Source organism: Haloferax gibbonsii, assembly GCF_001190965.1.
Lineage (GTDB): Archaea > Halobacteriota > Halobacteria > Halobacteriales > Haloferacaceae > Haloferax > Haloferax gibbonsii.
In genome coordinates, this window is the sequence record NZ_CP011947.1 from 545,665 (window position 1) to 653,567 (window position 107,903).

The window sequence follows — 107,903 nt, forward strand, 5'->3', positions numbered from 1 at the left end:
TGTCGGTGGGACAGACACCCGAACAGCCACAACGACCGCGAGCATTTCCACCCGCCGCCGGACGCGGCGACGCCTGGTGAGGACACGGCGTTTGCGAGAGACTGGCGCGATGTCATTTCACGTGTGCTGTCGGAGCTGAGCGAGCGGATTCAGTCCTTCTGGGAGTAGCGTGTACGGCCTATACGACCTGTGTTGCGCAGCGCTGGGTGGTTGCTCACGCGGTTTCTGGCAGCCCTTCGGTCTCGCGGAGTGGGAACAACAGGTGGGCGTTCGTGACCGCTGGCTCGCCCTTCACGGCGTACGCCGCTCCGACGCCGGCGCTGAGGTCCGACGCGAAGTACGCGTCGCGGGACTCCTCCGAATCGAAGATGAAACACGCGCCGTACCGGTCGCGCTCTCGGTCGTGAACGAAGTACTTCTGTACGAGTCCGTCCACCGCTCGGAACTGCTTCGCCCGCTGGCGCATGGTCTCTTCGATGGCATCGTGCTCTAGCTCGGATTCGAACGTGGCGAAGACGATTTCCATAGTTCTTCATCCGAACGTTCGGTGCGAAGTGTTGTCATGATTCTTGCTGCGTAGTGCTCACTAGGTGAAATCCTCGCTGAGGCTCGCGTTTCTCCGCAGGACAGTCGAGACTGCTGTTCGAAGCGTTCGTTCGCGTCTCTCAGCCACAGACCTCGGCGAGCACGTCTTCGAGCGGTGCCGCGAGGTCTTCAGCGGTCAACAGGGTCGCATCGGCCCGATAGGTCTCGAACACGTCCGTCACCCACTCGAGGAATACGTCGTCGTCCGTCTCGATCATGCCGATCGAGACGTCTACGTCGTTCCGCACGACGAGACAGCCGACCCCGTCGTGGACCATCACGGGGTGCGAAATCTCGCCATCGTACACGTAAATGTCAGTACGGTCCGAGGCGACGATGGCTTCGAACTCGTCGAGAAACGCCGAGTCCATGGCGGACTCGAAGACGACCGGGGCGAACACCGCTTCGAACGTCTGTGTGCCGTGGACGATCGACCTGTATCGACCCTCGATGCACGGGTCGGGGAAGAAGTCGGTGAGGCTACGCGCAGTCTCGGAGATTCGTTCGAGCTCCCGCACGCGAGAGACCACGGCGAACGGATTGTACTGCGTTGCGTGCGTGACGGTCGCGTCGGTCAGCTGCTCGACGCTGACGCCAATCTCCTCGAGCGGTACGTACGGGAGGAGTTCGTTCAACTCGCGTGCGACCGCCATGTCACCGTGAAATCGCGCGAACGACGCTGCGACGAACCTGCCGAGCGGCGTCAACGAGTAGTGAGAGCCGTCGCGGACGAGCCAGCCACGCTCTTCGAACGCCTGTACGATGCGGCCGATGGTGGCCGACGAGGCACCGGTCGCCTCCCGAAGCGCCGCCCTGGAGCACCGGCCCTCGGCGAGCATCCGAATCACCACCGGACGGTGCTGCGAGTCCGCGAGGTACCTGATATCGTCGAGCGCCTCGTCCATGGTATAGTATAGCACGCCGTGCGCATAGCTGTTCGCGTCACTCGTGAGACACGGCGCGCATCGCCGGATTTCGTGACGTTTGGCTCGACCGGCGTTGCAGATATGACGTGCTCACCTGGTGAAACTCTCACACCCCCTGTGGTTTCGGCAGGAAGCATCATGACATGGTCCGAGCGCCTCTGTGAGGGTGCATATGGGAGACAGAAACCACCTGCACGTGTGCCAGCACTGCGGCGTCGTCCACGCGACCGCGTCGCCGACGGCCCCCGAGGCGTGTGTCGTCTGCGAGGCGCTCACGTTCAGCCCGTCCGAACTGAACGCACTCCTCCGGACGAGAGGACGCATCGACCCCGAATCGACCGAGACTGACGGCGAGCGGGCGAGGTGGACCTCGCCACTCGTCAGTACGTCTTGAACTACTTCCTGTTTCGCTGAGGAATGCCTATTCCGACGGACAACGTCTGAAGATACGTTATGGACCGGTCTTACCCAGCGGTGGACGACGCCACTATCCGCGACCTCGACGCTCGTCTCCGCGGCGATGCACTCGGTCCGGAAGCGGACGGCTACGAGGAGGCCCGCACGGTATGGAACGCGATGATCGACCGGTATCCCGCCGTCGTCGTCCGGCCAGCGGACACGAACGACGTCGTCGCTGCCGTCACATTCGCTCGCCAGTACGGGCTGGCAGTCGCGGTCCAAGGCGGGGGCCACAACATCGCCGGACACGGCGTCTGTGACGGTGGGCTGCTGATCGACTGCTCGTCGATGACGGAGATTCAGGTCGATGTCGAGACCAACACCGCCCGCGTCGAACCGGGTGTCACCGTCGGGGAGTTCGACCGGGCGACGCAGGTCCACGGCCTCGCCGCGCCGGCCGGAATTATCTCGGAGACGGGCCTCGCCGGGTTGACTCTCGGCGGCGGGTGGGGATGGCTCAGTCGTTCCTATGGGCTCACTATCGACTCCCTCCGGTCGGTCGAGGTCGTTACGGCCGATGGCGAGGTACGCCACGCGAGCGAAGACGAACACGAGGACCTCTTTTGGGGAATCCGCGGCGGCGGCGGCAACTTCGGCGTCGTGACCGACTTCGAGTTTCGCCTTCACGAGGTCGGGCCGATGGTCCTCGCGGGGGTGCTCGTCTACCCGTTCGAGGTCGCCGGCGACCTCCTGCGGTTCCACCGGGAGTTCACGGCATCGGCCCCCGACGAACTCTGCTGTTACGCCTCGGTTAGGACCGCGCCGTCCGCGTCGTTCGTCCCGGCGGACGTCCGTGGGGAACGAGTCGTCACCGCCTACCTGTGCTACGCAGGCGCTCTCGAAGACGGGGAGCGTGCGATTCGGCCACTACGAGAGTTCCAAGAGCCGACGGTCGACCTCGTTCGACCGCGCCAGTACACGGAGTTCCAGGGACTCTTTGACGACGTGTACCCGCCGGGGTACCGGAACTACTGGAAATCACAGTTCGTTAGCGAGGCCGGGCTGTCCGACGGGGCCATCGAGACGCTCGTCGACTACGCGAACTCGGTGACGTCGCCGTACACGTCGATCGTCATCGAGCATCTGGGTGGCGCGATTTCGCGTCTCGATTCGGACGCGTCCGCGTATGCCCACCGCGACGCTGGCTACTCGTTCAACATCTTCACCCGATGGACCGACGCCTCCGAGGACGACGAACACGTCGCGTGGACGCGGGAGTTCTTCGCGGCGATGGCTCCGCACCTCTCCGACGGCGTCTCCGTGAACTTCCTCAGCCGCGAGGGGAACGAACGAGTTCGAGCCGCCTTCGGGGACAACTACGACCGGTTGGTCGAACTGAAACGCCAGTACGACCCGGAGAACCTGTTCCGGGTGAATCAGAATATCGCGCCGCGGGCCTGACGGAGAACAAGTTCCACAGCGGAAAAAAAGCGTCTTCGACGGTCGGCGACGCGACGACTAGGCGAACTCGTCCGACAAATCGGCGTCCCAGTCCGGCGGGAGGAGCGGGTCGGGGTCCTCGTGGACGAACTCGACGCCCTTGTCGGGGTCCAGCGGGTGGACCTTCGTCCGCATCGTCTCGCCGGCGTCGAGGAGCGAGAACATGCGTTCGGACTCCGCGAGGCGGTAGTACAAGGGGAGGCAGACGGCGACTTCGTCGTCGGTGGCGCGGACGACGAGCGCGAGGTAGACGAGGCCGCCGGTGACCGCGCGGAACGCCTCGTACTCGTCGAACGTCGCGCCCGTGACGGCGGCTTCGAGGTCGGGATAGACGTCGTCGCCGACGACCACGTCGAGGCCGACGTGGTCGACGACTTCGTCGCCCGCTCCGGGGACCGGGACCACGTCCCCCGGCAGGGCGACGACGACCGTCCAGTCTCGCTCCCGATAGTCGTCGGCGAGCGCCTCGCACTCTTCGACCACCGTCTCCCACGTGCCCGACTCGTCCGAGAGCGGATGTTCTTCCATGCGGCATGGTGTCGGAGTCCGCTACCTAAACTTTGGCTTCTCCCGCCGCCGTCGCGCGCTTTCGCGCGTCACGCGGGCGACCGCAGGCGATTCAGCATTATGTTTCCCACGTATCAATTGGCAAAAATTGAAAAGGTATTTCACGCCATGCAGGTCATTCCCAGTCAATGAGGAATCTACTCTCTCTTTCGGACCTTCGAACCCAGTTCTCGACCGGCCGGGGTCGGGTCAAGGCCGTCGACGGCCTCGACCTCACGGTCGGCGAGGGCGAGACGGTCGGACTGGTCGGCGAATCCGGGTCCGGAAAGAGTGTGACGGCGTTGTCGGCGATGGGACTCGTCGACGACCCCGGCGAAATCGTCTCCGGGTCGGTCGAACTCGAGAGCGCCCGACTCGCCGAGGAGTTCCGCGAGGAGTACACCAACCCCGCCTTCGTCGACGGCGACGTCGTCAACCTCGTCGACGCCCCCGAGGAGGCGCTGCGGGCCGTCCGCGGGCGCGAACTCGGGATGATCTTCCAGGACCCGATGACCTCGCTGAACCCCTCGCTGACGGTCGGCGAGCAGGTCGCAGAGAGCCTCCGACTCCACCAGTACGGCGGTCGCCGCAAGGACTCGTGGTTCAACGCGGTCCGCGAACTGCTCCCCCGCATCAGCCGCGACATCGACGACGAAGTCGTCGAGCGGACTATCGACGTGCTCGAATCGGTCGGCATCCCCGAACCCGGCGCGCGGGTCGACGAGTACCCCCACGAGTTCTCCGGCGGGATGCGCCAGCGCGTTCTCATCGCCATCGCGCTCGCCTGTCAGCCGCGCGTGCTCGTCGCCGACGAGCCGACGACCGCGCTCGACGTGACCATTCAAGCGCAGATTCTCGACCTCATCGACGACCTGCAGGAGGACCTCGGCATGTCGGTGCTCATGATCACCCACGACCTCGGCGTCGTCGCCGAGACGTGCGACCGGGTCGCGGTCATGTACGCCGGTGAAATCGTCGAGGAGGGGCCGGTCGAGGAAATCTTCCACAACCCCTCGCACCCCTACACGTACACGCTCCTCGAATCGCTCCCGAGCGAGGAAAAAGAGCGCCTGACGCCCATCGAGGGCAACGTGCCGGACCTCATCGACATGCCCGAAGGGTGCCACTTCGCGCCCCGGTGTCCGTGGGCCCAGCCGGAGTGTACCTCGGGCGAGATTCCGTACAAGCAACACGGCGACGACGCCGTGGACCACCGCTCGAAGTGCATCCTCGACGACTTCGACACCGACGAGTACGGCGGGGACGCCATCGAATCGTCGACGGGCACCGAGCCCTCCGACACGCCGCTGCTCGAAGTCGACGGCATGCAGAAGTACTACGAGCAGGCCGACGGCATCCTCGACCGCTTCCTCGGGGCCGACGACCGGAGCGTGAAGGCGGTCGACGGCATCGACTTCACGGTCTACGAGGGCGAGACGCTCGGCTTGGTCGGCGAGTCCGGCTGCGGGAAGTCCACCGCCGGGCGGAGCCTCCTGCACCTGACGCCGCCGACCGGCGGGCGCGTCGTCTTCTCGGGGACGGACCTCTCCGGGCTCGACAGCGACGAACTCCGCGCGATGCGCCGCGACATGCAGATGATCTTCCAGGACCCGCTGTCGTCGCTGGACCCGCGGATGACCGTCGGCCAGACCATCCGCGAGCCGCTCGACGTCCACGACCTCCCCGTGTCCGACCCGGACGTGCGCGGCGAGGCCGACGTCACCGTGACCGGCATCGACGCCGAGCGCGTCTCGGTCACCGCGAGCGACGAGATCGACGCCATCGTCGGCTCCTCGAACGGCGTCGCAACGGCCACCGTGACCGTCACGGTCGCCGACGGCGAGGTCGACGTGGCCGTCGAAGAGCGGCTCCGCGCCGAGGTCGAAGTCGAGCGCGAGGGTGACGTCGTCTCGGGCGTCACCGTCCGCGTCACGCCGGGCGACTCGACCAGCGAGCGCCGCCGTCGCCGGGTCCACCAACTGCTCGACGCGGTCGGCCTCGAAGTCGGCCAGTACGACCGCTACCCGCACGAACTCTCGGGCGGCCAGCGCCAGCGCGTCGGCATCGCCCGCGCGCTCGCGGTCGACCCCGACTTCATCGTCGCCGACGAGCCGGTGTCGGCGCTCGACGTGTCCGTGCAGGCGCAGATTCTCAACCTGCTCGAAGACCTCCAGGAGCGCTTCGGGCTGACGTACCTCTTTATCGCCCACGACCTCTCTGTGGTTCGCCACATCTCCGACCGCGTCGCCGTGATGTACCTCGGCGAAATCGTGGAGGTCGCGGCGACCGACGAGCTGTTCGACGACCCGCGACACCCCTACACGCAGGCGTTGCTGTCGGCGATTCCGGAGCCCGACCCGGCCGCCGAGACCGACGACCGCATCATCCTCGAAGGCGACGTGCCGAGCCCCATCAACCCGCCGTCGGGCTGCCACTTCCGGACGCGGTGTCCGCAGGTCATCCCGCCGGCGGACCTCGACATCGAGCAGGCGGCCTACCGCGAGGTGATGGACCTCCGCCAGCGCGTCGAGCGCGAGTCGCTGGACGTCGAGACCGCCCGCGACGCGGCGCTGGACGCGGGCGACCCGAGCGCCGAAGCGACGGTGAGCGCCGACGGCGGCACCGCCGACGCGGACGCCGTCGTGGACGAACTCCGCGAGTCGCATCTGTCGCACACGCTGTCGCCCGAACTCCGGGGCGTCGTCGACCGCGCGCTCGAACGCGTCGTCGCCGACGACTGGGACGAGGCGAGCGAGATTCTCCGCGAGCGATTCGAGAGCGTCTGCGAGCGCGACGCGCCCGAACTGGGCGAGCAAGCGCACCCCGCGGCGTGTCACCTCGTAGACGAATAGGCGGCGCGTCGGGGCCTATACGGCCTCTCGTCACCTATTCGACGTTTTTTGATTGTCTCGTATTTTTACCGGAACAGGTCGACGGTGTCTCTCGTTCCTCGCTTCAGCGCTTCGTTATTTTTATAGGTAGCCATTGATAGATACACGTATGTCACAAGATGGCAATGATGTTTCGCGGCGTCGGTTCCTGACGGCCGCAGGAGCTGCTGCAGCGACGGCCGGACTCGCGGGCTGTTCCGGCGGCGGCGGTGAGGACACCACCACCGAATCCGGTGAGACGACCGGTGAGGGCGAGACGGACCAGACCGAGACGGAGACCGAAGACGGCGGGTCGACGTCGGTCCTCCGCTACGGTCGCGGCAGCCACTCGCCGACGCTCGACTTCCAGAACAGCACGAGCGGCGAGGTCGCGAAGGTGACCGAACAGCTCTACGACACGCTCATCAACTTCGAGCCGGGCCAGTCCACGCTGACGCAGGGACTCGCCACCGAGTACTCCCTTGAGGGCCAGTCGGCCTCCATCACGCTCCGCGAGGGCGTGATGTTCCACAACGGCGAGGAGTTCACGGCGGAGGACTTCGTGGCGACGTATCGCCGCTTCGTCGACAGCGACTACGAGTACTACGCCGGCGACGACTACGTCTCGGCGTACGGGCCGTTCACCCTCGGCTCGTGGATCGACGAGATTCAGGTCGACGGCGACTACTCGATGACGATTCAGCTGACCCAGTCGTACGCGCCGTTCCTGCGTAACCTGGCGATGTTCGCGGCGGCGGTGCACTCCCTCGCCGCGATCGAGGAGTACGGCACGGACCTCAGTTCGAACCCCGTCGGCACGGGCCCGTTCCAGCTGAGCAACCTCGACGACGCGAACGAGCGCATCCGCCTCGAAGCCAACGCCGAGTACTGGGGCGAGGGGCCGAACGTGGACGAGGTCGTCTTCGTCACCATCGGACAGAACTCGACGCGCGCTCAGTCGCTCGCGTCGGGCGAACTCGACATCATCGACGGACTCGGCGCGCAGTCGTCCGTCCAGGTCGAAAACGCCAGCAACGCGAACCTCGTCCGCACCGAGGGTATCAACATCGGCTACATGGCGTTCAACATGGCGAGCCGCGAGGAGTTCCGCGACCGCCGTGTCCGGCAGGCCGTCAGCCACGCCATCAACACCGAAGCCATCGTCAACGAGATTTACTCGGGCTTCGCGACGCAGGCGAGCCAGCCGCTCCCGCCGAACGTCCTCGGTCACAACGACGACATCGACCCGTACCCGTACGACCCCGAGGAGGCCCAGCGCCTCCTCGAAGAGGCCGGCTACGGTGACGGCTTCTCGTTCGAACTGGCGACGTTCCAGAACCCCCGCGGCTACAACCCGTCGCCGATTCAGACCGCAGAGACCGTCGCGTCCAACCTCGGCGAAATCGGCATCGAGGTCGATATCAACCAGCAGTCGTTCGGGCCGTTCCTCGAATACACCGCCCAGGGCCGCCACGACGCGTGTTTCCTCGGCTGGTACACCGACAACGCCGACCCGGACAACTTCATGTACGTCCTCCTGCACCCGCAGGTAGAGGAAGGCGAACTCACGGAGGGACAGGACTGGGTCAGCTTCGACGCCGAAGGCTACAACACCAGTAACCGCTCGGCGTGGGCGAACCGCGACTACATGGACCTCGTCGAACAGGGCCAGAGCACCTACGACGAGGCCGAGCGCGAGTCGCTGTACAACGAGGCGAACCAGATCGCACACGACGAAGCCCCGTGGGTCTACCTCGACTACGCGGACGAGCTTCGCGGCGTCTCCAACCGCGTCAGCGGGTTCCAGATCGCCGCCATCAGCGGTCCGTACCTCAACCTGGTCAGCCTGAACTGAGGCACTGACCGCGCCCTCGACTTTCATGATTTCCACACGATTCGTACTCAAGCGGCTGCTGTTGCTCGTCCCCGTGCTGGTGGGAGTGGCGTCGCTCGTCTTTTCCATCCTGCATCTCTCGCCGGGTGACCCGGCGCTCACCATCGCGGGCGAGCGCGCCAGCGAGGAGTTCGTCCGGCAGATCGAAGAGAGCCTCGGCCTGAACGACCCCATCTGGGTGCAGTACGGGCGGTTCCTCGTCGATGCCGCGCAGTTCCAGTTCGGCGAGTCGTTCATCATCCAGCGGAACACCGCGGTCCGCGAGGTGCTCGCCAACAAGCTGCCGGTCACGCTCGAACTCGCCATCTACGGCCAGCTCATCGGTATCTCGCTGGGCATCCCGCTGGGCATCCTGAGCGCCGTCAAGCAGGACAGCATCACGGACCACCTGACCCGTATCGGCGCGCTCGCCGGCATCAGCGTGCCCATCTTCTGGAGCGGCCCGCTTCTCATCTTGCTGTTCGCGCAGGTGCTCGGGTGGCTCCCGACGAGCGGCCGCATCTCGGTCCTCTACAACGTCGAGGCCATCCGGGTGACGGGGCTCGTCACGGTCGACACGCTCCTCGCGGGCAACTGGGAGATGTTCGTCTCCGCGGTCCGCCACATGATTCTCCCGGCGTCGGTCATCGGCGTCTACTCGATGGCGCTCATCTCCCGGATGATGCGCTCGTCGATGCTGGAGGTCATCCGGCAGGACTACATGCGGACCGCCCGCGCGAAGGGCCAAGGCGCGAAGATAACGGTCCTGAAACACGGCTTCCGCAACGCGATGATTCCCGTCATCACGGTCATCGGTATCCAGTTCGGTGGCCTGCTCGGCGGCGCAGTACTCACGGAGACGGTGTTCGCCATCGGCGGCATCGGGACGCTCCTGGTCGAGGCCATCAAGGTCGGCGACTACCCCATCGTCCAGGGGACGGTCCTGACCTTCGCGTTCCTGTTCACGCTGGTCAACCTCGGCGTCGACATCACCTACTCCATCCTTGACCCGAGGATCGAACAATGAGCACGGAAACCACGACCACGACCACGAACGAGACGGCGGCGGACGTCGACCAGCGCGGGCTCATCGACCGCCTGACCGCGTCGCCGTTCGTCTCCCGACTGCTGTCGAACCGCCTCGCGCTCGCCGGCATCGCCATCATCGTCGCGATGGTGGTCATCGCGCTGTACGCGCGGCTGTTCTTGGACCTCGAGGTCATCACGCAGTCGCAACTCGGGACGAACCCGAACCGCGCCCCGCCGAGCCTCGACTACCCCTTCGGAACTGACGGGCAGGCCCGCAGCCTCCTGCCGCGGGTGGCCTACGGCGCGTGGTACGCGATGCTGTTCGGCACCGTCACGGTCGCCGCCTCGACCGTCCTCGGCGTCGGTCTCGGCATCGTCGCGGCCTACTACAGCGACGTGACCGACAACGTCATCATGCGGACGATGGACGTGCTGCTCGCGTTCCCGTCGCTCCTCTTGGCGCTGGCGCTCGTCGCCATCTTCCCCGACGAACTCGGGCTGTGGCGGGCGGTCGCCGCCCTGACGCTCGTCTACACGCCGCGGTTCGCCCGCGTCGTCCGCGGGGCCGCGCTGACCGTGCTCGAAAACGAGTACATCGACGCGACGGTCGCGCTCGGCGCGGCCGACCCGCGGGTGCTGATTCGGCACGTCCTGCCGAACTGTCTCGCGCCCATCACGGTCCAGAGCACGCTCAACTTCGGGCTGGCAATCATCGACCTCGCGGCGCTGTCGTTCCTCGGCTTCGGTGCCGAGGCCGGGACGCCCTCGTGGGGGCTCATGCTCTCGAACGGCGTGAGTCAGGGCCTCCTCACGGGCGTCTGGTGGTGGTCGTTCTTCCCCGGGTTCTTCCTCGCGCTCACCGTGCTGGGGTTCAACCTCCTCGGCGACGGCATGCGCGACGCGCTCGACCCGCGGATGCGCGAAGCGGTCGACTGACCGACCGTGTCAGCGCCACCGGAGCCGGCGGACGCGGACGCGCCCCCCGCGCTTGAACGGGCGGCCGTTCGCCTTCGCCTCGTCGGCACCGCGGCCCTCGCGGGCGCGCTCGTCGCCGCCGTCTGGCTGGTCGCCACGCTGGTCGTCGGTGATTTCGCGGGGAGCGTCGAGACGACGTTCGCGCTCGGCTCGCTCGCGTTCGGATTCGGCCTCCTCGGCTGGTCCGGGGCGGTCGCGCTCGGCCGCGGTATCGAGTCGATGCAGACGCACCTCGACACCGGAACGGGGTGGACGGAAGCGGACGCTCGGCGGGCGATGGCCCGGATTCTCGGGTTCGGACTCGGCGTGATGCTCGGGGCGACGACGGTCGGTACGGCCGTCTCCGCCGTCGCCTGAGTCCGCCGAGCGAAGCCTCGGCGTTAGGCTCTCGGCAGTCGAAGCTCGATGACCGTCCCGTTCGGTTGGTTGTCCATGATTTCCATCGAGCCGTTGCTGTTCGTCACCGCCCAGCGGACGAACCAGAGACCGAGCCCGTTCGTGTGCTGGAGCGGTGATTCCCGTCCGGAGTTGAGCGATTCGCGTTCGAGTGGTGGGATTCCCGGTCCGTTGTCGGCGACGCGGATGACCACCTGCTCCGGGCCGTCGTCGTCGGTGACCGAGAGATGGATTTCGACCTCGTCACCGCCGTAAACGACGGCGTTATCGACGAGTTCGTTCACCGCGAGTTCGAACGTCGTGTGGGCTCGCGCGTTCGCGACGTCCGGCGCGTCGACGGTGATGGTCGCTGCGGGGTAGCTGAGCCGCGCGCCCTCGACCACGTTGCGAACGCAGTCGGCGACGTTCTGGGATTGCACTCGTTCGGCCACGCCGGGGTCGAGTGCGGAGCTGAACTTCCGCGCTGTCTCGGCGAGCGAGAGGAGTTCGCTCGTCGCCCGCTCGATGGCCGCCGCCGACTCCCGAACGCGGTCGTCATCGGTGCCTTCGAGTAGCATCGTCGCATGCGCCTGCGCGATGTTCATCTTGTTTCGGAGGTTGTGTCTGATGACGCGGTCGAGGACGGACAGTCGGCGTTCGTGCTCATGGAGGTCGGTCACGTCGCGACCGACACAGACGATACCATCGAATCCGTCTTCGGAGGACTTCGCCGTGATAGTCGTCTGGAACTGTCGCTCGGAACCGTCTCGGTCGACGACGACTGTCTCCATGGTCTCTTTGTCGCTGTCGCCCGCAAGAAGCGACGCGATGGATTCTAACAGCGCTTGCGAGTGCCGCTCGCCGAACACCGTCGAGACGTGTTCGCCGACGAGGTCGACAGGGTCGCGGCCCAGCAGATCAGCGGTCGCACTGTTCGCGAGGACGAACCGGAGGTTGTCGTCCAGCGTGTAAATCGGGTCCGTGGCCGTCTCGACGATGCGCTCGTAGCGTTCGAGCTCTCTCGACCGGGCCTTTCGCTCGGTGATGTCTTGGACGGTTCCCCGGAAGACGGTCGCGTCGGTCTCCTGCGTCGCGACGCCGCGGACGTTCACCCAGCGCATCTCGCCGCTCGCCGTTTCGAGGCGACATTCGAGTGACTGTTCTTCGCCGGTTTCGACGAGCCGTTCGAACCCCGCTCGGACCTTGGGTTCGTCTTCTGGGTGGTAGAACGAAAACGCCTCCGAGAGGTCGAACACCGTCCCCGGCTCGACGCCGAGGAGCTCCGCGAGCCCGTTCGTGAACAGCACCGCTCCGCTCTCCACGTCGACCTCCCACGCGCCGACCGAGGCGATCTTCTGGCTCTGGTCGAACAGGTCGAGCAATCGCTCGCGTTCGCGCTCCTGTCGCTTCTGTGCTGTCACGTCCTCGATGACGGTGATCGCACCGATACGTTCCCCGTCGTTCCCAGTCAAGGGGGCGGCGTTGACGACGACCCACCGCCGCTCGTCGCCGAGTTCGATACCGTGTTCGAAGTTCGTGACCGTCTCGCCGGTCTCTCTCACCCGGTCAAAGGGGAGTTCCTCGTCGTCGAGCGGCTCTCCGCGTGTGTCGATGAGGTGCCACTCAGGCGCATCGTAGGGCTGTCCGAGTACGACCGACCGCCGCATGCCGAGAATCTTCTGGGCCGCCTCGTTGGCGCGCACGATAATCCCGTCGTCGTTGAGGACCGCGATGCCGACCGGACTCGTCTCGAAGAGCTGTTTGAGCGTCTGGGTCTCGTGGATGAGCTGGTTCTTGAGCGCGTGGCGGACGGTCGCGTCGGTCTGGAACCCGACGAAGTGGGTGAGCTCGCCGTCCTCGTACACCGGCGATATCTTCAGTTCGTTCCAGAAGGGCGTCCCGTCCTTTCGGTAGTTCGTGAGACTGACGGCGACGCTCTCGCCGGCTTCGATCGCCTCGTGGAGTAGCTCGACCGGCTCGGTGTCGGTCTCTTCGCCCTGTAGAAACCGACAGTTCCGACCGAGCACCTCCGAGCGGTCGTAGCCGGTCATCTCCTCGAAGGCGTCGTTGATGTACGTGAGCGGCTGGTCGTCGTCGGCCTCGGTGATGGTGATGCCGACGGTCGCGCTGTCCATCGCGCGGCGGTACAACGCGAGTTGGAGCGACTGCCGCCGGGTCTGGAGGAGCGATTCGACCCGCGACCGGATGACCGCCTTCGGCGCGGGCACCGCGAGCACGTCGTCCGGAACGTCGTCGAGCCGTCGCGCGGCGACGGCCTGTTCGTCTTGGGCGACCGTCAACAACACCGGTACGAACCGGTCGTCGGCGTCGGCTTTGCGCTCGGCGAGCGCGTCGGCGACGGCCGAGTACGTCGCCATGTCGACGATACAGAGGTCGAACTCCGGGAGCGGGTCTTCGCCTGCACCTTCGTCTCCGTCTTCGCCTTCGCCTCCGCCTCCGCTTTCGCGGCCGCGTTCCCAGACGATGACCTCGTACGCGTCGAGGAGTTCAGCCAGTAGCTCGCGGTCGCGAGCGCCGCGGACCGCGAGGAGTATCCGTTCGTCCCCGGACGCGTCTCCGGCGGAACGTGTGTCGTTCCGCGACGCGTCTTCGCTCACGGTCACTCATCCTCGTTCCACGTCGGCGTCCCCGTGAGGATGCCTCGGAGTTCGTCCAGCGGTTCGCCGACGACGATGCCGTCGCTCCCGATTTTGAACGACCGGAGCGTCGGCTCGAAGGAGCCGAACCGCTTTTTCAGGACGCCGATGGCCTTGCGAATCTCGCCGCGCACCTCGATGTACCGGATGAACAGGATGTTGTCCGCGAGGTAGCTCACGTGGTTGTCGGAGGCGTGGAACGCGCCGGTGACCTGCTGTACCTCCTCGGTCAGCACGACGGTGACGCCCATGTTCTTGAGGTACCGCGCCAGCGCGTGGAGTTCGCGGCGGATGTCGCTTCGCTCGTCGGTGAGGCTGAGTTGGTAGCCGGCCGTGCCGTCTATCATCACGAACTCCGTGCCGTTCGCCTCGACCTCGGCGCGGACTCGGTGGGCGAACTCGTCGGTCGAAATCGAGAGCGGTTCGACGGCGTCGACCCGGAGGTTCCCCGACTCGACGAGGTCGTCTATCGGGATGCCGATGGACTTGGAGCGGTGCCGGAAGCTCGATTTGCTCTCTTCGAAGAGGTAGACCGCGGCGCGCTCGCCGCGGTCGGCGGTCGCCCGCGCGAACGCGGCTCCGGTGGTCGATTTCCCGACGCCGCTCGGGCCGCTGATGAGCGTGATGCTCCCGCGCTCGATGCCGCCGCCGAGCAGAGTGTCGAGGTCGTCGATGCCGGACGAGAGCGGTTCGATGGCGAACTCGCGGTGGTGCGACCCGGGAACGAGGCGCGGGAAGACGCGTATGCCGTGGTCGCCGTCGATTCGCATGGCGTGCGGCCCCGTCTGGGAGTCCGACCCGCGGAACTTCTCGACGCGAACCGACCGTCCCTCCTCGGACCGCAGGAGCGACAGCGACCCGTCACAGAGGTACGCGAGCGTCTCGTCGGTGTCGTCGCTCGACGGCTGGCTCGTGAACATCGTCGTCGTCCCCGACTGCTTGAGGTAGCTCAGGAGCGACGAGACGAGTCGACGGAACTGGTGCTTGTCCGACGAGAGCCGGCCGAGTTGGCTCAGCGGGTCGATGACCACCCTGTCGGGTTCGCGTTCCTCGATTGCCGCTTTCAGTTCGGCCGTCGTCGATTTCCCTTCGACCTCGCTCGGCGACAGCATCGTGTACGCCTCGTCGTCGAGGAACGCCTCGGGCGACGGACTCAGGTCGAGAATCGGCACCGCGGCGAGGTCGAACCCGAGCGTCTCGGCGTTCGCTCGGAGGTCGGCCGCGGACTCCTCGAAGGAGATGAAAAGCACGTCTTCGCCGCGTTCGACCCCGGCGGACAGGAAGTGGTAGCCGACGATGGTCTTTCCCGCCCCGGACGCTCCACGGACCATGTACGTCCGGTTCGGCAGTAGCCCACCGTCCAGCACTGTATCGAGTCCGGAGATACCCGTAGAGAGTCGTGGCGAGAGATTCGTCATGCTACTCACGTCTCACTGGCACACTAAGAAACTACCACCGTCTGAGAATGGCGTGTCGCGTCTCAGAACAGCACGCCTCAGAAAAAGGTCTCGGGAGGCCGCGGCGTCCGGTGGGGTTCAGACTGCCTCGGCCTGTTTCGCAGTCTTCCGAATCTCGTCGAGGACGGAGTCGAGAGCGAGCACGTCCGAGAGCGCTTCCATCGCGCTGGCGAAGGGGACGTCGAGCGCGTAGCTGTAGTAGTTCCCGCGCGAGCCGGTGCGGTTCTCCTCGGCCGAGAGGATGCCGAGCATCCGGAGGTCAGAGAGGTGGTTGTGGACCGACCGCTGGGCGAGCGGGTCGATGCCGGCGGAGTTGCACAGCCGGAGGTACTCCTGATAGAGGTCGCGCATCCGACACGGCGTCTCGTCGTGGGCGGCCTTCGAGACGACCGCGAGGAGCGCGAAGTGACCGTTTTCGGTGAGTTCGCGCATCCCCTCGACGACGCGTTCCTGTTCGAGTTTCTGCCGGGCGATGTCGACGTGGTCGAGCGTGATTCGCTCGTCGTCTTTGTTCTCGGCGTGTTCGCCGGCCAGTCGGAGGAGGTCGAGCGCCTGTCTCGCGCTCCCGCTGTCGCGGGCGGCGAGCGCCGCACAGAGGTTGAGCACGCCCTCCTCGCAGGCGTCCTCGGCGATGGCGACCTCAGCCCGCGATTCGAGGATGTTCTGGAGTTCGGGCGCTTGGTACGGCGGGAAGTGCAGTTCGCGCTCGCAGAGGGTGTCCTGCACGCGCGGGTCGAGCTGGTCGTGGAACTTGAAGTCGTTCGAGATGCCGATGAGGCCGACCTTGGCGTCTTCGAGCTTGCCGTTCGAGCGCGCCCGCGGGAGTTCGTAGAGGAGTTCGTCGCGGTCGCCGATGGAGTCCACCTCGTCGAGGACGATGAGAACCGTTCCGCCCACGTCGTCCAACTCCTGAAACAGCTTCTTGAAGACGGTCTGTTGGGGGTAGCCGGTCGAGCTAATCTCCGCGCCCGGTGGCCGAAGCTCGTTGACGAGTTCGACCGCCACCTGGTACGAGGAGTTGAGCGTCTTGCAGTTGATGGAGATGACGCTGAGGTCCACGTCGTCGTACTGCGAGACGTCTTCGAGGAGCATCTCGAGGAGGAACTCGGTGACCGCGGTCTTCCCCACGCCGGTGTTTCCGTACAGGAAGACGTTGTTCGGCTCCCAGCCGTCGACGACCGGTTGGAGCGCGTCCATGTACTCCGAAATCTCGTCGTCGCGCTCCTCGATGCGCTCGGGCTTGTAGGACTCCCCGAGGGCGTCCTTGTTGGTGAAGACGTTTTGTTTTCGCTCGAACCGGCGCATTAGCGTCGGTCCGTTGTGGCGTCCCCTTATTTAAAACCCCGATTTCATCTGATTCATGTGAATTGCGGCGCCGGGTGTCGTCGGGTGATGGGCGGCGTGTTCGGGTCGGAATCGTCGCCTTCTAACTGACCCTCGGTACCGCATACCGTGGTTCGTGTGAACTCGTTTGAACAGACACACACCACTTTTGCAAGTGAATAGGAGGATACGAGAGTAGCTAGTAGAACAACAGAGCGCGAGTTCAACTAAAGCGTTGACATGTTTCGGTGCTCACGGGGCAGTTTGCAGTCAAACGTTTCTGTCGTGAACGGCCCGTAAACGGTCCAGTTCGGGAGAAATCACCTGCAACGGTGGTGGGTGACGACGTTCGAGTCGCGACTGAGGTTCACTTGCACCCGTGCTCTCTCCGAGTGCCCGCCGATGGCACCCCCTCTCGGCGTTACCACGCTTCACGTGCAACGGTGGTGTCTGTGTGTCTCCCCAGCCCCTCCTTCCCACCGCCAATTCACTTGCAAACGTGGTGTGTGGGTGTCGAGCCGCGACTCTCGTCCGCCGTACCCGCGGCTGGTTCACTTGCACGGGTGGTCTGTCTCGTCTCTTTCGAATGGTTACTATCCCACAATCTGAGTAATCTCAAGAACCTGAAGTGAGAGAAGTGCCACAACACCCAAAACGACAGCCCAGAACCCTATGTCGCCAATCTCGAAGTCGGATGGAGAGCCAGTAGTCATCTCGTATACGGATGCACTCGCCAGTCCTATTCCAGCGATGCTACCCAAAATGATTGGTAGGCTTGTGCTCCCGTCGGCGAGAGCGGAGATTGATTCGATTGCGAAGGCTGCACCATATATCGCCAGGAGTGCGTTAAATACGTAAAATCGTTCCATGCCGTAGTAGTGCTAAAGTATTAACATAAATCACGAGGCCGAGTGTGTGACCGACTCGCGCGATGTATTCAGCACGGCCTCGACAAGCTAGCAGCGGTTGAGGAGTTTAGCAGCAACATCCGGTCCGGTCGGGTACCGAGGTGACGTCGCTCACGTCCCGACGACCGCTTCGTCCCTCGAAATGTCTTTACCCCGCATACTGTTACCTACCATCGTGGACCGTTCCGCCCTCCGCGCACTCGCGCTCGCCCTCCTCGCGGTCGTCGCCCTCTCGGTCGTCGCCGCCACCATCGATTCGACCGTCGTCAGCGACGGCGGTCCAGTCGGCTTCGGTGGCGGTGAGACCGGGGGCGCAGTCGCTGGTGACACGAACGGAACCGGCGTGCAACCCTCGGGGTCGTTCGACGGCCTCAGCATTCCGACGCCGTGTCTCCCGTGGCTGCTCTCGCCCGGAATCCTCGCCGGGGTCGCCCTCGTCTTCGTCCTCCTCGGCGCGTACGCCTACCGAGAGACCGGCTCGTTGCTCCCGCCGCTCGCCATCTTCGTGGCGCTCGGCCCGCCGGTCGTTCTCCTGTTCGCCCTCCTCACGGCGTGTCGCCGCGAGTTCTCGTTTTCGTCTCGCGCCGCGGCCGCCGCGCGCAACGTGTCGTTTCTCCCCGCCGGCGGCGGTGGCAGTCTCGGCGACGGCGGCGCGGCACAGGCCGTCTCGCCGCCGACACTCCTGTTCGGCCTCCTGTTGGGGGTCGCGCTCGTCGTCGCGGTCTTCCTGCTCGTCACCGGGACCGGCGACTCGCCCGCGGCCGACGACGAAATCGACCCGGCTGCCGAGGAGGAGGGACCGAACGTCGCCGCCGTCGGGCGGGCCGCCGGGGCCGCGGCCCAGCGCATCGAAGACGGTGACGCCGACGTGGAAAACGAAGTGTTCCGCGCGTGGGGAGAGATGACGGCGCTCCTCGACGTACCGAACCGCCGCGCCGCGACGCCGGCCGAGTTCGCGGATTCCGCCGTCGACGCGGGCATGGACCGCGACGACGTGGGCGACCTGACGACGCTGTTCGAGGAAGTCCGCTACGGCGGCTTCGAGGCGACGCCGGAGCGCGAGCGCCGCGCGGTCGACGCGCTCAGGAACATCGAAGACACCTACGCCGACGCGACGGGGGACGACCGATGACGCTCGCGCGTCGGCTGTTCTTGCTCGTCGGCGTCGTCGCCACGGCCGCGGGCTTCGCGGTCGTCGCCGGCGTCTCGCTCGGCCTCGAACTGACGGACATCTTCCTCGGTCTCGTCGCGGCGCTCGCGGCGCTCCAGGGGCTTCGGTACGTCCAGCGCCGCCGCGAAACCCCGATGAACACCACGGTCACCGGCGACCCGGAGGCGAGAGTCGCGGTCCCGATACCCGGCTCCGACTTCGACGACGACCTCGTGTCGGCGATGGGTCGACACACCCACTGGGCCGCCCGCAAGCGAGTCGTCGACCGACTCGAAGCGCGGGCGAAACAGGCGCTCGTCGCCCGCGACGGCCGCGCCCCCGAGGAAGCGGCCGCGCTCCTCGACACCGGCGGCTGGACCGACGACCCGGTCGCCGCGCGCTTTCTCGGCGCGTCCGTCTCGATTCCGCTCCGACAGCGCGTCCGGCTCTTCCTGTCTGGACAGTCGTCGCTCACCGACCGCGCCGAGCGAACCGTCGCCGCGATAGAGCGAATCGGCACTGACGACGGTCCCGCGGGTGAGCGCCGATGAGCCGCGGGTTCGACACCGAACGCTGGACCGGTCTCGACGGCCTCGTTCTCGTCGCGGCCGGCGCGGGCGTGTTCACCCGCGAGGCGTCGCTGCTCCTCGCGGCCGGCCTCGGCGTCGTCGTGCTCGGCTACGTCCGGGTCGCGGCGATTCCCGAGGTGTCGCTTCGCGTCGAGCGCGACCTCTCGGACGCGACGCCCGACCCCGACGACGAGGTCGAGGTCACGCTCCGGGTCACCAACGAGGGGTCGCGGACGCTGTTCGACCTCCGGGTCGTCGACGGCGTCCCGCCGGCGCTCGGCGTCGCCGACGGCCCCGCCCGACTGGGGACGGCGCTCAGGCCGGGGGCGACCGCGACGGCGACCTATACGGTCACGGCCGTCCGCGGCGAGCACGCGTGGGAGGAGACGGTCGTCGTCGTCCGCGACCCGAGCGGGGCCGTCGAGTCCCGCGAGACGGTCAGCGCCGAGACGACGCTCCGGTGTGAACCCGAACTCGCCGCGACCGCCGACCTGCCGCTTCGCGGCCTCACCTCGAAGTACGCCGGCCGCGTCGAGACCGACGTGCCGGGGTCGGGACTGGAGTTCGCCTCCATCCGCGAGTACCGCCACGGCGACCCGATTCGGCGCATCGACTGGAACCGCCGCGCCCGCACGGGCGAACTCGCCACGGTGGAGTTCAGAGAAGAGCGCGCCGCGGCCGTCGTCCTCGTCGTCGACACCCGCCCGGAGGCGCACGTCGCCCCCGACGACGAGGCGGAGACCGCGGTCGAGCGCTCCGTCGACGCCGCGAGCGTCGCCTTCTCGGCGCTCCTCGACAGCGGCGACAGCGTCGGCGTCGCGGCGTTCGGGCCCGACGAGTGCTGGCTCGCCCCCTCGTCGGGCGCCGACCACCGCGCCCGCGCCCGTCGGCTGTTCGCGACCCACCCGGCGTTCGCGCCGACGCCACCGGACGGGGCCTTTTTCCCCTCCGTCGCCGTCCGCCGGCTCCGGCGTCGGCTCGCCAGCGACGCGCAGGTCATCTTCTGCTCGCCGCTCGTAGACGACTACGGCGTGTCGGTCGCCCGCCGCTTGGAGGCCTACGGCCACGCCGTGACGGTCGTCTCGCCCGACCCGACGACGACCGCGACCATCGGCGCGCGACTCGCGCGCATCGAGCGCGACCTGCGGCTCCGCGAACTCCGGCGGAGCGGCGTCCGCGTCCTCGACTGGGGTGACGAACCGCTCGGCGTCGCGCTCGCGCGGGCCGAAGCGGGGTGGTCGCGGTGAGCGAAATCACCCGCAAGCCGACCCGGACGGGGACCGCGATGGCGCTGTCAGTCGCCGGGCTCACGACGTTCACGCTCGGCTTCACCACGTCGACCGCGGCGGTCGGCGGCCTCGTCGCGACGGTCGCGCTCGCCGCCGGGCTGTTCCGGGGCTCGCGGCGCATCGTCGACGCCGCGGGCGGGCTGTTCTTCCTCTCGCTTCTCTTCGCGGGCGCGAGCGGGGCCGGAACGGAGGCGCTCCTCCTCGCCGCGCTCGGCTCGATACTCGCCTGGGACATCGCGGAGAACGCGCGGTCCGTCGGCGAACACCTCGGCCGCGAGACCGACACGCTCCGGCTCGAACTCGTCCACGCGGCGGCGACGCTCGTCGTGCTCGCGGTCGGGGCAGCGGTCGTCTACGGCGCGGACCGGGCGGCCGCCGGGGGCCAGCCCATCACGGCCGTCGTCTTACTGCTGGTCGGGGTGGTCGCGCTCGTGACGGTCGTCACGCGCTGAGCGGCGTGTCCGCCGCACGGCTCCCACTCACTCCAGCGTCGGCACGGTCACCCGGCCGAGCACGTCGTCGACGACGTCCGATTTCCGCACGTCTTCGACCCGCGCGTCCGGGGTCAAAACGAGCCGGTGGGCGAGCACGGACTGCGAGACGCGTTTCACGTCGTCGGGCGTGACGAACTCGCGGCCCTCGATGACGGCGCGGGCGCGGGTCGCCTCGAACAGCCGTTGGGTCCCGCGGGGCGAGACGCCGATGCGGACTCGGCGGTCGGTGCGCGTCTCCCGCGCGAGTCTCGCCATGTATTCGAGCAGGTCGTCCTCGACGCGGACCGACTCGGGCGCGCGGCGGATGGCGGCGACGGTGTCGCGGTCGAGGACGCGTTCGACGCTCGGGCTCTGTTCGCTCCGGCCGGCGCGCCGATGGAGGAGTTCGACCTCGCCGTCGAGGTCGGGGTAGCCGATGGCCGACTTCACGACGAACCGGTCGACCTGCGCTTCGGGGAGAGTGAACGTCCCCTCCTGTTCGACGGGGTTCTGCGTGGCGATGACGAAGAAGGGCCTCGGGAGCTGGTGGGTCTCGCCGTCGACGGTCACCTGTCCCTCTTCCATCGCTTCGAGGAGCGCGGCCTGCGTCTTCGGCGGCGCGCGGTTTATCTCGTCGGCGAGGACGACGTTCGCGAAGATGGGACCCGGCGAGAACTCGAAGGTCCGCTCGCGTTCGTCGTAGATGTTCGTCCCGGTCACGTCGGCGGGAAGCAGGTCCGGGGTGAACTGCACGCGGGAAAACGACAGTCCGAGCGCGGTGGCGACGCTCCGCGCGGTGAGTGTCTTTCCGGTTCCCGGGACGTCTTCGAGGAGGACGTGGCCGCGGGCGAGGACGCCCGTCAGGACGGTTTCGAGGAAGGCTCGGTCGGCGATGACGGCCTCCGAGATGGCGTCGAGCACCTCGGTGCACGTCTCGCTGGCCGTGTCGATGTCCATACACCTCCCGGGTCTGCGTGCGACTTATTCCCATTGGTCGGCGGCGCTCTGGTCGGTCGCTCGCCGGTCGTCGGTCCTGCCCGCCCCGCCCCGCCCGGACGCAGTTGGGCCACAGACTCGCCGACTGCGTCCGTGTGAGTCCTCGCCGCGGCCCTCGGAAATCGAAACGGATTAAACTATCCGCGAGAGAGACAACGATGGAAGCCGAGGTAGCCTAGCCCGGCCAAGGCGGTAGATTCGAAATCTACTGTCCATTCGGACACGTGAGTTCAAATCTCACCCTCGGCGCTTCTTCCGAACGTCACCTCGCGAGAGACGTTCGTGTCTCTCGCCCCGCGTGACGAGGATGTGCGACGGCCCGAGATTTGAACCAGCGAGCGAACGTAGTGAGCGACTGCGGTTCAAATCTCACCCTCGGCGCTTCTCCGCGGTCACAACACTCTGAGCGGTGCTTCTGGTCGCGCCGCCGTCTCACTCGTCGATGTCCTCCGCCGACCCGGACTCCCACCGTTCTCGATGGACGAGTTCGCTCGTGTCGAGACGCTCGCGCCACCCCTCTCGCTGAAGCACCGGCTCCTCCGGGAAGCCGTCTTCGGGATAGCCGACGCAGAGATACGCAATCGGCTCGACGTGGTGCGGAATCCCGAGCACTTCACGGACCTCGTGCGGGTAGAGAAACGACACCCAGCCGACGCCGACGCCTTCGGCCCGCGCGGCCAGCCAGAGGTTCTGCACCGCGAGACACGTCGAGTAGGCGTCCATCGCCTGCATCGTGTTGCGCCCGAGGACGTGCGGCGCGTCCCGCGTCGGGTCGCAGGTGACGCAGATGTTCACCGGGGCGTCGGTGATGCCCTCCAACTTCAGCCGGCCAAACTCCGATTTCCGGGGCTCTCGATAGCCCTCGCGGGCCGCCGCAATCGCCCGCTCCGCGATGGACGCGACGGCCGCCTTCGTCTCGGCGTCCTCGACGACGATGAAGTCCCACGGTTGCGAGAAGCCGACGCTCGGGGCGTGATGCGCGGCGTCGAGCAGTCGCGCCAGCGTCTCCTCCGGAACCGGATCGTCGCCGAACCGCCGGATGTCCCGCCGCGCGTATATCGACTTGTACACTCCCGACCGCTCGCGCTCCGTGAACCCAACCATCGTTTCGGTAGTCCAGACTGGATTGCAAATCGGTTCTGATACGCCAGACGGCTCACGCTTCGCCTGCCGAAATAGTTACTAATCAGACACGAATGGTGGGCCGTATGGACGCCACACTCGAACACAGACTCGAAGTCATCATCGCCCTCCTGTTCCTGTTGCTCACCATCGAGGTCTACCGACTTGCCGGCTACTTCGGCGTCGCGTTCGTCATCGTGGCCACTCTCATCACCTTCGGACTGGGCTCGAAGCCGAGTTCGACCTGAGTCACGCTCTCCCCCGCGTGAGCGCCTCCCCCGCGCAGTCCTTCGATTTCACTTTCACTCTACTAGGATGCGATACATATCCCCTGCCCGCGTCGGCCAACGTATGAGTGCGAACGTAGCAAGCGCGGACACGAGCGAACGGGACGGGACGCGACGCATCGACGTGACGACGGTCCGGACCGGCCGCGTCGCCGACTTCGCGGAGACGGAACTCGGCGACGCCGCTATCGGGTTCGAGCGCCGGGGCGGCTGGACCTACCTCGTCGCCAAAGACACGCAGTAAGTCGGTGTAGACTGCGGTCTCAGAGCGAACTCGGTCACCCGCGAGCAGGGCCCGGAGAGCGGGAGCGGGCGCGAAGAAGCGGGGTCGTTTTCTCAGTCGTCGGCCGACGCGGGCGTCGGCGACGTGTGATTCGGCGCGAGCAGTCGGTCCAGCGCGTTCACCATCGCCTGGACGCTCGCCCGCGTGATGTCGGCGTGCGACGCCGCGACGGTGACGCTTCGGTCGCCGAGCGACATCGTCACCTCGACGGTCACGACGGCGTCGGTGCCGCCGGTGATGGCGTCGACGTGGTACTCGTCGAGTTGGGCGTCGGCGTTGGGGCCGAGCGCCTCGCGGACCGCCTTCACCGCGGCGTCGACCGGGCCGGACCCGGTGCCGGAGGCGACGCGTTCTTCGCCCTCGACGCGGAGGCGGACGCTCGCGGTCGGCGTGCCGCCGCCGGAGGCGGCCGTGAGGTCGAGCAGTTCGACCTGTCGGGCGCGCTCGCGGCCCTGGACGTCTTCTGCGAACGCGAGGAGGTCGGCGTCGGTGACGCGCTTGCCGCGGTCGCCGAGTTCCTTCACGCGCTCGACGACGGCCGCGACTTCCTCGTCGGTGGCGTCGACGCCGTGTTCGTCGAGGGCGGCCTTGACGCCGGCGCGGCCGGCGTGCTTCCCGAGGACGAGGCGGCGCTCGCGGCCGACCGTCTCCGGCGGGTACGGCTCGTACATCGCGTCGTCCTTGAGCGTCCCGTCGGTGTGGATGCCGCTCTCGTGGGTGAAGGCGTTCTGGCCGACGACCGCCTTGTTCGGCGGGAGCGCGACGCCCGTGGCCTGTGCGACCTTCTGGGCGAGAGCGTAGAGTTCGTCGAGCTTCACCGACTCCACGTCGTAGCAGTGGTCGAGCGCGATGGCGACCTCTTCGAGCGCCACGTTGCCGGCGCGCTCGCCGATGCCGTTGACCGTGGTGTGGACGAGGTCGGCCCCCGCGGCGAGGCTGGCGTGGACGTTCGCCATCGCGAGGCCGAGGTCGTCGTGGGTGTGCGTCGAGGTCGGCCCCAGTTCGGCGAGCCGGGAGACGACCTCGTAGGTGTGTTCGGGGCTCGTGTGGCCGACCGTGTCGGCGAAACAGAAGCGGTCGGCACCGGCGTCGTGGCTGGCGCGCGCGAGCGATTCGAGGAACTCCGGGGCGGCCCGCGAGCCGTCTTCACCGATGACCTCGACCCAGAGGCCGTGGTCCTTGGCGTAGGCGACGAGCTCGTCGGTCGTCTCGACGACGTCCTCGCGGGTCGTCCCGACTTTCGACTCGACGTGTCGGTCGCTCGCCGGCACGACGAGCGTGACGCCGTCCACGTCGCAGTCGAGCGCGAGGTCCACGTCGTTCTGGACGCCGCGGGCGAAACTCGTCACGGTCGCGTCGAGGCCGAGCGACGTGACGCGCTTTATCGTCTCGCGCTCGCCGGGGCCGGTGCAGGCGCTGCCGGCCTCGATGTAATCGACCTCCGCACGGTCGAGCGCGCGGGCGATATCGGCCTTCTCGGCCGGCGTCAGTGAGACGCCGGGGGCCTGCTCGCCGTCGCGGAGCGTGGTGTCTAGAAGCTGTACTGAATCAGAAGTGCGTAGCTCGGGGGTCTTCCCGAATCGTTCGTTCACGGTAGAATCGTGTCCTTGTAGGTTAGAACCGTCGAATTTCACAGCCAGCCGTCTCGCGACGACTTACTCTATCCTCCGTCGGTGTGGTAGGTCCCGACATAGTAGTTGAACACATATGTCGTCGAGTGTATAAAAGAGATGGTTCCGACAGAAATTGGTGTCTCGACGGGGGCGTCGTTGGAAGCGCGTTCAGTCGGTGGCTCCCGCGGCTGTCGGTTCGAACGCCTACTCGGAGAGTTCGACCAAATCGCCGGGTTCCACGCCGTCGGCCGCGCCCGCGGGGAGTTCGATGATGGTGTCGGCCATGCCGAAGCCGATACCCGTCCACGCCGACAGTCGTTTTTTCTTCGTCACCTCGTCGCCGACGAGCCAGAGCGCGTCGATGTCGAACGGGACGAACACCATGTGGAGGCTGTGGCGGTCGGCGTCGTCGAACCGGAACACGAGGGCGTAGTCGTCCGGCACGGAGCCGCGGAACATCAGCCCGCGCGCCTGCGAGAGAAACGAGTCGGCCGTCTCGACGTCCGACGCGAGTGTCGATTGTGTTCCGTTCTGTCGGTGGACGAGTCTCACGACGCCGGCTTCGACGGCGCGCGTGATGAATCCACCGCCGAGACGGCGGGTCGTCCGCCGTCGAGAGCAACGTTTAGGCCCGCCCCGCCCCGAACGCGCCCCATGGAGCGGACGCCGACAGGGACGCCCGTGGGAGTCGACGACCCCTACGACCACGCCGGTCGCTGCGACCACCTCACGAGCGACGGCGCGTGTCGCCTCGCCCGCGAGTACGCCGACCGCGACCCGGCGTTCGCCCGCGAGCGCGCCCGAGCGGACTACGAGTGCGTCGCGGCCGCGGAGGGCTGTGACTTCCGCGACTGCCCGCACTACGCGTCGACGACGAACGGCCGCGAGTGCGTCCGCTGCGGCCTCGAAGAGGTTCGCATGGCCCACGACTCGGCCGCCCGCCCGTTACTCGAAGAACACCACCTGTCGTACGGCGGCCGCGACGGCGACGAACCCTCCCACGAGATTACGGTCGCGCTGTGTCGGTGGTGCCACACGAAGGTCCACAAGTCGTTCGCCCGCATCGACGACGACGCCTCGCCCGACGTCGAGGCACTCGCCGAGCGGGAGGGCCGCCGGACGAAGGAACTCGACGAACTCGGATTTCAGACGGCCCGGGACCGCGCCGGCGACGAGTGAGTCGCCGTGGCGGCTCTCGTCCCCCAACCACCCCCGACGTGCCAATCTGATGCACGGATACGCGTATCTCGACCACTCTTCGATTGACTTTTAGGCACGGTGGTCCAATCCGGGACATGACCCGCATCGTCGTCATCGACAACCACGGGCAGTTCACCCACCTCGAACGGCGCGCGCTCCGCGACCTCGGCGTCGACACCGAACTCGTCGACAACGACACCGACCCCGCGGACATCGACGCGGACGGCATCGTCCTCTCCGGCGGCCCCGACATGGACCGCATCGGCCGCAGTCCCGACTACCTCGACCTCGACGTGCCCGTCCTCGGTATCTGTCTCGGCATGCAGATTCTCGCCGAAGAACTCGACGGCCGCGTCGGCTCCGGCGACTACGGCGGCTACGCCGACGTGGACGTGGAAATCCTCGACGAGGACGACCCGCTCATCGGCTCGCTCGCCCCCGAGACCCGCGTCTGGGCCAGCCACGCCGACGAGGTCAAGGAGGTCCCCGAGGGCTTCACCCACACCGCCACGAGCGACGTGTGTACCATCGAGGCCATGAGCGACGCCGACCGCGACCTCTACGGCGTCCAGTGGCACCCCGAGGTCGCCCACACCGACGAGGGCGAGGAAGTCTTCGAGAACTTCATCGACATCTGCGAGCAGTAGGCCGTCTCGCGGTCCGCGGCGACTCGCGTTGGTCTGTCGCCGCGACCAGACTCTCCCCGCCGCCGCGGGAGAAAATCGCATCCCGGCGACACGACGCGGTCTCCCACGGTCGTTCCTCGGAAGCAAGCCGAGACATTTACCGGCCTCCGTTCTGTCTGTTCGGGAAATGACCTCCACCCAGAGCGACCTCGCTGGGCTCTCGCGGTTCATCTTCCGCGCGCCCAGCTGGTACACGAGTCTCGGGTTCGCCCTGCTCGTCGCCGCGATGGCGGGCATCGGGGCGTTCGACTCCGGGGACCTCGCCAGCTCGTGGCGGGGTATCTTCTTCCTCGGCAGAGACGCTTGGGAAGGCATCTTCTTCATCGGGATTCCGACCGTCGTCGCGGCGTTCGGGACCACCGGCGTCGACCGGTTCGTCGGCGGGAAACTGACACACAACCGCTCGTCGCTCCTCGCGCTCGCCGGCGAGGTAATCATCGTCACGTTCCTCACCGGGGCCGCCATCGTCTCCGTCTTCACGGGCCTCGGCCAGACGTTCATCTTCGACGCGCTCGTGGTCGCCCTCGCGTCGGTGTTCGCCTTCCGCCTGCTCATCGTGATGGCCGTCTCGCGGTCGTCGCTGCTCATCGCGGCGGTCCCGGCGAGCATCCAGACCCTCACGTCCGCCGCGCTCCTGTTCGTCTACAGCGGGACGCTCCGCTTCTTCGAGGTCGGCGGTCCCATCCTCGACGCCTATCTGATGCCGTATCTCGCCCGTCCCGACCGGGCACCGCCGGAGCTGTCGGCTATCGCACTGAGCCACTTCCAACTCCTCGCTATCACCTGCGTGGTGTACGCTCTCGGCGTCTACGTCTTCCTCCGCATCGTCGACCGCCCGTGGCGTCGGAGCCTCGGGGTGTCCGTCCTCGACTTCATCCGCGGCTTCATCGGCCACATCGCCGAGGGCACCCGCGAGCTTGAGGACTTCTTCGAACAGCTCGGCCAGGAGGCAATCGTCCCCGTCACCGTGCTCTCGTTCGAGCGCGAGGACGGCACCGAGAAGGCCCGCTTCGTCCTGCCGATGATTCACCCCGGGCCGATGGGCGAAATCGGCGGCGGCAACTTCCCCGAACGCGTCGCCCGACGCGCCGAGGGCCTCGCGTTCCCGCCGCACGCGACCGCCGGCCACGACTTCAACCTCGTGACCGAGCGCGAGGTCGACGTGGTCCTCGACGCGGCCGACGACGCCTACGAGAACATCGAGTACAGCTCCGACGTGACAGAAAGCGTCCGCGTGCAGTCCGGCGACGCGAAGATGCTCGGCCAGCGCTTCGGCGACGACGCGCTCCTCGTGTCGACGTACGCCCCGCAGTTCGCCGACGACGTCGAGTACGCGGTCGGCCTCTCGGCGTCCGCCGAGGCCCGCACGAGCGGCCTCCGGGACGTGCTCCTCGTCGACGCCCACAACTGCAACAACGGGCTCCAAGGGGCCGACCTCGGCCACGTCACCCCGGGGAGCAAGCGGTCGTTCGACATGATTACCGCCGCCGGACTCGCGGGCGAGGAACTCTCGGCGTCGTCGCACGACTCGCTCTCGCTGGGGACGGCGTTCGACCCGACCGACTGGACGCCCCGGGAGGGCATCGGGCCGCTGGGCATCCGCGTGGCCGCGACGAGCGTCGGCGACCAGACGACCGCGTACGTCCTCATCGACGGGAACAACATGGAACCGGGGCTGCGCGACCGCATCGTCGAGGGACTCACGACCGGGCCGAACGCGAAAGCCGACATCGCCGAGGTGATGACGACCGACACGCACATCGTCAACACCGTCGAGGCGGAAAATCAGGTCGGCGCGGCCATCGACCCCGACGAACTCCGCGAGACCATCGAGCGCCTCGTCGACGAGGCGCTCGCGGACGCCGAACCCGTCGTCGCCGGCATGGCGACCGAGCGCGTCGAGGTGACGATCTTCGGCAACGACCGCACCGAGACGCTCGCCAGCCACGCCAACGTCGTCGTCTCGATGGGCGGGGCGCTCGCGCTCGCGCTCATCCTCGCGGCGATGGCCGTCAGCCTGCTCGTGTTCTTCCTCGCGTAGGCGACTCGCCGCCGCTCGTCGCCCTCGCCTTCGCTCTCAGTTCCGCTCTCGCCGCCGGCCGCGTCGCCACTCGCGGTTCGATTCCAGCGACGAGCGAACCCCCCGTCGCACTACTTCAGCGAGAGCGTCCGCGTCTCGATAGCGCCGCAACTCGGACAGACCCGCCGGTAGAACACGCTCGACCCGGTCGTCTTGGCGGACCACTCACCGTCGCTGTCGGTGAAGCCACACTTCGAACAGGTGAGGTCGTCCTCGCTGTATCGCTCTCGCAACCGGTCCAGTGCGGTCGTCCCTCTCGGCGTCCTTCTGATTGACATGAGGTAACATACACCACTATTATGTATAACTGTGTCGCGTGGTACCACACCTGAATGGTGTAATACTTGCGGAATCCAAAACCAACCCTGCAAATCGACGACGCTCGCTCCGCGTGAGGGTCGAGTCGGCGGCGCCGCTCACCGGGAGAAACCGAGTGCGGGGGGTGCCCGCGAGAACGTCCCTTACTCTTCGTCGGCGGCCGCGAACAGTTCGTCCACGGCCTCCTGCGCCGTCAGCGCCGCCTCCTCGGCGACGGCTTCCGCGTCGTCGGCGTCGTCGGGCGCGTTGACGTACACGTCCACGTCGAGGACGCCGTCTTCGAACGTCACGGTGACGTCGAAGTCCTTGACGCGAGACTGCTTGAAGCGGGCGAAGATGAGGCCCTCAGCCGCCTCCGCGGCGGTCTGGACCACTTCTTCGTCCGTCGGCTGTGGCATTTACGCGCCGCCGGGGCCCATCGGACCCGCGCCGCCCGCGCCGCCCTGGAGCATCTGCTGGAGCTCTTCCTGCAGGCTCTCGAACTTCTCCTGCACGCGCGTCTCCTGCTTCGTGAGCTGTTCGACGCGCACTTCGAGGCTCTCGACCTTCTCTTCGAGGTCGTCCTTGGCCGCTTCGTAGTCGGTCTCGATGAGGAGTTCGCCGACCTCGCGGTACATCTTGGAGTCAGCGTCGATTTCCTCGAGCGTGGTGAGCGCCGTCTGTGCTTCGTTGAGCGCGGTCTCGGAGGACTGCTTCTGCTCGGAGACGTTCTGGGCGGTCTCCTGAAGGTTCTGCAGTTCTTCGAGCTTCTCTTGGGCTTCCGGCGGCAGACTTCCCTGCATACCCGAACCGACGGGACGCCGGCCCTAAAACACCCGCGGTCTCCTACGCGGACCCGGACAGTGGCTCGCCGACGTCCGCGACGCGCTCTGCGGTCTCGACGAGGCGTATCCACGAGTTCACGCCCGCGCGGAGCGCGACGAGGTCGTCGGCCTCGACGGTGACGACGACGGTCCGTCCCTCGCGGTCGACGCGGGCACCCGACCGGGCGTCGTCTATCTCGCCTTCCTCGACGGCGACGCTCCGCTCGACGACGCGTGCGCGCCGCTCCTCAGAATAGTCGAATTCGAGCGAAGCGCTGTGCGCTGGACGCACGCTACTCGACGGCGACTTCTTTGACGTTGGGGGACCGCTCCTTCAGGAGGACGCGGTGCCCGCAGTACGGACAGCGGACGCCACCGAACTCGTCCAGTTCGACATCGCGCTTGCACCGGGAACACTTGTAGCTCATTGTGAGATGTGAAGAGTCGAGGCTACTTGGGAGTTATTCGTCCTCGCCGGTGAGCGCGGCGCGGATGGAACGGCGGACCTGCTTGCCTGCGGGGGTCTGCGGGCGGTAGGTACCGCCGGTGAAGACCTCGCCGGTCTCTTCGTTCTTCCAGATGCCGGTTCCGACGCGGGTGACGTCGTCGCCGTCGACTTTGGAGTTGCGCATCTCTGCTTCGATTTCCTTGACGCGGCGTCGAGCGACGCGGCCGTACCGCGCGCCGAAGCGCCCGGAACTACCGACGGATCGAGCCTTCTTGTCGGCCATAGTACCGCGAACTACCTCGCCGGTATGGATAAACCCTACGAGTCGTCTCGGCATGTGACGGGCCTAGACACCGCTTTGTCGCCGGCGCGCGTACGGGAGACCATGACACAACACGTGGTGGTCGGTGCCGGCCCGGTCGGACTCGCGGTGATGGAACAGCTCAGGGAGCGCGGGGCGGACGTGGCCGCGGTGACGCGTCACGAACCCGACTACCTCCCCGAGGGCGTCGAGAGCCGCCTCGCGGACGTGCTCTACCCCGACCGCGCCGTCGCCGCGTTCGCGGACGCGGCTGTCGTCTACCACTGCGCCCAACCGCCGTACGACGAGTGGCCCGAACTGTTCCCCGACCTCACCCGCGGCATCGTCGCGGGAGCCGAAGCCGCCGGCGCGCGCCTCGTCGTCGCCGAGAACCTCTACATGTACGGCCCGGTGCAGGTCCGTCTCACCGAGGACCTCCCGTACGCCGCCACCGGCCCGAAGGGACAGGCCAGAGCCGAGTGCGCCGACATCGTCCTCGACGCCCACGAGGCGGGCCGCATCGAGGCCACCATCGGCCGCGCCAGCGACTTCTTCGGCCCGCGCGTCCGCGAGTCGGCCGTCGGCGAGCAGGTGTTCGGCGCGGCCGTCGCGGGCAAGCGCGCGAAGGTGTTCGGCGACCCGCGACTCGCCCACACCTACACCTACGTCCCCGACTTCGCGCGGGCGCTCGTCCTCCTCGGCGAGCGCGACGAGGCCCTCGGCGAGGTCTGGCACGTCCCGAACCCCGAGACGGTCTCGACGCGCCGCTTCGTCGACCTCGTCTACGAGGCCGCCGACGTCGACCCCGGCTTCCCGCGCATCATCGCCGCTCCGGGGCTCGCGCTGACCCTCGGCGGCTACCTGAGCGCGCCGTTGAAGGAACTCTCCGAGATGCGCTACGCCTTCGAGGAGCCGTACGTCGTCCGCGACGCGAAGTTCCGCGAGACGTTCGGCGACGCCGTCGAACCGACGCCGCTGCGAGACGCCATCGCCGAGACGGTCGCGTGGTACGAAACGCAGCGCGACGAAGCCGAGACGGAGCCGATTCACATCGAGACGGTCGCCGAGGGGGCCGCCGAGTCGGCCTGAGTCGGCCACTCGATTCCGGCCCGGCGTGTTTTCCTCCGCTACGTGTCTTGTAACTCGTCTTCTCGCAGCGCCTCGTTCAGGTCGTCGCGGACGCGCTCGCCCGTCTCGCGGTTCATCGCCGTCGTGACGATGCGGTTCTCCTGGACGCTCGACCCGTCTCGCAGGAGGAGTCTGACGTTGCCGTTGTCGTCGGCGCGGGTGACCTTCGCCCGGAGCCCCGTCCGCGACCCGGTGCCCCCGGCGTCGATGGGACCGGGAATGACCTTCTTGACGTGCGGGTGGCCGGCGACGACGCCGATCGCCCGGCGGCCCCGTCGCCCGCCGATGAGCGTGCTGTGGCTTCCGCCCAACTTCTCTGCGGGCGGGATATCGACGACCTCCAGCGTCCGCTCGCCGCGGGTGTCGAGGACGCGCTGGACCGGGTTGTCGTCGGAGACGCGGTAGAACTCGTGGTGGAGTTGGGCGCGCGTCTCTCGGAGCGGGTCGCGCTCGCCCGCGGCGTACACGGTCTCGGGGCGCTTGCGCCGAATCTCGTCGGCGACGAGACCGGCGAAGTTGCGGAGCTGGACGACCTTCGTCTCGTCGTCCGACTCGGGAATCGTCGTGACGGTCGTCTCGCCGAGCACGTCCTCCTCGTCGAGAAACGTCAGCGTCGCGCGGTCGGCCTCGAAGACGGCCACGACGGCGTCGCAGTTGGCGGTGTTGCAGGTGAGACAGTAGTCTCCCGGCTTCTCTAACGGGTTTCCACACCGCCGACAGTGCATATCGACGTGTCGGGCGTGCGCGTACAAAAGGCCGTTTATGCGGGTCGGTCCGGACGCGACGCGGTCCCCGACGCGCGGTTCGCCCGGCGAAACATATTCGTCCCCGTGTCCGAGAGTCCACTTCGTATGCGCCGCCGCGCCCTTCTCGCATCGCTGTCGCCGCTCGCGCTCGCCGGTTTCGTCGGACTGGTCGCGCTCGCACTCGACCCCGAGACGACCGTCCGCCTCGCCACGCAACTGGGCCAGTCGGCGCTCGATACGGGGCTCGCTGTCGCCTCGTACCTCCGCCGGGCCGCGCCCCTCTCGACGGCGCTCTTCGCCGTTCTCGCGTGGGTCGCCGCCGGGAGCTTCCGCGCGTTCGTCGCCCACCGCGACCCCTCGGACACGCGGACGACCGCCGAACTCGCGTTCGCGCTCGTCGCCTCCGCGGCCGTCCCGCTCGTCGTCGTCTTCGCCCGCGACAGACCCGTCGTCGTCGCCGGCGCGGGCGTCGCGCTCCTCGCCGCCGGCGGTGCCGTCTTCGCCGGCCGCTCGAACGCCGAGGGCGTCGTCACCGGGTCGCTGTACGCGATGGCCCCCGTCGCGCTCGGCGGTGTCGCCGCGTCGCTCGTCGCCGGTCCCTCGGTCGCCCGAACCGCGACGCTGGCGCTCCCGCTGGCGGTCGGCTACGCGCTCGGCGTCGCCAGCGCCCGCGGCCGGTTCCGCCTCGGCGCGACGGTCTCGGCGCTCGCGTTCGCAATCCCCGCGTGGTCGTACTTCCCGCCGGCCGCGGAGGCCGCCGGCTTCCGGTTGGAGACCGTCGGTCTCGCGGTCGGGTTCGCGGTCGCCGCGGCGCTGTTTTCGCTTCCCTTCGCGGCCATCGGCTACGCGACCACGCGCACCGCGGACGCCGAGCGACGGGCGGGAGCCAGCCCCGCGGCAAGCGCCGCAAAACAGTAAGTTCGCGTCTCGATTCCCGTTTCAGAGGTCGAGCGGGCCGGCCTTCAGGTACTCGCGCATCACGGCCGTCGCGTACGAGCCGTGGGGGAGCGCGAAGTCGAAGACGAGGTCGTCGCCAGCGTCGTCAGCGTCGCCATCGCCGTCGGTGCCGCCCTCGCGGTCAACGTCGAGGTCGGTGCGGACGAGAATCGCCCGGCGCGTCCCGGTCGACCGGAAGTTGCCGGGGAGGTCGAAGTCGCCCGGTTCGAGGTCGAGGTCGTCGAGGACGGCCCGCTCGATGTCGCCCTGCTCGCCCTCGGCGAGTTCGGTGTCGGTGCCGACGAGCGGGGCCGTGACGAACGCGCGACCGCGTTCGATGTGTCGGCCCATGACCTCGACGCGGCGGCCCGTCGCGGTCTGGAGTCGGCTCACGTCGGGGAGCTCCAGTCCCTCGGGCGCGTCGCGGTCGGCGAAGCAAACCACGTCGCCCTCGATGGGTTCGTCGAACGGGAGGCCGCGGTCGAGGCGCTCCGAGAGCATCCGGTTGAACGCGTAGGACTGCGCGGCGTTGACGAACAGTCGCTGGAGGTTCGACGGGACCGATTCGAGCGCGTTGCGCCAGTCCTCGTCGGTCTCCGCGCCGTCCTCGGCGAGTCGGTGGAGCATGCCGCGCTCGTAGCCGAGGTAGCCCGGAATCCGGTCGAGCGCGCGGTGCCAGTCGGGGTCGGCCGACGCGGCTTCCTCGTCGACGACGGCGCGGCCTTCCTGCGTCTCCTCGGGTTCGTCCTCGGTCGGTCCGCCGCAGTACGCCAACACGGCCTCGCGCCACTCGCCGCGGACGACGTGCAGGCCGACTGTGTGGGTGATGGGGCGGATGCTGCCGAACCGCTGGTGGCCGAAGAAGTTCGGGACGCCGACGCGCTCGTCGCGGCCGCCGAACTCGGCGAGGGCGTCGGTGACGGCCGCGGCGTTTTCGGGGTTCTCGGGGTCGCGGACGCGGATGCGGAACCCGTTGCCCGCGAGGTCGCCGAAGTTCAGCGTGCGGCCGAGGCGGCCGACGACCTCGATGTCGGCGTTCGGAATCTCGGGCACGTCGTCGGCGTCGCCGCCGTTGACCGTGAACAGCTGGGTCGTCACGGCGTGTTTGTCCTTCGTGCCGGCCCACGAGACGCGCTCTCTGCTCGCGTCGAGTTCGTCCGAGAGCCGCCCCGCGAAGTCGTTGGTGTCCCAGCCGCGGAGGGTGACGCGGAGCACGAGGTTCGGGAAGTCGCCGGTCGGCGCGTCCGGCGGGCGGACGTTCAGCGAGTCGAGTTCGAGTTCGCGCACGCGGAAGTCCTCGGGGGCGACGCGAAGGCGGCCGCCGACGCCGTCGGCGTCGCTCACGTAGCTGTCGATGCCGACCGCGCGCTCCAGGGGGTGTGCCTCGCGCATCAGTACAGCGAGAGGTCGCCGGTCACGCGGTCGACCGATTCGTCGTCGGCGGGGCCGACCGCCAGCGCCGTCACCGTGCCGGGGTCGAGTTGCGTGTGCCCCGCGTCGCGGATGATGGCGTGGGGGATGCCCGCCCGCTCGGCCTTGTCGGCGAGTTTGAACAGTTCGGACTCGCCGTTGGCCTTGAGGACGACTTTCTTCTGTCCCTCGCCCTTCCAGCGCTTCCGGGTCTGCGAGTCGGTGTCCTCGTAGGCGGACAGCGAGGCGTGGGCGACCTGCGCGGCGAGCTTCCCCCGGCCCATGCCGAGGTCGGCGCGTGCGACGATAGCCTGTTTCATGCCCGCTACTCCCCGCCGACGCGGTAAATGTCCTCCCATCGCGGGCGTCGCGTGCGGGGCAGAAGACATTTCACCGACATCTCCGTGATTCGACTGATGGCAGGTCCCCGAACGCCCCTCCTCAAGCCGCGCGAGTACTTCGCGTCGCGGCCGCGACCGCTCGACGCCGGGCGGGCGCTCGCCGTCGTCGCGCTCGTGACGCTCGTCGTCGCGGCCGCCACCGGCGGCATCCTCGTCACGTTCACCCAACAGCTCGACCAGCAGGTCAGCGTCGACAACCCCGCGCACGCGCCGGAATGGATGTGCGAAAACTACGAAGAGGGCGGCCCGTTCGCCGACATGGACGCGCCGGCGGGCTGCGACCCCTCGGTCCCCGAACAGCTCGACGAGCGCCTCGGCGACCTCGTCTGGGACGAAATCTCGTGGGTCCCGTGGGCGATGCTCGTCGGCGTGCCGCTGTTCTGGCTCTTCGAGGGGGCGATGCTCCACCTCGGCACCTCGCTCGTCGGCGGCGAGGGCGGCTTCGCCGAGTCCCTGACGGTCGCCGCGTGGGGGATGGTCCCGAGCGCGGCCCGCGCCCTCGCGCTCGCCGGCTACCTCGCCTACGTCCTCCCGCGAATCGACCTCCCGTCGACCCCCGAGGCCGCGGTCACCGCGATGCAGTCCGCGCTGTCCGGGTTCGGCCTCGTCAGCGGGGTCGTCGTGGTCGTCACGGTCGCGTGGGCGACGTACGTCCGAACGTACGGGATGGCCCGCGCCCGCGACCTCGACGTCGAGTCGGCCGCGGTCGTCACCGTCGGCCTGAGTCTCGTCGGCCTCCTGTTCGAACTCATCTGAGCCGCGCCGAACGGGGTGTCGTCTCCGAACCGAGACGGGGCGGTGTCGCCCCGCCGAGACTAGGTGGCACCTCCCGCCGAGAAGGTGGATTTACTTGTCCGCGTCGCGCTCCCTTCGAGTATGATACTCTCCGACTCGGACATCCTCGCACGCCTCGCCGAGGGTGACCTCGTGGTCGACCCGATAGACGACGTGGACATGCAGGTCCAGCCAGCGAGCGTCGACCTCCGCCTCGGCACCGAATTCCTGGAGTTCCAGCGCACGAACATCTCCTGTATCCACCCGAACCGAGAGCACGAAGTCTCCGAGTACGTCCGCGAGACGCACGTCCCGGAGGGCGACGACTTCATCCTCCACCCCGGCGACTTCGTCCTCGGCACGACCAAAGAGCGCGTGGCGATTCCGGACGACCTGCTGGCGACCGTCGAGGGGCGCTCTTCCCTCGGTCGCCTCGCGGTCGTCATCCACGCGACCGCCGGCATCGTCGACCCCGGCTACGAGGGCCAAATCACGCTCGAACTGTCGAACCTCGGCACCGCGCCGGTCGCGCTCACCCCCGGCATGCGCATCTCTCAGCTCGTGTTCACGGAGATGAAGTCGCCCGCCGACCGCCCCTACGGGGTCGAACGCGGCTCGAAGTATCAGGGCCAGCGCGGGCCGCAGGCGTCGCGGCTCAGCTCGGACCCCGAGTTCGGTGGCGACGAATGAAGTTCATCGAAGAAATCGTCGTGGACGCGTTCCTCCCGACGTTCCGCGCGCTCCTCGCGGAGGACCTCCGCGACCGCGGGTTCACCCAGTCGGAGGTCGCCGAGGCGCTCGGCATCAGCCAGAGCGCCGTCTCGAAGTACGCTCACGGCGAGGTCGCCACGAACGAGCGGGTCGCCACCGACCCCCGCGTCGTCGACCTCGTCTCCCGCGTCGGCGACGGCCTCGCCACCGGCGACATGACGCCCGTGCAGGCGCTCGTCGAGGCCGAGGTCCTCATCCGCCAACTCGAAGAGGGTGACCTGCTGTCGGACCTCCACGAAGAGGAGATGCCCGAACTCGCCTCCCACGACGGCTTCCGGAGCATCCACGACCCCGAGGGTCGCCTCCGAACCGTCGAGCAGGTCCGCTCGTCGGTCCGCCGCGGCCTCCGCATGCTCACGAACACCTCCGGCTTCGCGGGGCTCATCCCGAACGTCGGCTCTAACCTCGTGGAGTCGCTCCCGGACGCCGACAGCGTCGACGACGTGGCCGCCATCCCCGGCCGCATCTTCGACGTGAAGGGGCAGGCGACCGTCCCCGGCGAACCCGAGTTCGGCGTCAGCGGCCACGTCGCGGGCGTCCTGCTTTCGGCCCGCGCCGCCGGTGCCGACGTGAACGCCGCGCTCAACATCGTCTACGACGCGGGCGTCATCGAGGACCTCGAAGCCGCGGGCTACGAGTGCATCGAGTTCGACCCGGACGCGCCGACCGACCCGGTCCGCGAACTCCTCACCGCCCGCGACCTGCCGGAGACGTTCGTCGTCTACCAGAGCGGCGGCTACGGCATCGAGCCCATCACGTACATCCTCGGTCCCGACGCGCCCGCCGTCGCCGACGTGGTCCGCGTCCTGCTCTGAGGCCCGTCCCATGACAGCCGAACAGCCCAACTCCCGTTCCCGTTCTCGCTCCCCGTCGTCGGTCGCCCAGTCGTTCTACACCCGCTGGGCGACGCTGTACGACGCGCTCGCCCGCCGCGCGCCCGGCGTCGGGAGCGTCAGAACCGAAGCCGCCGACGCGCTCGCGCTCGCCCCGGGCGAGACGGTCGTCGAGATGGGCTGCGGGACGGGCGCGAACCTCCCGTACCTCGCCGAGCGCGTCGGTCCCGAGGGGACCGTCGTCGGCGTCGATTTCTCCCCCGGCGTCCTCGACGTGGCCCGCGAGCGGACCCGCGACTCCCCGAACGTCCACCTCGTCCGCGCCGACGCGACTCGGCCGCCGGTCGCACGCGGACTCGCCGAGTCCCCGGACGCCGTCCTCGCCACCTTCGTCTCGGGGATGTTCGACGACCCCGCGGCCGTGGTCTCGTCGTGGGCGGACCTCGTCGGCTCCGGCGGGCGACTCTGTCTCGTCGACCTCGCGGAGACGACCGACCCGCGCTGGCGGCCGCTCAATCCGGCGTTTCGGGCGCTCGTCCGCGTTACCGCGCCGCCGGGGTCGCGCACGATGCGCGCGTCGCCGACGAAGATGCTGAACCGGCGGCTCGTCGCGGCCCACCGGGCGCTCGAATCGCGGTGTCGGGTGGCCCACGAGACGACCCACGCGCTCGGCTTCGCGCGGGTCCGGGCGGGCGTCGTGAAGTAGCAATCGCCGGCGTGTGGTCCGACCGGCCGACAGAAGCGATATGTCGCCCCGGTGTCAACCGGTGGCATGGCCTCGTTCCTCGCGGAACTTCTCGGCGCGCCCTTCAACGCGTTTCACCTCTTGTTCTTGGGGCTCGTCGGCTACTGGGTGTCTCTCGACGCCGCCGAGCGGGGGAGTAACGCGAGTCTCCCGTGGGCGCTCGGCTGTGTCGTCTTCCAACCGCTCGTCGTCGGGTATCTGCTCTACCGGAGTCGAATCGGCGGGCGGCCCGAACCGGCGGGCGTTCAGGAGCGACTGGTCGGAACCTTCGTCATCAGTCACTTCGTCGCGGCACAGCTCTGGTTCGCGCTGCGACTCGTTGACGTAGTCGCGTCGGTGGCGTACCCGCCGGTCGTCGAGTTACAGTACTATCTCGCGTTGTTCGCTGTCGGTGCCGTCCCCGGCTTCCTGCTCGTGTGGAACCGTGGGTGGGCGCGAATCCGGCGAACGCTCGGCTGGGTTCACGAACAGGAACGCGAGGGAGTCCAGCAGTAACGGAAAACGGGTCGGGAGCGACCCGAAACAAGTGTCAGAGGCGTCGGGGGAACCGACAATCGGACCGTCGGGAGACGGTCAGTCGTCGGCCGGAGCGGGCCCGGAGATGCTCACTTCGGGCGCGTCGCGGCCGAGTTCGTCGAGACAGGACTGCGCCGCCTGTCGGCCGGACAGCAGCATGGCACCGAACGTCGGGCCCATGCGCGGCAGGTGGTGGGCGGTGGCGACGGCCATGCCGGAGGCGACGACGCCGGGGTGGACGACGCCCGTCGCGTCGACGATGCTGTCTTCGCTCTCGGAGACCCACATCGAGTCGTGGCCGGGCGAGTCGTGGCCGGGCGCGCCGTACTCGCCGTCGGCGGTCTTGTCCATGCCCGTGTTGTGTTCCTTGGCGTGTTCGATGCCGTTCACGTCGAGGACGCCGCGCTCGGAGAGCTTCGAGAGGACGACCGCGTCGTGGCCCGTCGCGTCGAGGACGAGGTCGGACTCGACCGCGATGGGGTCGACGCAAGTGAGTTCGCGCGGGAGCGCGTGGACCGGCGTCCAGTTCATGACGATGCCGCCGACGCGGTCGTCCTCGCGGAGGACGACGTCGGTGAACTCGGTCATGTTCTGGATTTTCGCGCCGGCGTCGCAGGCGGCCTTGATGAGCGCGGAACAGGCGTGCGGGCCGTCGGCGACGTACAGCCCCTCGGCCTCGTCGCTCTCCTCGTAGGGGACGCCGAGCTCGTCGAGGACGCGCTGGGCCGGGTCGCGGACGGTCACCTTGTTCATGAGGAAGCCGCCCAGCCAGAAGCCGCCGCCGAGGTAGTTGTTCTTCTCCACGATGGTCACGTCGACGCCGCGCTCGGCGAGTTCCTTGGCCGCGACGAGGCCGGAGGGACCGCCGCCGACGACGATGACTTCGGTGTCGGTGCGCTCGCGGAACTCCTCCATCCACGAGTCCGAAATCGCGCGTGTGACCTGTGCTTCTGTCGCGTCGGTGAATCCGTCGAACGACATATCACTTAGTGATATCACCTAGTAGTAAAACCTGTTGGTCGGCGGACTCGCCGACCTAGGTATATCACGTTCTATTGTGTATGTTACTGCCATGGCGTACGTAGTCAAGATGCCCAAACTGGGACTGGAGATGAAGTCGGGCGAGCTCTCGGCGTGGCTCGTCTCGGAGGGCGACGAGGTCACCGAGGGCGAGCCAATCGCCGAAATCGAGTCGGAGAAGACGACGGCGGAAATCGACGCCAAGGAAGACGGCGTCCTGCGGCGCGTCGTCCTCGCCGAGGGCGAGTCGACAGCGCCCGGCGGCGCGCTGGCAATCGTCGCCGGTGCGGACGAGGACATCACCCAGTTGGAGGCGGACGCGGGCGTCGGCGAGGGTGGCGAGGAATCCGCCGCGACTGACGACGCGGCGGCGGACGCTGGCACGGCCGAGACGACCGAGACGGCGGCGACTGGCGACGCCTCGTCGGTGGCGAAACGACGGTCGAGCGGGTCGAGCGGGGCGTCAGGGAACGGCGAGGTCCGCGCGTCGCCGCGCGCGAAGCGACTCGCGGACGACCTCGGGCTCGACCTCACGGCCGTCGAGGGAACCGGGCCGCAGGGGGCAATCACCGAGAGCGACGTGGAAGCCGCGGCGGAGTCCGCGACGCCCGCCGAGACCGACGACTCCGGAGCGACCGCCGACACGGCGGACAAGCGCGTGTTTGCCCCGCCGAGCGCCCGCCGCCTCGCCCGCGAACTCGGCGTCGACATCGCGGCGGTCGAGGGCACGGGACAGAACGGCCGCATCACCGAGTCCGACGTGCGGGCGGCGGGCGGCGCGAGCGCGGCGGCAACCGACTCGCCGGCGACCGCCGGGGCCGATGCGACCGCCGCGAGCGAACCGGTCGAGACGGAGCGGCCGCTGTCGGGGATGCGCCGCACCATCGCCGACCGCCTCGGCGAGAGCTACCGTGAGGCGGTCCACGTCACAATCGACCGCCGCGCCGACGCGGAGGAACTGCTCGCCGCGGCGAACGCCGCCGACGACGCCCTCGGCGTGGACGTGTCGATAACGGACGTACTGCTCCTCGCGCTCTCGGCGTCCCTCGACGAACACCCCGAGTTCAACGCGACCTTCGAGGACGGCGTCCACAGGCTCCACGGGGAGCACAACGTCTGCATCGCGGTCGATATCGACGAGGGACTCATCGCGCCGGTCGTCCGCGACGTGGCCTCGCTGTCGCTCGCCGAACTCGCCGAGACCCGCGCCGAGGTCACCCAGCGGGCGCTGTCGGGTGACTTCACGATGGACGACCTCTCGGGGGGCACGTTCACCGTCTCGAACCTCGGCGTCCTCGGCGTCGAGTCGTTCGACCCGGTCATCAACCCGCCGCAGGTCGCCATCCTCGGCGTCAACACGATTCGCCGGGAGGCCGTGCCGACCGACGACGGCGACGTGGCCGTCCGGCGAGTTATCTCCTTTTCGCTGTCGTTCGACCACCGCATCGTCGACGGGGCGGACGCGGCCCGCATGCTCGGCACGCTCGTCGAACACGTCGAGAACCCGTGGTCGCTCGTCATCGCCGCCGGCGGGCGGTGAAAAAATCGGCGGCCGAACTGGTCGGTCAGGCCGGGCCGGGTCGGGGCCGCCGGCTCACCCGAGCCTGAAGCGCCCGTCGCTGGCCGCTCGTTCGAGGACCGACTCGACGTCGACCAGTCGCGGGCCGTCGCTCACCGGGCGGAGGCGGACGGTCCCGTTTCGCACCTCGTGTTCCCGCTCGCCGTCGACGCTGACGACCCCGCGGTCGACCTCGAACGCGTAGTCCTCGCCGTCGTCGAGGACGCGGTGTTCAGCCACGTCGACCGTCGAGAGTCGTCCGGGGACGGTAATCGCCCTGACCGTCGTTGGGGCGGTCGCTCCGCTCTCGCCGTCGAGAGCCAGTCGGAAGCCGACGCCGCCGGGGTCGTCCGGCCGGTGCGTGACGAGACCGCCGGCGATTCCCGAGAGCCCGATTTCGGCGGGCGACGACCGCGAGACGACGCCGCCGACGATGTCGCTCGGGTCGAGAATCGCCCGCGTGCCGACGAAGGGGCGGTCGAGAACGCCGACGGTTGCGAGCCCGCGGATGACCGTCGTCTGTTCGGCCCGGGCGACGTTGACCTCGATGGTCCCGTGGCGCGTCGTCGCCTCCGCGGCGGGGACGGCTCCGCTTCCGACGAGCGCGGCGGCCGCGCCCGCGACGGTGCCGTCGACGGGCGTCGGGACGACGTTGTTCGTCCCCGTCGAGATGCTCACGACCGGCACGTCGCCGATGGTCTGGGCCACGTCCCGCGTCGTGCCGTCGCCGCCGAGGACGACGACGGCGTCGGCGTGGTCCGCGAAGTGGGCCGCGGCCGTTCTGCTGTCCCGTCCCGACGCCGTGACCGTCATGTCCACGAACTCGACGCCGAGTTCATCGGGCGCGTCGTCGACGATGCGGTCGGCGAGCCCCGTGCTGTCGGGCATGACGAGCACGTCCACGTCGTCGGCGAGCGTCAGCCCCGCGAGGACACAGCCCGCGGTGCGGCGTTTCGCGTAGTTGTTACTGACGCTCGCGCCGCCGGTGAGCCGACGGATGTCGCGGCCGGCGGCGGGGTTGACGACGAGACCGATAGTGGTCGTCACTTACACGATGCGGTTGATTGCGGCTTCCACGTCGGAGCCGTGGGGAAGCACCTCCTCTTCGAGCGCGGGGCTGAAGGGGATGTGAACGTCGGCGACGCCGACCCGCTGGATGGGCGCGTCGAGGCTGTAGAACGCGTTCTCCATGACGCGCGTCGCCACCTCGGCGTGGGTCCCGTACGACAGCGGGCTTTCGTCGGCGATGACGAGGCGACCGGTCTTTTTGACGCTCTCGACCAGCGTCTCGGTGTCCATCGGGTAGAGCGACCGGAGGTCGATGACCTCGACGCTCGTCTGTCCCGCGAGTTCCTCGGCGAGTTCGAGCGACTCGCCGACCATGCGCTGGGTGGCGACGACGGTCACGTCCTCGCCCTCGCGCTCGACGCTCGCGGTGCCGATTGGGATGGTGAAGTCGTCGTCGAGCGGCACCTCGCCCTTCTGTTCGTATATCTGCTTGTTCTCGAAGACGATGACCGGGTCGTCGGACCGGATGGCCGACTTCAACAGCCCCTTGGCGGACGCCGGCGTCGCGGGCGCGACGGCCATCACGCCGGGGAAGTGGGCAAACCACGTGTGAATCGTCCCGGAGTGCTGGCTGGCCGCGCCGCTCCCGCCGCCCTCGGTCGTTCTGACGGTGACGGGCATCTCCGTCTTACCGCCGAACATGTAGCGGTTCTTCGCCATCTGGTTGATTATCTGCTCGGAGCAGACGCCGATGAAGTCCGAGAACATGATTTCGACGACCGGCCGCGTTCCGGTCGCCGCAGCGCCGACCGCCGCGCCCATGAAGCCGGCTTCGCTGATGGGCGTGTCGCGGACGCGCTCCTCGCCGAACTGCTCGACGAGGTCGCCTGTGACCTCGTAGACGCCGCCGAACTTCCCGACGTCCTCGCCCATGACGAACACGTCGTCGTCGCGTTCGAGTTCCTCGCGGAGGGCGAGTCGAATCGCCTCCCGGATGGTCATCTCCTTCGTCTGGTCCGGGCCGGTCCCGCTGCTGGTCTCGGTGCTCATCGGTCCTCACCTCCGTCGGCCCGCATCCCGCTGGAGAAGTCGCTAATCTCCGGAACGGCCGCGTTGAACATGTCTTCGTACGCCTCGCTCGGGTCCGGGTACGCCGCGTCTCTCGCCTTCCCGACGGCGTCTTCGATCTGCTGGTCGATTTCGGCTTTCATCTCGTCGAACTCGTCTTCGGTTATCGTCCCCGCGTCAACGAGTCGTCGCTTGAACGACTCGATGGCGTCGCGGTCCTTCCAAATCGCGACGTCCTCCTCGGTCCGGTACGGCTGTTGGTCGCCCTCGAAGTGGCCGTGGTACCGATACGTCTCGGCCTCGATGAACGTCGGTCCCTCGCCGTCGGCGGCCCGCTTGCGCGCCTCCTTGACGGCCTCGTAGACCGCGGTGATGTCCATCCCGTCGACGGTGAAACCGGGGATGTTGTACGCCTCCGCGGTCTCGCTGAGGTTCTGGACGTTGTGCTGTTTCTCGACGGGTGTCGCCTCGCCGTACTGGTTGTTTTCGACGAGGAACACCGCCGGGAGGTTCCACGTCGCCGCGAGGTTGATGGCCTCGTGGACCTGTCCCTGTGCGACCGCGCCGTCGCCGAAGAACGCCAGCGCGACGGTGTCTTCGCCCTTCAGATGCGAGGTGAGCGCGGCACCCGTCGCCAGCGGCGGCCCCGCGCCGACGATGCCGTTCGCCCCGAGCATCCCCGCGTCGACGTCCGCGATGTGCATCGACCCGCCTTTGCCGTTACAGTAGCCGTTGGCCTTGCCGAACAGTTCGGCCATCATCAGGTCCGGGTCGAGCCCCTTCGCGATACAGTGGCCGTGTCCCCTGTGGGTGCTCGTGATGTAGTCGTCCGATTCGAGGGCCGAACACGCGCCGACCCCGACCGCTTCCTCACCGACGTAGAGGTGGACGAACCCGGGGAGTTCGCCGTCGCTGAATAGGTCGGCCGCTTTCGTGTCGAACGCTCGAATCGTGAGCATCCGGCGAAGTGCCTCGCGCTGTCCATCCTCCGTCTCGATGTCTAGTACCACCATGCGACATCCCCACAATTGTCATAATCTATGATGGCTTTTTCTCAAACTGACAGTCTCCGAGTTAGTCGCGCGGGTGTGACTGTGTAATCGAATCACACGGGGCTGTGCCGATTCTGACGACTCTCTTACACGAGGTGACGACATGCGTCGCCGCCCCGGATAGCCGGCCGGTTACACCGATGTCGCCTCCCAACTTTTGGTGTTCAGGTCCCAACGGACGGACATGCGAGCACTCCAGGTCGTGGTAGCATGAACATGCTCTACGAAGGCGAGTGGCGAACCGACAAGTTCGTCGCCAACAACGAAGACGGCGAGTTCGAGCGCCAGACGACCGACTTCCGCAACTGGGTCGGCGAGGACGAGCGGTTCCCGGTCGAGGCCGGGCGATACCACCTCTACATCTGTCGGGCGTGCCCGTGGGCCCACCGCACCGCGATGACGCGCGCGCTGAAGGGCCTCGAAGACGCGATTTCGCTGTCGCTCGTCGAACCCGTCCGCATCGACGACGGCTGGGAGTTCTCCGAGGACCTCCCGGACCCGCTGTACGGCGAGGAGTTCCTCCGCGACATCTACCTCCGCGCAGACGACGAGTTCACCGGGCGCGTCACCGTGCCCGTGCTGTGGGACAAAGAGCGCGAGACCATCGTCAACAACGAGTCACGCGAGATAATGCGGATGCTCGACGAGGCGTTCGACCCCATCGCCGACAACGACGTGGACCTCAACCCCGACGGTTACGAGGAGGAGGTCGACCGCCTCATCGACGAGATTTACGAGCCGGTCAACAACGGCGTCTACCGCGCCGGGTTCGCGACGACCCAAGAAGCCTACGAGGAGGCCGTCGAGGAACTGTTCGACGCGCTGGACCACTGGGACGAGGTCCTCGACGACCAGCGGTTCCTCGCCGGCGACGTGCTCACCGAGGCGGACATCGCGATGTTCGCGACGCTGATTCGCTTCGACCACGTCTACCACACGCACTTCAAGTGTAACAAGAAGGCCATCCACGAGTACGACAACCTCTGGAACTACACGAAGGAACTCTACCAGCTTCCGGGGGTCGCAAAGACGGTCAACATGGACCACATCGTCCGGCACTACTTCGTCAGCCACGGCGACATCAACCCCAAGCGCATCTACGGCGTCGGCCCCGACCTCGACTTCGAGGCGGAACACGACCGCGACCGCCTTCCGGCGGACCTCCCCGCGGCGCTGACGGCCGACGACTGAACCGCCGCTCGGTTTTCGCGCTCGTCTCCGTCCCCGTCCCCGTCTCCGTCTCCGTCCCCATCTTCGTTTCGCGCCCGGCTCCGTTCTCGCCGTCTCTCTCGACACCCTATTCCCGTTCGAAACGCTATCACTTCTCATGGCAAGCCGCGCGACCCGCGCGCTCCGGCGGTTCGAACCACCGCCGCGGGCGGTCGACTGGTCCATCTTCGCGCTCGTCGTCTTCGAGACGCTCTCGGGCGTGCTGAGCCTCGGGGCCGGCCATCCGGCCAACGGCCTCCTGTTCGTCGTCCACGGCGTCGCCGGCCTCTCGCTGGTCGCGCTCGTCGGCTTCAAACTCTATCGGGTCCGCCACCGCGTGGTCGACTCGCGGCTCCGGGACCGCCACACAGCCGTCTCGATTCTCCTCGCGGTCGTCGCGCTCGCGGCACTCGGCACCGGCATCGCGTGGGTGCTCGGCGTCGAGGTCCGAATCGCCTTCTGGACGCTTCTCAACGTCCACATCGGCTTCGGCCTGCTCGTCATTCCAGTCCTTCTCGTCCACCTCCGGGCGCGCTTCCGCGCACCCCGCGCGGTCGACTTCGCGGAGCGACGCCGGGCGCTCCAGTACGGCGCGATACTCGTCTTCGGCGCGGCGAGCTACCGCGCGACCGAGACGGTGGGGTCGCTCCGCGGCGTCGGTCGACGATTCACCGGGTCGCGGCCGCTCCCGCCCGGCGAGGGCAACGACGCCTTTCCGGTGACGAGTTGGGTCGCCGACGACCCCGACCCCGTCGACCACGACTCGTGGTCCCTTTCGGTCGCGGGACTGGTCGACCGTCCGCTCGAACTCGACCGGGCGGACCTCGCGCCCGACGAGACGCGGTCGGTCCTCTTGGACTGCACGAGCGGGTGGTACACCGAGCAGAACTGGACCGGCGTGAGACTCGGTGACGCGCTCGATAGCGCCGGTGTTCACTCGTCAGCGCGGTGGGTGACGGTCCGGTCGGTGACGGGCTTCCGGTGGTCCTTCCCAATCGCGGAGGCCCGGGAGATGTTGCTTGCGACCCGCGTCGGCGGCGAACCGCTCTCGCACGGCCACGGCGCGCCGCTCCGACTGGTCGCGCCGAACCGACGCGGCTTCCAGTGGGTCAAGTGGGTCGATGCGGTCGAGGTGCGCCGGCGACGCGACCCGGCGCAGTGGCTGGCGGTGCTGGTCAGCGGGTTCGGATAGCGTCGCTCACCACGGGAGAATCCACAGCACGTCGACGAAGCGGTCCAGAAGCGACGTGTCGCTCTCGCCGTCTTCGTCGGCCGTGTCGTCGGTCGAAGCGTCCGTCGCCCCGCCTTCGTCGGGCGCGCTCGTATCGGTGGAGGGCATACCCGTGCTATACTCGTCAGCACAAGAGTACTTTCTGTGGACGTCGAGAGACGGCGACGAGCGGTATCGGTCGCTTACTCGTCGTCTGCGCCCGCACGAATCGCCCGTTCAGCGGCCTCGAGGGCGGCGTCGGCGTCGAACTCGACGACGATGGTCTCCAGTTCCTCGCGCGTCGCGCCCGCGTCTCGCAGGTCGCGGGCGTGAGCGGTGATGTTCGGCACGGCGCGCACGATGTTGTCCACGATGGGGACCGTGGCGACCTGCGCCGACCGCGACATCGGGTTGAGGTCGACGACGATTTCGACTTTGTCCATCGCGCCGAGCGCCTCGGCCCGGTCGCCGTCCTCCAGCGGGACGACGACCACGTCGGCGCTCCCGATGCCGTCGGCGTCGACCTTCGCGCGCTCGTGGTCGATGCCCGGAATCCGCCCGTCGGCGGTGAGTCCCTTCACCTCGTCCGCGCCGTGGTCGCGCAGGTGGTCGACGATGGCCCGCATGCGCTCGTCGGTGCGGTTGAACAGATTGACTTCGATGTCGGCGTCGACGGCCGCCGCGAGTTCGACGATTTCGCCGGGGCAGAGCGCCGCGACGTTCCCGTTGACCGAGATGACCGGGTGGTCGGCGAGCAGGAGGTGCGCCGCGGCCGCCCGCGTGGCCTCGTCCGCGCTCGGAATCGTCCGCTCGCCGAGGAGGTAATCGAACGCCTCGCCGCGCCCCTGCGCGATGAGTCCCTGTCGGCTCGTGATACCCTTCTCGACGCCTTCCTCGATGCGGTGGCGGGTGAGAAGCGACTGGTATCTCGGGTGGCTCTCGGGAATCTCGATGTCGCTCATTGGTGGTGGGTCGTCGCCGCGACAGTAACACGTTTTCTCATCGGCGCGGGCGGGATTCCGCACCGCCCCCGACCGCTCGGCGAGGCCTCGCGGCCGCCTACTCGCTCCGCAGCGTCGCGCCGGCGGGGTGGACGCGACAGCGCTCTGGGTCGTAGCCGGCGTCCGACAGCCCCGTCCCGACCGCGAACACCGTCTCGCCGAGCATCGCCATCGCCCCGTCGCCGCCGGCCGCGCGCACGTCGTCGATTGCGGCTTCGACCCGGTCGGTCAACAGGCTGGCGTCGCGGGCGAACCGTCGCGACTCGGCGACGAAGCGGTCGAGCGTCGGCTCGGCGCGGAGCTCTTCGAGGGCCGCCTCGCCGGCGGCGGTGAGTGCTGTCGTGTCTCCCGACAGCACGTCGGCCGTCGAGAGCCCGCCGAACGCGACGTACTCGATTTCGGGGCGCGCGGGGACGCCGTCCATCCGGCCGTGGGCCGGCGCGCCGGGTTCGACCCGAATCGGCATCCCGCCGCGGGCCTGCGCGACCACGTCTCCGAGGCCGGTCCCCGCGCGGACCTCGGCCACGTGGGCGAGGGTGACGAGTTCGTTTTCCGAGCGTCCGCGGGAGAAGACGGCGTTCGCCGCCAGCGCGGTCCCGAGCGCCATCGCGCCCGAGACGCCGAAGCCCGCGCCGAGGGGCAGGTCGCTTTCGGCGTCGACCGCGGCCGTCGCGCCGAGCGCCGCAAGTACGTCCGCCACGGGCGGCATCTCGACCGCCTCGCCGTCGAGGGTGACGGTCGTCTCCTGCGCCGGTTCGACCGTCACGGTGACGCCGTGGGAGAGTGTCAGCCCCGCGCCGCGGGAACCGGCGACCGCCGGGTCGGCGGCGGGGTGGGCGCTGAAAAAGCCCGTGACGTGGCCGGGCACGAACGCCGTCGCGTCGTCGCTCATCGGTCGTTCTACGACGGGGGTCGGTTAACGGTGTTGCGTTTCGTCGCGTCCGCGTTCGTGTCGCGTTCGTGTTCGTGTCGAGTCTGACTCAGGAACGCTCGTATTCGGTCGCTTCGTCCTCGCGGGTCGTTCGTCGCGATTCCGCCGTTTTGCGAGCGTCCGCGACCGTCTCCGTCTCCAACAGCCGCTCGACTTTCGCCTCGAACTCCTCCTCGGAGAGCTCGCCGGTCGCGTAGCGCCGGCGGAGCGTTTCGAGCGCGTCTTCGGTCTCGGTCGTCAACGACTCGCCCGCGTCGCCGCCGCGGCGGGACTCGTAGATGCGGACGAGAGCTATCGCGGCGGGGAGCACGCCCGCGAAACCGACCGGGAAGACGATCCAGAACCACGACACTCCGAGCGCGAGCAGGCCGAATCCGACCAGAAAGATGAGCCCCATGACGACGCCGGCGACCAGCTCTTCGAGCGCCGAGTCCTCGTCGTCGCCCGCGCCGTCGATGGCGTCGTCGACGATTCGCTTCGGGTCGGTCATCGGTATCCCTCGCGACGACGACGTTCGTGCATGGTGTTCTAACGTGTCCGGGAGGTAACGACTGTTTCGCAAAAAATGGGGCGCGTCGGTGGGTGCGTCTTCGCCCGTACGGGCTCAGATGGTGGCAGTCGCGCGGGAGCTCACTCGCAACGCGTGGCGTTCTCCGGCGCTCGTGTTGCGCCGTCGCCTAGGGCGACAGGCGCTGCCGGTCGCGCGGGAACAGAACCGCTTCCCGGATGTTCTCCAGTCCGAGCATCGTCATGATGAGTCGCTCGCCGCCGAGTCCGAAGCCGGCGTGCGGGGGCATGCCGTACTTGAACATCTTCGTGTAGTACTCGAACGCGTCGGGGTCGAGGCCCTGCTGCTCGAAGCCGGCGACGAGGTGGTCGAAGCGGTGTTCACGCTGGCCGCCCGAGACGAGCTCCATGTTCGGGTGCATCATGTCGAAGCCCGTCGAGAGCGTCTCGTCGTCGTCGTGGTCCTTGATGTAGAACGGCTTGATCTCGCTGGGCCAGTCGGTGATGAAGTAGTGCTCGCCGACGTCCTCGCCGAGCGCCTTCTCGCCTTCGGTGGGGAGGTCGTCGCCCCAGACGAGCTGCTCGTCGAGCTTGCCCGTGGCGTTGATGCGCTGGATGGCCTCCTCGTAGCTGAGCCGCGGGAACTCGCCGGACGGCGCTTCGAACTCGTCTTCGAGACCGAGCGCTTCGAGTTCGTCCTGGCAGTGCTCCTCGACGGCCTCGTAGGCGGCCTTGACGACGGCCTCGCACACGTCCATCGCCTCGGTGTGGTCGATGAACGCCGACTCGAAGTCGATGGAGGTCGCCTCGTTGAGGTGGCGGGGCGTGTTGTGCTCTTCGGCGCGGAAGATGGGGCCGACCTCGAAGACGCGTTCGAGTCCGGAACCGACCATCAGCTGCTTGAACAGCTGCGGCGACTGGTTCATGAACGCTTCCTTGCCGAAGTACGTGATGGGGAAGAGCTCGGTGCCGCCCTCGGTCCCCGTGGCGACGATTTTCGGCGTGTTGATCTCGGTGGCGCGGAGGTCGCGGAACTGCTCGCGGACGGCGCGCTGGACCTCGGCGCGAATCTCGAAGATGGCCTTGACCTCGTCCTTGCGGAGGTCGAGCGTGCGGTTGTCGAGGCGCGTCGAGAGCTCGGCGTCGACCTTGCCGGAGGGGTCGAGCGGGAGCTGCGCTTCGGCCTCGGCGATGACGTCGAGGCTCTCGGGCGTGACTTCGACGCCCGTCGGCGCGCGGGGCTCTTCCGCGACCTCGCCGGTCACGGAGATGACGCTCTCGCGGTGGACGCCGAGACCCGTCTCGACGAGGTCGTCGTCCATCTCGTCTTTCTCGAACTTGACCTGAATCTTGCCGGAGGTGTCCCGGAGAATCAGAAACGCGATGCCGCCGAGGTCACGAACTTCGTGGACCCAGCCGGCGACGGTGACCGTGTCACCGGGTTCGGCGTCGGCCGTGTACGTTCGGTTTCGCATACGACGTGGTTCCCGACCGTTCGTCTTAAACATCGTGTCTTCGCCTCGCTCGGACGCGTTCGAGTGTCGAATCCACCGAGAAGCGGGACGATGCGGGGTACTCGTTGACGGGGTCTGTGGTACCGTGGTACTTAGTTCGCTGCGCGTGTCCTCCCGGTATGGCTCCCGACTCACCGGACGCGCCGGCGGACGAACCACGAACCGACGCGGACGCTTCCTCGGAGTCCGGCCCGGCACCCAACGCCGCCCGCGTCGCCGACCTCGACTGGTCCGAAAGCGAGCGAGGCGACCGCTTCGCGTTCCGCCGGAAGCGACTCGCCGAACGCGCCGGCGGCCGCGACCTCGGCTGCTCGCTCTACGAGGTCCCGCCGGGGAAGCGCCCGTGGCCGACACACTACCACGAAGGTAACGAAGAGGCGCTGTACGTGCTCTCCGGAACGGGCACGCTCCGGACACGAGAGGGCGCGGCCGACCTCGACCTCGAACCGGATACCTACGTCGCGCTCCCCGCCGGTGCCGACTACGCGAGACAAATCGAGAACGACGGCGACGAACCGCTCCGGTACCTCGCGCTCTCGACCATGAACCACCCCGACGTGACGGGCTACCCGGACTCCGACAAAGTCGGGGTGTTCTGCGGCGCCCCGCCGGGCGGCGACAAGAACGCCCGGACGCTCCACGGCTACTACCCGCGAGACGCCGAAGTCGGCTACTGGGACGGTGAGCCGACCGACGAGGAGTGAATCGGAATCGCTTCTCCCTTCCACCGCGGCGGCTCCGATACTGAGGTTTATATCCGAACCCGCGGCCACCTCGCCTCGGACATGGACGTTTCAGACCTCGAAGCCGCGTTCGCCCTCCCGCTCGCCGAAGACACCTCGTTCGATACGACGCTCGTCGGCGTCCTCGCGACGCTCGCGTCGTTCGCCACGCCGCTCGCGGGCGTTCTCCTTGCGGGCTACGTGGTCCGCCTCGTTCGCGCCGGCGACCGCGACGCGACCGCGCTCCCGTCGTTCGACGACTACACCGACATGGTCGCCGACGGCGCTCGTCTCTCGGCCGCGCTCGTCGCGCTCCAACTCCCCGCAGTCGGCCTCGCGACCGCCGCGCTTCCGGGTTCCGGACTCTCGCTTGCGACGCTCACGTATGCGACCAATCCGGCGATGCTCGGGCTCCTCGGCCTCTCCGCGCTCGAAACCGTCGGTCTCGTCGCGGCCGGCCTCGCGGCACTGATGGGCTCGTATCTCTCGGTGGCCGCCACGGTCGCCCTCGCCCGCGAGGGGTCGCTCGCCGCGGCGATTCCGGTCGCGCGCGACATCGCGTTCGACCGCTCGTTTATCGGCGTCGCCTCTGGGGTCGCGCTCGTCGGCTTCGTGGCCGGCCTGCTCGTCTCCCTCTGCGCCGCGGTGCCGGCCGTCGGCACCGCGCTCGCCGCGACCGCGTCGTTCTGCTTTCTCGTCGCGTCGGCGACGCTCCTCGGTCGCGGCGCGCCGAACGCGTCGGCGCTCGGCGTCGATGCGTCTCGGCAGTCACACGCTGGCGGCGTGAACTCGGGGTCGGCCGAGTCGATGGAGTCGGCGTAGAAGACGAAACCGCGCCCGTGGGGATTACTCCGCGACGAGTTCGGCCGTCGCGTCCTTCGCGCCCTCGACCGTCTCGCGGACCGCGTCGACGCCCTCGTCGTGCAGGAGGTTGCCGACGACGACCGCGTCCGCGTGCTGACCCATCTCGTAGGCGGTGTCGTAGTCGTGGATGCCGCCGCCGTAGAACAGCGTCGCGTCGTCGAGCGCGTCGTGCGCCGCGCCGACCTTCTCGGGGTCGCCGTAGGTGCCGGAGTACTCGACGTAGATGATTTTCTGGCCGAACATCTTCTCGGCGACGCGGGCGAAGGAGGCCACGTCCTCGGCGGACTGGTCGGTGTCGGCGTCGGTGTACTCGGCGACCGACGACTCGGGGTTCAACACGATGTATGCCTCGGTGTGGGTCCGGTCCCAGTCGAGGCCGTCTTCGATGCGGACCCACTCCTTGTGCGCGCCGGTGATCCAAAACGAGTCGCTCGCGTTGAACACCGTCGGGATGAGGTAGCCGTCAAGCGCGTCGTCGTCGATGACGACGCCGGGGTTCGACGGCTCCTGGTAGATTGGCACGTCGTACTTCGAGGTCGCCTCGATGACGCGCTCCATCTTCTCCTCTGTGATGTCGAGCGTGCCGCCGATTTCGAGGGCGTCGGTGCCCGTCTCACACACGTCTTCGAACGTCTCGCCGTCGACGAGGTCCTTGTCAGGGTCGATTTTGGTGATATGATCCCAGTCTTCCCACGGATAGCTCATTGGTCGCTCTTTGCTTGAGGGGGCGTAAAAAGCGTGCGGATGAAATGAGGGTTCGGGTGGTATCGGCCGGTTCGTGTCTGTGACGTTACGGTTTGTCGTTCAGTCCGCCGCGGTCTGCCACTTCCGAACCGTATCCGCGCCCACGCCCTCGACTTTTGCCGCGATGTCGTCGGGTTCGGACGCCTTCAGCGTCTTCACGTCCTCGATGCCGGCGTCTTTCAGTTTCTCGGCGGTCTTCGCGCCGATACCGCTGATGCTCTCTAGGTCGGAGCCGCCCTCGCCGTTCTGCTGGGCCTGATACTCTCGGTAGTTGCAGATGGGACAGCCGAGTTCCCACGGTTCGCGGTCGCCTTCGTACGTAATCCGGAGTTCTGGCAGGTCGTGTTCCTCGCAGGACTCGTCCGTCACCTCGATGTCGCCGCGCCGGGGCAGCGGCAGCGAGTAGTCGCAGTCGGGATAGCGGGTACAGCCGACGAGCCGGGAGCCAGACCGGAGGCGCTTGATGGCGAGGTCGCCGTCGTGTTCGTCTCCACATTCGGGACACGTTCCGATGACGAGGTCGTCTTCCTCGTCGGCCTCCTCGGCCTTACAGAGCGGGCAGCCGTGGACGAACGTCTTGCGCCCGGCGAGCATCTTGATGTGGTGGAGGTCGTGTTCCTCGCAGGACTCCTCCATGATGAGCGGCTTGCCCGTGGAGGGAAGCGGGAGCGTGTAGGTGCAGTCGGGATAGGAGTCACAGCCGATGAAGTACGAGCCGCGGCGGCTCTTTCTGACGACGAGGTCGCCGCCGCACTCGGGACAGGTTCCGACCGTCTTGTCGGCTTTCAGCGAGTCTTGGAGCTGTTTACCGAGCTCCTCGCGGGACTCCATCAGCCCCTCGAACACGTCCTGGAGCATCTCTTTGGACTCTTCGGTCACGTCTTCGAGGGTGGCCTCGCCGCGGGCGATGGCCAGCATGTCGGATTCGAGCTGCGAGGTCATCTCCTCGCTGACGATGAGTTTCGCGAAGTCCTCGGAGGCCTCCACGACCGCCCGCGCGAGCCGGGTCGGTCGCGGCGGGTCGCTCTCGATGTAGCCGCGGTCGTAGAGCTTCTGAATCACGTCGTGGCGGGTCGCCTTCGTCCCGATGCCCATCTGTTCCATCGTCTCGATGAGCCGCGACTGGCCGTAGCGCCGCGGGGGCTGGGTCTGCTTGGCGTCGAGGTGCGTGTCGGACAGCACGAGCGACTCGCCTTCCTCGACGTCCGGCACGAACGACTCGGTGGAGTTGAAGTACGGGTAGACGTCGTGGTAGCCCGCTTCGAGCAGGCGCTTGCCGTTGGCCTTCAGCGAGAGCCCCTCGACCTCGGCGACGACGCGGAGGTGCTCCCAGACGGCGTCCTCGGCGACGGTGGCGAAGAAGCGTCGGACGACGAGTTCGTAGACGTCCCACTCGTCTTCGGTGAGGTCGGACGCCGAGGGGAGTTCGCCGGTCGGGTGAATCGGCGGGTGGTCTGTCGTCTCGTTGTCGCCCTCGGTGGGCTCGATTTCCTCCTGTTCGAGGAGGGATTCGGCGTCCTCCTTGAACCGGCGGTCGCCCTCGAACGCGCCGAGCAGTTCGCGCGGGTCGAGGTCGTCGGGGTACACCGTGTTGTCGGTCCGCGGGTAGGTGATGTAACCGGCCGTGTAGAGGTCCTCGGCGATGCTCATCGCCCGCTGGGCGGAGTAGCCGATGGAGCCGGCGGCGCGGATGAATTGCGTGGTGTTGAACGGCGCGGGCGGCGTGTCGGTCCGCGTGCGGCGGTTGACCGACGCGACTTCCGCGGACTCGACGCCGAGAAGCGTCTGGTAGGCCGACTCCGCGGACTCCTCGTCCCAGATGCGCTCGGCTTCGGTGCCGTCGTCGTCGAGGTAGAAGTACTGCGCTTCGAAGGACTCGGCGTCGCCGTCGGCGTCCTTCGTCAGCTTGGAGAACAGCTCCCAGTAGTCCTCGGGGTCGAACGCCTCGATTTCGCGCTCGCGGTCGACGATGAGCTTCAGCGTCGGTCCCTGCACGCGACCGACCGAGATGAAGTCGTTGCCGAGCTGGCGGGCCGAAAGCGAGAGGAAGCGCGTGAGCGCGGCCCCCCAGACGAGGTCGATAATCTGTCGGGCCTCGCCCGCCGCGGCGAGGTTGAAGTCGAGGTCGTCGGGGTTCTCGAACGCCTCCGTCACCTCGCGCTTCGTGATGGAGGAAAACCGCACGCGGTCGACGGGCACGTCCTCGTTCACGTCGCGGACGAGCTCGTACGCCTCTTTCCCGATGAGTTCACCCTCGCGGTCGTAGTCGGTCGCGATGGTGACCGTCCCCGCGCGGCGGGCGAGCCGGCGGAGCGCGGCGACGATGTTCTCCTGCGTGGGGTGTTTCTCGACGGGCGCGCCGATGAGTTCGACCGGCTCCACGTCGCGCCAGTCGTTGTACTCCGGCGGGAAGTCCACGCCGACGACGTGGCCCGACAGCCCGATGCAGCGCTTGCCGCCCCACTTGTAGACGTTCACGCCGTTCATTCGCTCCGCGGAGGCGGTCTCGCCGCTCAGGATGTCGGCGATGCGCCTCGCGGCGTTGTCCTTCTCGGTGATGATGAGTTCCGGACCCCTACTCATTGAGCGGCGATATGTCGGGGGTTGTCCTAAACCTTTCGTGCCGAATTCGGGGTGTAGACGCCTCAACGCGCGCGGATACGGGCGTGCGGGTGAGCGCGCTTCGCGCGCGAAGGTGTGTGTTCGCCGATGCGGCCGCGACGCCGCGTGACACCAGAAGCGATAACCTCCGCCCGCCGAACCTGAGACCGTGTCGGGTGACTCGCGAGTCGACATGACCGAGGGGGCGATAGCGCCCAAACTGCTCTCGCTCTCGTGGCCGCTCGTCGCGGGAAACCTCCTCCAGACGCTGTACAACCTCGCGGACGTGTTCTGGGTCGGCCGCGTCGGTGCGGACGCCGTCGCCGCCGTCTCGCTCATGTTCCCGACGAGTTGGATGTTCGTCTCGACCGCGATGGGAATCACCGCGGCGACCATCGCCCTCGTCTCGCAGCACGTCGGCGCGGGCGAGGACCGCGAGGCCGACCGCGTCGTCGGCCAGACGGTGCTTCTCACCCTCGCCGTGTCGGTCGTCCTCGCCGTCGCCGGCTTCGCGTTCAGACATCCGCTTTTGGAACTCATCGGCGCGGAGGGAGCCGTCTTCACCGAGGCGCTCGCCTACATCGAGGTCATCTTCCTCTCGCTCCCGCTCACGTTCCTGTTTTTCGCGTTCCGGGCGGCGCTACAGGGCGCGGGCGACACGAAGACCGCGATGTGGCTCATGGTCGCCTCCGCCGGCCTCAACGTCGTCCTCGACCCGATTCTCATCATCGGCTGGGGCCCAATCGCGGGGATGGGGACCCGCGGCGCGGCGATTGCGACGCTCGTCGCCCGACTGTTCGCGACGGCCGCCGGCGTCTACATCCTCCTGCGCGGCGACTGGGGAGTCAGACTCCGCCCCACCGACCTCCGACCCGACCCCGAGCGCCTCAGAAAGCTGGTCGATATCGGCTATCCCGCGACGCTCGACGGCTGGGCGCGGAGCTTCTCCGCGGTCGTGATGGCGGCGTTCGTCGCTCGGTTCGGACCGACGCCGACCGCGGCCTACGGCATCGGCGTCCGCCTCATGTCCGTCTCGTGGACCGTCTCCGGCGCGGTCGGACAGGCGACGGCGACCGGCGTCGGCCAGAACCTCGGCGCGCGAACGCCCGACCGGGCCGCCTCGGTCGCGTGGACCGCGATGGCGGGGACGATGGGGCTGCTCTTCGCCGCCGCGGGTCTCGTCATGGCCTTCCCGGCCGAGGCGATGCGTCTCTTTATCGACGAACAGCCGGTCATCGACGCGGGCGTGACGTTCCTCCGCATCGTCGCCCCGTCGTGGGCGTTCTTCGGCGGCGTGATGGTGATTCAGGGAGCGTTCCGCGGCGCGGGCGTCACGAAGGCCGCGATGGCGCTGTCGTTCCTCTCGCGGTGGATTTTCCGCGTCCCGGTCGCCCTCGCGGTCGCGTTCACGTGGACCGTCTCCCTCCCGGTCGTCGGCACCGTCTCGGGTCTCGCGTGGGGCGTCGAAGGCCTCTGGTGGGCGTACGTCGTCGGTGCCGTCACCTCCTTCGCCGTCGCCGTCGCGTGGTTCCGGCTCGGCACGTGGCGCGAGGGCGTCCTCGACCGCGGGGCGACGCCGGCGCCGGGTGACGACTAGTCTCGGCCACCATCGCCCTCCACCGGCTGACCTGACAGCAGAACGACTTTCCTCGACGGGTCGGAAGGGAGCGCCATGCGACAGCCCTCCACCGAACACCTCCGTCTCGGCCTCGCGGTCCTCCTGATTCTCACGCCGCTTTGGGGCCCGACGCTCGGGCTCACCGGACCGACGTACACCTACGAGTCAGCCGAAATCGGGGTCGAGGACGACCGACTCGTCGTGCCCGACCGTGATGCGCGCTCCGACCTGTGGCACGGCATCGACGGCTTCGCCTGCTCGGTCGGGTCGTCGGTGACGCGCTACTGCGCGCTGGAGGCCGCGACCCTGAACGGGTCGCTCGCGGTGGACCACCCCGACGTGAAATCCGGCTCCGGGCACCTCGACGCCGACGAACTGTATCTCGTCTACTACGACGGCCGGGTCTTCGAGCGCGAAGCGACGTGGGAGGACGGCCGGTACGTCCTCTCGACGGCGCGCGTCTCGGCCGCGGCGGCGCTGGACGACGTGGCCCGCCCCCCGGACCGATACCCGACCGCGTGGGCGGCTATCGAAGACGGGTCGGCGACGGCGGACCACGAACTCTGGTCGGCGAGCGCGGGCGCACGAGTGTTCGAACTCGACGGCGACTACTTCCTCGTCTACCGGACCGGCGTGGACCGCCCGCTTCCGGCGTCGCCGGCGGCCGAGGAGGCCCTGACGTGGTTCGCGGTCGTCCTCGGGTCGGCGATGCTGTTCGGGCGCGACGATGACGACGACTGGTCGTAGTCACGCTCGCCGGGCCTGACAGGAAACGGCCGCTCGTCGCGGAGAAGAGAAACCGAAGACGGTCGGTTATTCGTCCAGTCGCTCGCGGAGCAACTGGTTCACCGTGCCGGGGTCGGCGCTCCCCTTGGACTTCTGCATGACCTGCCCGACGAGGAAGTTCAGCGCGCCGCCCTCGCCGTCGTGGTAGTCCTCGACGGCGTCGGGGTTCTCGTCGATGGCTTCCTGCACGAAGCCGCCGATTTCGTCGTCGTCGGCCTTGCCGAGCCCTTCTTCGTCGACGATGGTGTCGGGGTCCTTGCCCTCGTCGAGCATCTCGCGGAGGACGATTTCCTCGGCGTTCTTCGTCGTCACCTCGTCGGCGTCGACGAGTTCGACCAGCCGCGTGAACTCGTCGAGGCGGTCCGACACGTCCGTGATGTGCATGTCGCGGTAGTTGAGTTCGCCGAGCAGGTTGTCGGCGACCCACGTCGCGGCGAGGTCGGCGTCGAACTCGGCGGCCACGTCCTCGAAGAAGTCGGCGACCTCCTTGGTCGAGGTGAGCTTCGAGGCGGACTCCTCGTCGATGCCGTACTCGGTGTGGAAGCGCTCGCGGCGGGCGTCGGGGAGTTCCGGAATCGGAATCTCCTCCTTCCAGTGGGCGACCTGCAGCGGCGGGAGGTCGGCCTCGCGGAAGTAGCGGTAGTCCTTTTCTTCTTCCTTCGAGCGCATCGAGACGGTGATGCCGCGGGACTCGTCCCAGTGGCGCGTCTCCTGTTCGACGGCGCGGCCGCGCTTGATGGCGTTCTTCTGGCGGGTGACCTCGTAGGCCAGCGCCTTCTCTGCGCCCTTGTGGCTGGAGATGTTCTTGACCTCGGTTCGGTTGGCCGCTTCGAGCGCCTCGTCGGAAATCGAGCCGTCGTCGTCGACCTCGTCGGCGGGGACGAGCGAGATGTTGGCGTCGATGCGGAGCGAGCCGTCGCGGGTGGCGTCGAACACGCCGAGGTATTCGAGCACCTCTTCGAGCTTCGCGAGGAACGCGCGGGTCTCCTGGGGGCTCCGGAAGTCGGGCTCGGTGACGATTTCGACCAGCGGCGTGCCGGCGCGGTTGTAGTTGACGAGCGTGTAGTCCGCCGTGTCGATGCTGCCGCCTTTGTGCTGGAGGCTGCCGGGGTCCTCTTCGAGGTGGGCGCGCGTGATGCCGATGTCCCGGCGGGTGCCCTCGACGGACACCTCCAGCGTCCCGTCGGCGCAGATGGGCGCGTCGTACTGGGTGATTTGGAAGTTCTTGGGCAGGTCGGGGTAGTAGTAGTTCTTCCGGTGGAAGCGGGTGTCCTCGGCGATATCGGCGTTCAGCGCCTTGCCGATTTTGACCGCCGACTCCACCGCCGCCTCGTTGAGCACCGGGAGCGCGCCCGGCAGCCCGAGACAGACGGGGCACACGCGGGTGTTCGGCTCCTCGTCCTCGGCAGGCTCGGTCGAACAGCTACAGAAAATCTTCGTGGCCGTCTCGAGTTGAACGTGGACCTCCAACCCGATGACGACCGCGAGTTCGCGCTGTTCGAGCGCTTGCGCAGTCATTGGGCGCGCTTCGACGGCGGTGGGCTAAAGACTAACGGGACCGGCCGCAGCTTCGCCCCTTGGCGGCGTCACTTATCACCTCCCGCCCCGTCTCGACACGCGACTCAGATGACTGCAGACCTCAAAACCCGCGTCTGCGACGCTATCGACGACCGCGCCGACGAAATCATCGCCTTCGCGAAGGACGTGCAAGCCGAACCGGAACTCGGCTACAAGGAGGTCAAGACGACCGAGAAGGTCGTCTCTCTCTTCGAGGACCTCGACCTCGACGTGGAGACGGAACTGGCGATTACCGGCGCGCGCGCCAGAGCCGGCGAGGGAGACTTCGTCGCGGCCGTCCTCGGTGAACTCGACGCGCTCGTCAACCCGGACCACCCGATGGCGGACCCCGAGACCGGCGCGGTCCACGCCTGCGGCCACAACGCCCAGCTCGCGCACCTCGTCGGGACCGCCTTCGGCCTCGTCGAAAGCGGCGTCGTCGACGACCTCGACGGTGCGGTCGAGTTCGTCGCCGTCCCGGCCGAGGAGTATCTCGACCTCGACTACCGCCGCGACCTGCTCGAAGCGGGCGACATCGAGTTCTTCGGCGGCAAACAGGAGCTCATCCGCCGCGGCTACGTCGACGACTGGGACGCCGCCGCGATGATGCACGCCGGCAGCGACACGCCCGAGCGGACGATTACGAGCGACTTCTCGACGAACGGGTTCGTCGGCAAGTTCGTCACCTACCGCGGGGCCGAGGCGCACGCCGGCGCGGCCCCCGAAGAGGGCGTCAACGCGCTCAACGCCGCGATGCTCGGGATGAACGCGGTCCACGCCCAGCGCGAGCGCTTCCGCGACGAGGACCACGTCCGCGTCCACCCCATCATCACCCGCGGCGGCGACGGCGTCAACGTCGTCCCCGCAGAGGTGACGATGGAGTCGTACGTCCGCGCGGCCTCCGTCGAGGCCGTCTCCGAGGCGAACGAGTCGGTCAACCGGGCGCTCGCCTCCGGCGCGATGGGCGTCGGCGGCGACGTGGAAATCGAGGACTACCCCGGTTACATGCCGCTTCGGACCGACGAGACGATGGTCGCGTTCTACGACGAGAACGCCCGCGACGTCGTCGGCCCCGACGCCGTCGACGAGGGCCACGCCCACCTCTCGGGCTCGACGGACATGGGCGACATCACGCAGCTCGTCCCCGGAATCCACCCGTGGACCGGCGGCTTCGAGGGCGCGATTCACGCCCGGGACTTCCGGGTCGTCGACGAGGAGATGGCGTACGTCATCCCGGCGAAACTCACCGCCTGCACGCTGGTCGACCTGCTCACGAGCCCCGAGGCGATGGCTGAGGTCCGCGCGGCGAAAGCAGAAAAGCGCAGTCGGGAAGCGTACCTCGAGGCGGTCCGCTCGCTCCGGCAGACGACGACCGAGTCGTACCGGGACTGAGGCGGCGGCGGCGAGCGTTCGAAGGCGGGGTCGCCCGCACACGTATCACATTTTCGGTGATTGTCTGACGCACATTTATGTCTCACGCGAGGGGCTATGTTACCCATGAGTAACCGGGTGGAGGAACTCGAATCCAAAGTCGCAGAACTGCAGGCCGCCGTGAACGGGCTCACCGAGGAACTCGTCGAGACCAAAGAACGGCTTCGCCAGCTCGAAGACGCCAACGACGTGGACGTCCCCTCGCGGGCCGCGACCCGCCGCGGCGACTGGGAGACCGAAGCCGAGTCCGCCGCGGAGCCCGCCGAGGCCGACGAGGCGGCGCCGGCCGACGGCGATGAGACTAAACCGGACGAGACCGACGAGACTGACGAAGGCGACGGCGAGACCCCCGACGACGACATCATCGTCGCGTAATCGGGCGCGCCGTCCGACGCGAGCGCGCCCCGTGTTCATGCGGCGCGCTCCACCTGCGGGCGTCGCCCGCGTGAACACCAACCCATGCACATCAAAGAGCTCGTCCTTGACGGTTTCAAGAGCTTCGGGCGGCCGACTCGCATCCCGTTCTACGAGGATTTCACGGTCGTTACGGGCCCGAACGGTTCCGGCAAATCGAACATCATCGACGGCGTCCTCTTCGCGCTCGGTCTCGCCCGCACCCGCGGGATTCGCGCCGAGAAGCTGACGGACCTCATCTACAATCCCGGCCACGCCGACGGGAGCGACGAGGCCGCGAAACAGCCCAAGGAGGCCAGCGTCACGGTCGTCCTCGACAACTCCGAGGGGACGCTCGACCGGTCGCAGGTCGTCAACGCCGCCGGCACCGACAAGGTCGGCGACGTCGAGGAGATAACCATCAAGCGCCGCGTCAAGGAGACGCCGGACAACTACTACTCGTACTACTACCTCAACGAGCGCTCCGTCAACCTCTCGGACATCAAGGACCTGCTCGCCCAGGCGGGCATCACCCCCGAGGGCTACAACGTCGTCATGCAGGGCGACGTGACCGAGATAATCAACATGACGCCCTACCAGCGGCGGGGCATCATCGACGAAATCGCGGGCGTCGCCGAGTTCGACGAGAAGAAAGACGCCGCCTTCGAGGAGTTGGAGGCGGTCGAAGAGCGCGTCGACGAGGCGGACCTCCGCATCGAGGAAAAGGAGACGCGCCTCGACCAACTCGCCGACGAGCGCGAGACCGCGCTCACCTACAAGGGACTCCGCGAGGAGAAAGAAGAGTACGAGGGCTACCTGAAGGCCGCGGAGCTCGAAGACAAGCGCGACGACCTCTCGCGGACCGAATCGCGCATCGAGTCCACGGAGGCCGACCTCGAAGACCTACAGGCCGAACTCGACGAGCGACAGGGCAAGGTCACCCGTCTCGAAGAGGACCTCGAAGACCTCACCCGCGAAATCGAGCGCAAGGGCGAGGACGAACAGCTCCGCATCAAGTCGGAGATGGAGGAGATAAAAGGCGACATCTCCCGGCTCGAAAACGCCATCGAGGCCGCCGAGGAAAAGCGCGACGACGCCGAGGCCGAGCGCCGGAAGGCGTTCGTCGACATCGACCGCAAGCAAGAACAGATCGACGACCTCGAAGACGACATCCGCGAGGTCAAAGTCGAGAAGGCGTCGGTCAAAAGCGACATCCAGTCCAAGCGGGTCGAACTCTCCGAGGTGCAGGCCGAAATCGACTCGGTCGACACCGAGTTCGACGAACTGAAGTCCGAACTCGCGGCGAGAAAGGAGACGCTCGACGAGCTCAAAGACGAGAAGAACGACCGCCAGCGCGCCAAGGACCGCCTGCTCGACGACGCGCGCCGCCGCTCGAACCAGATCTCGGAGACGCGGGACGAACTCGAACGCGCCCGCGAGCGCATCCCCGAACTGAAGGCGACGGTCTCCGACCTGCACAGCGAACTCGACACCGCCGAGAAGAACAAGGCGAAGATAGACGGCGTCATCGAGGACCTGCAGGCCGAGAAGGCCGAACTGAACGACGAACTCTCGGAGGTCACGGACGAACTCCAGACCAAGCAGTCCGAGTACGCCCGCCTCGAAGCCCGCGCCGGGAAGGACGGCGACAACTCCTGGCCCCGAGCCGTCACGACCATCCTCAACGCCGGCATCTCCGGCGTTCACGGCGCGGTCGGCCAACTCGGCTCCGTCGACGGCGAGTACGCCAAGGCGTGTGAGACGGCCGCCGGCGGCCGCCTCGCCAACGTCGTCGTCGACGACGACGGCGTGGGGTCGTCCTGTATCGACCACCTGAAGTCCCGCAACGCGGGCCGCGCGACGTTCCTGCCCATCACGAAGATGGACAACCGGAGCCTGCCGCGCAAGCCCAACAACCCCGGCGTCGTCGACTTCGCGCGCAACCTCGTCGACTACGACAGCCAGTACGAGTCCGTCTTCTCGTACGTCCTCGGCTCGACGCTCGTCGTCGAGGACATGGAGACCGCCCGCGACCTGATGGGCGACTACCGCATGGTCACCCTCGACGGCGACCTCGTCGAGCGCTCCGGCGCGATGACCGGCGGCTCCGGCGGCGGCTCTCGCTACTCCTTTTCGAAGTCCGGCGAGGGCAAACTCGAACGCCTCGCGAAGGAAATCACGAAGCTCGAAGACCGCCGTCGCTCGCTCAACGACGAGATTCGGGACATCGACGACGACCTCGACGACGCCCGCGGCCGGGCCTCCGACGCCGCCGACCGCGTCCGGACCATCGAGCGCGAAATCGAGGACGCCGAGGAGGACATCGAGGACGCCGAAGCCGAAATCGACCGCCTCGACGACCGCCTCGACGAACTCCAGTCCGAACGCGAGTCGGTGGACGAACAGATGTCCGACCTCGACGACGAAATCGCCGACCTCGACGACGAAATCGAGACGGTCGAGGCCGCAATCGAGGACATCGAGACCGAACTCGCGGACTCCGAGATTCCGGAACTCACCGCCCGCGCCGACGACATTCGCGCGGACATCGACGACCTCGAAGACCGGATGTCCACGCTCGACGGCCGGCTCAACGAGATTCAACTCGAAAAGCAGTACGCGGAAGACGCGGTCGACGACCTCCACGACACGGTCGAGGCCGCCCAGAACCGCAAAGCTGAGGCCCGGAAGTCCATCTCCGAGGCGGAGTCGAAAATCGAGGAGCGCGAGGGCGACCTCGAAGCAAAGCGCGAGGCGGTCGCCGAACTCGAGGAGGAACTGGTCGACCTCAAGGAGGACCGCACGGAGCTCCAGGGCGACCTCCGGGAGGCTCGGAGCGCCCGCGACGAGAAGAAAGACCGGGTGAACGCGGTCGAATCGAAGCTCGAAAGCATGCGCTCGGCCGCGGAGCGCCTCGAGTGGGAAATCGACGAACTCGAGTCGCAGGTCGGCGACTACGACCCCGACGAGATTCCCGACCACGACACCGTCGAGTCCGAAATCGAGCGGCTCACGGAGGAGATGGAGGAACTCGAACCGGTCAACATGCTCGCCATCGACGAGTACGACGACGTGAAGGCCGACCTCGAATCCCTCCAGGAGCGCCGCGACGTGCTGGTCGAAGAGCGCGACGCCATCGCCGACCGCATCGACCAGTACGAGTCCCAGAAGAAGGCGACGTTCATGGAGTCGTTCGACGCCATCGCCGAGAACTTCACCGACATCTTCGAGCGCCTGTCGAACGGGACGGGCCACCTCCAGTTGGAGAACCCGGAAGACCCATTCGAGGAGGGCCTGACGATGAAGGCCCAGCCGGGCGACAAGCCCATCCAGCGCCTCGACGCCATGTCCGGCGGCGAGAAGTCGCTGACGGCGCTCGCGTTCATCTTCGCAATCCAGCGGCACAACCCCGCGCCGTTCTACGCGCTCGACGAGGTGGACGCCTTCCTCGACGCCGCGAACGCCGAGCGCGTCGGCCAGATGGTCGACGACCTCGCGGGCGACGCCCAGTTCGTCGTCGTCTCGCACCGCTCCGCGCTGCTCGAACGCGCCGAGCGCGCCATCGGCGTGACGATGCAGGGCGACAACGTCAGCGCCGTCACGGGTATCCAGTTCGGCGGCGACGACGGCCCCGGAAGCGATGGAGGCGATGCGGACGGATTCGACGGCGACGACAGCGGAAGCGACGACGACGGCGACGATGCCGACGGTGGTGACGGCGGCGGAGCCGACGCGGACGTGGAAGCGGAGGTTCCGGCGGATGACTGACGACATCCCCGAACTGAACCTCTCTCGCGGGCGTGGCGAGCGCGATGCGAGCGACGAGGATGACGATGACGACGCGGTCTTCTCGTTCGGCGGCGACGACGCCGAGTCGGGTTCCGCGGCCGACACCACTCCGGACGCCGCCGACTCCGCCGGCCCCACCGAACCCGACGCGATGGACGAAGTCCTCCCGGAGGACGTCTCGGAGACCGACGACGACGAGGTCGAACCGGTCGAACTCCTCGTCCAACTCGCAAAAGAGGGCACCATCGACCCGTGGGACATCGACATCGTGGAGGTCACAGACGCCTTCCTGAACCGCCTCGACGCGATGGACCTCCGGACGACCGGGCGGGCGCTGTTCTACGCGAGCGTCCTCCTGCGCATGAAGTCCGACGAACTCCTCGCGCCGGACGAACCCGACGAGGAGGAACTCGAACCGTGGGAACTCGCCTTACAGGGCGGCGGCGACGAAGGTCACCCCGGCGACGACGACGGCGGGCCGCCCGGTTTCGACCCCATCGACGCGCTGGAAGACGAGATGGACCGCCGACTCGAACGCAAGCAGGCCCGCGGGTCGCCCGAAACGCTGGACGAACTCGTCCGCGAACTCCGGGAGGTCGAACGCGGGTCGTGGTGGAAGCGCCGCCGCGAGTACGACACCTCGGAATCGCCGCGCGGCTTCTCCCGCGGGACGCAGACGCTCGACTACCACACGCCCGGCGAGATGCGCGGCGCGGGCGAACCCACGGAGGACGACGTGACCGGGACCGCCCACAACGAGGACATCGAGGCGGTCGTCGAAGCCGTCGGCGACGTGCTCGCGACGCACTACCAGAAGGGCCGTGACGAGGTGCTGTTCGCCGAGGTCCGCGACGTGGCCGACACGGTGATGACGACCTATCTCGCGCTCCTGTTTCTGTCCCACCGGAGCACGGTCTACCTCAAGCAGGACGACCTGTTCGGCGACCTCTGGATTCGGAACCCCGAGGTGTTCGACGCCGACCCCGGCGCGGGGTCGGAGGTCGACCCGGACGCCGACGGAACTGACGCGTCGGAAGCCGAGACGGCCGTCGACGGCTCCGACGATACCGATGACGACGCCGACGACCCCGAACTCGAAGCCGAGGCCATCGCGGACGACTAGCTATTTTATCGGACCCGCCGTCACTCTCGGACGTGTCCCATCCGACCCTGCTCTCCAGCACGCTCCGGCGGTTGACGGTCGCGGTTTCGCTCGTCACGTCGACGTTGTTCGCGGCGCTCGCGGCGGCGATTCTGTTTCCCCAGTCTGCCATCTGGACGTGGGCGCTCCTGTTTTTCTTGCCCATCTTCTGGTTGCACTGCTACTTCCCCGGCTACGTCTCGTACAGTCCGACCTCGTTCGGCCGCGTCCGCGAGGTGGTCACGTCGCCGCGGGCGGTCCGCGAGTGCGTCGTCTGCGGCGAGTCGGACGACAGCGGCGTCGCTCGGGAGTTCAGCACACAACTCGTCGTCGCGGGCATCCCGCTCGCGACGACTGACCGCGGGGAAAACGAGTACTGCGAACGCTGTCACGCGGTCGAGTTCTCGCCGGACGACGAGGCGGCGCGCGGTGAACGCGAGGTCCCGGTGCCGGAGGACGGTTCGGAAGAATCCGCAGAACTGAACGACTGAAGCGCCGGCTCAGTCGACGTACTTGTCGATGAGCGGCGCGAGCTTTTCTTTCGTCTCGGCGGGGATGGCCTCGTCGGGCGTGTTGATGGTCCCTTCGAGCGCGGCGTGGCTGTCGGTCTCGTGGCCGTCGGGTATCTTGCGGATGGCGGCCTCGACGGTCTCCTTGATTGCCTCCTCGTTGGCGGCGGCGTTCTTCAGCACCTCGTCGAGGGTGACTTCGCTGTCTTCCTTCCAGACGTCGTAGTCGGTGACGCCGGTGATGGTCGCGTAGGCCATCTCGGCCTCCCGGGCGAGTTTGGCCTCGGGGATGGTCGTCATGCCGATGACGTCCCAGCCCTGCGCGCGGTAGTGCTCGCTTTCGGCCTTCGTGGAGTACGAGGGACCCTCGATGCAGACGTAGGTGCCGCCCGCTTGGACCCGCGCGTCGGTCGCCTCCTCGGCGGCCTCGGCGAGGATGGAGACGAGTTCCTCGTCGTACGGCATCGCGAAGGGCTGGTGGACGACGATGCCCTCGTCGAAGAACGTAAGCGGGCGGTGTTTCGTGCGGTCGTAAATCTGGTCGGGGACGACGAGCGTCTGCGGCGGCAGGTCCTCTTTGAGACTGCCGACGGCGTTGCTGGCGAGGACGTGGGTGACGCCCAGTTTCTTGAGCGCGAAGATGTTCGCGCGGTAGGGGAGCGTCGTCGGCGAGTGCTGGTGGTCGGGGCCGTGTCGCGGGAGGAAGACGACCTCGCGGCCGGTGTCGCCGAACTCGCCGACGACGGGCGTCGTCGAGGGCTCGCCGAAGGGCGTCTCGACGGGTTCCTCGCGGGTGTTCTCCAGCGGGAGCGCCTCGTAGATACCGCTGCCACCGATGAATCCGATCTTCATACTCGGAGGTGGGAGAGAGCGCACAAAATCGTGGCGAAACGGGGCCTACACCACGAAGCCGTGGTTCAAGAGGTAGATAAGCACCGAGAGCGCGGGCACGCTGAGGAGGGTCGTCGCGAAGACGGCCGCGGAGACGAACTCGGCGAGCGAGGTGGCCGAGCCGGTTCCGGTGGCGTCGCCGAACTCCGCGACGAGGATGAGCGGCGTGACCGCGGCGGGCATCGCGGATTCGAGGACGAACGTCCGCGCGACCGTCGGGTCGCCGAAACCGGCGACGAGCGCGACGCTGACGGCGACCGCGGGCGCGACGACTATCTTGAGCGCGGCGACGACGCCGACCTCCGAGAGCGTCGAGCCGAGGTCGGCCCCCGCGAGTTGGATGCCGAGGATGAGGAGCATCATCGGAATCGACGAGTCGCCGACGAGCCTGAGCGTCTCCATCGCGGGGACGCCCGTCGGCGGGACGACACCGAGCCAGCGAGCCGCGAGCGCGGCGACGACGGCGTAGACGAGCGGGATGCGGACGATGCGTTCGAGGCCGACGCGCCATCCCGGCGCGCCGTCGTCGCGGTCGGTCCCTCGTCCGGCGATGTACACGCCCAGCGTGTAGATGAGGACGCTCTGGACGGCGAGGTAGACGACGGCCGTCGAGCGGCCGGTGTCGCCGAAGGCGAACGAACTGACGGGGATGCCGTAGTTCCCTGAGTTCGGAAAGGCGGCGACGAGGACGAGCGCGCCGAGAAGCGGTTCGGAGACGCCCGCGAGTCGGGCGATGCCGCCCGCGACGAGGAGCATGGCGACGTGGTAGACGACGACGCCGGCGGTGATGGTCGCCAGCGTCTCGCCGGCGAGTTCGGTCGTCGCGAGGCTGTAGAACACGAGGACCGGCGCGAGGACGTACACCGTGACCGTGTTGAGCGGCTCGGGGTCCACGTCGCGGGCGCGGCCGAGGGCGAACCCCACCGCGCCGATGGCGAGAATCGGCAGGAGCGCGGTGACGAAGATAGAAAACAGCGACATGCGCGTGCCGAGGTCCGTCACGCAAACGAACGTTTCGCTTCGGACGAGTCCGGGCGGCGGTCGAGTGTGAGCGGTCGGAGGGGCGTTGAAGCCGACGGTCGAAGCAGTCGGACACGCGGCTCTGTTGAAATTCAAGGCTGGTGACAGTTTGTCGAGACCGTGCTGAATACGGGGTGCGAGTCTCGCATCCAGCGTCGGTTCGAGCAGTCCGCTACCGACGTGTACAGCCACTCTCTCACTCCGGTCGAAACGAGGAGTCGGGCTCCTCCCGGCGAAACGTCCGAAATAGATGACCGTACGAAATATCATAGATTTAGTATATATCCTCTGGAGCCGTCGTTACCTTGAGGTTTGTAATGTCTACAAAACGCGTAGCAGCCGAAGCCGGCGTCCGAGCCGCATCCGACCAGTTCTACGGGGCGCTGGAAGCGATGGCGAACGGGAATGCCGACTCCATGGCGGACATCTGGTCACACGAGGACGACGTGACGACCATGCACCCAATCGGTGGACGGGAAGAGGGTTGGGAGGCCGTCTCTGGGTCCTTCGCCGGAGTCGCATCGGCGAGTGCGGATGGCACGGTCATCCGAGCGGACCAGGTCATCCGCGTCATCGGCGACGCTGCGTACGAACTCTGCACCGAGTCGGTGTCGTGGACTTTTGCGGGTGAACCCATGTCCCTGGAGGGCCGGACGACCAACGTCTACCGGCAGGAGAAGGGCGAGTGGAAAATCGTCCATCACCACGCCGACCTCCACGCCGAGTTCGCCGAGAAAGTGGCGAACATGGGTGCCTGAGCGACCGACCGCCGGACGCCCGTCCGATTCGATGGTCGTTCACCCGACTAATCGGTTCTATCAAACTCAGGTGGATTCAACAGCGTCGAAGCAGTCGAACGAAAACGGGCCGAACCGAACGCGTCCGCGTTCAGGCCCCGACGCCGTCGTTTTCGAGGAGTCGCCACGCGCCGTCACCGGTGGACTCGACGTAGCCGCGGCGCTCCATCTCGGACATGACTTCCGGCATCCGGTCGGGTTGGGCGATTTCCATCTCGATGCGGTCCACGTCGTGGAACTCCGCGAGGTAGTGGCGGACGTCTTCGAGTTCGAAGGTGTCGTCGTCGGCCTTCGCCATGACGCCCGAGGTGAGGTCTATCATGTCCTCGATGAAGTTCCACGGGTAGACGACCCACGCCCACTCTTCGAGGCGCTCGCCGACGTAGTCGGGTTCGAACTCGCTGGTCTGGAGGAGTTGGAGCGTCGCGGTCCGGACCTCGCCCGCGTTGCGCTCGTTGACGTACTCGTGTGCGCGCTTGATGGAGCCGCCGGTGTCGGCGATGTCGTCGATGATGAGCACGTCCTTGCCCTCGACGCTGCCTTCCGGCATCGGGTAGCGCACCTCCGGCTCGTTCGATTTCTGGGCCGTCCCGACGTAGTGTTCCATCTTCAGGCTCGTCAGGTCGTCCAACCCGAGGAAGTCACAGATGCAGCGGCCGGCGAACCAGCCGCCGCGGGCCAACGCGACGATGACGTCGGGTTCGAACTCGGATGTCTTGACCTCGTCCGAAACGTCGCGGCAGAGGCCGTAGATGTACTCCCAGTTCGTGATAGTACAGTTAAACTCGTCGGGGAGGTCGCCCATATCTTCCGTTCACCGTGCGTACTGCCGCGCCTGACGCCCTTTAATCTGTACGACTCGCTCCGCCCGTGTGTCGCCGTATCAAAACCGCTCGAACCGACGTTATTCGGTGACTAACCGGGGAACCCGTCGTTCAGGCGGACACTAACGTATGTTAACAAGGGGCATAGTTATGTCGAGTGCCGGAGTATGCGGATTTGTAGGTGAAACAGAATGCACACGTGTGGTAACTGTGGTGAGTTCGTCTCCCGCGACTTCGTCCGCGTCTTCGGCAACGACATGGACGAGGTCGTCGGGTGCCCAGCCTGTATGAACATGCGCGAAGTGATGCAGGGCGACGGCGCAGCTCAAACGAGCGGCCGCGTCCGGTGGACCCGCGCGTGAATCGGCCGACACCGACCGACCCGCGCTCGTATCGCGCTCTTCCCTTCTCTCTCGTGACGTGACCGCCGACCCGCTGGTTTGATACATCGCCGTGTAGTGCGCCTTTCCATGGATAGCCGACGCGCCCTCCTCGTCGACGCCTTCACGACCGAACCGCTGTCCGGTAACGCGGCCGGAGTCGTCCCCGACGCCGACGGACTCGACGCGGAACAGATGCGCGCCGTCGCCGCCGAACTCGGCGCGAGCGAGACGGCGTTCGTCTGCTCGTCGGCCGCCGCGGACCGCCGCATCCGCTATTTCACGCCGAAGCAGGAAGTCGACCTCTGCGGACACGCGACTATCGCGGCCCACGCTCACCTCGCGGCCGAGCGCGAACTCGAACCGGGTACCCACACGCTGGAGACGAACGTCGGCACCCTCGACATCGAACTCGGCGACCTCGGGGAGGTGTGGATGACGCAGAACGCGCCGACGGTGCGTCCCCTGGAAGTCGACTACGACCGCCTCGCGGCGGCGCTCGGCGTCGACGACGCCGCCCTCCGCGACGTGGGTGCGGACCTCCCCGTCGCGGTCGCCTCCACGGGGCTTCCCTTCCTCGTCGTCCCGGTCAACTTCCTCGAGCACCTCTCGGGTGCGGACCCCGACGACGCCGCCATCGCCGACCTCGCCGCCGAACACGACGCGGCGGGCGTCTACGCCTTCACCTTCGACGCCATCGACGGCGACTCCACGCTCCACGCGCGGTGTTTCGCGCCCGGCATCGGCATCTCCGAGGACCCCGCGACCGGCACCGCCGCGGGTGCGTGCGGCGCGTACCTCCGGCAAGTGGGCGCGTTCGACTCCATGCCGGACGAACTCCGCTTCGAACAGGGCCACTTCGTGGACCGGCCGGGCACCGTCCGCGTGCGGGTCGGCGCGGAGATACGCGTCGGCGGTCGCGCGGTGCAGTCGCTCGACGGCGAGGTCGTCGTCCCGGAGTTCGCAGACGACGACATCATCGAAGCCTAAACTCCGTTCGAAAACGAGTCGGGCCGCGCCGGTCGACGCGACCTCAGCCGATGTACCGGAGGTCGTCGTCGCTGGCGATGCCGCCCTGCTGCTGCTGTTGCATCTCCTGAATCTTCGCGGCGACCTCCTTCATCTCCTCGGCGCGCTCTTCGAGCGATTCGAAGTCGACGCTGAACTCGAGGAGGTCCTGCAGGACCTCGATGACGACCTGCGCGCTCTGGGGGTCGACGAGGTAGCCGCTCGTCTCGCCCATCAGGCACGTCGCGTCGAGGCCGCGGCGACTCCCGAGGCCGAGAAGCAGTCCCGAGACGCCGACGACGCCGCCGGCGGGTTCGTCCTCTCGGAACTCGATGCCCGCCGCTTCGAGTTCGTCGAGACGGGACTCGTCGGCGACGGCGCCGAGGACCGACGGCTCGTCGACGAGCTCGCCGGTCGGGACGCCGCCCAGCGCGAACAGTCGCTCGACGCCGAACTCCTCGGCCACGTCGAGGAAGGCGTCGGTGAGGTGGTAGTGACCCTCGTTGGACTGCGCCTGGTGGTCGCCCGTCAGGAGGAGCAGGTCCGGCCCCTCGCCGGGCGTCTCGACGGCGTGAATCGCGGCGTGGGTCAGCTCGGCGACGCCCTCGTCGATGCTCACCTGCGGCGGGAACACGTCGGCGTAGACGCGGCGGACCAGCGTGGCCTCCTCGAACTCCTCCAGCAGGTGCTCGACGGCGAGTTTGCCGACGTTCCCGACGCCCGGCAGTCCCTCGATGAGGACCGGGTCGGTGAGGTCGACCTCCTCGACAGCCTCGATTTCGATGTCGTCCATGCACGTAGTGGCGGACGCGCCGGTTAAGAGAGCGTCGGTAGCCGAAGACGGCTATTCCTCGGCGAGCCGGCGCTTCCGAGCGCGGCGGTACTCGCCGTAGGGGTCTTCTGGGTTGTACGGTGCGGGCGCGCTGTTCTCTGTGGTTGCGCCACACTCCGGACAGGTCTCAGAAAGTGAGTACACCGGGCGGTCGTGGCGGTCGCGCCACGCGCTGCACACCCGGATGTCAGACTTCATGCGATTACTCTTCGTCGCCGCTGCGTTCGCGGTGGTACTCCGCGGTTCCGCCCGCGGCCTCGATGACCTCGCGGGCCCGAGCGACGCTCGATTCGAGCTCCGTCTCGGCGGTCTTGTAGTCGGGCGCTTTGACCTTCACGCGGTACTCGGGCGCGCCGACGTACGTGACCGACAGTTCGATTTCGTCGCCGATTTCGTCGTCGCCCTCGGCGGCTTTGAGGGCCTCCTTCACGTCGTCGACGCCGTCGCCCGCGGGCGAGCGCAGATCGACGTAGCCGGTGACGTTGACGAAGGGGACCGACACGTTCTGGCGCGCGGTCTCGACGATGGCTTCGAGCTCGTCGTCGTCGAGTTCGACGTCTTCGAGCGCCTCGAGACCGTGAATCGCGGCCTGCTCGAAGCCGTCGTAGAGCGATTCGAACTCGGCGAGCAGGGCGTTGGCGATGGACTGGTAGCGGTCGTCGGCGATGTCCTCGCCGAACGCCAGCGCCATCCACTTGTCGGCCTTCTGCTCGTTTTTCCACTCCTGAATCTTCTCTTTGCGCTGGTGCTCGTTGACGTCCTTTATCGAGAGGTCGATCTGCTGGGAACTCTCGTTGACTTCGAGCACTTTAGCGACGACTGTCTGTCCCTCGCGGACGTGGTCGCGAACGTTCTTAATCCATCCGCTGGCGACCTCGCTGATGTGGCAGAGGCCGCGTTTGTCTTCGTACTCTTCGAGGTCGACGAAGACGCCGAAGTCCGCGATGTCGTCTACCTTTCCGACGACGAGTTCGCCGGGGTCAGGCCATCCGCTGTACTTCATACGAGGTCCTCCAGGGAGTTACGCCTCAAGTTCGTCGCTGTCGCGACGCTCGACCGTCTCGACGACCTCGCCGTGGAATTCGGCGTTGCCGCCGGTCGGCGTGGCGAGGGTCGTCCCGCAGACGGCGCAGTTGACGACCGAGGAGGCTTTTCCGAAGACGACCTGTTCGTTCTCGCAGTCGCTGCACGCGACCTTGTAGAAGTTTCCTGCCATGATTTACTCCTGGAACTCCAGGCGACCGGCGCGCCAGCCCTCGCGCATGTGGGCCTTGCCACAGTCGGAGCAGATGTACTTCAGGTGGGTCTTCTTCGTCGGCTTGTCGCCACCGGGAACCTTGGAGAACTTACCGGCGTTACCGATCGTGGCCTTGCCGCGTCGCGTCTGACGGGCGTTCCACTTCATGCCGGTCGGGCGTCCCTTCCGGACCTTCTCCACTTCGTGTTCGTGGTGACCCTTGCAGTTCGGGCAGTACGTGTTGAAACGGCGTGGCATCTGCATAGATATCGACCTTGTGCTGGGTTTTGGTGTGGCCCGTTAAAACCCGTTTGGTTCGACGCGGCCCCTGAACTCGCCGCGACCGGGCGTTCGCCGTGTCACGTGTGGGCAGCCCACGGTGACTGCACCGTCCGCGATTCCCCCGCCGCGCGCCGCACGCCCGAAGCCGAAGCGATTAAGCGGTGACTGTGCCAATCCCGGCACATGAAGAAGCTCATCATCCACGGCGACCCCGGCGTCCGCCGCGACGGCGTCATCGAGTACGACGGCGAGGAGTACGTCCTCTTTTCGGTCGACCGACAGGGCGACTGGCACGGTCCCGACCGCGTCCAGCTGTGGTGCACCGTCGGCACCGAAGACGAGCGCGAGGCGTTCGAAAAGCGCGAGTTCGTCCCGCACTGGCTCGAAACCGAGGGCGTCGACGCCGAGGCCGTCGAAGTCGTCCGCGAGCGCGGCGCGGCCTAAGGTAGTCTCGCTTCTTCTACCTCGTAGACCGTGACCGACCCCGACCGGTGGACCGGCGTCAGCCACGCCACGTCCGTCTCTATCTCCCCGTAGCGGGCGCGCTCGCCCGGTCCGACCCACACGTACCGCACCTCGTACTGCTCGACGAGCCGCGCCCGCGTCGACTCGTTGCCGACGTACATCGCGTCCACGTCGCGCACGCGGTCGTAGTAGGCGTCGGGCCCGCGGTAGCCGACCTCGTGCGCCCAGCCGGCGACCGTCGGCACGCCGGTCAGGCTCGATTCGGGATTCCCGCGCCAGCCGTACATGACGGTCTCGCGCTCGTCGCTCACGGTCGCCGACCACGTCGTCCCCGGCGCGGTGAGCATCGTCGGGTTGCCCTCGACGTTCTCGTCGAGCCACGTGATTGCGGTCGATTCGTTTTCGTGCCACCACTCCGCGAAGGCCGTCGCGTCCAGCGTCTCCTCCTGCCGGGGGGTGTCCGCGTGGGCGGCGACGGCCAGTCCGCCGTACACCGACGTGGACGCGACGAGGAGGACGACGAACGCGACCCCGACGGCGCTGACCGCCCCCCCGCGGACGCTGAGGTCGACCCTCGGAAGCGACACGTCGCTCGCGGCGACCGCGTCGCCGACGAAGCCGGCCAGCACGGCACCCATCGCACTCCCCCAGAGCACCCAGACCTGCATGTACGTCTTGAACACCGTGTTCATCCGACCGGGGCCGGCCTGCTCGTTCACGTAGATGAGCTCGACGAGCGTCACGAGGCCCGCGCCGGCGACGACGAGCACCGTCTCGAACCGCGGGTCGTCGGCGAACCGGAGGAGCACCCAGCCGACGGCGACGAGGGGTGCGACGAGCGCGAGCGCGGCGAACGAGTGGACGGCGGCGACGACGGTCAACACCGCGAAGCTCCCGAGGAGCGCGGCCCACTCGCGGCCGCCGAGGCCGTCCTGCGCCCCGAGGCGACGGACGTAGTAGCCCGCGAACGCCGCGAGGAACGCCCCGTGGACGAGCGCCAGCGCGCCGAACCCGCTCCGCTGGTCGGGCGCGAGAATCTCGACCGTCCGGGCGCTTCCACCGCCCGCGACCGCGCCGAGGAGGAACGGACTCGCGAGCACGGCGGCGACGACGCCGGCGAGTCCGACCGCCGCGACCGTCCCAACGAGTCGCGCTACTTCACCGGCAACTGGGTCGTCGTCGACGGCCGAGCGAACGCGCTCCCGACCGGGAAACAGCGTCCACGGCCGTGCGGGCGCGAAGACCATCCCGAGGAACAGCACGCCGAACACCGACGGGAAACTCCACGTGTCGACGACGACCTGGAGCGCGCCGACGAGCGTCGTCGCGGCGACGAGGAGTCGGCGCTCGCCGACCGCCTCCTCCGGCGTCCGGAAGTACGCGAAGGCGAGGCCGGCCGCGAGGAGCAGAAACGGCGTGCCCATCATGTGGGCGTGGAGGTCGCCGTTGAGCCACGCGAAAAGCGGGAACTCGTTGATGGTACCCGGAATCACGCGGCTCGCGCTCCAGTACGAGAAGTTCGAGGTTCCGGCGAGCACCTGCTCGACGGTGTACTGCGAGCGCTCGGCGACGGCTCGCGCGAGGGGTCGCCGGAGCCCCTCGGGGAGCGCGGCGAGGGCGAACCGCCCCGCGGTGACGAGGTTGCTGGCGAAGCCGACGAAGAACGCCGAGAGCAGGCCGCCGATTCGACCGTTCGCCCCCGAGGCGGCGGCGACCCCGCGCCCGAGTTCGAACGCCGCGGTGACGAGGAAGCCGAAGAAGCCGGCGAGCGCGAGGTTGTAGGCGAACGACGGGTCGGTGGCGGTGAGTCGCGCGAGGAGAATCGAGACGAGGTGACCGCCGTAGTAGTAGCGGACCGGCTCGCCGGCGAACCACATGTCCTCCGGCGGGAGGACCGACGCGCGGGCGAGCGACTGGAGGAGGCCGAAGTCGAGGAACTTCTCGCCGCCGCCGGCGTGGACCGACGGGTCGAGCGCCCGGAGCGAGACCGCGAACAGGAAGGCGACGAGAAACACCGCGGCCGCGTCGGCGACGGCGCGCCGGTCGATGTCGAGGTCGGACGCGAGTCGGAGGTCGCCGCGGCGGAGCGCGCCGAGGTCGAGGCCCGCGACCGCGGACGCGACGAGGAGCGTCCCGACGCCGGCGACGAGGGCCACGGGGCCGAACGAGAGGTGGCCGACGTAGTAGGCGGGAAGGGTCAAGACGACGAGCGAGACGGGGAGGGCGAGTCCGGCACCGCGACCGGGAAGGCGTCGGAACAGGCGGGTCGCGAGGGGAAGGCCGACCGCCCAGAGGGCCGCGAACAGCAGCAACCACCGGACAACGAGGGCGTACTCCATCTGTCCGATGACTGCGCCGCGGATGCAATACGTTTTGTGATGGCCGGTGCGAAACAGAGCGGTTCGCTTTTTACCCCGTTGAGTGAATGGTCGTGCATGTCGCAGTCTGTCGGGGTGGTGGTCCCCGCCTATCGACCCGACCCAGAGCGTCTGGTCCCCTACGTCCACGCTCTCGTCGAGGAACTGGACCCCGAGGTGGTCCGGGTCGAACTCGACGCGCCGCGGCCCGAGACGCTCGACGCCCTCGACGCCCTCCCCGCCGTCGCTCACGTGAACCCGGTCGACGCCCGTCGCGGCAAGGGCGCGGCGATCACCGCCGGGTTCGAGTCGCTCCGCACGGACATCCTCTCGTTCGCCGACGCCGACGGGAGCACCCCGGCTGCGTCGATGGCGAACGTCGTCGCCGCCGTCCGCGAGGGGTCCGACCTCGCCGTGGGGTCGCGCCGTCACCCGAATGCGACCGTCGCCTCCCACCAGACGGTCGCTCGGCGCTACCTCGGCGACGGCTTCGCGTGGCTGGCCCGCCACCTGACCGAAGTCCCGCTGTACGACTACCAGTGCGGCGCGAAGGCCATCACCGCCGCGGCGTGGGCCGACGTTCGGACCCACCTGTACGAACCCGGATTCGCGTGGGATATCGAACTCATCGCCGTCTCGGGCGCGTTCGGCCACCGCGTGGCCGAGGTGCCGGTCGTCTGGGAGGACCAGCCGAACTCGACGGTCTCGCCGGTCGACACGACGCTCAAGATGGCCCGCGGGCTCCTTCGGTCGCGCCACCGCGCCCGGACGATTCGCGAGGACCGCCTCCACGAACTCATCGACGCTCGGAACGACGAGCGGACCCTCGTCGAGCAGTTCTCGGCGGAGGTCACGGATGACTGACCGGCTCTCGGCGCTCGTCTCCGGCACCCGATTCGGCAAGTTCGCCTCCGTCGGCGCGGTCGGCGCGGTGTTCGACCTCTCGTTGAGCAGTCTCCTCATCGTCTTTTTCGGCGTCGCCAACGAACTCGCGAAGCTCGCCGGCGCGGAGCTCGCAATCATCATCATGTTCGTCATCAACGACCGCTGGACGTTCGCGGGGGCCGGATCGGACCTGCTCACCGCGAAGGTCCGGCGCTTCGTGAAGTCGAACCTCGTGAGGAGCGGCGGCCTCCTCGTGCAGGTGCTCGTCGTTCGGGCGCTCGGCGAGGTTCCGCTGTCGATTCCGGTCGCCGGCATCGACCTCTGGGAACTCATCCCGCTACCCCTCGCTATCGGCGCGTCGATGCTCCTGAACTACGTCGCAGAAAGCCTGTTCACGTGGCGCATCGCGACCCGTTCGAGTCAGCGCGACTCACGGTGAAAATTGACACACAGCGGCCGAAACAGAAGTCTTAACAATAGCAGACTCGTTTGTTGATTCAGCGGGATGGGATAGCCAGGAGATTCCGCCGGGCTCATAACCCGGAGATCGGTAGTTCAAATCTACCTCCCGCTATTCTCCTGAAAACTACACCCCAAGCAGCGCGTTTTATCGCGCTGCGGCGGCCCGTCTTCTGTGGTAATCGCAACAGGTAGTTTGAACCAGAGAATCGAGCGAAGCGAGATTCGCGTCGTTCAAATCTACCTCCCGCTATGGTTTTGCCGACCGCAACTCCTAAGCGCCGAGTCTCAGCTCGGCGCGGCCCACGAGGTCGGCCACATAGCTCAGTAGATTTGAACCGGGGAGCGCCGCGAACCGGTGCGAATGAGGTCTACGTCTACGTTCTCGAACTCGCGACAGCGTGAGACCCGAACCCTCAGTCATTTCAAATCTGTAACACATATTGATAATCACTCCGCGAGTAGGGACCGAGTATGCCCTCTACAGATTCGGGAACAGAGTTTTGGTCTGCGATTCAGCGAACGATACTCGGCGGACTCCTCGCCATCGTCGCGATACTCGGGTTCGGCTGGACACGCCAACTGGGAACCGGAAATCTCCTCGTGGGTAGCTTCGGACTCCTCCTGTTCGTGGGTGCTGGCTACTGGATACTCTCCCTCTTTCGGATGGCCCTCGACGAGTGAGCGCGAGGCGAGGCTTCGCGCCGTCGCCCCAATCGACCGCTTCCGAAGGAGATTTTCGACCCCGACCCAACGAGAGCACAATGAGCGACCTCGAACGAATCTGCGCGGTCGGCGACGTGCCCGACGACACGACCTTTCTCTTTCGCGTCCGCGCGGCCGACGAAGACGACGCCGAGGAGCGCGAGGCCATCCTCGTGCGCACCGACGACGGCATCCAAGGGTGGCTGAACTACTGCATGCACCTGACGCACATCAAACTCGACAAGGGCTCCGGCGCGCCGATGCGCAACGGCGAGGTCATCTGCCAGAACCACGGCGCGTACTTCGAGGCCGACACGGGCTACTGCAACTACGGGCCCTGCGAGGGCGCGGTGCTCGACGACCTCGAAATCACGGTCGACGGCGACCACGTCTTCCTCTCGGACGAGGCGTTCGACTACGTCGGAGCGGGCGAAATCGAGACCGACCCCGCCGACCGGAGTTCGAGTTCAAACGTCGAGTTCTGAGGGTGAGCGCGGCGGGGTGACTCAGTTCTCGTCGTCGCCATCGTTGTCGCCGTCGCCGCCGTAGTGGCGTCGCTCCACGTAGTCGTCGTAGAGCCGCGAGATGAGTTTCGTCACTGGTCCGTCGCCCACTCGGATACCGTCGACCGTCTCCACGGGTCGGAGTTCCCACGTCGAGTTCGTGAGGAACGCCTCGTTCGCGCCGCGCACGTCGTCCGGCGTGAAGCGCCGCTCCCGAATCGGGATGCCCTCCTGTCGGGCGAGGTCGAGGACGACGCGGCGGGTGATGCCCGGGAGGACCGGGCCGTCGAGACTCGGCGTGCAGAGCGCGTCGTCGTCGACCAAAAAGAGGTTGCTCGTCGCGCCCTCGGTGACGTAGCCGTCGGCGTCGAGCATGAGCGCCTCGTCAGCGCCGGTGACGCGGAGTTCGACGCGGGCGAGGATGCCGTTGAGGTAGTTGTGGGTCTTCGCCCGCGAGGGGAGCGACCGGTCGGGGATGCGCCGGGTCTTGACGGTCTGGACCGACGCCGGGCCGTCCCACACGGGGTCGGAGCCGCGGCCGCCGCGGGAGAGCGGTTCCACGATGACGACGACGCGGGGGTCGACCTCCTCGGCCGGCGTGAGGCGGCCGCCCTGACTGCCGCGAGTGACGGAGAGCCTGACGTACGCCTCGTCGAGGTCGTTCGCCGCGAGCGTCTCGTCGATTCGCGCGCGCAGGTCGTCGTCGGACAGGCCGTGGCCCATCCCGAGCGCGTCGCACGTCTCGGCCAGTCGGTCGGCGTGGGCCTCCCAGTGGAACACCTCGCCGCCGTAGGCGCGGAGGGTTTCGAAGGCGGCGTCGCCGTAGAGGAAGCCGCGGTCCGTGACCGGAATCGACGCCGACTCGGCGGGGACGAGGTCGCCGTCGACGTGGTAGCGAAGCGAACGCCCATCGGCGTCGTCGTCGCCGCTCATCGCTCCGCCTCCCACTCGTCGGCCGCCGGGCCGTCGCCGGCCGCGAGCGCGACGAAGTTGCGGACGATGTCCTTCCCCGAGTCGGTGAGGATGCTCTCGGGGTGGAACTGCACGCCGACGTGTGGCTTCTCGCGGTGGCGAACGCCCATCACGACCGACGGTTCGTCGGCCTCTTCAGCGTCTGGGCCGCCGGTTTCTGACTCCGCTGCGACGGTGTGGGCGGTCACCGCTAACTCGGGGGGCACGTCGTCGTGTTCGACCGCGAGCGAGTGGTAGCGGCCGACTTCGATTCGCTCGGGCAGCCCCGAGAAGACGCCCGCGCCGTCGTGCTCGACGAGCGACGGCTTCCCGTGGACGACGTGGGGCGCGTGGCCGACGCGGCTCCCGAGGGCGGCACAGAGCGACTGGTGGCCGAGACAGACGCCGAGCGTCGGATAGTCGAGGTCGCGGAAGACCGAGATCGAGACGCCGGCGTCCGCGGGGGTGCCGGGGCCGGGCGAGACGACGATGCCGTCCGGGTCGATGTCGCGGATGTCGTCGGCCGAGAGCGCGTCGTTGCGGTAGACGAGCACGTCGTCCGAAGCGTCTCCGCGTTCACCCCCGCTTTCGCCCTGCGCCTCCGCGACCGCCTCGCCGACGTACTGCACGAGGTTGTAGGCGAACGAGTCGTAGTTGTCGACGACGAGGATACGCGTCATCGTTCGGCCCCCACGGTCATGTCCGCGCGCTCGCCGAGCGCCTCGTCGATGGCGGTGATGAGCGCCCGCGCCTTCGCCAGCGTCTCGTCGTACTCGCTGTCGGGGTCGGAGTCGTGGACGATGCCCGCACCCACGCGGAGGTGGTACTCGTCTCCGAAGCGGACGAGCGTCCGGATGACGATGTTCAGCACCGCGCGGTCGTCGAAGCCGACGGCGAACATGCTCCCGGTGTAGGGGCCGCGCCGGGTGGCTTCGAGTTCGTCGATAATCTCCATCGTCCGGGGCTTCGGCGCGCCCGTGATGGTCCCGCCGGGGAACACCGCGGCGACGGCGTCGGCGAGGCTGGTCCCCTCGCGTCGGGTCCCCTCGACCAGCGAGACGAGGTGCATCACCTCCGAGTAGCGGTCCACCCGGCGGTACTCCGTCACCTCGACCGACCCGTACTCCGAGACCTTCCCGAGGTCGTTGCGTTCGAGGTCGACGAGCATCGCGTGTTCGGCGCGCTCCTTCTCGTCGGTCGTCAGGTCGGCCTCCAGCGCGTCGTCCTCCTCGGGCGTCGCCCCCCGCGGGCGGGTGCCGGCGATGGGTTCGGTGACGAGGCGGTCGCCCTCGACGCGCAAGAGGAGTTCCGGGCTGGCGCTCACGAGGTCGACGCCGGGGAGTTCGAGCAGCCCCGAGTACGGCGCGGGGTTGACCTGTCGGAGCGCCGCGTAGGCGTCCACCGGGTGGACCGCCGCGGGCGCGACGAGCCGCTGCGAGAGGTTCGCCTGAAACGTGTCGCCGTCGCGGATGTACCGCTTCGCGGCGCGGACGCGGTCGGCGAACGCCTCGCGGCCGCAGGCGCTCTCGAACGTCGCCTCGTCGGATTCGACGGGCGCGGAGACGGGCTCTGGTTCGCCCTCGACCGCCTCGACGGCGAGGTCGGTCGCCCGCGTTCGCGCCTCGTCGTAGACGGCGTCGAGGTCGGCGTCGTCGTCGACGACGGGACAGCAGGTGACCCGGAGCGTCGTCTCGCCGTCGTCAGGACGGGGTTCCTCCCACGACGCTACGAGGTCGTAGAGGCCGAGTTGGAGGTGGGGGAGCCCCCGGTCGTCGGTCGTGTGCTCGGGGAGCGATTCGAGTTCGCGGGCCGCGTCGTACGAGAGCCACCCGAACAGGCCGCAGGGGTACGGCACGTCGCAGTCGCCGCGGACGAGCGTCTCCGAGTCGGCGAGCGATTCGAGCGCGGCGAGGCTCGGCGCGGTGTCGACGCCGGGGTCGCCCCAGTCGTCGTCGGTCGGGTCGTCGACGGTCAGGCGCTCCGCGGGGGAGACGCCGAAGGCACCCCAGCCGGGTTGCCCGCCGGTCGTCTCGTAGAAGAAGCCGCCGGCGTTCCGGCGGGCGCGTCGATAGGCGTCGAAGGGGTCCGAGACGGCGATGCGGGCCTCGACGGGGACGCGCGCGCCGGCGGGTGCGACCTCGGCGGTCGCGCGAAAGTCGTCGCGGTCGGTGACGACGGTCAATGCGGTCATTACTCACACCAGTCTGTCCGCCGGGTAAACGGTTTCGCGACGTGTCTGCGAGGTAGCGAGAGCGGCCGTCGGTCGGGAGAACAGTCGTCTCGGCCGCTCCCACGCGAGTCGGTTACGCCTCGCCGGCGCGGTCTATCCAGCGCTGGACCCGCTTCGGCGACACGTCGATTGCGTCGCCGACCTCGTCGGCGTCGGCCGCGGCGAGGTCCGCGACGGTATCGATGCCGATCTCGGAGAGTCGCTCGGCGTACGCCGGGCCGATGCCGCGAATCGTGTCCACGGTCGGCGCGTCGGGGTCGACGGCCGGCTCGTCGGGTTCCGCGACCGCTTCGTCGGCCTCGTCGGAACCGTCGTCGGATTCCTCGGATTCGCTCTCGTCGGACTCCTCGGATTCGCTCTCGTCGGACTCCTCGGATTCTGGTTCGGCTTCGTCCTCGGGTTCCACTTCTTCTTCGTCGCCGGCTTCGTCCTCGGATTCTAGCTCCGGCTCCGGTTCGGCCTCCACTTCGTCGTCCGGTTCGGCCTCCTCGATGGCGTCGGCCGCGACCTCCGCGTCGTCGCGGGCGTCTTCGGCGGCTTCGTCGTCGGCCTCAGACGCCGCGTCGGCCTCGTCTTCGACCGCTGATTCGACCGCGTCGTCGGTCTCTTCGTCCGCCGATTCCGTCTCTTCGACCGGTTCCTTCACCGCGGCCTCGGTCTCGACGTTCGCTTCCTCGCGTTCGGTTCTGGTGTCGCGTTCGACCGTAACGGTCGCCGTGTCGTCACGTCCCTCCTTCGAGGAAGACGACGAGTCGCCACCAACGAGGGATTTCCAGAGCGACGAAATAGTGTCAAGCAAGCCCATGTTACCTTCTCCTATGCAATCCCGTTATTTAAAAACCAGCGGCCTCAGTCGCTCTCGAGGTGGCTCCGGAGCGCGGCGTTCATCGCGTCGACCGGCGCGTCGCGGCCGGTCCACCGCTCGAAGGCCTCGACGCCCTGCAGGAGGAGCATCCACGCGCCGTCGATAGTGACCGCGCCCGCCGCGGCCGCCTCGCGGAGGAGTCGGGTCTCGAGCGGCGTGTAGACTGCGTCGAGCACCGCGAGGTCCCCGTGGAGGTACTCCGCGGGGACGGGCGTCTCGTCGGGCGACTCCATCCCGACGCTCGTCGCGTTGACGAGGACGTCCGCCTCCCGAATCCGGTCGAGCGTGTCCAGTCCGCCGCCGGTCGCGCCGGGGACGCCCCCGGCCAGTTCGACCGCGGTCTCGGCGGTTCGGTTGGCGACGTGGACCGACGCGCCCGCGTCGGCGAGGGCGAACGCGGCGGCCCGCCCCGCGCCGCCGGCACCGACGACCACGGCCGCGTTCCCGTCGAGGCCGACGCCGTGGCGCTCGAACGACCGGGTGACGCCCGCCGCGTCGGTGTTGTACCCCTGCGGCGTCTCCCCGCCGAAATCGACCGTGTTGACCGCGCCGATTCGCTCGGCGAGCGGGTCGGGGTCGACCAGTTCGAGCACGTCCTGTTTGAACGGGATGGTGACGTTCAGCCCCGAGACGCCGAGGGCGTCCGCGCCCTCGACGGCCGCCGCGATGTCGTCGCGGTCGGGTTCGAACGTGACGTACCGGGCGTCGAGGCCGGTTTCCTCGTAGGCCGCCTCGTGCATCGGCGGCGACAGCGAGTGGCCGACCGGGTTGCCGACGAGACCGTAGACTTGCATGGGCGGGTGGTGTCCTGCCGACGATATAACTCGCCCGCCCGCGTCGGATTCCGCCGGGACCCGACGGCCCCCACAGGGCGGATGTCCACCCGTTCGCTCTCCCGTGATAGCTTGTCGCGGATCCGCGGTGTACCGGCGCGCTTTTAGTCCCCCGTTGGTCTACTCCCGCGTATGTCGGCACTCGCAACCCTGCTTTCCTTCGATACCGCGCTCCTCGTGGCGGGTATCGTCGCGCTCTATCTCGGGGCCGAGGCGCTCGTCGAGGGCGCATCTCGACTCGCCATCGGCCTCGGTCTCCGGGCGGCCATCGTCGGTGTGACCATCGTCGCGTTCGCGACGACCACCCCCGAACTCTTCGTCGCGGTCCTGAGCGGCCTGGGCTACAGCTCCGACCTCGGACTCGGTGCTATCGTCGGCTCGAACATCGCCAACATCGGTCTCGTCCTCGGAATCTCGGCGCTCATCCAGCCGATGGGCGTCTCGACCGCGACGCTCCGCCGGCACGTCCCGTTCATGATTGCCGCGGCGGTCGCGCTCGTCGCCCTCGGGATGGACGGGAACCTCAGCGCCGTCGACGGCGGCGTCCTCCTGCTCATCCTCGTCGCGTTCACGGGCTACCTGCTCTACCGCGCCCGGTCGGCGACGGCGGACGCCATCGGCGCGGACGAAATCGACATCGAGGACGAAGACGAGGTCTCCGCGCAGTTCAAGGACGTGGTCTATCTCGGGCTCGGCCTGCTCCTCCTGTTCGTCGGCTCGAACTGGCTCATTCAGGGCGGACAGGGACTGCTCGAATCCTTCGGGTTCGGTCCGCGGTTCATCGGGCTGACCGTCCTCGCGTTCGGCACGTCGCTGCCGGAACTCGCGGCCTCCGTAATCAGCGCGGTCCGCGGCGAATCGGAGTTCAGCATCGGCAACGTCGTCGGTTCCAACATCTACAACGTCGTCGCCGTCCTCGGCATCCTCGCCATCATGGTTCCCGTGAACGTCCCCCCGAGCACCATCTCGCTGGACTTCCCGGCGCTCCTCGTGTTCACCTTCGGAGTCATCGCGCTGATGCTCCGCAACCGCGACGTGTCCCGCCTCGACGGCGGCATCCTCGTCGTCGGCTACCTCGTGTTCTTCTGGCTCATCCTTCCCTGACATCCCTGCCGGACGACTTCGGCCGTCCGTCACACCCGTTTCGGGCCGATTTTGAAACACAAAAGCTACCGGCTTCGGCTTCGCTCTTGTAGCCACGATGGTACGGCAACTCAGCCATCCGCTGACCGCGGTGTTCGGAGCCGCACTCCTGACGGTCCCGTGGCTGGGCCTCCACACGGTGTTCGGCGTTGACCTCGCGACCGGCGTCACCGTCGCCCTCAGCGGTATCGCCGTCCTCGGGGCCTCGTTCCTCCTCGCGTGGGGCGCGGAGACCGCCGAGGCCGACGTGCCGCGGGCGTTCGCCCTCGCCATCCTCGCGGTGCTCGCGGTCGCCCCCGAATACGCCGTCGACGCCCTCTACGCGTGGGAAGCCGGCATCAATCCCGGCTCCCCCGAATCGGCCGAGGCCGCGAGCCTCGCCGTCGCCAACATGACCGGCGCGAACCGCATCCTCATCGGCATCGGCTGGTCCGCAATCGCCCTCTTCACCGTCTACCGCGCCCGCGACACCGGCGACGAGGCGGTCGAGTCTCGTCCCGGCTTCCTCGCGGACGTGGTCCGACTCGACCACGGCATCGCGACGGAGATTCTGTTCCTCTTCGCCGCGACCGTGTTCGCCTTCTTCGTCCCGCTCGGGGCGGGAATCGGCGCGGTCGATATGTTCGTCCTCGTCGGCCTCTACGTCGCGTACATCTTCGTGGCGATGAACTCGCCGCACGAGGACGAAGCGCAGATCGGCGTGCCCGCGTACCTCCAGTCGTACCGGAAACCCAAGCGCATCGCCACGACCCTCGCGCTGTTCGTCTTTTCCGGTATCGTCATCCTCGTCGCCGTCGAGCCGTTCGCTCACGGCCTCGAAGCCCTCGGGAAGTCGGTCGGCATCCCGTCGTTCCTGATGATTCAGTGGGTCGCGCCGCTGGCGAGCGAGAGCCCCGAACTCATCGTCGTGGCCTACCTCGTCAACAAGGCGCGGTCGACCGCCGGCTTCAACGCGCTCATCTCCTCGAAGCTCAACCAGTGGACGCTCCTCATCGGGACGCTCGTGCTCGTCTACAGCCTCTCGCTCGGCTACTACGGTCCGCTCCCGCTCGACACCCACCAGATGGGCGAACTCTGGCTGACGGCCGCCCAGAGCTACTTCGCCATCGCCATCCTCATCACGTTCTCCATCAGCCTCCGCGAGGCGGTCGCCCTGCTCGGGCTCTTCTTGACACAGTTCGTCTACTCCGTCACCGGACTGGCGCTCACGCTCCCGATTCCGGGACTCGGCGCGGTCACCTTCGACGGCGCAACCTCGCTCATCGGCTTCTCCGTCGTCTATCTGGTCGTCGGAACGGCGCTTTTCGTCCGGCGACGCAAGCAACTTGCGGCGGTCGCCAAGCTCTCGGTCCGACGCGTTCGCGGCGACTACGGCGCGAACGAGGTTCCGGCCGCGGTCGAAGACTGACCCGCTCCCCTCGCCGCTTCCGACGCCCTTTTCGCCGGCCTCGGCGACCCTCGTATCGTGATTGGAATCGTCGTCAGCCGCGCCGACAGCGCATCGGTTCACATCGGCGAGCACCTGCTCGAACTCGCCGACTGGGACGAACGGACCGACGGGGACCGACCCGACGCCGACGGCGGCGGCACCGTCTTCTCCCGCGACGGCTTCGAACTCCGCGAGTTCGACGACCTACACATCGACCTCGACGACCCCGCCGAGGCGTTCGACGTCGACGTCGACCTCCTCGTCGTCGTCTCGCGGCACGCCGGCGAGACCGGCGCGCTCCTGACCGCGCACTTCACCGGGAACTTCGGCCCCGCCGACTACGGCGGCGAGCCGGGTCGATTCGCCCGCGCGTGCCCCAACGCCCAGCGCGCCGTCGTCGAGGCGCTCCGCGAGCGCGCGCCGGACGACTACGAAGTCGGCATCGAGGCGACCCACCACGGCCCGACCGAGCCGACGGTCCCCTCGATGTTCGTCGAACTCGGGAGCGACGAAGCGCAGTGGGGAGACCCCGAGGGGGCCCGCGCGGTCGCGGCGGCCGTCCTCGACATCGAGGGCGTCGCGCCCGACGCGGACCGCCAACTCGTCGGCTTCGGCGGCGGCCACTACGCCCCGCGGTTCGAGCGCGTCCTCCGCGAGACCGACTGGCGCGTCGGCCACATCGCCGCCGACTGGCAGCTCAAGGCGATGGGCGCGCCCGAGAACAACCGCGACGTGCTCCGCCGGGCGTTCGAGGCCTCCGCGGCCGACCTCGCGCTCGTCGACGGCGACCGCGACGACCTCGCGGCCGCCCTCGAAGCCGAGGGGTTCCGAGTCGTCTCCGAGACGTGGGTCCGCGAGACCGCGGGCGTCGCCCTCGACCGCGTCTCGGCCCTCGAAGCCGACGTCACGACCGTCGAGGAGGGCCTCCGGTTCGGCGCGCGAATCGACGCCGACGACTACGAGGTCGTCTCGCTCCCCGACGGCCTGCTCGGCGAGGCGCAGGGCATCGACCTCGACGCCGCGCTCGACGCCGTCCGCGAGACCACCGTCGCCTTCCACACGACCGAGGGCGGCGCGCGCGCGGTTGGTCGCGCCGCCGTCGCGGGCGACGGCTACGACGAACTCGTGTCGCGGCTCTGCGACGTGCTGCGCGAGAAATACGACAGCGTCGTCCGCGACGACGGGGCGGTCACGGCGACGGTTCGGGCGTTCGACCCCGCCGCGGCACGCGAGTTCGGCGTCCCCGAGGGACCGGCGTTCGGCAAACTCTCGGCCGGCCAGCCGGTCGAGGTCGACGGCGAGACCGTCGCGCCCGAAGACGTATCGAAAGAACGACTCATCGAGTTCGTCGTGTGACCCCCGGCGGAGCGCGGCCGGCCGATTCGCCCCGTGAGCCGACCTGTGCCGCGGGCTCTCATGTCACGTTTCGGCACGAATCGGCGGCTCGTCGGACAGATGTCTGACGGAAGGGGGAAAGATAATTAGTCGTCCTCCGTAAACCGTCTCCATAAATATGGACTCTATCGTCGGCGACGCAATTGACGAGGCCGAGGCCGAGGACATGGGGGATGAGTCGGTTCAGGTCGACGACTCGACCAACATCAACCGGTCCGGGACGATGACTGACGACGAACTGAAAGCGGTTCTCAAAGACCTCCAGACCAACATCACGGTGGTCGGGTGCGGCGGTGCCGGCGGGAACACCGTCAACCGGATGCACGAGGAGGGAATCAAGGGGGCGAAGCTCGTCGCCGCCAACACCGACGTGCAGCACCTCGTGGAAATCGGGGCCGACACGAAGATTCTCATGGGCGAACAGAAGACCCAGGGTCGCGGCGCGGGCTCGCTCCCGCAGGTCGGCGAGGAGGCCGCCCTCGAATCCCAAGAGGAGATTTACGACGCCATCGAGGGCTCCGACATGGTGTTCGTCACCGCCGGCCTCGGCGGCGGCACCGGCACCGGCTCGGCCCCCGTGGTCGCCAAGGCGGCCCGCGAGTCGGGCGCGCTCACCATCGCCATCGTCACGACGCCGTTCACGGCCGAAGGCGAGGTGCGACGAACGAACGCCGAAGCCGGTCTCGAACGACTCCGCGACGTTTCGGACACGGTCATCGTCGTCCCGAACGACCGCCTGCTCGACGCCGTGGGGAAGCTCCCGGTCCGCCAGGCGTTCAAGGTATCCGACGAGGTGCTGATGCGCTCGGTCAAGGGCATCACCGAACTCATCACCAAGCCCGGTCTCGTCAACCTCGACTTCGCCGACGTGAAGACGGTCATGGAGCGCGGCGGCGTCGCCATGATCGGTCTCGGCGAGTCCGACTCCGAGTCCAAGGCCCAAGAGTCCGTCAAGTCCGCCCTCCGCTCGCCGCTTCTCGACGTGGACATCTCCGGCGCGAACTCCGCGCTCGTCAACGTCACCGGCGGCTCCGACATGAGCATCGAGGAGGCCGAGGGCGTCGTCGAGGAGATTTACGACCGCATCGACCCCGACGCACGCATCATCTGGGGGACCTCGGTCGACGACGAACTCGAAGGCATGATGCGGACGATGATCGTCGTCACCGGCGTCGAGTCGCCCCAAATCTACGGCCGCAACGGCGAGGTGCAGGCGCAGGCCGAAGGCCGTCTCGAGGACATCGACTACGTCGAGTAGTCGCCGTCGTCGGCGACGCGGCCGGGAACGCGTCCACCGCGCTCGCGGTCCGGATGCCCTCCGTTCTCCTCCCCTCGCGTTCCGCGTAGCGGCGTCACTCCGCCGGATTCGACGTTCTCGCTCGCCTTCGAGACCGAATTCGGCTCGACGGTGCATCAATAGATAGAAAAAGCCCGACGCCTTAGGCCCCAGCAACATGGACGTTAAGTACGACCTGAACAGCTACGTTCGCGTGTTGAAACTCGCGAGCACCCCGTCCTGGCAGGAGTTCTCCCAGATCTCCAAAATCGCCGGCGCGGGTATCTTCCTCGTCGGACTGCTCGGTTTCATCATCTTCGCGGTCATGAGCTTCCTCCCCGGAGGGGTCTGAGATGCCCATCTTCGCCGTAAAGACCACCGCTCGCCAGGAGCGAACGGTTGCAGACATGATCGCGACGAAGGACTTCGCCGAGATTCACGCCGTCCTCGCGCCCGACTCGCTCACGAGTTACGTGATGGTCGAGGCCGACGACGACGGTATCGTCACGCGCGTCCTCGAGGAGATTCCGCACGCCCGCGGCCTCGTCGAGAGCGGCGGCGCGGTCGGCACCTCCAGCATGGCCGAAGTCGAACACTTCCTCTCGCCGACGCCGGACGTGGAGGGTATCGCGGAGGGCGACATCGTCGAACTCATCGCCGGCCCGTTCAAAGGCGAGAAGGCGCGCGTCCAGCGCATCGACGAGACGAAAGACCAGGTCACCGTCGAACTGTACGAGGCGACGGTCCCGATTCCGGTCACCGTCCGCGGGGACCAGATTCGCGTCCTCGACTCCGAAGAGCGGTAAGCGTCCGCCCCGACGAGGGCTCTCTTCTCTCTCAGTTTCGGCTCGACTCACCGCGCGCGACGAGCGCCGCGTCCCCCGGCGACCCACCCTCCCGGCGACTCCCATGTCCCCCGACAGTCCCCGGCGAGGCCGTCTCGCGCGACCGTGTCGCGTCCCACCGCGACTTCCGGCTGTTCCGTCTACAGCGCGCCCTGCTCGCGGAGCGTCTCGACGACGCTGTTGAGGTCCGCGTCCGCCTCGACGGCGTCTTTCACGTCCTCGCGGATGCGGACCGCGGAGGAGTCGGCGTCGTACGCGCGGACGAACTCGGCGCGGGTGTGCTCGTCGAAGGCGTGTCGAATCGCGAAGTAGCCCTCGGGGACGATGGTCCCGCACACTTTGCACTCGTGGCGCTCGTGTTCCACCGTCTGGTGGATGACCGCGCTTTCCGCGTCTTCGAACCGACCGTCACACCCTTCGATTCCGCACTTCCACCGGGACATGTTCCCACCGACGGACGTGAGCGACAAAACCGTTTCTTCGACCGCCCGGCGTTCGACAAATAGCAACCACTAACTGGTGGCTGACCCGACCGTATCGTGTGAGCGCGACCACGACGACGCGGGTCGATATGCACGTGAAGATTCTCGACGAGCGGGTCGTCTCGCGCGCGAAAGCCCGCGGTATCGACGTGCTCGTCTACGCGCCGCACTTCGTTCGCCTGCCAGACATCCGCGCCCGTGCGGCGCGCTTTTCGGACGACGACCTGCTCGTCGTCCCTGCCCGCGAGGTGTTCACGGGGTCGTGGCGCGACCGGAAACACGTCCTCGCGGTCGGCCTCTCGGACCCCGTGCCCGACTTCATCACCCTCGACGGGGCCTTCGCGGAGTTCGACCGGCAGGACGCGGCGACGCTCGTCCCGCACCCCGAGTTCCTGACGGTGAGCCTCACCGCCGAGGACGTGGCCGCCCGCCGCGACGACATCGACGCCGTCGAGACGTACAACACGAAGACCCTGCCGCGGGACAACCGCCGCGGGCGCGACATCGCCCGCGAGACGGGGCTGCCGGGGTTCGCGTCGTCCTACGCGCACCTCCACGGCACCGTCGGCGAGGCGTGGACCGAGTTCGACCGCGACATCGGCTCCGAGGCCGACCTCGTCGCCGCGCTCCGCGAGGGGGCGGAACGCCGGGTCGTCCGCCGCACAGGAGTCTCCCACGCGCTCCGCGGCGTGGCCGAGTTCGCCCACCTCGGCTACGAGAACTCGTGGGGGAAAGTCGACCGACTCCTGCTTTCGGGGATGGAGCCGACGCATCCGAGCCACATCGCCTACGACGGTCGGTTCGACGACGTGAGCGTCTACTGAGTGTTACCGAACAGCCGTTCGTTCGACCGCGCCCGCGCCCGAACGCGCCAGCACCCAGCACCGCGGCCGCCAACCGCTCAGAGCACCGCGGTGAACGACGCCGCGGCGTCCGCGAGGGACACGTCGAGCGAAAAGAGGTAGTAGTGGACGCCGGCGAGGACGCCGAGTTCGGCGACCGTGACGACGACGGTCACCGCGTCGGCGTGTTTCGAACTCGTCGCCACGCCGGTCGGCAGGTCGTACTCCTGCGGCGAAAGCGGGTAGAACAGCGCGATGCCGCGCTTCGAGCCGACCATGTCGAGGACGTAGTGGGTGGCGACGCCGATCCAGACGAAGTGGAGGTTGCCGAAGACGAGCGGGAACGCGAGGAATATCGCCAGCACCGGGAGGTTGTGGAGCGTCTTGCGGTGCTTGCCGAAGGCGGTGTCCACGTCGGGGAACAGCGCCCCGAGGACGACGGGCAGCGACAACTGGCCGATTTTCTGGGCGAGGAGGAACGCCGAGTCGACCGTCGGTTCGAACGACCGCGGGTCCACGGTGAGGATGACGCCGAGCCCGAGCGCCAACAGGATGGCGTTGAGCACGTGTCCCTTCTTGTTCATGGATGCAGACTGGTCCGGCGGGATACAAAGCTTTCCCACGGAACCGACCGACGGCGGCCGTGCGACCGGCTCAGCCGGTCGTGGCGGACTCGATTTCTTCGCGGAGGAGCGCCAGCGCCCCGCGCGCAATCTGTTCTTTCACCTGCGTCCGCGACCCGTCGTACTCGAAGCGCTCGACGCGGGCGTACGAGTCGCCGGAGCCCCACGGCGCGGCGAAGGCGACGCCGACGAAGACGGTCCCGACCGGCTTGCCGGGGAGTCCGCCCTCCGGCCCGGCGATACCCGTCGTGGCGAGCCCCCACGTCGCGTCGGCCACGTCGCGGACGCCGGCGGCCATCTCGCGGGCGACGGGCTCGGAGACGGCGCCGTGTTCGTCGAGCGACTCCCGCGAGACCGCCAGTTCGTGGCGCTTGGCGTCGTAGGAGTAGGTGACGAGCGAGCGGTCGAAGTAGTCGCTGGAGCCGGGCACGTCGGTCAGGAGCGACCCGACGAGGCCGCCCGTACAGGACTCCGCGACCGCGACGGTGTGGTCCGCCTCGCGGAGGGCGTCGCCGACGCGGACCTCCTCGGGCGGGTCGGATGCGAACTCGCGCATACGACCGACGACGGGCGGTCGGGACAAAAAGCGGTCGGGGAGGCCACCGGCGGCGTTGGCGTCGCGGTCGGCACCGATGCGGCGGGACAAAAGTCCACCGGCGGTTCCGAGACCGAGAAGTACACAAAGCCCCGCGGTGTCGGGTCCGACATGGACATCGACGTTGAGCCGACGGAGCGACCCGACGCCGACGAAGACGACGACGCCGGCGACGACGGGCCGGCCGAAATCGAGGTGGAAGTCACCGAGCCCGACGAGGTCACGTCGACCGACACCGAGGACCTCCCCGAGGGAATCGACGCCCCGGATTACGTCCTCTACGGCGGCAAGGGCGGCGTCGGGAAGACCACGATGGCCGCGGCGACGGCGCTCGCCAGCGCGGCCGACGGCACCGCGACGCTCGTCGTCTCCACGGACCCCGCGCACTCTCTTTCCGACACGCTCGGCGTGCCGGTCCCCGACAAGCCGACTCGGATTCGCGAGGAGATTCCCCTCTACGCGGCCGAAATCGACCCCGACGCGGTCATGGACGGGCCGTTCGCCGGCGGCGACGGCTCGGGCGAGGACTTCGACGACGAGACCGACTTCGAGACCGGAGACTACGACGACGACAACCCCTTCGCCGGCGGCGACTCGGACTCCCCGTTCGGTGGGATGGGCGGCGGAATGGGCGGCTTCGAGGACCTCCTCGGCGGCGACGGGCCGATGGGGATGGGCGGGCCGATGCCCGGCGCGGACGAGGCTGCGGCGATGCAGCAGCTCCTCGAATACATGGACGACCCGCGGTTCGACCGCGTCGTCGTCGACACCGCGCCCACGGGCCACACGCTCCGCCTGCTCGAACTCCCCGAACTGATGGACTCCATGCTCGGCCGCATCGCCCGCATGCGCCAGCGCTTCTCCGGCATGATGGACAACCTCAAAGGGATGTTCGGCGGCGGCCCCGACGACCCGCAGGCCGGGATGGCGGACCTCGACGACCTCCGCGAGCGCATCGAGCGCCTGCGCGCGGTCCTCCGCGACCCGACGCGGACCGACTTCCGGGTCGTCATGATTCCCGAGGAGATGAGCGTCGTGGAGTCCAAGCGCCTCGTCTCGCGGCTCGACGAGTTCGGCATCCCCGTCCAGACGCTCGTCGTCAACCGCGTGATGGAGTCCGTCGAGGACGTGGCCGACGTCGACCCCAAGTGGATAGAGTCGCCCGACCTGGAGAACTGCGGCTTCTGTCAGCGCCGCTGGCAGGTCCAACAGGACGCGCTCCGCTCGGCGACGAACCTCTTCCGCGGCCGCGACGTGAAGCGGGTGCCGCTGCTCGCAGAACAAGTACAGGGCGAAGACGCCCTCCGGGTCGTCGCGACCTGTCTGAAGTAACGCCGAGACGGCGGTTCGCGGGCCGACCGCGACGAATTCAGGGAAGCTTGCGAGCGAAGCCGTAGAGCGCGTCGCGCCACGCGTCGGGCAGGAAGCGCGCGAGGACGCCGACGCGGGCGACGGTTCCGGGCTGGTAGCGCGCCCGCGGCTTGGTCGAACTCGCGGCGTTGACGATGTCTTCTGCGACGCGCTCGGGCGGAATCGCGCCGGGACCGCCGCCGCCGAGCGCCTGCGAGTCGTCGAACAGTTTGTAGAGCTTCTCGTACGCGCCGGAGCGGTCGAGGCCGTCGGCGTCCTCGCCGTTGCCGTTGACCTCGTCGTCCACGCGGTTCGAAAACTGCGTCTCGACCGGACCGGGTTCGATGAGGACGGCGTCGATACCGTACTCCTCGACCTCGGTGCGGAGCGCGTCGGTCATCGCCTCGATGGCGAACTTCGAGCCGGCGTAGACGCCGGTGCCGGGGAAGGCGACGCGGCCGACGACGCTGGAGACGTTGACGATGGTGCCGTCGCCCTGCGAGCGCATGTGGGGCAACACGGCGCGCATGAGTCGGTGGGGGCCGTAGACGTTCACGTCGAACTGGTCGTGGACCTTCTCGGTCGGCACGTCCTCGACGGGGCCCATCTGACCGTAGCCGGCGTTGTTGACGAGGCAGTCGATTCGGCCCTGCTCGTCGGCGATGCGGTCGACCACGCGGTCGACGTCCCCCTGGTCGGTCACGTCGAGCGTCGCGATGTTCGCGCCGCGTTCCCCCAGCGTCTCGATGTCGGCCGGGTTCCGGGCGGTGGCGTAAACCTCCCACTCCTCGTCGAGGAAGTCGAGCGCCGTCGCGCGCCCGATTCCCGAGGAGCAACCGGTGATGAGGACCGTCTTTTGATGCACGTCGGTAGGTCGAACCGCGCGCTGTTAAGTGTACGCGGTTCGCCACGATTGGGCCGCGGTCGCGTCTCAGTCTTCGTACTGCGCCTTCGCCTCGTCGGCGTACGCGTCGGCCAACCGGGTCGGTTCGGGGAGCTTGTACTGCCCCGAGAGCCGGGAGACGAGGTCGACGGTCGTGGCCGCAGAGAGGCGGTGGCCGGGGCTGACGTACAGCGGGTTCACGATGGGCCGCGAGTCGTACTGCCGCGACTGGAAGGCGTAGCCGATGGTCGTCTCGGGGCTGGCGGGGTGGCCGCCGACCGGGTCGACCGAGTCGTCGGCGCGAATCGGCGTTCGCCAGCCCTCCGGCCGGCCGTCCACGTCCTCGTCCGGCGTCCCGCAGAGGAGGGACTTGGCGACGCCGATGCTCGGTACGTCGCAGACGACGCCGAGGTGGGTGGCGAGGCCGGCCTGTCGGAAGTGGATGCGGCCGGAGCCGTCGAAGACGAGCAGGTCGGGGTCGCGGTCGAGTTCGGCGAGTGCGTCGAGGATGGGACCGCCCTCGCGGAACGAGAGCAGACCGGGGATGTAGGGTAAATCGAGGTCGGAGACGGCGTGGACGCGCTCGACGACCTCGCCGCCGCGGAGGACGACGACGGCGCTCAGCGCGCGGTCGTCCAGAAACGACTGGTCGATGCCGGCGACGAGCGGTGGTTCCGAGTCGGTGTCGTCGTCACCGCCGGGCGCTGTCGCGTCCGTGAGTGTCTCGTTTTCCGTCTCCCGGGAGTCGAGCGAGACGCGCGTCGGGTCGAACGGGAGGTCGTCCTCGAAGACGGCGGCCTCGGCGACGCGGCGCTGGAGCGACTCCATCTCGTCGCGCGAGAGGCCGGGGCGCGGCGCGAGTTCGGGGCGGGCCGGACGCATCTCAGAACCGGCCGCGACCGGGGCCGCCGGGACCGCCGGGACCGCGCCCGCCGAGCGAGAGCTGCGAGGGGACCTTCCGCTGGCCCTTCACCCGCTGGCCGTAGGCGAGGCCGATGACGAGGCCGATGAGGTGCGCGAAGTGGGCGATGCCGTCGGCGCTCTGGCTGACGAAGAAGAACACCGAGATGCCGGCGAACCCGAGCGTGAACAGCCACAGTGGCACGGGGATGATGAAGTACAGATAGATTCGAAGCCCCGGATTCAGCACCGTCAGAACGCCGAGGACGGCCATGATGGCGCCGCTCGCGCCGACGACGGCGCTCACACTTCCCGGCGACAGGAGCATCGACGAGCCGACCTGCGCCAGTCCGGCGAGCATCCCGCTGACGAGGAACAGCGCCGCGAACTTCCGCGAGCCGACGTAGCGCTCCACCAGCGGGCCGAAGAAGAACAGCACGATGGAGTTGCCGACGATGTGGTAGAAGCCGCCGTGGGCGAATATCGAGGTGACCCACGTCCAGACGTACTCGGGGTGAATGCTCGTGAGGTAGAAGGCGCTAATCGAGAGGGAGGGGAGGCCGAGGAACTGCTCCAAGACGAGTTGGGCGAAGAACGTGAGCCACATCAGCGCGAGAAACAGGTACGTGACGTTCCCGCGGAAGTAGCCGAGCACGCCGCCTGCGCCCGTGAGCGAACTGAGCAGTCCGCCGCCGCGGCCGCCCTGATTGTTCACCGAATCGTCGAAGGAACTGTCGAAGACGCCGGCGGGGTCGTCCCAGTCGGAGAGCCCCGCGCAGTCGTGGTTCTCGGGGAGGCGGTGTTCGGAACAGAACGTCCCGCCACACCGTGAACAGCGGTACGGCAGACTCTCGTCCTTGCCGCACACGTCGCAGATAGGCATTACCAACGCCTTACAGCGGCGAGATAAAAAGGGGTTCCCTCATGGATGTGGAGTGTGAACATACAGCGAACGAGCGGTAGATTCAGGTGTTTCGTCGCTTCGGTCGATGGGGCGCCCCATCTGTCAGAGGCGGCCGCGTGGCTGTCGGCGGCGTAGACATCGTGTCGCGCTCGGCGGTCGTCGCGCGAGAAATTCGGGGTTACGCGTCTTCGGAGGACGCTTCCTCGGCGTCTTCGTCCGCCTCGTCGGCGGGCGTGAAGTTCGTGGGGACGACGGTCGGGTGCTGAAGCCCGAGACGGGGTTGCTTGGCTGCCATGCTCGTCTCGACGTACCCGACACAGGGACTAAAGATTACCCATGCGCATAATTTATCGGTCGATGCGGCGGCGATAACTGTCGGGTATCCGCGTCGCCGACGCTGGTCGGTTTCCGTCGGACGCGTCTCGGGAGTCGACGCCGAGGTCGGCGGCGACGCTCCGACTCGAAGTCGACGTCGAAAAAGCGCGCGGCGGAGTCGCTTACGCGAAGTTCTCTTCGTAGAGGTCCATCGCGTGTTCGATGGCGTCCTTGGCGGCCTGCTTGTCCTCCCAGCCCAGCGTCTCGACTTCCTTGCCGGCCTCGAGGTTCTTGTAGGTCGCGAAGAACTCGTCAATCTCGTCGAGCGTCTGCTGCGGGATGTCTTCGAGGTCCTCGATGTGGTCGTAGCGGGGGTCCTCGATGGGGACGGCGATGACCTTGTCGTCCTGCTCGCCGTCGTCGTCCATCTTCATGAGCGCGACCGGGCGGGCCTCGATGACGCAGCCGGGGAACGTCTGGTCCTCGACGAGGACGAGCACGTCGAAGGGGTCTTCGTCGTCGTAGTACGTCTGCGGGATGAAGCCGTAGTCCGACGGGTAGTGGACGTTGGAGTGGAGCACGCGGTCGAGGACGACGCCGGGGATGTCCTTGTCGTACTCGTACTTGTTGCGCTCGCCTTTGAGACACTCGACAACTGCGTAGATTTCGTCCGGCGCGTCGGGGCCGGTCTCCATGTCTTCCCAGAGGTTCACCATACCGAACCCATCCTCGATGCGGGCAAAAGTCCTTTCGGGATTGGTCTCGTACCGCTGTCATCCGGGTCCCGTCGGCCGCTTCGAACCCCTCTATATCTGGAGGTATTCCCCACAGAATCCCACGACGCTACTCCTATGCGTCTGAGATATTCCCCGGGTATGCCCGCTCGGCGACGCTGCGTCGTCTTCCCTTTGTCGCCGTGACTCGACTCTGTGCAATACCCGGCACTCGTGTGCGCTCTGCCCCAATTTCTTTGAATAATGGGCCTCCGTACGACGGCGAAACAGACTGCTCGTTGACAAAGTTTAAATAGGAAGGTGACATTTCCATATGCATGTCAGAGGCACAAACAATTGGCAACAAATCCGGTGCGGCTCGGGACCTCACCGCGTTCCAACAGAACATCCTCGTCATTCTCGCCGAGGAACCGATGTACGGCCTGGCTATCAAGCGTCACCTCGAATCGTACTACGACACCGAGGTCAACCACGGGCGTCTGTACCCCAACCTCGACGACCTCGTCGAGATGGGGCTGGTCGAAAAGAGCGAACTCGACAAGCGGACGAACCAGTACGAACTGACCGACGACGGCCTCCAGGCGGTCCTCGACCGCTTCGACTGGATGCTCTCGAAGTTCGTCACCGACGACGAGCGCGCCGAGATGGTCTCGGAGCTCGTCGAAGCCAAGCTGTAATCGGCTGCACACACCGCACGAACCGCGGGGTTCGCTCAGTTGTATTCGGGCACTTCGGCGTCTGCGGCGTCGAAGAGCAACTCGAGCGACTCCGGCAACAACGACCGCTGTTCCGCGGTCGGCCACGCGTTGCGTGGATAATATTCTTCGACGAACTCGCGCACTTCGGGAGCGCCAGCCATCTCGACTCGCCGGACGTAGTGGTTCCCGAGGAAGTCCGCGAACGCCCGCGCGTTCGCCGCGTGGTCCGCGCCGTGTTCCTCGGCGACGGTCTCGACGTACGCCGCGTTGTGCTCTTCGACCGCGCCCCACTCGTGGTCCTCTCCGGCCCCAGACAGGGGGCGTTCGATTCCGCGGTCGACATCGTCGATTTCCGTGGGGTCGACGACCCCGTCGTCGTCGACCCACTCGTCGGGGTGGAGCACCAACACGTCGTCCTCTTCGCGGTGTCGCGCGCGGAACTCGTACTCGCTCACGAGGTCGTCGCGGACGGACCGATACGTCGCCGCCTCGTCGGGGTCCACGGCGTCGCGGGCCAGCCGCGTCAGCCGTTCGGCCTCGGAGAGCACGTCTTCGGGAAGTTCTGGCTCAGGCATGGTCGAGGGCCTCGTTGGCTAAGGAGTCGGCGCGGTCGTTTATCTCTCGCGGTACGTGCTCCAGCGACCAGCGGTCGAACGCCGACAGCAGCTCTCGGGCCTTCACGCGGCGCTCTTTGAGACCGGGGTCGTTCGTGTTCCACTCGCCGCGGACCTGCTTGACGACCAGTTGGGAGTCGCCGCGCACGTCGATCTCGTCGTACCCGTACTCCTCGGCGACCGACAGCGCCTCCACGAGCGCCTCGTACTCCGCGCGGTTGTTGGTCGTCTCGCCGATTCGCTTCGAGCCCTCGGCGACGATACCGTTGCTGGTCACGATAGCCCACCCGATGGCCGCGGGGCCGGGGTTCCCGCGGCTCGCGCCGTCGAAGTAGACGTGCGCGCGGCCGCCTTTCGGCTGGATGAGCGCGAGCAGGTCGGTCGGCCGCGACCCCTGTACGACGACTTTCCCGTCGTAGGCGACCGCGCTGGCGTCGCCGCGTTCGGCGCGCCACCGCTCGTGGTCGGTGTTTCCGGGCGAGACGGACACGCCCGCGGCTTCGAGTCGTCCTCGGGCTTCGTCGGGGTCGCACTCGACGGTCGGCATACCGTCACCTCACCGGTGATCCGGTAAAGGCGCTCCGTTCGTCGCTGCGGGCACGACGACACGCCGACGAACCCCGCCAAAGGTTGAAGTGCAAGGAAATAGACAATATATAAATGCGATGAAACGGCCTACCCGCCAGCGGGAGCGTGAGCACGACCGGACTCGATGGGGAGACGAGTCACAGGACGACGAGACATCAGAAGAGGAGTTGGACCTCGACGACCTCGACCCCGAGGAGGTCGTTCGGACCGGCGACGGCGAGTTGATTCACGAAGAGACCGGCATCATCATCGAAGAAGAGCGCATCGACCCCGGCCCGGAGTGGCGGGCGTTCAACCACTCCGAGCGGCAGTCGAAGTCTCGCGTGGGCGCGCCGACCACGCAGACGATGCACGACAAGGGGCTGACGACGACCATCGACTGGAAGGACAAAGACGCCTACGGCCGCTCTATCTCCTCGAAGAAGCGGTCGCAGATGCACCGCCTGCGCAAGTGGCAAGAGCGCATCCGCACGAAGGACGCCGGCGAGCGTAACCTCCAGTTCGCGCTCAGCGAAATCGACCGCATGGCCTCGGCGCTCGGCGTCCCGCGGTCGGTCCGCGAGGTCGCCTCGGTCATCTACCGCCGCGCGCTCAGCGAGGATCTGATTCGGGGGCGCTCCATCGAGGGCGTCGCCACCTCGGCGCTCTACGCCGCCTGTCGCAAGGAGGGCATTCCTCGTTCCCTCGAAGAGATTTCCGAGGTGTCTCGCGTCGAGCGCAAGGAAATCGGTCGCACGTACCGCTACATCTCCCAGGAGCTCGGCTTGGAGATGCGGCCGGTGGACCCGAAGAAGTACGTCCCGCGGTTTTCGTCCGAACTCGACCTCTCGAAGGAGGTCCAGTCGAAGGCGAACGAGATTATCGAGACGACCGCGGAACAGGGGCTTCTCTCCGGGAAGTCGCCGACCGGCTTCGCGGCCGCCGCAATCTACGCCGCGTCGCTTCTCTGCAACGAGAAGAAGACCCAGCGCGAGGTCGCCGAGGTCGCGCAGGTGACGGAAGTCACCATCCGGAACCGCTACCAAGAGCAGATCGAAGCGATGGGCATCCACACCTGAGCCCCACCCGCGCGAGTCGCATCCCCTTCTGACCCCGGACGCGTCGCCGAAGGTTCATACCCGCGGGCGACCCACGTCCGGTGAATGCGGCTCGACGAGTACATGGACATCGAGCGGGACGAGCGCGCCGAGCGGCGGCGACTCGCCGAGGAGAAGTCCTACGGCATCCTCGACCACCTCGAGACGTTCCAAGACCGGTTCGAGGAGACGGTGCAGGGAGACTCGCTGTACGGCGGCGTCTCCCCGTCTATCTTCGTCGGGCGGTCGAACTATCCGAACGTCTCGACGGGCATCCTCTCGCCGGTCGGCCACGACGAGGACGCGGCGTCGTTCGAGACGAGCGCCGCGTGGTACGACGAGGGCGTGAGCATCGACGACGTGTTCCAGCGGCGCACCTCGCTTCTGAACTCAAACCGCGGGACGAAGGTGACGAACGTCGCCGACTCGTGGGACGGCTTCCTCGGGACGCAACGCGAGGTCGCCATCGCCGACCGCCCCGTGACGGTCGAAATCGGTCTCGACGGGAAGCCGTCGCTCGACCTCGACGCCAGCGCCGACGACGTGGCGACCCCCGTCGGCCCGCGGGCCCGCGCCCGCTCCGCCGACCTCGCGGAGAACCCGCACGTCCCCAAACTGGTGAAAAAGACGCTCGAAGACGACGACTGGAACGCCGAGGGCGCGATGACGTACCTCTACCGCCGCGGCTTCGACGTGTACGACATCAACACCATCCTCTCTGCGGGCGCGCTCGGCCAGACCGAACAGCGCCGACTCGTCCCGACGCGGTGGTCCATCACCGCCGTCGACGACACGCTCGGCCAGTACCTCCGCGGACAGGTCAAACACGCTGACAGCGTCGACGGCGTCGAAATCTACCGCAACGAGTTCATCGGCAACGCCTTCTGGGTCATCCTCGCGCCGGGGCGCTGGGAGTTCGAACTGATAGAGCTGAAAGCGCCGGGGAGCGTCTGGAACCCCGACCCCGAGGCGGGGATGTACCTCGCGGCCGACCGCGAGGGCTACGAGGGCCGGACCGGCTACGTGAACGAGACGGCCGGCGCGTACCACGCCTCCCGACTCGGCGTCCTCGAACACCTCCAGGAGCGCGGCCGACAGGCGAAGGCGCTCGTCATCAGACACGTCTCCGACGACTACTGGGGGCCGGTCGGCGTCTGGCAGATACGCGAGTCCATCCGCCACGCCTTCGAAGGCGAGACGGCCGACGCCGAGACGTTCGGCGACGCCGTCCGCGACGTGACGGAGTACCTCCCCGTCTCGCTCGCGGACCTCCGGCGGAAGTCCACGATGGCCGCCGGCCTCCAGACCGACATCTTCGACTTCACGTGAGCAACGTATTTTGACAGTCGGATAATACGTTCCCGCATGGTCCCGTTACAGGTACCCGGCGGTCCCGAACTGCTCATCATCATCCTCATCTACGGCATCTTCGCGCTCCTCCCCGTGGTCGCGGCGCTCGTCGCGCTCTACCTGCTGTACAAGATTCGCGGCGACGTCAAGCGCATCGCGGACGCGGTGGACGCGCGAGACGGGTTGTAAGTCGAGACGGCTGGATACGCTCGGTGACCTCGATTATGCCTCGGCCGCGTCGAGGTTGGCGAGCGCCTGTTCGACGAGTTCGCCCGTGTCGGCGATGATGTCGGCCATCTCGTCGTTGTCGGGCGCGATACCGATGAGCCGGGCGACGCGCATGATGCTCAGGTGGTAGACGACCTGCTTGCCCGGTTCCTCCTCCCAGATGACCACGTTGCACGGGAAGAGCCCGCCCATCTTCTTGTCGGTGGCGTCGAGCGCGCGGTCCGCCATGTTCGGGTTACACGCGCCGAGGACGTAGTAGGGGCTGCGGCCGGCGTCGACCTTCTCGTTGAGCATCTCGGAGGGCGAAAATTCGGTGGCGACACCGAACCCGGCGTCGGTGAACGCCTCGCGGACGCGCTCGATTGCCGCCTCGTGTTCCATCTCGAGGACGACGCGTTCCTCGCCGATGTCTTCCGGTTTGATGGCGCTGGGGTCGATTGGGAGTGCCATGACCCACCCTTGACTCCCCGGCGGGGAAAAGCTATGGTAGTGTGCTCGACCTACACGAGCGAGTCGTCGCCTTCCCACGACGCGGCGTCGTCGAGCACGGATTCGACGAACGACGCCTTCGCGTTCGTGTACCGACTCCGGTCGTCGGGGTGCGCCTCGGCAAGTTTGCGCTTGTGTCGCTCGTACTCGGCCGCGAGGTCGTCGTCTGCGTGGAGCGCGTCGCGGAAGGTGACCTGCTCGCGGTGGCAGTCGCTCCCGACTTCGGTCACGGAGAGATAGTGCGTCCGCTGCTCGGGCGGGCCGCGGACGAAAAATCGGCGGTCGGGAACGTCGTCGTCGGGGCGCTCCTCGTAGCCCGCGGCTTCGAGCGCCCGCGCGACGCCCTCGGCATCGTCGAGGTCGGAGACGAGGACGAGCAGGTCGACGATGGGTTTCGCGGCCAGCCCCGGAACCGCGGTGCTCCCGACGTGTTCGAATCGGACGCTGTCGCCGCCTCCTGCGCCACCGAGTCGCGGTCGCAGGCGCTCGACCTCGCGCTCGTACGCCTCGCGCCAGCGCGGGTCGTGCGCGGCGAGTTCGACGGTGCCGCGGGCGAGGCCGAGCGACGGATATGGGTCGTCGGCCGCAGACCGGTCCTTGCGGTCTCCGCCACCGTCGCTCATAGCGGAATCGGGAGCCACTGGAGCGCCGCGGCGACCCGCTCGGGGGGGAACAGCGGCGGGTGGAGCACGAGCCAGTCCAAGAGGATGAGCCCCCCGCCGTGGGCGACGATGGAGGGCAGAATCGAGTCGCTCTCGTAGTCGACGAGGCCGAAGAGCACGTCCGTCGGTGCCGACAGGAGAATCTCTATCGGGGGCTTGCCGACGTGGTGAAACGCGTAGAGCACCGGGCTGATGAGCGCGCTCTTCCGGCCGATTTCGCGGACGCCGACGCAGAGCAGGCCGCGGTAGTACGTCTCGGCCGCGACGACGACGAGCAACTGCTGGGCCGCGTGCGGGAGGAAGTCGGCGAGGGCGGTCGAGGTGTGCCACATCGGGTAGTACGCCCGAATCGACGGCAGGCTCGACCCGACGAGGTAAAACGGGAGAACGAACAGCGCGAGGAGAACCGTGTTGCGGAGCGCCGCCCGGTCGACGTTCCAGCCGAGGTTGCGACCGTGGGCGAGCGCGAGCGCTCCGGGTACGAGGATGAACAGGAGGGCGTCGTGGACCGCGCGGTAGGTGAGGTCGCCGGCGGGAAGCGGCCAGAGACTCCACGCGGCCCCGACGACGCCCCCGACGATGAGGGCGCGGTAGAGCCACGGGAGGCGGGCGAGCCGGCGGCGCAACACCGTTATTCCGTCTGGACGGGGTCGCGGCCGACGATGTCGAGCACGTCGTCGACGAAGGTCTGTCGCGTCTCGAAGTAGGTCTCGTCGGCCTCGGCGAGCACGTCTTCGAGGCTCTGGGGACCGTCGGGCGTGCGGATGACCGCGTCGCCTTCTTTGTTCAGGATGCTGCTCTTTTCTTGCGGCCACGTCAGTCGGGAGGCGACGCGCGCGAGGGGCGCACCTTCGACGGACGCGCCCGTACCGAGTTCGACGGCGGGTGCCTCGTCTGCTTCCTCGTCAGCCATGCGCGAGGGTTAGCCACCGCGCATGATAATCCCTTCGAGATTCGCATGCGACGATGACGGGCCGGCGACGCGTCCGGCGGGCCGACGCGCGGATATCGACAGCCCGCGACGTGTCGAGAAACAGATAATCGTCTGACGCATCGTTTTAGGGGCTGCTTTCGTAGTCGGGGCCATGACCAGTCTTTCGGAGGCGTACCACGGCGGCCGGGGCGGGCCGAGTCTCCGACGGCTGTCCCTGGGCTTCGGGGGGTTTCTCCTCGGCGTGTTGCTCGTCGTCGCGGGCATCGTCGTCGCGACGACCGACGTGTACACGTCCGGCGGGGCGACCCTCGGCGAAGCGCGCGAACTCGGGGGCATCCTCGGAGGCATCGGCGTCCCCGCCGTCTTCCTCGGCGTCCTCGCTGTCCTCCCCGCGAGCCGTCGAACCCGCGCCGCGTCGCTCATCGGAGCGAGCATCGCCGTTCTCGGCGTCGCGCTCTTCTCGCACGCCTACCCGTGTCAGTGGACCGGCGCGACCTGCGGGGCCGGCCTTCCCGACCTCACCCTCGAAACCGTCGCCGTCTACTTCTTCGGCACGCTCACGACGTTCTGGTGTCTGTTCGTCGGCGTCGCCAACTTCAAGACGCGGAACGACCCCGGCGGCACGGCCACGGTCCAAGTGACGAAGAAGGGCGAGACCCGCGTCGTCGAAGTCGAGAAGTCCGGCGGCGGCCTCGGCGGCATCGGTTTCCTCGGCGGCACGCCCGACGGCGACGTTCAGACGCAGACGAACCAGTCGACCGCCGGTGCCGACCCGACCGCCGGCGCGACCGACGGCGGCGCGTCGACGCAGGACATCACCCCGCTCGACGTCGAACCCTCGGCTTCGTCCTCAGCCTCGGCCTCGACGTCGTCGGACGGGTCGAACGCCCCCGACGCCTCGGCGACGGGGCAGTCCGGCGTCGATACCGTCCAGTCGGCGGAATCGGAGCGCTCGCCGGCCGGCGCGGCCGACCACCCCGCCGCGGACCGCCCGGCGAACGCCACGGTCGGCGACCGCTACTGCGGCAACTGCACGTACTTCGAGTACGTCCGCACCTCCGACGGGCTCAAGCCCTACTGCGCGGCCCACGACGAGATGATGCGGGACATGGAAGCCTGCGACGAGTGGTTCCCGCGCCGCCGCGAGTAGTCCCGCCGCCGACCCGAACGACCGACGACCGCGTTCCGCTTACTGTTCTCCGCCGTCCAATCTCGCTTCCACGTCGCGCCAGTGGCTCCCGCGCCAGAACACCTGCCCGCAGTCGCGACACCGCCACAGCGCCGTCTCCTTCGGGTCGGGCGCGTAGTCGGGGACCGGTTCGTCGCGGCCGACGGCCTCCACGCGGCCGTTACAGACGCCGCACCGCGACGGCTCCTCGTCCAGCGAGACCGCGAAGCCGACCGATTCGAGTTCGCGGAGTTGCGCGATTGGCTCCCGCTCGGCGAGGAGAACGCTCCGCGGGGCTCGCTCGGCCAGTCGCACGTCGCGGGTGAGGAGGACGCGGTCCTCGGCGTCCGCCCGCGCGAGCAGGCTGTCGTCGCCGGGGTCGGTTCGGTGCTCGGGGGTGTCTTCGGAATCCTCCGCCTCGCCGCCGCCGTCGAGGGTGTAGGCGGCGTCGTAGCCGCACATCCGAAGGTACGTGGCGAGCTTGCCGAGCATCACGTCCAAGAGGAGCGCGGTGTCGCCGGGTGCCGCCCTCTCGACCCCCGAGGCGACCGTACCGGGGTGGTCTGACCCGATGTCGTCGGTCACGCGAGGAAGTCGGACAGTCCCTCGACCGACCGCGCGTTCAACACGTCCGCGGTCTCGACCCAGCCGCGGCGGGCCGTGTGGACCCCGTAGCGGGCGTGGTCGAGTTCGCTCGGTCGGTGGGCGTCGGTGTCGATGACGACCGTTGCACCCGCCTCGACGGCGATTTTGAGCGCCTCGCCGTTCAGGTCGAGGCGGTACGGGCTGGCGTTGAGTTCGAGCGCGACCCCGTGTTCGACGGCGGCCTCGGCGAGTCGCTCGTAGTCGAGGGGCAGGCCGGGGCGCTGATTGATGAGCCGACCGGTCGGGTGGCCGAGGATGTCCACCGCGGGGTGTTCCATCGCGGTGACGAGTCGCTCGGTGGCCGTCTCGCGGTCCTGGTCGAGCGCGCTGTGTGGCGAGGCGACCACCACGTCGAGTCGGTCGAGCACGTCGTCGGCGACGGAGATGCCGCCCTCGGCGTCGATGTTGGCCTCGACGCCGGTGAACACCGCGATGTCGGCGTCGTCGGCGACGGCCCGAACCTCGTCGATCTGGTCGAGTAGGTCGTCGTCCTCGACGCCGACGCCGCCGACCATGCCGGGGCCGGTGGCGTGGTCGGTGACGGCGTGGTAGTCGTAGCCGCGTTCCTCGGCGGCCGCGACCATCTCGGCGACCGTGTTGTCGCCGTCGGACCAGTCGGTGTGGGTGTGGAGGTCGCCGCGGAGGTCGCCCTCCGCGACGAGGTCGGGCAGGTCGCC

The 107,903-nt window shown here is 67.9% G+C and carries 118 protein-coding genes and 2 tRNA genes (2 of these 120 only partly in view); 59 read left to right on the forward strand and 61 right to left on the reverse strand.

Features of this window, described 5'->3' with window-relative positions; all coding sequences use genetic code 11:
- Window positions 1–168 carry the end of a hypothetical protein gene (locus ABY42_RS18935; protein ID WP_049904956.1) on the forward strand. It extends 261 nt beyond the left edge of the window, so 168 of the gene's 429 nt are visible here — the last part of the coding sequence; its start codon lies off the left edge, out of view; the stop codon is at window positions 166–168.
- A gap of 46 nt (window positions 169–214) precedes the next feature.
- Here the strand turns inward: ABY42_RS18935 and ABY42_RS02955 are convergent, their stop codons facing one another.
- Together ABY42_RS02955 and ABY42_RS02960 are read right to left on the reverse strand one after the other, a co-directional pair.
- Window positions 215–526, reverse strand: a complete 312-nt coding sequence (locus tag ABY42_RS02955) for a YdhR family protein (RefSeq protein ID WP_004973017.1) — start codon at window positions 524–526, stop codon at window positions 215–217.
- 139 nt (window positions 527–665) lie between these two features.
- Complete coding sequence (locus tag ABY42_RS02960; protein ID WP_004973014.1) at window positions 666–1,490, reverse strand: helix-turn-helix transcriptional regulator; 825 nt, start codon at window positions 1,488–1,490, stop codon at window positions 666–668.
- Window positions 1,491–1,683: 193 nt separating this feature from the next.
- On the opposite strand from ABY42_RS02960, the gene ABY42_RS02965 reads away from it, so the two are divergent.
- Both ABY42_RS02965 and ABY42_RS02970 read left to right on the forward strand, forming a co-directional pair.
- A complete protein-coding gene (locus ABY42_RS02965) occupies window positions 1,684–1,905 on the forward strand; it encodes a hypothetical protein (RefSeq protein WP_004973012.1) in 222 nt (73 codons plus the stop codon).
- Between the two features lie 59 nt (window positions 1,906–1,964).
- On the forward strand, window positions 1,965–3,371 hold the full coding sequence (locus ABY42_RS02970) for an FAD-binding oxidoreductase (RefSeq protein ID WP_050458687.1): 1,407 nt from the start codon (window positions 1,965–1,967) through the stop codon (window positions 3,369–3,371).
- Between the two features lie 57 nt (window positions 3,372–3,428).
- Here the strand turns inward: ABY42_RS02970 and ABY42_RS02975 are convergent, their stop codons facing one another.
- Entirely contained in the window at window positions 3,429–3,938 is a 510-nt protein-coding gene (locus ABY42_RS02975; protein ID WP_004973004.1) for a DUF7529 family protein, read from the reverse strand.
- Window positions 3,939–4,105: 167 nt separating this feature from the next.
- Here ABY42_RS02975 and ABY42_RS02980 point away from each other — a divergent pair, with 167 nt between their 5' ends.
- From ABY42_RS02980 to ABY42_RS03000, 5 genes are all read left to right on the forward strand, one after another.
- Complete coding sequence (locus ABY42_RS02980) at window positions 4,106–6,808, forward strand: ABC transporter ATP-binding protein (RefSeq protein ID WP_004973002.1); 2,703 nt, start codon at window positions 4,106–4,108, stop codon at window positions 6,806–6,808.
- A 148-nt stretch (window positions 6,809–6,956) separates the two neighbouring features.
- Entirely contained in the window at window positions 6,957–8,681 is a 1,725-nt protein-coding gene (locus ABY42_RS02985; RefSeq protein WP_004973000.1) for an ABC transporter substrate-binding protein, read from the forward strand.
- A 25-nt stretch (window positions 8,682–8,706) separates the two neighbouring features.
- Complete coding sequence (locus tag ABY42_RS02990) at window positions 8,707–9,726, forward strand: ABC transporter permease (RefSeq protein WP_004972998.1); 1,020 nt, start codon at window positions 8,707–8,709, stop codon at window positions 9,724–9,726.
- Window positions 9,723–10,664: an ABC transporter permease gene (locus ABY42_RS02995; RefSeq protein WP_004972996.1), complete on the forward strand. Its 942-nt coding sequence runs from the start codon at window positions 9,723–9,725 to the stop codon at window positions 10,662–10,664. Before ABY42_RS02990 ends, ABY42_RS02995 begins: the two co-directional genes overlap by 4 nt.
- 6 nt (window positions 10,665–10,670) lie before the next feature.
- Entirely contained in the window at window positions 10,671–11,060 is a 390-nt protein-coding gene (locus tag ABY42_RS03000; RefSeq protein WP_050458688.1) for a DUF7268 family protein, read from the forward strand.
- A gap of 23 nt (window positions 11,061–11,083) precedes the next feature.
- On the opposite strand, the gene ABY42_RS03005 is transcribed toward ABY42_RS03000, so the two are convergent.
- The 4 genes from ABY42_RS03005 to ABY42_RS03020 all read right to left on the reverse strand — a co-directional run bounded on the left by ABY42_RS03005 (window position 11,084) and on the right by ABY42_RS03020 (window position 17,384).
- Complete coding sequence (locus tag ABY42_RS03005; RefSeq protein ID WP_050458689.1) at window positions 11,084–13,702, reverse strand: PAS domain S-box protein; 2,619 nt, start codon at window positions 13,700–13,702, stop codon at window positions 11,084–11,086.
- The gene (locus tag ABY42_RS03010) at window positions 13,699–15,153 is read right to left on the reverse strand and encodes an ATPase domain-containing protein (protein ID WP_050458690.1); all 1,455 of its coding nucleotides are present in this window, start codon (window positions 15,151–15,153) and stop codon (window positions 13,699–13,701) included. The genes ABY42_RS03005 and ABY42_RS03010 overlap by 4 nt, the downstream gene beginning before the upstream one ends.
- Window positions 15,154–15,270: 117 nt before the next feature.
- A complete protein-coding gene (locus tag ABY42_RS03015; RefSeq protein WP_004972987.1) occupies window positions 15,271–16,497 on the reverse strand; it encodes an orc1/cdc6 family replication initiation protein in 1,227 nt (408 codons plus the stop codon).
- A gap of 611 nt (window positions 16,498–17,108) precedes the next feature.
- Window positions 17,109–17,384 carry a hypothetical protein gene (locus tag ABY42_RS03020; protein WP_049913366.1) on the reverse strand — a complete coding sequence of 92 codons (276 nt, stop codon included), beginning with the start codon at window positions 17,382–17,384 and terminating at the stop codon, window positions 17,109–17,111.
- Between the two features lie 214 nt (window positions 17,385–17,598).
- Here ABY42_RS03020 and ABY42_RS03025 point away from each other — a divergent pair, with 214 nt between their 5' ends.
- The 4 genes from ABY42_RS03025 to ABY42_RS03040 are packed head-to-tail and all read left to right on the forward strand — an operon-like array spanning window position 17,599 to window position 20,883.
- A complete protein-coding gene (locus ABY42_RS03025; RefSeq protein ID WP_050458691.1) occupies window positions 17,599–18,555 on the forward strand; it encodes a DUF4129 domain-containing protein in 957 nt (318 codons plus the stop codon).
- Window positions 18,552–19,124 carry a DUF7269 family protein gene (locus tag ABY42_RS03030; protein ID WP_050458692.1) on the forward strand — a complete coding sequence of 191 codons (573 nt, stop codon included), beginning with the start codon at window positions 18,552–18,554 and terminating at the stop codon, window positions 19,122–19,124. The genes ABY42_RS03025 and ABY42_RS03030 overlap by 4 nt, the downstream gene beginning before the upstream one ends.
- A complete protein-coding gene (locus ABY42_RS03035; protein WP_050458693.1) occupies window positions 19,121–20,389 on the forward strand; it encodes a DUF58 domain-containing protein in 1,269 nt (422 codons plus the stop codon). Before ABY42_RS03030 ends, ABY42_RS03035 begins: the two co-directional genes overlap by 4 nt.
- A complete protein-coding gene (locus tag ABY42_RS03040) occupies window positions 20,377–20,883 on the forward strand; it encodes a DUF7519 family protein (RefSeq protein WP_004972979.1) in 507 nt (168 codons plus the stop codon). The genes ABY42_RS03035 and ABY42_RS03040 overlap by 13 nt, the downstream gene beginning before the upstream one ends.
- A gap of 27 nt (window positions 20,884–20,910) precedes the next feature.
- Here the strand turns inward: ABY42_RS03040 and ABY42_RS03045 are convergent, their stop codons facing one another.
- Window positions 20,911–21,861, reverse strand: a complete 951-nt coding sequence (locus ABY42_RS03045; protein ID WP_050458694.1) for an AAA family ATPase — start codon at window positions 21,859–21,861, stop codon at window positions 20,911–20,913.
- A 203-nt stretch (window positions 21,862–22,064) separates the two neighbouring features.
- Here ABY42_RS03045 and ABY42_RS03050 point away from each other — a divergent pair.
- A tRNA-Ser gene (locus tag ABY42_RS03050) sits at window positions 22,065–22,149 on the forward strand.
- 183 nt (window positions 22,150–22,332) lie between these two features.
- Here the strand turns inward: ABY42_RS03050 and bluB are convergent.
- Entirely contained in the window at window positions 22,333–23,004 is a 672-nt protein-coding gene (gene bluB, locus ABY42_RS03055) for a 5,6-dimethylbenzimidazole synthase (RefSeq protein ID WP_050458695.1), read from the reverse strand.
- 104 nt (window positions 23,005–23,108) lie between these two features.
- Between bluB and ABY42_RS19695 the strand changes: the two genes are divergently transcribed.
- Window positions 23,109–23,270, forward strand: a complete 162-nt coding sequence (locus tag ABY42_RS19695) for a hypothetical protein (protein ID WP_007275755.1) — start codon at window positions 23,109–23,111, stop codon at window positions 23,268–23,270.
- A 103-nt stretch (window positions 23,271–23,373) separates the two neighbouring features.
- Window positions 23,374–23,553, forward strand: coding sequence for a hypothetical protein (locus ABY42_RS03060; RefSeq protein WP_004972970.1), 180 nt, complete (start codon window positions 23,374–23,376; stop codon window positions 23,551–23,553).
- A gap of 92 nt (window positions 23,554–23,645) precedes the next feature.
- Here ABY42_RS03060 and ABY42_RS03065 read toward each other — a convergent pair whose 3' ends face one another.
- Together ABY42_RS03065 and ABY42_RS03070 are read right to left on the reverse strand one after the other, a co-directional pair.
- The gene (locus ABY42_RS03065; RefSeq protein WP_004972964.1) at window positions 23,646–25,184 is read right to left on the reverse strand and encodes a (R)-citramalate synthase; all 1,539 of its coding nucleotides are present in this window, start codon (window positions 25,182–25,184) and stop codon (window positions 23,646–23,648) included.
- A gap of 225 nt (window positions 25,185–25,409) precedes the next feature.
- Window positions 25,410–25,757, reverse strand: a complete 348-nt coding sequence (locus ABY42_RS03070; RefSeq protein WP_004972963.1) for a DUF192 domain-containing protein — start codon at window positions 25,755–25,757, stop codon at window positions 25,410–25,412.
- A gap of 102 nt (window positions 25,758–25,859) precedes the next feature.
- On the opposite strand from ABY42_RS03070, the gene ABY42_RS03075 reads away from it, so the two are divergent.
- The 3 genes from ABY42_RS03075 to ABY42_RS03085 all read left to right on the forward strand — a co-directional run bounded on the left by ABY42_RS03075 (window position 25,860) and on the right by ABY42_RS03085 (window position 29,132).
- Window positions 25,860–26,384: a DUF7097 family protein gene (locus tag ABY42_RS03075; protein WP_050458696.1), complete on the forward strand. Its 525-nt coding sequence runs from the start codon at window positions 25,860–25,862 to the stop codon at window positions 26,382–26,384.
- 116 nt (window positions 26,385–26,500) lie between these two features.
- Window positions 26,501–27,052, forward strand: a complete 552-nt coding sequence (locus tag ABY42_RS03080; RefSeq protein WP_004972959.1) for a GMP synthase subunit A — start codon at window positions 26,501–26,503, stop codon at window positions 27,050–27,052.
- Between the two features lie 166 nt (window positions 27,053–27,218).
- Complete coding sequence (locus ABY42_RS03085) at window positions 27,219–29,132, forward strand: DUF2070 family protein (RefSeq protein ID WP_050458697.1); 1,914 nt, start codon at window positions 27,219–27,221, stop codon at window positions 29,130–29,132.
- Between the two features lie 110 nt (window positions 29,133–29,242).
- Here the strand turns inward: ABY42_RS03085 and ABY42_RS03090 are convergent, their stop codons facing one another.
- The 6 genes from ABY42_RS03090 to ABY42_RS03115 form a co-directional block, all read right to left on the reverse strand.
- Entirely contained in the window at window positions 29,243–29,449 is a 207-nt protein-coding gene (locus ABY42_RS03090) for an HVO_0649 family zinc finger protein (RefSeq protein ID WP_050458698.1), read from the reverse strand.
- A gap of 183 nt (window positions 29,450–29,632) precedes the next feature.
- On the reverse strand, window positions 29,633–29,887 hold the full coding sequence (locus tag ABY42_RS03095) for a DUF3194 domain-containing protein (RefSeq protein WP_004972953.1): 255 nt from the start codon (window positions 29,885–29,887) through the stop codon (window positions 29,633–29,635).
- Window positions 29,888–30,271, reverse strand: a complete 384-nt coding sequence (locus ABY42_RS03100; RefSeq protein ID WP_004972952.1) for a prefoldin subunit beta — start codon at window positions 30,269–30,271, stop codon at window positions 29,888–29,890.
- A gap of 43 nt (window positions 30,272–30,314) precedes the next feature.
- On the reverse strand, window positions 30,315–30,584 hold the full coding sequence (locus ABY42_RS03105) for a KEOPS complex subunit Pcc1 (protein ID WP_008091987.1): 270 nt from the start codon (window positions 30,582–30,584) through the stop codon (window positions 30,315–30,317).
- 1 nt (window position 30,585) lies between these two features.
- Complete coding sequence (locus ABY42_RS03110; protein ID WP_004044283.1) at window positions 30,586–30,720, reverse strand: DNA-directed RNA polymerase subunit P; 135 nt, start codon at window positions 30,718–30,720, stop codon at window positions 30,586–30,588.
- Between the two features lie 33 nt (window positions 30,721–30,753).
- Complete coding sequence (locus tag ABY42_RS03115; protein ID WP_004972948.1) at window positions 30,754–31,023, reverse strand: eL43 family ribosomal protein; 270 nt, start codon at window positions 31,021–31,023, stop codon at window positions 30,754–30,756.
- A 102-nt stretch (window positions 31,024–31,125) separates the two neighbouring features.
- On the opposite strand from ABY42_RS03115, the gene ABY42_RS03120 reads away from it, so the two are divergent.
- On the forward strand, window positions 31,126–32,130 hold the full coding sequence (locus ABY42_RS03120) for an NAD-dependent epimerase/dehydratase family protein (RefSeq protein WP_004972945.1): 1,005 nt from the start codon (window positions 31,126–31,128) through the stop codon (window positions 32,128–32,130).
- Window positions 32,131–32,168: 38 nt separating this feature from the next.
- On the opposite strand, the gene ABY42_RS03125 is transcribed toward ABY42_RS03120, so the two are convergent.
- On the reverse strand, window positions 32,169–32,894 hold the full coding sequence (locus ABY42_RS03125) for a DUF2103 domain-containing protein (protein ID WP_050458699.1): 726 nt from the start codon (window positions 32,892–32,894) through the stop codon (window positions 32,169–32,171).
- Between the two features lie 126 nt (window positions 32,895–33,020).
- On the opposite strand from ABY42_RS03125, the gene ABY42_RS03130 reads away from it, so the two are divergent.
- Window positions 33,021–33,833 (forward strand): hypothetical protein, encoded by an 813-nt coding sequence (locus tag ABY42_RS03130; RefSeq protein ID WP_050458700.1) that lies wholly within the window; start codon window positions 33,021–33,023, stop codon window positions 33,831–33,833.
- A gap of 21 nt (window positions 33,834–33,854) precedes the next feature.
- On the opposite strand, the gene truD is transcribed toward ABY42_RS03130, so the two are convergent.
- Together truD and pth2 are read right to left on the reverse strand one after the other, a co-directional pair.
- Window positions 33,855–35,243: a tRNA pseudouridine(13) synthase TruD gene (truD, locus tag ABY42_RS03135; RefSeq protein ID WP_050458701.1), complete on the reverse strand. Its 1,389-nt coding sequence runs from the start codon at window positions 35,241–35,243 to the stop codon at window positions 33,855–33,857.
- Window positions 35,243–35,581 (reverse strand): peptidyl-tRNA hydrolase Pth2, encoded by a 339-nt coding sequence (gene pth2 / locus ABY42_RS03140; RefSeq protein WP_004972937.1) that lies wholly within the window; start codon window positions 35,579–35,581, stop codon window positions 35,243–35,245. The genes truD and pth2 overlap by 1 nt, the downstream gene beginning before the upstream one ends.
- A gap of 96 nt (window positions 35,582–35,677) precedes the next feature.
- Between pth2 and ABY42_RS03145 the strand changes: the two genes are divergently transcribed.
- From ABY42_RS03145 to ABY42_RS03165, 5 genes are all read left to right on the forward strand, one after another.
- Complete coding sequence (locus tag ABY42_RS03145) at window positions 35,678–36,418, forward strand: Yip1 family protein (RefSeq protein ID WP_050458702.1); 741 nt, start codon at window positions 35,678–35,680, stop codon at window positions 36,416–36,418.
- A gap of 120 nt (window positions 36,419–36,538) precedes the next feature.
- On the forward strand, window positions 36,539–37,126 hold the full coding sequence (gene dcd / locus ABY42_RS03150) for a dCTP deaminase (RefSeq protein ID WP_004972933.1): 588 nt from the start codon (window positions 36,539–36,541) through the stop codon (window positions 37,124–37,126).
- Entirely contained in the window at window positions 37,123–38,022 is a 900-nt protein-coding gene (locus ABY42_RS03155; RefSeq protein WP_004065036.1) for a thiamine-phosphate synthase family protein, read from the forward strand. The genes dcd and ABY42_RS03155 overlap by 4 nt, the downstream gene beginning before the upstream one ends.
- A gap of 10 nt (window positions 38,023–38,032) precedes the next feature.
- Window positions 38,033–38,746, forward strand: a complete 714-nt coding sequence (locus tag ABY42_RS03160; RefSeq protein ID WP_050458703.1) for a class I SAM-dependent methyltransferase — start codon at window positions 38,033–38,035, stop codon at window positions 38,744–38,746.
- 66 nt (window positions 38,747–38,812) lie between these two features.
- A complete protein-coding gene (locus ABY42_RS03165; RefSeq protein ID WP_050458704.1) occupies window positions 38,813–39,280 on the forward strand; it encodes a hypothetical protein in 468 nt (155 codons plus the stop codon).
- A 78-nt stretch (window positions 39,281–39,358) separates the two neighbouring features.
- Here ABY42_RS03165 and ABY42_RS03170 read toward each other — a convergent pair whose 3' ends face one another.
- On the reverse strand, window positions 39,359–40,282 hold the full coding sequence (locus ABY42_RS03170; protein WP_004065032.1) for a sulfide-dependent adenosine diphosphate thiazole synthase: 924 nt from the start codon (window positions 40,280–40,282) through the stop codon (window positions 39,359–39,361).
- A 91-nt stretch (window positions 40,283–40,373) separates the two neighbouring features.
- Between ABY42_RS03170 and ABY42_RS03175 the strand changes: the two genes are divergently transcribed.
- On the forward strand, window positions 40,374–41,861 hold the full coding sequence (locus ABY42_RS03175; RefSeq protein WP_049904952.1) for a dihydrolipoamide acetyltransferase family protein: 1,488 nt from the start codon (window positions 40,374–40,376) through the stop codon (window positions 41,859–41,861).
- Window positions 41,862–41,915: 54 nt separating this feature from the next.
- Here the strand turns inward: ABY42_RS03175 and ABY42_RS03180 are convergent, their stop codons facing one another.
- From ABY42_RS03180 to ABY42_RS03190, 3 genes are read right to left on the reverse strand one after another with little or no spacing between them, the layout of a single operon-like run.
- Window positions 41,916–42,926, reverse strand: a complete 1,011-nt coding sequence (locus tag ABY42_RS03180) for an NAD(+)/NADH kinase (RefSeq protein WP_050458705.1) — start codon at window positions 42,924–42,926, stop codon at window positions 41,916–41,918.
- Window positions 42,927–43,937 (reverse strand): alpha-ketoacid dehydrogenase subunit beta, encoded by a 1,011-nt coding sequence (locus ABY42_RS03185; protein ID WP_004972922.1) that lies wholly within the window; start codon window positions 43,935–43,937, stop codon window positions 42,927–42,929. It abuts the gene before it with no gap.
- Window positions 43,934–44,968, reverse strand: coding sequence for a thiamine pyrophosphate-dependent dehydrogenase E1 component subunit alpha (locus ABY42_RS03190; protein ID WP_050458706.1), 1,035 nt, complete (start codon window positions 44,966–44,968; stop codon window positions 43,934–43,936). Before ABY42_RS03190 ends, ABY42_RS03185 begins: the two co-directional genes overlap by 4 nt.
- Before the next feature lie 249 nt (window positions 44,969–45,217).
- Here ABY42_RS03190 and ABY42_RS03195 point away from each other — a divergent pair, with 249 nt between their 5' ends.
- Window positions 45,218–46,198, forward strand: coding sequence for a glutathione S-transferase family protein (locus ABY42_RS03195; RefSeq protein ID WP_004972919.1), 981 nt, complete (start codon window positions 45,218–45,220; stop codon window positions 46,196–46,198).
- A 136-nt stretch (window positions 46,199–46,334) separates the two neighbouring features.
- Window positions 46,335–47,408 (forward strand): molybdopterin-dependent oxidoreductase, encoded by a 1,074-nt coding sequence (locus ABY42_RS03200; RefSeq protein ID WP_050458707.1) that lies wholly within the window; start codon window positions 46,335–46,337, stop codon window positions 47,406–47,408.
- A 6-nt stretch (window positions 47,409–47,414) separates the two neighbouring features.
- Here ABY42_RS03200 and ABY42_RS19700 read toward each other — a convergent pair whose 3' ends face one another.
- From ABY42_RS19700 to aspS, 5 genes are all read right to left on the reverse strand, one after another.
- Window positions 47,415–47,555, reverse strand: coding sequence for a hypothetical protein (locus ABY42_RS19700; protein ID WP_197092912.1), 141 nt, complete (start codon window positions 47,553–47,555; stop codon window positions 47,415–47,417).
- Between the two features lie 74 nt (window positions 47,556–47,629).
- Complete coding sequence (locus tag ABY42_RS03205) at window positions 47,630–48,388, reverse strand: 4-phosphopantoate--beta-alanine ligase (RefSeq protein ID WP_050458708.1); 759 nt, start codon at window positions 48,386–48,388, stop codon at window positions 47,630–47,632.
- 97 nt (window positions 48,389–48,485) lie between these two features.
- Window positions 48,486–49,319, reverse strand: a complete 834-nt coding sequence (locus ABY42_RS03210) for a pantoate kinase (RefSeq protein WP_050458709.1) — start codon at window positions 49,317–49,319, stop codon at window positions 48,486–48,488.
- An 88-nt stretch (window positions 49,320–49,407) separates the two neighbouring features.
- Entirely contained in the window at window positions 49,408–49,848 is a 441-nt protein-coding gene (locus tag ABY42_RS03215; RefSeq protein WP_004972909.1) for an SHOCT domain-containing protein, read from the reverse strand.
- A gap of 187 nt (window positions 49,849–50,035) precedes the next feature.
- The gene (aspS, locus tag ABY42_RS03220; protein ID WP_004972908.1) at window positions 50,036–51,340 is read right to left on the reverse strand and encodes an aspartate--tRNA(Asn) ligase; all 1,305 of its coding nucleotides are present in this window, start codon (window positions 51,338–51,340) and stop codon (window positions 50,036–50,038) included.
- Between the two features lie 158 nt (window positions 51,341–51,498).
- Between aspS and ABY42_RS03225 the strand changes: the two genes are divergently transcribed.
- A complete protein-coding gene (locus ABY42_RS03225) occupies window positions 51,499–52,083 on the forward strand; it encodes a cupin domain-containing protein (protein WP_004972906.1) in 585 nt (194 codons plus the stop codon).
- 81 nt (window positions 52,084–52,164) lie between these two features.
- Window positions 52,165–52,923, forward strand: a complete 759-nt coding sequence (locus ABY42_RS03230; RefSeq protein WP_004972899.1) for a DUF4013 domain-containing protein — start codon at window positions 52,165–52,167, stop codon at window positions 52,921–52,923.
- A 24-nt stretch (window positions 52,924–52,947) separates the two neighbouring features.
- Here the strand turns inward: ABY42_RS03230 and ABY42_RS03235 are convergent, their stop codons facing one another.
- Together ABY42_RS03235 and ABY42_RS03240 are read right to left on the reverse strand one after the other, a co-directional pair.
- The gene (locus ABY42_RS03235) at window positions 52,948–53,670 is read right to left on the reverse strand and encodes a phosphoglycerol geranylgeranyltransferase (protein ID WP_050458710.1); all 723 of its coding nucleotides are present in this window, start codon (window positions 53,668–53,670) and stop codon (window positions 52,948–52,950) included.
- Between the two features lie 99 nt (window positions 53,671–53,769).
- Window positions 53,770–56,292 (reverse strand): DNA topoisomerase I, encoded by a 2,523-nt coding sequence (locus ABY42_RS03240; protein ID WP_004972896.1) that lies wholly within the window; start codon window positions 56,290–56,292, stop codon window positions 53,770–53,772.
- A 187-nt stretch (window positions 56,293–56,479) separates the two neighbouring features.
- On the opposite strand from ABY42_RS03240, the gene ABY42_RS03245 reads away from it, so the two are divergent.
- Both ABY42_RS03245 and ABY42_RS03250 read left to right on the forward strand, forming a co-directional pair.
- Window positions 56,480–57,907, forward strand: coding sequence for an MATE family efflux transporter (locus tag ABY42_RS03245; protein ID WP_331458222.1), 1,428 nt, complete (start codon window positions 56,480–56,482; stop codon window positions 57,905–57,907).
- Between the two features lie 75 nt (window positions 57,908–57,982).
- Entirely contained in the window at window positions 57,983–58,675 is a 693-nt protein-coding gene (locus ABY42_RS03250) for a hypothetical protein (RefSeq protein ID WP_050458711.1), read from the forward strand.
- 66 nt (window positions 58,676–58,741) lie between these two features.
- Here the strand turns inward: ABY42_RS03250 and gatB are convergent, their stop codons facing one another.
- Window positions 58,742–60,232 (reverse strand): Asp-tRNA(Asn)/Glu-tRNA(Gln) amidotransferase subunit GatB, encoded by a 1,491-nt coding sequence (gatB, locus tag ABY42_RS03255; protein ID WP_004972890.1) that lies wholly within the window; start codon window positions 60,230–60,232, stop codon window positions 58,742–58,744.
- A gap of 108 nt (window positions 60,233–60,340) precedes the next feature.
- On the opposite strand from gatB, the gene ABY42_RS03260 reads away from it, so the two are divergent.
- The 5 genes from ABY42_RS03260 (at window position 60,341) to ABY42_RS03280 (ending at window position 67,516) form a co-directional block, all read left to right on the forward strand.
- A complete protein-coding gene (locus ABY42_RS03260) occupies window positions 60,341–61,663 on the forward strand; it encodes an amidohydrolase (protein WP_004972888.1) in 1,323 nt (440 codons plus the stop codon).
- Window positions 61,664–61,768: 105 nt separating this feature from the next.
- A complete protein-coding gene (locus ABY42_RS03265) occupies window positions 61,769–62,077 on the forward strand; it encodes a DUF7518 family protein (RefSeq protein WP_004972887.1) in 309 nt (102 codons plus the stop codon).
- 84 nt (window positions 62,078–62,161) lie between these two features.
- Window positions 62,162–65,863, forward strand: a complete 3,702-nt coding sequence (smc, locus tag ABY42_RS03270; protein ID WP_050458712.1) for a chromosome segregation protein SMC — start codon at window positions 62,162–62,164, stop codon at window positions 65,861–65,863.
- Window positions 65,856–67,007, forward strand: coding sequence for a segregation and condensation protein A (locus tag ABY42_RS03275; protein ID WP_049905013.1), 1,152 nt, complete (start codon window positions 65,856–65,858; stop codon window positions 67,005–67,007). Before smc ends, ABY42_RS03275 begins: the two co-directional genes overlap by 8 nt.
- A 32-nt stretch (window positions 67,008–67,039) precedes the next feature.
- Window positions 67,040–67,516, forward strand: coding sequence for a hypothetical protein (locus ABY42_RS03280; RefSeq protein ID WP_050458713.1), 477 nt, complete (start codon window positions 67,040–67,042; stop codon window positions 67,514–67,516).
- Between the two features lie 9 nt (window positions 67,517–67,525).
- Here the strand turns inward: ABY42_RS03280 and mtnP are convergent, their stop codons facing one another.
- Together mtnP and ABY42_RS03290 are read right to left on the reverse strand one after the other, a co-directional pair.
- On the reverse strand, window positions 67,526–68,386 hold the full coding sequence (gene mtnP, locus ABY42_RS03285; RefSeq protein ID WP_004972879.1) for an S-methyl-5'-thioadenosine phosphorylase: 861 nt from the start codon (window positions 68,384–68,386) through the stop codon (window positions 67,526–67,528).
- Window positions 68,387–68,431: 45 nt separating this feature from the next.
- The gene (locus tag ABY42_RS03290; protein WP_050458714.1) at window positions 68,432–69,427 is read right to left on the reverse strand and encodes an AEC family transporter; all 996 of its coding nucleotides are present in this window, start codon (window positions 69,425–69,427) and stop codon (window positions 68,432–68,434) included.
- A 335-nt stretch (window positions 69,428–69,762) separates the two neighbouring features.
- Here ABY42_RS03290 and ABY42_RS03295 point away from each other — a divergent pair, with 335 nt between their 5' ends.
- Window positions 69,763–70,203, forward strand: coding sequence for a YybH family protein (locus tag ABY42_RS03295; RefSeq protein WP_231608298.1), 441 nt, complete (start codon window positions 69,763–69,765; stop codon window positions 70,201–70,203).
- A gap of 130 nt (window positions 70,204–70,333) precedes the next feature.
- Here the strand turns inward: ABY42_RS03295 and ABY42_RS03300 are convergent, their stop codons facing one another.
- Window positions 70,334–71,047: a phosphoribosyltransferase gene (locus tag ABY42_RS03300; RefSeq protein ID WP_004972873.1), complete on the reverse strand. Its 714-nt coding sequence runs from the start codon at window positions 71,045–71,047 to the stop codon at window positions 70,334–70,336.
- 210 nt (window positions 71,048–71,257) lie between these two features.
- On the opposite strand from ABY42_RS03300, the gene ABY42_RS19705 reads away from it, so the two are divergent.
- Together ABY42_RS19705 and ABY42_RS03305 are read left to right on the forward strand one after the other, a co-directional pair.
- A complete protein-coding gene (locus ABY42_RS19705) occupies window positions 71,258–71,428 on the forward strand; it encodes a DUF7563 family protein (RefSeq protein WP_004044240.1) in 171 nt (56 codons plus the stop codon).
- Between the two features lie 108 nt (window positions 71,429–71,536).
- The gene (locus tag ABY42_RS03305; RefSeq protein ID WP_004972869.1) at window positions 71,537–72,436 is read left to right on the forward strand and encodes a PhzF family phenazine biosynthesis protein; all 900 of its coding nucleotides are present in this window, start codon (window positions 71,537–71,539) and stop codon (window positions 72,434–72,436) included.
- Between the two features lie 43 nt (window positions 72,437–72,479).
- On the opposite strand, the gene ABY42_RS03310 is transcribed toward ABY42_RS03305, so the two are convergent.
- From ABY42_RS03310 to ABY42_RS03325, 5 genes are read right to left on the reverse strand one after another with little or no spacing between them, the layout of a single operon-like run.
- Window positions 72,480–73,247 (reverse strand): proteasome assembly chaperone family protein, encoded by a 768-nt coding sequence (locus tag ABY42_RS03310; protein ID WP_004972867.1) that lies wholly within the window; start codon window positions 73,245–73,247, stop codon window positions 72,480–72,482.
- A gap of 51 nt (window positions 73,248–73,298) precedes the next feature.
- Entirely contained in the window at window positions 73,299–73,484 is a 186-nt protein-coding gene (locus ABY42_RS18940; protein WP_004972865.1) for an RNA-protein complex protein Nop10, read from the reverse strand.
- Window positions 73,485–73,488: 4 nt separating this feature from the next.
- Complete coding sequence (locus ABY42_RS03315) at window positions 73,489–74,289, reverse strand: translation initiation factor IF-2 subunit alpha (RefSeq protein WP_004972863.1); 801 nt, start codon at window positions 74,287–74,289, stop codon at window positions 73,489–73,491.
- Between the two features lie 18 nt (window positions 74,290–74,307).
- Entirely contained in the window at window positions 74,308–74,502 is a 195-nt protein-coding gene (locus ABY42_RS03320; RefSeq protein WP_004044235.1) for a 30S ribosomal protein S27e, read from the reverse strand.
- A gap of 3 nt (window positions 74,503–74,505) precedes the next feature.
- Window positions 74,506–74,787 (reverse strand): 50S ribosomal protein L44e, encoded by a 282-nt coding sequence (locus tag ABY42_RS03325; protein WP_004972860.1) that lies wholly within the window; start codon window positions 74,785–74,787, stop codon window positions 74,506–74,508.
- A gap of 201 nt (window positions 74,788–74,988) precedes the next feature.
- On the opposite strand from ABY42_RS03325, the gene ABY42_RS03330 reads away from it, so the two are divergent.
- Window positions 74,989–75,249, forward strand: a complete 261-nt coding sequence (locus tag ABY42_RS03330; RefSeq protein WP_004972858.1) for an HAH_0734 family protein — start codon at window positions 74,989–74,991, stop codon at window positions 75,247–75,249.
- Here the strand turns inward: ABY42_RS03330 and ABY42_RS03335 are convergent.
- Window positions 75,246–77,609 (reverse strand): DUF2298 domain-containing protein, encoded by a 2,364-nt coding sequence (locus tag ABY42_RS03335; RefSeq protein WP_050458715.1) that lies wholly within the window; start codon window positions 77,607–77,609, stop codon window positions 75,246–75,248. The genes ABY42_RS03330 and ABY42_RS03335 overlap by 4 nt on opposite strands.
- 96 nt (window positions 77,610–77,705) lie before the next feature.
- On the opposite strand from ABY42_RS03335, the gene ABY42_RS03340 reads away from it, so the two are divergent.
- From ABY42_RS03340 to ABY42_RS03360, 5 genes are all read left to right on the forward strand, one after another.
- A complete protein-coding gene (locus ABY42_RS03340) occupies window positions 77,706–78,491 on the forward strand; it encodes a glycosyltransferase (protein WP_049904949.1) in 786 nt (261 codons plus the stop codon).
- Window positions 78,484–78,951: a GtrA family protein gene (locus ABY42_RS03345; RefSeq protein ID WP_004972853.1), complete on the forward strand. Its 468-nt coding sequence runs from the start codon at window positions 78,484–78,486 to the stop codon at window positions 78,949–78,951. Before ABY42_RS03340 ends, ABY42_RS03345 begins: the two co-directional genes overlap by 8 nt.
- Before the next feature lie 60 nt (window positions 78,952–79,011).
- Window positions 79,012–79,086, forward strand: a tRNA-Met gene (locus ABY42_RS03350).
- A gap of 359 nt (window positions 79,087–79,445) precedes the next feature.
- Window positions 79,446–79,655 (forward strand): hypothetical protein, encoded by a 210-nt coding sequence (locus tag ABY42_RS03355; RefSeq protein ID WP_004972851.1) that lies wholly within the window; start codon window positions 79,446–79,448, stop codon window positions 79,653–79,655.
- Window positions 79,656–79,735: 80 nt separating this feature from the next.
- Window positions 79,736–80,161: a Rieske (2Fe-2S) protein gene (locus ABY42_RS03360; RefSeq protein ID WP_004972848.1), complete on the forward strand. Its 426-nt coding sequence runs from the start codon at window positions 79,736–79,738 to the stop codon at window positions 80,159–80,161.
- 21 nt (window positions 80,162–80,182) lie between these two features.
- Here the strand turns inward: ABY42_RS03360 and ABY42_RS03365 are convergent, their stop codons facing one another.
- The 5 genes from ABY42_RS03365 to ABY42_RS03385 all read right to left on the reverse strand — a co-directional run bounded on the left by ABY42_RS03365 (window position 80,183) and on the right by ABY42_RS03385 (window position 85,019).
- Complete coding sequence (locus tag ABY42_RS03365; protein WP_050458716.1) at window positions 80,183–81,112, reverse strand: aminotransferase class IV; 930 nt, start codon at window positions 81,110–81,112, stop codon at window positions 80,183–80,185.
- Entirely contained in the window at window positions 81,109–81,810 is a 702-nt protein-coding gene (locus ABY42_RS03370) for an anthranilate synthase component II (protein ID WP_050458717.1), read from the reverse strand. Before ABY42_RS03370 ends, ABY42_RS03365 begins: the two co-directional genes overlap by 4 nt.
- Entirely contained in the window at window positions 81,807–83,321 is a 1,515-nt protein-coding gene (pabB, locus tag ABY42_RS03375; RefSeq protein ID WP_050458718.1) for an aminodeoxychorismate synthase, component I, read from the reverse strand. The genes ABY42_RS03370 and pabB overlap by 4 nt, the downstream gene beginning before the upstream one ends.
- Before the next feature lie 112 nt (window positions 83,322–83,433).
- The gene (locus ABY42_RS03380; protein WP_050458719.1) at window positions 83,434–84,165 is read right to left on the reverse strand and encodes a helix-hairpin-helix domain-containing protein; all 732 of its coding nucleotides are present in this window, start codon (window positions 84,163–84,165) and stop codon (window positions 83,434–83,436) included.
- 44 nt (window positions 84,166–84,209) lie between these two features.
- Entirely contained in the window at window positions 84,210–85,019 is an 810-nt protein-coding gene (locus ABY42_RS03385; protein WP_050458720.1) for a shikimate dehydrogenase, read from the reverse strand.
- A 171-nt stretch (window positions 85,020–85,190) separates the two neighbouring features.
- Here ABY42_RS03385 and ABY42_RS03390 point away from each other — a divergent pair, with 171 nt between their 5' ends.
- The 6 genes from ABY42_RS03390 (at window position 85,191) to ABY42_RS03415 (ending at window position 91,107) form a co-directional block, all read left to right on the forward strand.
- Window positions 85,191–86,162 (forward strand): calcium/sodium antiporter, encoded by a 972-nt coding sequence (locus ABY42_RS03390; protein ID WP_004972832.1) that lies wholly within the window; start codon window positions 85,191–85,193, stop codon window positions 86,160–86,162.
- Between the two features lie 130 nt (window positions 86,163–86,292).
- Window positions 86,293–87,609 carry a sodium:calcium antiporter gene (locus ABY42_RS03395; protein ID WP_050459883.1) on the forward strand — a complete coding sequence of 439 codons (1,317 nt, stop codon included), beginning with the start codon at window positions 86,293–86,295 and terminating at the stop codon, window positions 87,607–87,609.
- Window positions 87,610–87,666: 57 nt separating this feature from the next.
- On the forward strand, window positions 87,667–88,986 hold the full coding sequence (locus tag ABY42_RS03400; protein WP_050458721.1) for a D-aminoacyl-tRNA deacylase: 1,320 nt from the start codon (window positions 87,667–87,669) through the stop codon (window positions 88,984–88,986).
- A 157-nt stretch (window positions 88,987–89,143) separates the two neighbouring features.
- The gene (gene ftsZ, locus ABY42_RS03405; protein ID WP_004972824.1) at window positions 89,144–90,283 is read left to right on the forward strand and encodes a cell division protein FtsZ; all 1,140 of its coding nucleotides are present in this window, start codon (window positions 89,144–89,146) and stop codon (window positions 90,281–90,283) included.
- Between the two features lie 196 nt (window positions 90,284–90,479).
- Window positions 90,480–90,653 carry a protein translocase SEC61 complex subunit gamma gene (locus ABY42_RS03410; RefSeq protein WP_004044219.1) on the forward strand — a complete coding sequence of 58 codons (174 nt, stop codon included), beginning with the start codon at window positions 90,480–90,482 and terminating at the stop codon, window positions 90,651–90,653.
- 1 nt (window position 90,654) lies between these two features.
- Window positions 90,655–91,107, forward strand: coding sequence for a transcription elongation factor Spt5 (locus ABY42_RS03415; protein ID WP_004972823.1), 453 nt, complete (start codon window positions 90,655–90,657; stop codon window positions 91,105–91,107).
- Window positions 91,108–91,286: 179 nt separating this feature from the next.
- Here ABY42_RS03415 and ABY42_RS03420 read toward each other — a convergent pair whose 3' ends face one another.
- Window positions 91,287–91,589, reverse strand: coding sequence for a DUF7565 family protein (locus tag ABY42_RS03420; protein ID WP_049905009.1), 303 nt, complete (start codon window positions 91,587–91,589; stop codon window positions 91,287–91,289).
- Window positions 91,590–91,687: 98 nt separating this feature from the next.
- Between ABY42_RS03420 and ABY42_RS03425 the strand changes: the two genes are divergently transcribed.
- Window positions 91,688–92,452: a PHP-associated domain-containing protein gene (locus ABY42_RS03425; RefSeq protein ID WP_193493019.1), complete on the forward strand. Its 765-nt coding sequence runs from the start codon at window positions 91,688–91,690 to the stop codon at window positions 92,450–92,452.
- A 77-nt stretch (window positions 92,453–92,529) separates the two neighbouring features.
- Here the strand turns inward: ABY42_RS03425 and ABY42_RS03430 are convergent, their stop codons facing one another.
- Window positions 92,530–93,054: a metal-dependent hydrolase gene (locus ABY42_RS03430; RefSeq protein WP_050458722.1), complete on the reverse strand. Its 525-nt coding sequence runs from the start codon at window positions 93,052–93,054 to the stop codon at window positions 92,530–92,532.
- A 70-nt stretch (window positions 93,055–93,124) separates the two neighbouring features.
- Window positions 93,125–93,649, reverse strand: coding sequence for a CinA family protein (locus ABY42_RS03435; RefSeq protein ID WP_050458723.1), 525 nt, complete (start codon window positions 93,647–93,649; stop codon window positions 93,125–93,127).
- Window positions 93,650–93,799: 150 nt separating this feature from the next.
- Here ABY42_RS03435 and ABY42_RS03440 point away from each other — a divergent pair, with 150 nt between their 5' ends.
- Window positions 93,800–95,020: an ArsA family ATPase gene (locus tag ABY42_RS03440; protein WP_050459885.1), complete on the forward strand. Its 1,221-nt coding sequence runs from the start codon at window positions 93,800–93,802 to the stop codon at window positions 95,018–95,020.
- Window positions 95,021–95,057: 37 nt separating this feature from the next.
- Here the strand turns inward: ABY42_RS03440 and ABY42_RS03445 are convergent, their stop codons facing one another.
- The 4 genes from ABY42_RS03445 to ABY42_RS03460 form a co-directional block, all read right to left on the reverse strand.
- Entirely contained in the window at window positions 95,058–95,903 is an 846-nt protein-coding gene (locus ABY42_RS03445) for an SDR family oxidoreductase (protein ID WP_004972811.1), read from the reverse strand.
- 66 nt (window positions 95,904–95,969) lie between these two features.
- Entirely contained in the window at window positions 95,970–96,803 is an 834-nt protein-coding gene (locus ABY42_RS03450) for an endonuclease V (RefSeq protein WP_050458724.1), read from the reverse strand.
- A gap of 1 nt (window position 96,804) precedes the next feature.
- Window positions 96,805–97,704 (reverse strand): rhomboid family intramembrane serine protease, encoded by a 900-nt coding sequence (locus ABY42_RS03455; RefSeq protein WP_050458725.1) that lies wholly within the window; start codon window positions 97,702–97,704, stop codon window positions 96,805–96,807.
- Window positions 97,705–98,222: 518 nt separating this feature from the next.
- Window positions 98,223–98,756 (reverse strand): inorganic diphosphatase, encoded by a 534-nt coding sequence (locus ABY42_RS03460; RefSeq protein WP_004972805.1) that lies wholly within the window; start codon window positions 98,754–98,756, stop codon window positions 98,223–98,225.
- Between the two features lie 335 nt (window positions 98,757–99,091).
- Between ABY42_RS03460 and ABY42_RS03465 the strand changes: the two genes are divergently transcribed.
- Window positions 99,092–99,451 carry a PadR family transcriptional regulator gene (locus ABY42_RS03465; RefSeq protein ID WP_004972802.1) on the forward strand — a complete coding sequence of 120 codons (360 nt, stop codon included), beginning with the start codon at window positions 99,092–99,094 and terminating at the stop codon, window positions 99,449–99,451.
- A 35-nt stretch (window positions 99,452–99,486) separates the two neighbouring features.
- On the opposite strand, the gene ABY42_RS03470 is transcribed toward ABY42_RS03465, so the two are convergent.
- Together ABY42_RS03470 and rnhA are read right to left on the reverse strand one after the other, a co-directional pair.
- On the reverse strand, window positions 99,487–100,047 hold the full coding sequence (locus ABY42_RS03470; RefSeq protein WP_004972801.1) for a DUF7108 family protein: 561 nt from the start codon (window positions 100,045–100,047) through the stop codon (window positions 99,487–99,489).
- Complete coding sequence (gene rnhA / locus ABY42_RS03475; protein WP_004972799.1) at window positions 100,040–100,633, reverse strand: ribonuclease HI; 594 nt, start codon at window positions 100,631–100,633, stop codon at window positions 100,040–100,042. Before rnhA ends, ABY42_RS03470 begins: the two co-directional genes overlap by 8 nt.
- Before the next feature lie 118 nt (window positions 100,634–100,751).
- Between rnhA and ABY42_RS03480 the strand changes: the two genes are divergently transcribed.
- From ABY42_RS03480 to ABY42_RS19710, 3 genes are all read left to right on the forward strand, one after another.
- Window positions 100,752–101,732: a transcription initiation factor IIB gene (locus tag ABY42_RS03480; protein WP_042663705.1), complete on the forward strand. Its 981-nt coding sequence runs from the start codon at window positions 100,752–100,754 to the stop codon at window positions 101,730–101,732.
- Window positions 101,733–101,816: 84 nt separating this feature from the next.
- Window positions 101,817–103,079 carry a DNA repair protein NreA gene (nreA, locus tag ABY42_RS03485; protein ID WP_004972796.1) on the forward strand — a complete coding sequence of 421 codons (1,263 nt, stop codon included), beginning with the start codon at window positions 101,817–101,819 and terminating at the stop codon, window positions 103,077–103,079.
- A 36-nt stretch (window positions 103,080–103,115) separates the two neighbouring features.
- The gene (locus tag ABY42_RS19710; protein ID WP_004972794.1) at window positions 103,116–103,289 is read left to right on the forward strand and encodes a hypothetical protein; all 174 of its coding nucleotides are present in this window, start codon (window positions 103,116–103,118) and stop codon (window positions 103,287–103,289) included.
- A 33-nt stretch (window positions 103,290–103,322) separates the two neighbouring features.
- On the opposite strand, the gene ABY42_RS03490 is transcribed toward ABY42_RS19710, so the two are convergent.
- Genes ABY42_RS03490 through ABY42_RS03505 form a run of 4 tightly spaced genes read right to left on the reverse strand, consistent with a single transcriptional unit; the run spans window position 103,323 to window position 105,392 of the window.
- Entirely contained in the window at window positions 103,323–103,778 is a 456-nt protein-coding gene (locus ABY42_RS03490) for a DUF302 domain-containing protein (RefSeq protein WP_050458726.1), read from the reverse strand.
- Between the two features lie 50 nt (window positions 103,779–103,828).
- On the reverse strand, window positions 103,829–104,440 hold the full coding sequence (locus tag ABY42_RS03495; protein ID WP_050458727.1) for a GrpB family protein: 612 nt from the start codon (window positions 104,438–104,440) through the stop codon (window positions 103,829–103,831).
- Window positions 104,437–105,108 (reverse strand): CPBP family glutamic-type intramembrane protease, encoded by a 672-nt coding sequence (locus ABY42_RS03500; protein WP_049904948.1) that lies wholly within the window; start codon window positions 105,106–105,108, stop codon window positions 104,437–104,439. The genes ABY42_RS03495 and ABY42_RS03500 overlap by 4 nt, the downstream gene beginning before the upstream one ends.
- A 2-nt stretch (window positions 105,109–105,110) precedes the next feature.
- Entirely contained in the window at window positions 105,111–105,392 is a 282-nt protein-coding gene (locus tag ABY42_RS03505) for a DUF5789 family protein (RefSeq protein WP_004972783.1), read from the reverse strand.
- Window positions 105,393–105,564: 172 nt separating this feature from the next.
- Here ABY42_RS03505 and ABY42_RS03510 point away from each other — a divergent pair, with 172 nt between their 5' ends.
- A complete protein-coding gene (locus tag ABY42_RS03510; protein WP_004972781.1) occupies window positions 105,565–106,563 on the forward strand; it encodes a DUF7139 domain-containing protein in 999 nt (332 codons plus the stop codon).
- Between the two features lie 39 nt (window positions 106,564–106,602).
- On the opposite strand, the gene ABY42_RS03515 is transcribed toward ABY42_RS03510, so the two are convergent.
- Entirely contained in the window at window positions 106,603–107,166 is a 564-nt protein-coding gene (locus tag ABY42_RS03515; RefSeq protein ID WP_050458728.1) for a Mut7-C RNAse domain-containing protein, read from the reverse strand.
- Window positions 107,163–107,903, reverse strand: the 3' end of a protein-coding gene (gene polX, locus ABY42_RS03520; RefSeq protein ID WP_050458729.1) for a DNA polymerase/3'-5' exonuclease PolX. Its footprint extends 1,008 nt past the window's final position; only the last 741 of its 1,749 coding nucleotides appear in the window; its start codon lies beyond the right edge, outside the window; it ends in the stop codon at window positions 107,163–107,165. Before polX ends, ABY42_RS03515 begins: the two co-directional genes overlap by 4 nt.

What these genes read in the sequence shown, in the direction of transcription:
- ABY42_RS03360 (WP_004972848.1), top strand. Translation starts at nt 79,736, where the DNA reads ATGAGCGACCTCGAACGAATCTGCGCGGTCGGCGACGTGCCCGACGAC.
- ABY42_RS03035 (WP_050458693.1), top strand. Translation starts at nt 19,121, where the DNA reads ATGAGCCGCGGGTTCGACACCGAACGCTGGACCGGTCTCGACGGCCTC.
- ABY42_RS03195 (WP_004972919.1), top strand. Translation starts at nt 45,218, where the DNA reads ATGAACATGCTCTACGAAGGCGAGTGGCGAACCGACAAGTTCGTCGCC.
- ABY42_RS03160 (WP_050458703.1), top strand. Translation starts at nt 38,033, where the DNA reads ATGACAGCCGAACAGCCCAACTCCCGTTCCCGTTCTCGCTCCCCGTCG.
- ABY42_RS19710 (WP_004972794.1), top strand. Translation starts at nt 103,116, where the DNA reads ATGGTCCCGTTACAGGTACCCGGCGGTCCCGAACTGCTCATCATCATC.
- ABY42_RS02990 (WP_004972998.1), top strand. Translation starts at nt 8,707, where the DNA reads ATGATTTCCACACGATTCGTACTCAAGCGGCTGCTGTTGCTCGTCCCC.
- ABY42_RS02960 (WP_004973014.1), bottom strand. Translation starts at nt 1,490, where the DNA reads ATGGACGAGGCGCTCGACGATATCAGGTACCTCGCGGACTCGCAGCAC.
- ABY42_RS03155 (WP_004065036.1), top strand. Translation starts at nt 37,123, where the DNA reads ATGAAGTTCATCGAAGAAATCGTCGTGGACGCGTTCCTCCCGACGTTC.
- ABY42_RS03450 (WP_050458724.1), bottom strand. Translation starts at nt 96,803, where the DNA reads ATGCGTCCGGCCCGCCCCGAACTCGCGCCGCGCCCCGGCCTCTCGCGC.
- ABY42_RS03015 (WP_004972987.1), bottom strand. Translation starts at nt 16,497, where the DNA reads ATGCGCCGGTTCGAGCGAAAACAAAACGTCTTCACCAACAAGGACGCC.
- ABY42_RS03085 (WP_050458697.1), top strand. Translation starts at nt 27,219, where the DNA reads ATGACCTCCACCCAGAGCGACCTCGCTGGGCTCTCGCGGTTCATCTTC.
- ABY42_RS03325 (WP_004972860.1), bottom strand. Translation starts at nt 74,787, where the DNA reads ATGCAGATGCCACGCCGTTTCAACACGTACTGCCCGAACTGCAAGGGT.
- ftsZ (WP_004972824.1), top strand. Translation starts at nt 89,144, where the DNA reads ATGGACTCTATCGTCGGCGACGCAATTGACGAGGCCGAGGCCGAGGAC.
- ABY42_RS03510 (WP_004972781.1), top strand. Translation starts at nt 105,565, where the DNA reads ATGACCAGTCTTTCGGAGGCGTACCACGGCGGCCGGGGCGGGCCGAGT.
- ABY42_RS03020 (WP_049913366.1), bottom strand. Translation starts at nt 17,384, where the DNA reads ATGGAACGATTTTACGTATTTAACGCACTCCTGGCGATATATGGTGCA.
- ABY42_RS03110 (WP_004044283.1), bottom strand. Translation starts at nt 30,720, where the DNA reads ATGAGCTACAAGTGTTCCCGGTGCAAGCGCGATGTCGAACTGGACGAG.
- gatB (WP_004972890.1), bottom strand. Translation starts at nt 60,232, where the DNA reads ATGACTGCGCAAGCGCTCGAACAGCGCGAACTCGCGGTCGTCATCGGG.
- ABY42_RS02970 (WP_050458687.1), top strand. Translation starts at nt 1,965, where the DNA reads ATGGACCGGTCTTACCCAGCGGTGGACGACGCCACTATCCGCGACCTC.
- truD (WP_050458701.1), bottom strand. Translation starts at nt 35,243, where the DNA reads ATGCGCGAGGCACACCCCCTGGAGCGCGCGGTCGGCATCGACAGCTAC.
- ABY42_RS03370 (WP_050458717.1), bottom strand. Translation starts at nt 81,810, where the DNA reads ATGACGCGTATCCTCGTCGTCGACAACTACGACTCGTTCGCCTACAAC.
- ABY42_RS03495 (WP_050458727.1), bottom strand. Translation starts at nt 104,440, where the DNA reads ATGAGCGACGGTGGCGGAGACCGCAAGGACCGGTCTGCGGCCGACGAC.
- ABY42_RS03505 (WP_004972783.1), bottom strand. Translation starts at nt 105,392, where the DNA reads ATGGCTGACGAGGAAGCAGACGAGGCACCCGCCGTCGAACTCGGTACG.
- nreA (WP_004972796.1), top strand. Translation starts at nt 101,817, where the DNA reads ATGCGGCTCGACGAGTACATGGACATCGAGCGGGACGAGCGCGCCGAG.
- ABY42_RS03225 (WP_004972906.1), top strand. Translation starts at nt 51,499, where the DNA reads ATGGCTCCCGACTCACCGGACGCGCCGGCGGACGAACCACGAACCGAC.
- ABY42_RS03235 (WP_050458710.1), bottom strand. Translation starts at nt 53,670, where the DNA reads ATGAGCTATCCGTGGGAAGACTGGGATCATATCACCAAAATCGACCCT.
- ABY42_RS03295 (WP_231608298.1), top strand. Translation starts at nt 69,763, where the DNA reads ATGTCTACAAAACGCGTAGCAGCCGAAGCCGGCGTCCGAGCCGCATCC.
- ABY42_RS03385 (WP_050458720.1), bottom strand. Translation starts at nt 85,019, where the DNA reads ATGCAAGTCTACGGTCTCGTCGGCAACCCGGTCGGCCACTCGCTGTCG.
- ABY42_RS19705 (WP_004044240.1), top strand. Translation starts at nt 71,258, where the DNA reads ATGCACACGTGTGGTAACTGTGGTGAGTTCGTCTCCCGCGACTTCGTC.
- ABY42_RS03470 (WP_004972801.1), bottom strand. Translation starts at nt 100,047, where the DNA reads ATGCCTGAGCCAGAACTTCCCGAAGACGTGCTCTCCGAGGCCGAACGG.
- ABY42_RS03170 (WP_004065032.1), bottom strand. Translation starts at nt 40,282, where the DNA reads ATGTCGTTCGACGGATTCACCGACGCGACAGAAGCACAGGTCACACGC.
- ABY42_RS03120 (WP_004972945.1), top strand. Translation starts at nt 31,126, where the DNA reads ATGACACAACACGTGGTGGTCGGTGCCGGCCCGGTCGGACTCGCGGTG.
- aspS (WP_004972908.1), bottom strand. Translation starts at nt 51,340, where the DNA reads ATGCGAAACCGAACGTACACGGCCGACGCCGAACCCGGTGACACGGTC.
- ABY42_RS03315 (WP_004972863.1), bottom strand. Translation starts at nt 74,289, where the DNA reads ATGAAGTACAGCGGATGGCCTGACCCCGGCGAACTCGTCGTCGGAAAG.
- ABY42_RS18940 (WP_004972865.1), bottom strand. Translation starts at nt 73,484, where the DNA reads ATGAAGTCTGACATCCGGGTGTGCAGCGCGTGGCGCGACCGCCACGAC.
- ABY42_RS19695 (WP_007275755.1), top strand. Translation starts at nt 23,109, where the DNA reads ATGGACGCCACACTCGAACACAGACTCGAAGTCATCATCGCCCTCCTG.
- ABY42_RS03265 (WP_004972887.1), top strand. Translation starts at nt 61,769, where the DNA reads ATGAGTAACCGGGTGGAGGAACTCGAATCCAAAGTCGCAGAACTGCAG.
- ABY42_RS03080 (WP_004972959.1), top strand. Translation starts at nt 26,501, where the DNA reads ATGACCCGCATCGTCGTCATCGACAACCACGGGCAGTTCACCCACCTC.
- ABY42_RS03215 (WP_004972909.1), bottom strand. Translation starts at nt 49,848, where the DNA reads ATGACCGACCCGAAGCGAATCGTCGACGACGCCATCGACGGCGCGGGC.
- pabB (WP_050458718.1), bottom strand. Translation starts at nt 83,321, where the DNA reads ATGACCGCATTGACCGTCGTCACCGACCGCGACGACTTTCGCGCGACC.
- ABY42_RS03210 (WP_050458709.1), bottom strand. Translation starts at nt 49,319, where the DNA reads ATGAGCGACGACGCGACGGCGTTCGTGCCCGGCCACGTCACGGGCTTT.
- ABY42_RS03465 (WP_004972802.1), top strand. Translation starts at nt 99,092, where the DNA reads ATGTCAGAGGCACAAACAATTGGCAACAAATCCGGTGCGGCTCGGGAC.
- ABY42_RS03230 (WP_004972899.1), top strand. Translation starts at nt 52,165, where the DNA reads ATGGACGTTTCAGACCTCGAAGCCGCGTTCGCCCTCCCGCTCGCCGAA.
- ABY42_RS03435 (WP_050458723.1), bottom strand. Translation starts at nt 93,649, where the DNA reads ATGCGCGAGTTCGCATCCGACCCGCCCGAGGAGGTCCGCGTCGGCGAC.
- ABY42_RS03330 (WP_004972858.1), top strand. Translation starts at nt 74,989, where the DNA reads ATGAAGAAGCTCATCATCCACGGCGACCCCGGCGTCCGCCGCGACGGC.
- ABY42_RS03060 (WP_004972970.1), top strand. Translation starts at nt 23,374, where the DNA reads ATGAGTGCGAACGTAGCAAGCGCGGACACGAGCGAACGGGACGGGACG.
- ABY42_RS03490 (WP_050458726.1), bottom strand. Translation starts at nt 103,778, where the DNA reads ATGGCACTCCCAATCGACCCCAGCGCCATCAAACCGGAAGACATCGGC.
- ABY42_RS03205 (WP_050458708.1), bottom strand. Translation starts at nt 48,388, where the DNA reads ATGAGCGACATCGAGATTCCCGAGAGCCACCCGAGATACCAGTCGCTT.
- ABY42_RS03455 (WP_050458725.1), bottom strand. Translation starts at nt 97,704, where the DNA reads ATGCCTATCTGCGACGTGTGCGGCAAGGACGAGAGTCTGCCGTACCGC.
- ABY42_RS03145 (WP_050458702.1), top strand. Translation starts at nt 35,678, where the DNA reads ATGGCAGGTCCCCGAACGCCCCTCCTCAAGCCGCGCGAGTACTTCGCG.
- ABY42_RS03335 (WP_050458715.1), bottom strand. Translation starts at nt 77,609, where the DNA reads ATGGAGTACGCCCTCGTTGTCCGGTGGTTGCTGCTGTTCGCGGCCCTC.
- ABY42_RS19700 (WP_197092912.1), bottom strand. Translation starts at nt 47,555, where the DNA reads ATGCCCTCCACCGATACGAGCGCGCCCGACGAAGGCGGGGCGACGGAC.
- ABY42_RS03410 (WP_004044219.1), top strand. Translation starts at nt 90,480, where the DNA reads ATGGACGTTAAGTACGACCTGAACAGCTACGTTCGCGTGTTGAAACTC.
- ABY42_RS03430 (WP_050458722.1), bottom strand. Translation starts at nt 93,054, where the DNA reads ATGAACAAGAAGGGACACGTGCTCAACGCCATCCTGTTGGCGCTCGGG.
- ABY42_RS03090 (WP_050458698.1), bottom strand. Translation starts at nt 29,449, where the DNA reads ATGTCAATCAGAAGGACGCCGAGAGGGACGACCGCACTGGACCGGTTG.
- ABY42_RS03095 (WP_004972953.1), bottom strand. Translation starts at nt 29,887, where the DNA reads ATGCCACAGCCGACGGACGAAGAAGTGGTCCAGACCGCCGCGGAGGCG.
- ABY42_RS03275 (WP_049905013.1), top strand. Translation starts at nt 65,856, where the DNA reads ATGACTGACGACATCCCCGAACTGAACCTCTCTCGCGGGCGTGGCGAG.
- ABY42_RS03440 (WP_050459885.1), top strand. Translation starts at nt 93,800, where the DNA reads ATGGACATCGACGTTGAGCCGACGGAGCGACCCGACGCCGACGAAGAC.
- ABY42_RS03125 (WP_050458699.1), bottom strand. Translation starts at nt 32,894, where the DNA reads ATGCACTGTCGGCGGTGTGGAAACCCGTTAGAGAAGCCGGGAGACTAC.
- ABY42_RS03355 (WP_004972851.1), top strand. Translation starts at nt 79,446, where the DNA reads ATGCCCTCTACAGATTCGGGAACAGAGTTTTGGTCTGCGATTCAGCGA.
- ABY42_RS03390 (WP_004972832.1), top strand. Translation starts at nt 85,191, where the DNA reads ATGTCGGCACTCGCAACCCTGCTTTCCTTCGATACCGCGCTCCTCGTG.
- ABY42_RS03010 (WP_050458690.1), bottom strand. Translation starts at nt 15,153, where the DNA reads ATGACGAATCTCTCGCCACGACTCTCTACGGGTATCTCCGGACTCGAT.
- rnhA (WP_004972799.1), bottom strand. Translation starts at nt 100,633, where the DNA reads ATGCCGACCGTCGAGTGCGACCCCGACGAAGCCCGAGGACGACTCGAA.
- ABY42_RS03185 (WP_004972922.1), bottom strand. Translation starts at nt 43,937, where the DNA reads ATGAGCACCGAGACCAGCAGCGGGACCGGCCCGGACCAGACGAAGGAG.
- ABY42_RS03130 (WP_050458700.1), top strand. Translation starts at nt 33,021, where the DNA reads ATGCGCCGCCGCGCCCTTCTCGCATCGCTGTCGCCGCTCGCGCTCGCC.
- ABY42_RS02985 (WP_004973000.1), top strand. Translation starts at nt 6,957, where the DNA reads ATGTCACAAGATGGCAATGATGTTTCGCGGCGTCGGTTCCTGACGGCC.
- ABY42_RS03030 (WP_050458692.1), top strand. Translation starts at nt 18,552, where the DNA reads ATGACGCTCGCGCGTCGGCTGTTCTTGCTCGTCGGCGTCGTCGCCACG.
- ABY42_RS03380 (WP_050458719.1), bottom strand. Translation starts at nt 84,165, where the DNA reads ATGGGCTTGCTTGACACTATTTCGTCGCTCTGGAAATCCCTCGTTGGT.
- ABY42_RS03200 (WP_050458707.1), top strand. Translation starts at nt 46,335, where the DNA reads ATGGCAAGCCGCGCGACCCGCGCGCTCCGGCGGTTCGAACCACCGCCG.
- ABY42_RS03115 (WP_004972948.1), bottom strand. Translation starts at nt 31,023, where the DNA reads ATGGCCGACAAGAAGGCTCGATCCGTCGGTAGTTCCGGGCGCTTCGGC.
- ABY42_RS03300 (WP_004972873.1), bottom strand. Translation starts at nt 71,047, where the DNA reads ATGGGCGACCTCCCCGACGAGTTTAACTGTACTATCACGAACTGGGAG.
- ABY42_RS02980 (WP_004973002.1), top strand. Translation starts at nt 4,106, where the DNA reads ATGAGGAATCTACTCTCTCTTTCGGACCTTCGAACCCAGTTCTCGACC.
- ABY42_RS03420 (WP_049905009.1), bottom strand. Translation starts at nt 91,589, where the DNA reads ATGTCCCGGTGGAAGTGCGGAATCGAAGGGTGTGACGGTCGGTTCGAA.
- ABY42_RS03045 (WP_050458694.1), bottom strand. Translation starts at nt 21,861, where the DNA reads ATGGACATCGACACGGCCAGCGAGACGTGCACCGAGGTGCTCGACGCC.
- ABY42_RS03250 (WP_050458711.1), top strand. Translation starts at nt 57,983, where the DNA reads ATGCGACAGCCCTCCACCGAACACCTCCGTCTCGGCCTCGCGGTCCTC.
- pth2 (WP_004972937.1), bottom strand. Translation starts at nt 35,581, where the DNA reads ATGAAACAGGCTATCGTCGCACGCGCCGACCTCGGCATGGGCCGGGGG.
- ABY42_RS03190 (WP_050458706.1), bottom strand. Translation starts at nt 44,968, where the DNA reads ATGGTGGTACTAGACATCGAGACGGAGGATGGACAGCGCGAGGCACTT.
- ABY42_RS03415 (WP_004972823.1), top strand. Translation starts at nt 90,655, where the DNA reads ATGCCCATCTTCGCCGTAAAGACCACCGCTCGCCAGGAGCGAACGGTT.
- dcd (WP_004972933.1), top strand. Translation starts at nt 36,539, where the DNA reads ATGATACTCTCCGACTCGGACATCCTCGCACGCCTCGCCGAGGGTGAC.
- ABY42_RS03100 (WP_004972952.1), bottom strand. Translation starts at nt 30,271, where the DNA reads ATGCAGGGAAGTCTGCCGCCGGAAGCCCAAGAGAAGCTCGAAGAACTG.
- ABY42_RS03175 (WP_049904952.1), top strand. Translation starts at nt 40,374, where the DNA reads ATGGCGTACGTAGTCAAGATGCCCAAACTGGGACTGGAGATGAAGTCG.
- ABY42_RS03480 (WP_042663705.1), top strand. Translation starts at nt 100,752, where the DNA reads ATGAAACGGCCTACCCGCCAGCGGGAGCGTGAGCACGACCGGACTCGA.
- ABY42_RS03345 (WP_004972853.1), top strand. Translation starts at nt 78,484, where the DNA reads ATGACTGACCGGCTCTCGGCGCTCGTCTCCGGCACCCGATTCGGCAAG.
- ABY42_RS03310 (WP_004972867.1), bottom strand. Translation starts at nt 73,247, where the DNA reads ATGGACGACATCGAAATCGAGGCTGTCGAGGAGGTCGACCTCACCGAC.
- ABY42_RS03240 (WP_004972896.1), bottom strand. Translation starts at nt 56,292, where the DNA reads ATGAGTAGGGGTCCGGAACTCATCATCACCGAGAAGGACAACGCCGCG.
- ABY42_RS02955 (WP_004973017.1), bottom strand. Translation starts at nt 526, where the DNA reads ATGGAAATCGTCTTCGCCACGTTCGAATCCGAGCTAGAGCACGATGCC.
- bluB (WP_050458695.1), bottom strand. Translation starts at nt 23,004, where the DNA reads ATGGTTGGGTTCACGGAGCGCGAGCGGTCGGGAGTGTACAAGTCGATA.
- ABY42_RS02965 (WP_004973012.1), top strand. Translation starts at nt 1,684, where the DNA reads ATGGGAGACAGAAACCACCTGCACGTGTGCCAGCACTGCGGCGTCGTC.
- mtnP (WP_004972879.1), bottom strand. Translation starts at nt 68,386, where the DNA reads ATGAAGATCGGATTCATCGGTGGCAGCGGTATCTACGAGGCGCTCCCG.
- ABY42_RS03365 (WP_050458716.1), bottom strand. Translation starts at nt 81,112, where the DNA reads ATGAGCGGCGACGACGACGCCGATGGGCGTTCGCTTCGCTACCACGTC.
- ABY42_RS03320 (WP_004044235.1), bottom strand. Translation starts at nt 74,502, where the DNA reads ATGGCAGGAAACTTCTACAAGGTCGCGTGCAGCGACTGCGAGAACGAA.
- ABY42_RS02975 (WP_004973004.1), bottom strand. Translation starts at nt 3,938, where the DNA reads ATGGAAGAACATCCGCTCTCGGACGAGTCGGGCACGTGGGAGACGGTG.
- ABY42_RS03260 (WP_004972888.1), top strand. Translation starts at nt 60,341, where the DNA reads ATGACTGCAGACCTCAAAACCCGCGTCTGCGACGCTATCGACGACCGC.
- smc (WP_050458712.1), top strand. Translation starts at nt 62,162, where the DNA reads ATGCACATCAAAGAGCTCGTCCTTGACGGTTTCAAGAGCTTCGGGCGG.
- ABY42_RS03165 (WP_050458704.1), top strand. Translation starts at nt 38,813, where the DNA reads ATGGCCTCGTTCCTCGCGGAACTTCTCGGCGCGCCCTTCAACGCGTTT.
- ABY42_RS03460 (WP_004972805.1), bottom strand. Translation starts at nt 98,756, where the DNA reads ATGGTGAACCTCTGGGAAGACATGGAGACCGGCCCCGACGCGCCGGAC.
- ABY42_RS03305 (WP_004972869.1), top strand. Translation starts at nt 71,537, where the DNA reads ATGGATAGCCGACGCGCCCTCCTCGTCGACGCCTTCACGACCGAACCG.
- ABY42_RS02995 (WP_004972996.1), top strand. Translation starts at nt 9,723, where the DNA reads ATGAGCACGGAAACCACGACCACGACCACGAACGAGACGGCGGCGGAC.
- ABY42_RS03340 (WP_049904949.1), top strand. Translation starts at nt 77,706, where the DNA reads ATGTCGCAGTCTGTCGGGGTGGTGGTCCCCGCCTATCGACCCGACCCA.
- ABY42_RS03075 (WP_050458696.1), top strand. Translation starts at nt 25,860, where the DNA reads ATGGAGCGGACGCCGACAGGGACGCCCGTGGGAGTCGACGACCCCTAC.